Raw genomic sequence first — 115,343 nt, 5'->3', positions numbered from 1 at the left:
TGGAAGAGGGAAAACGAACAGTTGAAATGAATGGTAAGACCTACTTAGTTGAAACAGCATTAACTGCTGAAGTTTCAATTGTATATGCAAAAAAGGCAGATCCGTTTGGTAACCTTGTATTTGACAAAAGTGCACGAAATATGAATCCTCACGTAGCGATGGCTGGGGATATAACAATTGTAGAAGCGGAAGAAATAGTCCCGCTTGGAAGTTTAGATCCAGAGGAAATTGTCGTTCCAGGTGTTTTCGTAAATTATATTGTACCGTCGGAAGGAGTGAACTGGAAATGGGTATGGGCGTAGAAGTGAGGGATAAGATTGCTAGGCGTGCGGCGAAAGAAATACAAAATGGTATGATTGTAAATTTAGGTATTGGCATACCATCGCTTGTACCAAATCATTTGCCTGACGATATAAATGTTATGTTTCATGCGGAAAATGGAATCGTGGGCATGGGACCAACGCCAAGTAAAGGGAATGAAGACGAAAATTTGTGTAATGCAGCAGGTTTACCAACTTCTCTTATAACAGGAGCGAGTTATTTCGATAGCTGCACAGCGTTTGGGATGATTCGAAAAGGTTTGCTAGACATAACGATTCTTGGTTCATTACAAGTAAGTGAAAATGGCGATTTAGCAAACTGGATTGTACCTGGAAAACGTGTTCCAGGTATTGGTGGAGCAATGGATTTAGCACAAAAAGCGAAGCGGGTCGTTGTTGTGATGAATCATGTTGATAAGTACGGAAATGCAAAAATTGTTTCAGAGTGTACATTGCCATTAACTTCAAAGAAATGTGTAGATTTAATTATTACTGATATGGCAGTCATGGAGGTAACTCCGAGTGGACTTATATTACAAGAATTAATGAGCCCATACACAGTAGAAGATGTAAAACGACATACAGAAGCTGATTTTCAAATTAGTTCTAACTTACTAGTAATTGAATGAAGGGAGATGTAATATATGGAGCAATTAAAAAAGCAAGTTTGTGATTATATTGAGAGCCATGAAGAGGAAAGTGTGAAATTTTTAAAACGATTAATTCAAGAAAAGAGCGTATCTGGTGATGAAAGCGGTGCGCAGGCAATTGTGATTGAAAAATTACGTGAATTAGGTTTAGATCTCGATATATGGGAGCCCTCTTTTTCTAAAATGAAAGATCATTCTTATTTTGTATCACCCCGTACAAGTTTTTCAGATAGCCCAAATATTGTAGCAACTTTAAAAGGAAGTGGCGATGGGAAATCTATGATATTAAATGGGCATATTGATGTAGTTCCAGAAGGGGATGTGAATCAGTGGGAACATCACCCTTATAGCGGTGAGAAAATAGGGAATCGTATATATGGCCGTGGAACGACGGATATGAAGGGCGGAAATGTCGCACTTATGCTTGCGATGGAAGCGATCATTGAATCTAGTATTGAATTAAAAGGAGACATCTATTTTCAAAGTGTAATAGAAGAGGAAAGTGGTGGAGCAGGGACATTAGCAACTATATTACGAGGATATAAAGCAGATGGTGTCATTATTCCAGAGCCTACTAATATGAAGTTTTTCCCGAAACAACAAGGTTCCATGTGGTTTCGTCTACGTGTAAAAGGGAAAGCTGCACACGGTGGAACGCGCTATGAAGGGGTTAGTGCAATTGAAAAAAGCATGTTTGTTATAGAACATGTAAGAAAGCTAGAGGAGAAAAGAAATAGTCGAATTACAGATCCGTTATTTAAAGGAATTCCAATTCCAATTCCAATTAACATTGGCAAAATTGAAGGAGGGAGTTGGCCAAGTTCTGTTCCCGATGAATTAATTTTAGAAGGAAGATGCGGTGTTGCGCCGAATGAGACTATAGAGGCGGCAAAAGAAGAGTTTGAGAATTGGATTGTTGAATTAAATGATGTGGACAATTGGTTTGTTGAAAATCCGGTAGAAGTAGAATGGTTTGGAGCGAGATGGGTTCCTGGTGAATTAGAAGAAAATCATGAACTCATTACAACACTTCATCATAACTTTGTTGAAATCGAAGGGAACGAACCAATTATTGAAGCATCTCCGTGGGGGACTGATGGAGGTTTATTTACACAAATTGCAAACGTACCAACAATAGTATTTGGTCCAGGAGAGACGAAAGTAGCACACTATCCAAACGAATATATAGAAGTTGATAAAATGATAGCTGCCGCAAAAATTATTGCATGTACATTACTAGATTGGTGTGAGGTGAAAAAATGAAATACTATGAATCTTTTAGAGAACAGACGAATTGTTATACAGTAGAAGGCGTTTTAGATTATTTTAATAAACGTATCCGGGTAGATCACTATACAGGAAATGTTGAAAGCATTATACAGACAATTGACGAACTAGCAGAGAAACATTCTTTCACTAAATGTATTATTAAAGGAAAGGGAGAGCATGTTTCAACATGGCTCTCTTTCGGTTTTTTGTTGGAAGCAACGATACCTCATTATTTTCAAGGACACGATGCATACTTTTTTGTGAAATATAATAATGATGAAAGACGAAATAGTATGCATTGGACTGAGGAAGATACTATATTAAGCGGTGTAAAAGGAAAAGAAATAAAAGAAAAAGTAGTTCCAGAGAAATTTTTGCTGAGAAAAGCGACTGAAGAAGATGCAGAAGAATTAGCAATTGTCTTCGGAAAAGTATTTGAAGTGTATCCGACACCTTTAAATGAAGCGAGTTATGTATTACAGACGATGAAAGAAGACGATACAATTTACTACGTGTATGAATTTGAGGGGAAAATTATTAGTACAGCATCTGCAGAAATGAACATAAAGGAAGGGAATGCAGAATTAACGAATTGTGCTACTTTACCTGAATATCGTAAACATGGATTTATGAAAAGTTTACTAATTAAATTAGAGGAAGAGCTTCGAGAAAGATCTATTTTCTGCTCCTATACAATTGCTCGATCGCTTTCTTTCGGAATGAATGCTGCCTTTCATCAATTAGGCTATACGTATACAGGAAGACTGGCGAATAATTGCTACATTTTCGATAAGTTGGAAGATATGAATATATGGGTGAAAGATCTATCTAGTTATTCGAAAGCAGTAAAACTTCCGTCTCAAAATTTGGTTGTAAAGCAAAACAGTTAGGTGGAGCTGGGTGTTCGAAAAGCTGTACTAATTAGAGTTTCGAGTTATCTAATGAAAATATAAAATTGGTCAAAATTATAGAACGGAATCGTCATGCTTACAATCGCACATAGGTGTGCCGAAAATTCGGCATGTAATTGCCGGATTTTCGGCAAGAGGGGGGATGACATTGCTAGCAGTTTCGACACAAGAAGTCATTGAAGCGATTTTGGGCAGTATTGATGAGGCTATACACGCTGTAGATGAAAATGGAATTACAATATTTTATAATTCTGTAGCTGCAAAACACGATGGATCCAAGATTGAAAAAGTGTTAGGGAAACATCTCTTAGAAGCGTTCCCGTCTTTATCAAGGGAAACGAGTACATTGATGAAAGTACTAGATACAAAAAAACCTATCGTACATCAGGTACAACATTATCAAAATTTAAATGGTGAAGATGTTTGTACAGTAAATACGACGTTACCTATTTTTATAGATGGGAATATTGCTGGGGCTGTTGAAATTGCAAAGGATTACTCTACAATTCAAAAACTTACTGACACAATTGTTGACTTACAGTCGAAAATAAAGCGATCATCTAGAAAAAAAGTGATTAAAAAGCACGCTGCATTTGAGACGATAGTGACAAATGATACGCGGTTTAAACAGACGAAAGAGTTAGCACAAAAAGTAGCACCAACAGACGCGAATGTTTTAATATATGGTGAAACAGGAACAGGAAAAGAACTGTTCGTACAAGCAATTCATGAAGCTTCTAAAAGAAAAAACAAGCCATTTATTGCACAAAACTGTGCAGCTTTACCAGAGTCGCTATTAGAAAGTTTATTGTTTGGAACGACAAAAGGAAGCTATACGGGAGCGATTGAAAGAGCTGGGCTATTTGAACTTGTTGATGGTGGTACATTATTTTTAGATGAACTGAATTCAATGCCACTTGATTTGCAGGCAAAAATGTTACGAGTGTTAGAAGATGGAGTCATTAGAAGAATTGGTGATAATAAGACGAGAAAAGTAGATGTTCGTGTTATTACCGCAATGAACCAGCCTCCAGAAATATGTTTACGAGAGAATAAAATTCGCACTGATTTATATTATCGCTTAAACGTATTTTCATTATATATCCCACCGCTTCGTGAAAGAACTGAGGATGTACTATTATTAGCATCTTATTTTTTGAAAGAATATAATAAAAGTTATAAAAAAGGTGTACTTCAAATTGATGAGGAAGCGAAAGATAGACTGCAAGCTTATCAGTGGCCTGGAAATGTCCGGGAGTTAAAACATACGATTGAACATGCTGTTATTATTGCAGAAGGGAATACATTGACAGCCAATTGTTTACCACGTACATTCCGGAAAGAGAAGTTTTCGAAGAAGAAGGGTATAATGCCACTTAGAGAAGCACTTCATCAAACAGAAAAAGAATTAATAGATCAAGCGTTGATTGAAACGGAAGGGAATATATTACAAGCCGCAAAAATGTTGGGTATCCCTCGTCAAACGCTTCAATATAAACTGAGCAAGTACGACAAAACCGCCGAATAATCGGCGGTTTTTGTGTGTTTGCACCAATAAAAGAGCGTTTACATATATAAAAAGTAATGAATATGATGTTAAGTATTGATTTCATACAACGCTTAAAAATATTTTTTCGCTTATGTAATAGGGTTCTCCGCACATTTACTTATCAACAATGTAAAGTTGGCATAACTATTGCTTATATAAAGGATGAGCGTATAAAAAGGGGGAATAGCAATGTTACATGATGTATACAAACCAAATCGTCACTGGAAGGATATCGAATTATGGAAAGATGTTACTGAAGAGCAATGGAATGATTGGGTTTGGCAATTAACGAATACGATCAAAACGTTAGATGACTTAAGAAAAGTGATTAACTTAACACCTGAAGAAGAAGAGGGCGTTAAAATTTCAACGAAAACGATCCCGTTAAACATTACACCGTACTATGCTTGGCTAATGAATCCTGATGATCCACGCTGTCCGATTCGGATGCAATCAGTACCGATTTCGGAAGAGTTATATAAAACAAAATATGATTTAGAAGACCCACTTCACGAAGACGAAGATTCACCAGTTCCAGGGCTAACACATCGTTATCCGGACCGTGTACTATTCTTAGTAACAAATCAATGTTCTATGTATTGTCGTTACTGTACACGTCGTCGTTTTAGTGGACAAATTGGAATGGGTGTACCAAAGAAACAATTAGATGATGCAATTGCTTATATTCGTGAAACGCCACAAGTACGAGATGTATTAATCTCCGGTGGTGACGGACTTCTAATTAACGATAAAATTTTAGAATATGTATTAAAAAATTTACGAGAGATTCCGCATGTTGAGATTATTCGTATCGGAACGAGAGCACCAGTAGTATTCCCACAACGTATTACAGAAAACTTATGTAACATTATTAAAAAATACCATCCAGTATGGTTAAATACACATTTCAATACATCTATTGAAATTACTGAAGAATCGAAAAAGGCATGTGAAATGTTAGCGAATGCTGGTGTTCCAGTCGGAAACCAAGCAGTAATTTTAGCTGGTATTAACGACAGCGTTCCAATTATGAAAAAACTTATGCATGACTTAGTAAAAATCCGTGTACGTCCATACTACATTTATCAATGTGACTTATCTGAAGGTATCGGTCACTTCCGTGCACCAGTATCTAAAGGTCTTGAAATTATTGAAGGTTTACGTGGACACACATCTGGTTATGCTGTTCCGACATTCGTTGTTGATGCGCCAGGCGGAGGCGGTAAAATTGCACTTCAACCAAACTATTTAATCTCACAAAGTGCAGATAAAGTTGTACTTCGTAACTTTGAAGGTGTTATTACGACGTATCCAGAGCCAGAGAGCTATATTCCAGGAAGAGCGGAAGGATACTTTAAAGAGATTTATCCGAACTACGAAGAAAAACGTTCAGATGTTGGTATCGCAGGTCTTATGAGCGATAAGAAATTTAACCTCGTTCCAGACGACTTACAGCGTATGAACCGTCGTAAAGACTACGAAGATAATGATACTCATGCATCTTTAAAAGATAAACGTGATAAGCGCGATCAATTAAAAGATAAAAAATATCAAGCACAAATGGCTAAGTTAGAAGAAAACGACAAAAAAACTGAGGGTGATGCAGTATGAATTGTATGTGGTGTGACAGTACAGAAGCGAAAGAAAGCTTGAATACTGTATATTGGGAATTACCAGATGGTACGAAAGCCATTGAAATCCAAGAGACACCATGTATTTCTTGTTCCTCGTGCGGGATGGACTATCAATCAGACCATACAGTAAAAGAAATTGAAGATCAATTATTCTTAATTTACACGAAAGATTTACCAAAACAACTAACATATGAAGAATTAATGGGAAGACCGCGTCTATTAAAAAGAAATTATTTCGACTTTTAACCAGCTTTTATGCTGGTTTTTTTCTTTTTTGCCTTGTATAATGTACCCAAGTTAGAAAGGTAGGGAATATTTTTGAAAAAGACATTTTACCATTATATGATGAAGCATCGTGCAGCTTTATTTAGAAATGAAATTTCAGATTTAGCAGAGGCGATGTATGATGATTTAAGTTTTCCGAAGCAATCTGAAGACTATGATGAAATTAGTTCATACTTAGAGTTGAGCGGAATGCTAGAAAGTATGTCTATATTTGATGAAGCCTGGGATTTATACATACAAGATAGATAAAAACTATTTGAAAACATACAGAATACATTACTTTATTTAAAGTGAAGTATTCTGTATGTTTTTTTATTATGAAATTTGTTGATTTGAAGCTAGTCTAGTTACTAGCTTTTGTTTGAGTGTAATGTAAATTTTATAAGATTATATTTTTTATTGAAAAAATTTATGAATATAAGCTTCTGTGATAAGCGTTTTTATGTAGGTTGCATATACTGATATCAAAATCACGACGTCAAAAAAAGGAGAGATAGAGATGGCAAGAAAAAAACAACCTAAATACAACGTAGGGGACATAGTCGTGATTACGCTATATGGAACCGTTGGGAAAATCACAAATATGAAGGTTTTAGATGGAGTTTATGTATACGAAGTCAATAATCACGATGGATTTTACGTAGAGCAAACTTTGCAGCACGTTACAGAGCAAGATATGAAAAAGGGCGATACGGAGTGGATTGAATTAAATTATAATTTCACGTTTGGTGATCTTGTGCAAGTAACTGGATATGATAAAGATGTTTTCCGTATTGTTGGTTTTCGTACAGAAGTATGGAGATATAAGAATGACGCATGGGAAGATACAATTTATGAATTGTCACGGATTACGGATGGTGAATGGTTAGAAGCGGATGAATCAGATTTAACGTTACTCGCCAATGCTCAAACGGCAAATGCAATTTTGAAGAAAATGAAACAAGATAAAGCAGGTATGAATAAATTAGATTTAGGAAAGTTAAAGTCAATTAACAACTCGAAAAAAGTGAGTGTTAAGACGAATCGTCAAGAAATCATTGATGGATTACTTGACATTTATAACGATTATCAATTATTGTTCGATACATTTAAAGATGAAGAATATAAAATTGTAATGGATGTTGTTCATAATTATTTAGTTAAATTGACAGAGAAAAAATAGTTAACTAGAAAGAGAGAATAAATTGAACAACAACATATGCAGTATAAGGTATGCCTACAACTATTAAAAAAATAAAAAGCCACTTTATAAGAGAGTCTGCCCATTGATCCTCATGCATGAACTCTTCTTTTGTTTGTCCTACTTCATATTGATTTTCCATTATTATTTCCCCCTTTGAATAGCTTGTACTACAATCGTATGCATCTCGTCCAAAGCTTATGACCTATAAAAAAATAAAATCTATTTTTCTAATCTCATATACATAATTTTGAGATTTTTTCATAAAACAGAAATAAAGGAGTGATGCTCATGAAGGAAATTGAAGTCGTGATTGATACGGAAGAGATTGCGGAGTTTTTTTATGAGCAACTAATTGAAAGAGGGTACGTCCCAAAACGAGAAGAAATTGAAGATCTCGCAGATATTACATTTGAGTATTTATTAGAGAAATGCATGATTGATGAAGTTTTTGATGAAGAGGATGAATGAAAGTAACGACGGGCATAACTCGTCGTTTTTTACTCTTTACAAACCTGTCACAAGTATAGTCAATAATTATTGATATAATGAAAAGGAAATTTTACTCAAGAGGTGAAGGAATGTTCAAAAAAATTATTGATTCTTTATTAGGAAAGAAAAAATATCGTTCGTATTCAAGTAGTGATTATCGTCGTAGAGGGCGCTCGTATTCAAGTAGCGATTATAAACGACGTTCATCTGGTTATGGACATCAACATTATAAAAGAAAACGTAAAAGCCGTAGCTTCTTTTCAAGTAGCTGATGAAATGGCGTCGTGTACTAGCATTATTTGATAGACCACTGCGAAAAAATACAATTGTTGCAGAGCATTATAAAATTGAATCAGTAATTGGAATGGGCAGTTATGGGGTTACATATGTCGTTAATGATTTGCAAATAAATAGATATAAAGTCTTAAAACAATTAAGACAAAGTAAACAAAGATATGAGTCTGGTAGAAAATCATTTGAACAAGAGAAAATGATTTTACAAACATTAAATCATCATGCAATTCCTAGTCTATATGATCATTTCATATGGGAGAAAAAGAGCTTCTTTGTGATGGAGTACATGTCTGGTAAAAATTTTGAAGATTATATTTTCATAGATGGGTATGTATATACAGAACGTGAAGTTTTTGAGATTTTATATGAAATATTAGAAATTGTATCGGTGTTTCATAGTGAAGGCATTATTCACCGAGATTTACGCATTCCAAACATATTAATGAAAGAAAATCAAATTAGTATTATTGATTTTGGATTAGCTAAATGGAAAGGTGAGGATGATGAGCGAGCTACAACTTACGAAGGTGAACAAGCTTTGATGCGAGAAGTTCAATTTCGTAGCGACTTTTATGCGCTCGGTCATTTCTCATTATTTTTATTATATGCAGGATATGAATCTAATGAAAAACAGGAAAAACCATGGTACGAAGAATTAACTTTGGAAAATTATAATCGCGAAATGCTTATGCGAATGTTACAAATAAAAACGCCGTACTATGAGAATGTACAAGATTTAAAACAAGATGTAGCTTCTGCTTTAGAAAGGATGGAGACTCCATGTTTCAAAAGTTTTTAGCAAGCGTTGGTATTGGAAGTGCAAAGGTAGATACTGTTCTTGAAAAAGATGAGTATATTGTTGGGGAAGAAATAGTTGGAAAGGTTCATATAACTGGAGGTTCAGTTAGCCAACAAATTGAAAGCATTTACTTAACATTATCGACGTCGTATGTACGAGAAGTGGATGATAAAAAAGTAACAGCAACATATGATTTAGAGCGAGTACGCTTAACCGAACCTTTTTCTGTAGAACCAAATGAAACAGTTGACATTCCATTTTCTTTTCCAATGCCAATTGAAGCACCACTTACACTTGGTATGAAAACGGTATGGATTCATACAGGTCTTGATATTAAACGTAGTATAGACCCAAGTGACCGCGACTACGTTCAAGTGTTACCTAATGCATTATTAAGTAGTGTTTTAGATAGTGTAAATGAATTAGGGTTTAAAGCACGTCATATAGAATGTGAAGAATTACCGCACCGATTACGTAAACAAGTTCCATTCGCACAAGAATTTGAGTTTATTCCGGTTTCTGGAGAGTACTACGGCAGATTAGATGAATTAGAATTATTAATTTTGCCACGTGCATACGACCGATTAGAAATAATTATGGAAGTAGATAGAAAATCACGTGGATTAGCTGGTTTATTCGCTGAGGCACTTGATCTTGATGAGAAGGTTATTCGCTTCACTGTAACAAGAGAAGATATCCCTGAGATGAAGCAAAAAATTAATAATTATATTTTTTAATAAACTATGCATAAAAAAGAAATGGAGAGGAAAACTAAAACAACCGCTCCATTTTTTTGCATAGTGAGGTTATGTATGTGAAACGATATCGACATTTATACTTGCTAAGTTTTACGTTACTCATTTGTTTTGTCGTATTATCACTTTCGTATCATACCGCTTGTATTGAGAACTTTGACAATATAGTCGCACATTTTATTCAAAGCTTTCGAAACGATTATTTGACGACCTATTTTACTTGGGTGTCTTTTATCGGTTCCAAAAGAATATATTTTCCATTACTCATTATTCTTGTAATGTATTTTCTCGTTAGAAAAAAGTTGCTTAGTGCGTTACTTCTAACAATTAATTACTACGGATCTCGTTATTTAAACAGTATGCTTAAACTATGGTACGAACGAGCAAGACCTGATGTCACGCAGCTTGTTACTGCAACTGGATATAGTTTTCCGAGCGGTCATACGATGAATGCTACTGCTTTTTTAGGATTTATTGCATACGTCACAATTACTGAAGAGCGTATTTCGTTGCATAAAAAATTGTTAATTATTCTTATAGCAAGCTTTGTTGTATTATCTATTTCAGTTAGCCGAATATATCTTGGCGTGCACTATCCATCTGACATATTAGCAGGATGGGCAGCTGGTGGTAGCTGGCTCGTTTTATGTGTTATATTCCATAAAACGTTCATAAAAAAAGAACCTATGTCATAATAGGTTCTTTTTTCATTGGCTCAACATGAATGTGTGCATGGTAAATTCCAAACTTTTTGCGAAGCATAGCTTCGATGTTGTCGGTAATACAGTGACTTTCTCCAACATCCATGCGAGCATCTACTTCAATTGTAATATCAACGTACGTTTGATTCCCATACATACGTGCTCTAATATCTACAATGTTTTCCACACCGCCAATATGCTCAATAGCATCAGCGTATTCTTCCATTTTATCAGGATCAATTCCATCTGTAAGCATATGAGAAGATTCTACGAAAATCTCCCATGCAGTTTTACAAATAATAAGACCGACAATTAAAGCGGCAATAGGGTCTAAAATAGGCATTTGGAACTGAGAACCGACAATACCTACTACGGTACCAATACTTACGAGTGCATCTGATAAATTATCCTTTGCAGCGGCTTCTAATGATTTACTTTTTGTTCGTGCTGCAATTTTTTTCGTATACAAATACACGCAGTACATAACGACAGCAGAAAATAAAGCAACCCATGCAGCGAGTATATTAGGCGCTGCTTGTTTCGGATTTAAGAAAGATTGAATGGCACTAATAACAACTTCTAATCCGACTGTTGCCATAATGAAGGACGCAACAAGTGATGCGATTTGTTCGGCCCGCGAATGCCCATACGGATGATCTGGGTCACGAGGTTTACGAGATATTTTTAGACCAATTAATATCGCTAAAGAAGCACCGATATCCGTTAAGTTATTTAAACCGTCAGCACGTAATGCGCTAGAGAGGGTAATATAACTGATGATGATTTTCATAGAGGATAAAAATATGTAGGCCATAATGCTGACAATAGCACCTTTATCAGCTTCTTTATGAGAAAGAGTATCCATTTTAATCACTCACCTTTCTTTAAAGGAATTTCTTTCTATAAATAGAGTATCAAACGAAAGTCGTGTGGGTCTATACAAACATTGTTGACGTTTTATAGCTTTTTAAGAAGGGGATAACAAAGTTTCGTGAAGGAAAAATATGTTGAAAAGTACAAAGTTAGGGTGTGAACCTAATTAGAGTTTATTTACTAAAGAGATAGGAGGGTAGATGGATGAGGAAACGAGTACTTTTCTTACTACGTATTATTCTTATCATGACAAGGTGTAATTCATTAAACGATGAAAAACGTCAAAAGATAATTATGAAAACAGATGAAAGCCCTCTGAAAAATATTTTCCAGAGGGCTTTCAACTTAGTATGCTTCTAAAAACTCAGTAACTTGCTCTTCAGTTTTTGCATTAGCACTATGTAAGTGGCCTAGCTTCTCACCGTTTTGGTATACAAGTAAACTTGGAATACCCATTACTTGATACTCTTCAGCGATACTTGGAAACTCATCTTTATTAATAGAATACCATTCAAATTTATTGAACTCTTCCATTACATCTCCGATAAAGTTGTCCATACGTACGCAATCTGGGCACCATGTAGTAAAGAACTTAACAACTACTGGCTCCTCGCTTGCGATGATGTCTTTGAATTCTTGTTCTGTTTTAATTTCTTTCATAAGTAAAACTCCTTTCAATATCACACGAATTTATATGCAAAATTCGTATTTGCAAACATGTTGCAAACTTATTATTTGTTTTTTAGTTTTGTAGTTCGTTCACACTTATAAAATTGTATGTAACATGACTGCGCTACTAAGTGTGAAAATAACGGAACCTCACTTTTCTTTATAAGCTTTTTCCAGGATTGTGTCAAACTTTTGAATTTTATACAGAAATTAAAGAAGCCCAAACTTTGATTGAGTATGGGCAGAGTGACTAAAATTAATTGCTTATTAATTTCGAATAAATATTTAAATCGATAAGCTTTCCAGCTGATTTTTCGCTTTTTCTCAGAGTACCTTCAAAAGTAAAGTTTAATTTTTCTAATACTTTTATGGAATTTACATTTGCTGGTTTAACTTTTACAAAAATTGAATTAGGTTAGAAATTATATGGTTGTAATGGGAATTGAGGGATATGAATAAAAAAATTGTATCCCGCATTAACGGGCAGTAAGACCCCCACTGATTAAAGTTTCACTTTATTAGGGATTTGCCTTAAACATTTATTACAGTCAAGAATATTTATAATAATATGAACTAAAAAAGGTCCAATTTTTGTAATGTTGGAGGGGAGTATTGTGGACATAACTCAAAGCGTGGCAAGAATAGTGGTTAATGGGAAAGACCTTTCTTTCACTTCAGTTCAAACCTCTGCATGGAATCATGGACCTGTAAATGATCTAATCATTACGACGAATCAGAGGGTGAATGAGCTTTTTCAATTCATGTGGTCACAAGTACCGGTTACGATGTCGATATATTTTCTTCAAGGGGCGGATTTACTTAGGTTCGTTAGGGTTGCTGGAATCGATGAGCGTGTAACCGGAGAATATGTATATCATTTCATTTGGTAATAAGAAGAATTCAAAGTAGTCTAGCAGCTACTGTTTTATTTTGTCATTTGAATATAAGCGAGCGGACTAGCTTATAGTACCTACTGAAATAAAGAATCATAATATAATTTGTAATAAATTATACGGAAGTGAGTTGAAGATCATGTTTTATTCATATTTTAATTCTGAAGCTGGCATACGACCAGCGTATGGTACGTCTATAACGTATAGTGGAGCACAAAGTACAGTCCAAGCTATTCAACAAGCATTGCAAATGCAACAACAAATGCAAATGCAGCAGCAAGGAGTACAACCATATTACTCATCCGTAGAGTATTTTTATCCAGTACATCATGTTACACCGTACGGAAGTTCTTTTCTTACTATTCCATATGGAACTATATACAACTTATAACTAGTAAGGAATGAAGTGGTTTATATAAATAAGGGTGTAGATTAATAGCGCCCTTATGAATAAGAAAAATAGCTAGTCCAAACCTTATAAATCAATCTTACATAATATGTAGTAATAAGTTTGAAAGGGGAATTAGTATGTCTTGTTATTACTACTGTAAGTATTGTAAGGAGTATAAAAAGAAGCATCATGATTGTTGTAAGAACACTAGTAAGTGTCATGATAATAAGGACAATCTTGTTAGAGCATCGGCATTTAGAGCTAGAAATACTGTGAATCAAAATGTTCCTGCTAATACTTTTGTGAAAGTGTTATTTCAAAATGAACAATTTGATTTAGCGAATGAGTATAATCCAGCAACATCTATTTTTACGCCGAAGACTAAAGGTGTATATTCTATTATTGGAACGATTGGTTTCTTTCCAAACGATCCAACTTTAAATTATAGAGCGCGTGTAGAAATTCGTGTGAATGGAAACGCAGCGATAGCTATAGATAATGACTTTTTTGGTCCAATAAGTTTTGGAAATGTCGTAAGTGTTTCGACGATTGTTCAATTGAATGCAGGGGATGAAGTTGAGATTTATGCACAAAGTAGTATAGATGGGGTTTTAAGTCCTTTAGAAGATGGGGCACATTTTGAAGCAGCAAGATTTCCTTCTCCAATTAAATAAAACAGACTATTAAATGCTTTTTAGTAGGTTTAGTTAATCCCCTTACCAAATGGTGGGGGATTATTATTGTTTTTCTAAAATATATAAGTAAATAGGTAAAGCGTAGTTTAATTTGTAGGGGCTTCAACCTTCTTCAGATAATAAACAGAATAATAAGTAACATGCTTGTGAAAACTCATTGTTAGTAAGTTTACTAGTTTTCTTATAGAACAAGAAAGACGGAATACATAAAAGATCGTATCATTACGTTTTTTCTTTACTATATAGAAATTATATATTGAACATAGATTTGTGTAGGGAATGCTAATACACTGAAAAGAATAGCGTAAAGGCGATTACACTATATAAAAACAAAATCAATCCTAAGATGAGTAGTATCGGATGCAGCTTGAACATATTTGACCTCCTTGAGTATATAAAGAATTTTAATATATTGTTGGCCAATTTAGAAGGGGGACGGTTACATAAAAAAAGAGCATACATAATAAGTACGCTCCAAAGAAAGATAGGTTTTATGAGTGGATAATCTCCATACGATAATATATGTTCTTTTAATAAAAACGTGTAAAAAATCAATGAATTATCAATGGAATATCATAAAATGAGTAATTTTAGTCTAGGAATGCAGTTATTTTCTTTCTCAGTTATTTTTAGGTAACAAAGTTGTGAAAATCGTGCATTATGCGGACTAACAACGGGATAACGATCGTACTTCAGTTACATATTTCTTAAAGTCTGGATATTGCGTGATAGTTTGACATTTAGGGGTGCATAGTTGATTAATTATAGACACATTTGTAATTACTTCGTTACAAGGACCGAAAAATGTAACTTTTAGTTTTGAATTTGGTGGAATTTTAAACACGATAGGTTTTTTTTCCATGAAATCAGCTCCTAATATTGAGTATTATAATTTAAAGGATATAGAGTCGTATTAGTATAATATGAAATTTCAGTGGATTTGCTTATAATAAAGAATTTCATAGTAGTAAAAGTGCTTAAAGATGTAAAGGGGAAATTGAGAATGTGAAATAAAATGTTTAATTAATATAACTAATGCATTTTTTAGTTTGTTACATATTATGTTAGTAAGAATGGTATAAGGAGGTAGTATAAAATATTGGAAGAAAATGTACAAGTTCAGCTTTCGCCACCTTGGATCACAAATTTTAATGAATTAAAAAATTCAACATTTGACTTAATAATATATAGAAAATGAGTAGTGATTTTTATTAACTGAAAGGGAATTGATACTGGAAGTTTTAAGTTAATAATATAAGAGGATTTTTTCTAATATCTATAAAAATGTTCAATACCTAAATTGATAGGATGAGACTACATAACAAATAGTAAGGTATATTTCGAATATGAGAATATTTTTTGTGACATACATGTTAAAGCTAATAGAAATATTTCTGAAAGAGAATATATTTTGAAAAACAGTAAAGATTCTTTTTACTTATATTATAGATAGCTAGTTTTAGAGAGAGGAGGCTTACAATAAAACTAGCTATGAATAGGACATTCAAAAGGAGCTGGAATGTATGGGGTATATTGTAGATATTTCAAAATGGAATGGAACTATCAATTGGGATATTGCAGCATCTCAGCTAGATTTAGTGATTGCTAGAGTTCAAGATGGCTCTAATACGGTGGATTTTATGTATCAAAATTATGTTAGTGAAATGAAAAAGCATAGTATCCCATTCGGTAATTATGCTTTTTGTCGTTTTATATCTATTGCTGATGCAAAGAAAGAGGCACAAGATTTTTGGAATCGTGGTGATCAATCTGCTAAGTTTTGGGTAGCGGACGTAGAAGTTCAAACGATGGTAGATATGCAAGGCGGGACACAGGCATTTATTGATGAATTACGCCGTTTAGGTGCGGAAAAAGTAGGATTATATGTAGGGCATCACACGTATCTATCATTTGGAGCACGTAATATTGAAGCTGATTTCGTATGGATCCCTCGTTATGGAGGGAATAAGCCAGCATATCCATGCGATATGTGGCAATATACGGATTCAGGGAATGTTCCTGGGATTGGGAAATGTGATCTGAATCGATTAGTAGGAAATAAGTCACTTTCTTGGTTTATAAATTCGAACAAAGCAAATCAATCTAACATAGTGTATACACAGCAACCGAATGGCATTGGTATTGCAGTTTCGAAATATCCTGATGGATATGGAATAAATTTATATGAAAACCCCATGAATCCTCAATTTACAGGTACACTCACTCAAAAAATTCCATATTTAATCTTAGCAGGTTATTGGGGAGGCGGTGAGCAAGATATGATTTGTTTAGGGAACGATAAGCAGTGGGTATATTTAAAACATTTTAATGTGAAATGGTTTTATGCAACTTCAAAATATCCTGTCGGTTACGGAGTAAATTATTATGAAGAGCCTGAATGTATGAATTATAAAGGAAACATAGATGGATCGACATCTTTTCGAGTGTGGGGTAGAGTGGGAAATGCGGTAGATATCGGACAGAATAGTTGGATACCTGAAAAACATGTAATTATTAAGCAACTATAGAAGCTATATTTTTTTGAGAATTATATAAAGAGCCTTCTTACTATGCATAGTAAGAAGGCTCTTTATATTTAAAAATGAAAATACATGATACATAGTCAACTCATATGAAATGAATTACATGTAGAAAACACACTGTTTTCACAATGACTGTGTATAGTTAATTTGCATAATGATAAAAGTGAGGTATTTGAATTGAAAAAGAAGAAAATATTTATTGGAACAATTATTTCATGCATGATGCTAGCATTATCTGCATGTGGTTCCTCAGACAACGTAGTAACATCAAAAGTAGGAAATGTTACAGAGAAAGAATTAAGTAAAGAATTACGACAACAATATGGAGAAAGTACTTTATATCAAATGATGTTAAGTAAGGCATTGCTAGATAAATATAAAGTTTCAGATGAGGAAGCAAAAAAGAAAGTAGAAGAAGCAAAAGATAAAATGGGTGAAAACTTTAAATCGACTTTAGAACAACTTGGGTTGAAAAATGAAGATGAATTAAAAGAAAAAATGAAGCCAGAAATTGCATTTGAGAAAGCAATTAAAGCAACAGTTACAGATAAAGATGTGAAAGATAACTATAAACCAGAAATGAAAGTAAGTCACATTTTAGTGAAAGATGAAAAAACGGCTAAAGAAATAAAGGAGAAAGTAAATAATGGTGAAGATTTTGCTGCCTTAGCAAAACAGTATTCAGAAGATACTGGTTCAAAGGAACAGGGCGGGGAAATATCTGGTTTTGCCCCTGGACAAACAGTGAAAGAATTTGAGGAAGCTGCGTATAAATTAGATGCAGGCCAAGTAAGTGAGCCGGTTAAAACAACTTACGGTTACCATATTATTAAAGTGACGGATAAAAAAGAATTGAAGCCATTTGATGAAGTAAAGGATAAAATTCGTAAAGATATAGAACAACAAAGACTACAAGATACGACAGGTAAATGGAAACAACAAGTAGTCAATGATTTATTGAAAGATGCTGATATTAAAGTGAATAATAAAGAATTTAAAGATACATTTAAATTTCTAGAAAAGAAATAATGACTGTAATCATAATTAGAAAAGGGAACTCATATAGAGTTCCCTTTTCTAATTAGTGTGTGAGTTATAAATAGATAGTAAGACAATACAATATTACATTTAAATATTAAGAATTACAATGGAAAATTATGGATTATAATTTTTTCAACGAAAGTGGATATTCTACGGTTTTCATTATGCAAGTTTATTACATATATTTACTCTTTAATAATGGATATCGAACATAATTTAAAAAATAATACATATAATGTCTTTGAATAAATATTTAACATGGATAATTAGTAAAAAGCTGAGCATTCGATTGGAAAGGATGTTCTTTTTCATATGAAAATTTTAGGATAAAGAATGAATCGTTTTAAACGCGTCATTTATCACATCAATAAATTAAGGTGGTGGAGAATATATGAAAGTAATCTTTCAAGGAGAGGGCGGCGCGAAAATTTTTGAGTCATATGATGAAAATGTAAGTGATTTATTAGCTATATTAAAAGAAACGAAAGGGATTAAAATCGGGATGGTTGAGTATAAAGTGTTAAAGTACGAACTTAATTATTTTCGTCATCCGAAAAAAGCGGATACAGAGAGAGAGTTACATATAATAGTACAACCTAAGTATATGTAATAAAATATAATAATAAAAATCATTGATTCAGTTTTGTAAAGTTCCATAGAGTATGTAAGAAAAGAGAGTGTTGTAAATGCTCTCTTTTCTTATGCTTTGTGAGTTCGTTCATCATAGTATATGTTTTCAGTTATAGATGGTTAATAAACGATAAAAATTTAAAACTTTTTCGTTTAGGCAGGGATTTTATATTTAAATAAATAAATATACTATGAAGTATTTTTTATACGAATACTGGAGGAGTATAAAATGAGTTTAGCAAGTTACACAGGCTGTAATGTAGAAATTCCGTTAACGGATCCGGATTCTAATAATCTAATTGTTTTTGGACCGTGTTTTTCAGATGAAAGTATGCTTGAAATTGTACAAGATTATCAATTCCAAACAAATTACACATATGAGGTTTCAACTAGTTGGGGAATTGAACTTGTCGAGTGGCAAAATGTAAAGGAAAAAAAGAAGCGAAAGAAAAACTTTTAACTTTATGGAAGGTTATTTGGAAGATAGAGACTATTTCGAATTATTTAGTTGTTGGGTTGGTGATGAAGATAAGGAACGAGTAGGGGAATTGAACTTAAAAATAAATCATTTTAATATAGATGAATTATGTATTCCAGAAAGAACATTAGTTAGGATAGAAAAATAAGCTTTGAAATATTTTTTAGAAAAAGGCGATTTCACTTTGGGTGAAGTCGCCTTTTAGTTGTTATATGCATGTTATATAAGAAATGAGAAGTTTATTTGATAAAGGAAAAAAGTATGGAGATAAATAAAATTATGTTTTTTGTTAAGAAATAATAAGTATGGCTCTTCTCAAAAGAACGTAAGTTCGTGTATAATAGGAACGAATGTTCTTTCAAGAAGTAACCTAATTATAGTTTAGAAGTAAATCCGAGTTTAGTGAGTATTAAAAATAACTAAGGGATAGTATGGCTAAATAAATGTATAAATGATCAAGGAGATAAAAAATGAACGATGTAAAGATACAAAAAGAAGAAAGAGAGTGGGTTCCGTTTACAGTAATGTCCGAACAACTTTTAAATATGAGAAAGATTATTGGAGAGAAATTAAAAGTACAAAAACCGCTTTTAACAAATGAAGCAAAAGAGAGAATTTCTGATAAATTATTAACGTCATTACTGTCTGAGAAAGAAATATTGGTAACATATTTTGAAGATGGTTACATACTAACAAGCTACATGACTGTTGTACATATCAATCCGGTAAAACAAATTGTAATTTGTACAGACGCCTTTTATAAAACTTACGTATTTAACGCTATGGATATTATTGAAATAACGTAAAAGAAGCTGAATATTAAATGGCAGCTTCTTTTATTTCTGATTTATGAGACAAATAATACAAGAAAAAGCAGCTAGCTTCGTGCTAGCTGCTGAGCCCCAGGGAAAGGGAGAAAAAGATAGGGTACTCCAAAATCAACAAGAGCTGTCAAACAGCCTGATTATAGTATAGACAAATTAAAATTTTCTATACAGAAAGTTGAACATAAGATTAGGCTGTACCCACTTGGTTTTGATCTGCAAGGTCAGAATCAAATGTATTGGTCGCGCTAACACCGTTAAAAGTATTAACAACAAAACCAACGTTTGATGCGCCGGAACCATTATAAGCTTTCGTATTTTCTTTCGGAGATACGTTGTAGAAATCACCTAAGTTAAATGATCCATTGCTATTTTGTACAACTAAATTTCCTACAACTGATGGCATAATTTTCACCTGCTTTATAATAAGTTGTTAACATTACTATATGGAGTTATAGTCCAGATGGTTCATACAATAAAAATTGTGGAATAGTAAAACGTTTGGAGCGTGGATTTCAATAAAAGTGTGTTAAAATTAATATAATAAAGTTGAGTAATTTTTTTAAAAAATTTGTATAATTGATATATATGAAAATAAAGGAGGCAAAATGTAATGAAAGATATTATGAAAAAAGTTGATTTAACAGATGCCAAATCAAGTAATCTTGTTGCATTAATTTATAGTAATGAAGTTATATTAGTTGAAGACGCATTTTGTCCAAATGAAATAAAATTAAAGTTTAATGAAATTGCAATTTTATCTGCAATTAAAACAGCTCATATTGCGAAAGTGTCTATTAGGAAAGAACTTGAAGCGCTTTTTCATGACACGGGTGTTATATTAGTGAAACAAAATGTTGATTATGGCAGTAGCCAATCTATTACCATGCATTTTGAGCAATTTAAAAAATTGCAAGATGAGATTGAACATTTAAATAAAAGTATGTAATAAAGCAGCTAAATAAAGGTTCTATCATAAAGGTGGAATGTGTTGTGTTGAAAAAGTGGTTTAAAAATTATTTGGGTGAATCGCATTGTAAACATAAATATATTTTTATTAAGATGCAGGATAATGAGGATTTTAAAAAAGGTATATTAGGTGTAGTTTATATTTACCAGTGTGAGAAATGTGGAAAAGAGAAGTTGAAATGTAAAAACAATAATGAAATAAACAATGAATTTTTAGATATATAGCAAAAAGTAACCATGATGGTTACTTTTTTTGCTTATGTATGCAATATCAAAACCATTACTAAAGTATGAGTTGAGTTGATACTATAGTAAATCGCTGAATAAAAATGAAGAGAGTAAGATATAGGGAAGGAGGATGAGAGAAATGAAGCGAAAAGAAATTAGTAAATCTGTAATTATTACAGGTGTGACACAAGGGTTAGGACGTGCGATGGTTGATCGATTTCATGAATTAGGGTGGAACATATATGGTTGTGGACGTTCAAAAGATAAAATTGAAGAACTAAAAAAACAGTACAGTAAAATACATGATTTCCAAGTAATTGATGTTTCAGATTCTCAGCAAGTTAATAACTGGGCAAATTATATATTTAATAGACATACGGCTCCCGATCTGATAATAAATAATGCATCGATTGTAAATCAAAATGCACAACTTTGGAAAATTACGGCTCAAGAATTCGAAAATGTAATGAATGTAAACGTGAATGGTGTAGTAAATGTAATAAGAGCGTTTGTTCCCGCAATGGTAGCTAGGAAAGAAGGAATTATCATTAATATGAGTTCTAGTTGGGGGAGAGAAGGTGAAGCTGAGCTTGCGCCATATTGTGCCTCGAAATTTGCAATTGAAGGTATCACTAAATCTATGGCCCTGGAATTACCCCATGGCATGGCTGTAGTTGCTTTAGATCCTGGGGGGAGTATTAGTACTCCAATGCTGAAGTCATGTGCGCCACAATATATAAATGAATCGCCTACACCTGAAACTTGGTCACATAACGCAATTGAATATATATTGAATATAACAATAGATAAAAATGGAGATTCATTGACATGCCCAGCATGCGTATAAAAAGCACCTTTAAGGTGCTTTTTATATTAGTAGCACATTAGATCATTCACAAAATTACATCTGAAAAATAAAATAAAAGATTAAGGGTGAGATTTGTTTGTTTTGAAAGCTTTAGAAAATATTTGAATAGGTGATAAAAATGAATCCAAGCAGTTTAAAAGTGACAGGGGCATGGTTTCAAGTAGGGGGGAATCTTACAGCTGCTATTGGAACGACAAGAGGATTTATTGGAGAAGAGAAAGTTGAATCGGAACTTGTTATTGTAGGAAGCTCATTACAAGCCCTCGGGTATATATTACAAATCATTGCGAGCAATTATGATGATGGGGAAGAAAAAAGAGAGAATCAAAGTAAATTACTTGATCAAATAGGAATTGAGTTATTAGCATTAGGAAATATATCAAATGTAATAGGAATATATTTTAATATAAATGAACAATTGAAAGAAAATGATTATCTTATCATTACAGGGAACAGTTTACAATCGATTGGTGCTTTTTTAGGAGTAGAAGCAGCTTTGGTGGATATAAATGTATTACAGAAAATTATTATACTGGGTAACTCCATGCAAAGTTTAGGAGCTGGATTACAAGCGTATCAAGGTGTTTTAAATGTATTGAAAGATGAGAAAGAAAATAAAGATAGTATTTTTGATAAGAAGGATGAGAGAATCATTGCACTCATTGGTATTTGGATACAAGCGATAGGAACGTTAATTTCCGCAATTGGAATAACTGCAATAGAGGAAGAAAATAGGCTAGAAAACAATGAAAAGTCTGAAATACTTATATAAATAGAAGGAGATACATTGATTTTAGAGGCAGGTTAAGATTAAAATGGTAGTAGGTTTTTTTGCGTATATTTTGAAAAGTGATATATAAAATACAAAATAAGGAGTTTTCAAGGGATGATGTATTTATTAGCAATTTTTCTTCCACCTGTTGCTGTATTATTTTGTGGAAAACCAATTCAGGCAATCATAAATTTCATATTAACATTAATATTTTGGGTTCCAGGAGTTATACACGCAATTCTTGTAGTGCATGATAAAAAAGCTGATCAGCGTTTGAAAAAACAAATTCAAGCATATGATGAAATTAATAAGAGAAATCGAAGATAATTCATCTGCCAAATGTTTTTAAAAGAAAGGAGGATTAACCTCCTTTCTTTTTTTAGTGGGTGTTAAGTTTAAATTTTTGTGTGGCGGAAAGAATTTTTAATGTAAGTATTATGATAATAACTTTTAGATTGTGCATGTAATAGGCCAGTATAAATGCTTTCTGGTACATTAAAGAAATCATACATACCATGCTTTAATTGGATTCGCAAAATCATAGAAAAAGGATTATAACCAACAGCAACTATATTTTTTGAGGTAACCGGAGATAGCTTCATTATTATGCAACTCCTTATTTTTCATTTTTAATAATTCTTTGTAGGTAACGGTATTGTGGTGTTGAAATCTTTATAATTAAAGAGGTATTATACCTATATTCAATATATTTAATATTGGTTATACGTAATTATAAGTAAGTTCACACGAAGTTCATATCGATATGCTATTTTTATTTCACCTTTGATTTATTAATAAGAAAATATTGACCATTTGAAAAAAAGGTATATTATTTATACGAGGTAATAAAAATTCACTTCTTTCATTATTATGCTAAAAGGGGCAGCATTATTAGAAAATTAGAAGTGAAAATAGTATGTATAAGAGCCATTCTAAAATTTGTAATCTGTGAATTAGGAAAATATTGAATGCTCCAGGTCAGTACACTTTCTTGCCTAAACGTATTTACGAAAGTGACCTCAATATTTTTAATTAAATCAACGGGAGAATTGAAAGGCAGGAGAAAGTAACATGTCAGAAAATTATCGTTCTCGCGAGGAGCGACGACAAGTTAAAAAGAAAAAACAACCAGCTTCTAAAACACAAAAACCAAAAGGTAAAACATCATTTTTCCGCAAGTTTTTAATTACTTGTTTATTACTTGGTATTGTAGGTTTAGTGGCGGGGGTTGCTACCTTTTTCGTAATGATTAAGGACGCACCAAAACTGGAAAAAGCAAAACTTGTTAATCCGTTATCCTCAAAAATTTATGATAAAAACGGGGATTTGGTATATGAATATGGAAAAGAAAAAAGGACGAATGTTACGTATGATCAAATACCTAAATTAGTAGAAAATGCATTTTTAGCGACAGAAGATTCACGTTTTTATGAGCATAGCGGAGTAGACTTTAAAGGTACTGCCCGTGCTGTTTTAGTGAGTCTTAAAGGAGATTATGGCTCTCAAGGTGGAAGTACGATAACGCAGCAAGTTATTAAAAACTACTTCTTATCTATGGATAAAACACCAAAGCGTAAGGCGCAAGAAATATATTTAGCTTATAAGCTAGAACAACAGTATTCAAAACATGAAATATTAGAGATGTACTTAAATAAAATTAACTTAGGTAATCGTTCATATGGTATCGCAACAGCAGCACAAAACTACTATGGTAAAGAATTGAAGGACTTAACATTACCAGAAGTTGCGATGCTTGCAGGTTTACCGAAAGCACCGAATAACTATGATCCAACGAAAAAAGAAAATGTTCAAAAAGCAACAGAAAGAAGAAATGTTGTTCTAAACTTAATGAATCGACATGGATATATAACAAAACAGGAAATGGAAGAAGCAATAAAAGTTGACGTAGAAAAGGGACTCAAGCCTGCAGCTCAACTACAAACAATGCCATACCCTGCATTTATGGATGCAGTTGTGAAAGAAGTAGAAAAAGAATTGCCAGATGCTAATATTGGTTCTGACGGTTTAGAAATTTATACAACGTTAGATCCGAAAGCACAGAAACTTGCTGATAATATTTTAAATAATAATATCATTGATTATCCAAACGATAAATTCCAAGGTGCATTCACATTTATGGATACGAAAACAGGAGAAGTTCGTGCTATAGGTAGTGGCCGTGGAGAAAATAAAGCTGTATTTAAAGGGCATAATATGGCAATTGAATTAGATCGTGCAGCTGGTTCAACGATGAAGCCAATTTTCGACTATGCTCCTGCAATTGAATATTTAAAATGGGCTACGTATCATCAAATCGATGACTCTCCATTTAAGTATTCAACGGGTCAAGAAGTTCGAAATGCAGATAGAAGTCATATGGGTCCAATTACGATGCGTGAAGCATTAAAAATGTCGCGTAATATTCCTGCAATTAAAACTGCAAAAGAAGTAGGGATTAGTAAATCAAAAGAATTCTCTGAGAAACTAGGTATTACATTTAATACAGCACCGACGGAATCGACAGCGATTGGTACAAATGAAGTATCGCCAACTGAAATAGCGGGTGCTTATGCGGCATTTGGTAATGAAGGTAAATATACGAAACCGCATTTTGTTAAGAAAGTCGTTTATCCAGACGGTAAGTCACAAAGTTTTGGACAAAAACCAAAACAAGTTATGACAGATTCTACCGCATACATGATTACTGATATGCTTCGTTCTGTAGTTACATCGGGTACTGGTACATCGGCAAATGTAGGCTCTTTAGATGTAGCTGGTAAAACGGGTACGACAAACTATTCATCAAAGCAATTAGCTCAATATAAAATTCCAGAAAGTGCAACTCGTGATAGTTGGTTTGCTGGATATACACCGCAATATACGATGGCAGTATGGACTGGGTATATGAAAGATGGTAAAGACGAGTATATTAGTAGTAAAAATACGAAAATTGCACAGTTGATCTTTAAAGAAATGATGAGCGAAATGGCTACAGATAAATCACGCTTTAAAATGCCAAGTAGTGTTATTCAAGAAGGTAGTGAGCTACGTATAAAAGGTGAAAAACGTGATTCATCGCCAAATACTAGCGTACCGGATACAACGGAGCAACCAAAACAAGATCAACAGCAAAAAACTGAAGAAGAGAAAAAGCAAGAAGAATTAAAGAAACAAGAAGAACTGAAAAAACAAGAAGAACAAAAGAAACAAGAGGAACTTAAGAAGCAAGAAGAACAAAAGAAACTAGAAGAGCAAAAGAAACAAGAAGAAGAAAAGAAACAAAATGAACAAAATAACGGAAATGGTCAAGGAACGACACCTCCAGCAAATAACGGAGGAGGCCAAGGAACGACACCTCCAGCGAATAACGGAGGAGGCCAAGGAACGACACCTCCAGCGAATAACGGAGGAGGCCAAGGAACGACACCTCCAGCAAATAACGGAGGAGGTCAAGGAACGACACCTCCAGCGAATAATAATGGAGGTCAAGGAACTCCAACCCCACCTGCAACAGTACAACCAAATAATGGTGGAAATGCAGGAGAGGTTCCTGCCAATAATGGACAATAAGAAAAATTTATAAAAAATATTAAAAAGCACTTAAGATTTGTGAAAATTACAATCTTAAGTGCTTTTTTCATTTTGCTACAGAAAATGTAATGTTAAGGGCTAGATAGAAGAAAAAGAGTGAATTAACGTAAAGAGAGAAAAGTCTACTTGCAAATGATGGTATGTGTTGGTTATCCCGCAAAGGGACTAACTATGATGAATCATATAAAGTATTAAATAAGTAAAAATTATATTCAAATCTTTAATAAATGTCTTTCTTTAACGGTTACTTTAGTTTGGAAAACAATTAAAAAGTCGAATTTCTTATTTAAGGAATTCGACTTTGTTATGTTGAAACTGGATTAAAGGTTCGCCTTATTAAAATGTAGGGGTAATACAGTGATAGCTATTAAATGTTAAACGTACCATGAAAATTTTGGAAAAAAATTGAAGGGAAATGATAAAAGACTTGAGTCGGAGGTAGTGGAGGATAACTATGGCTATGAATGGGAGTACTACTGGGGTGTGTACCATGATGCCAAAATGATGGGGTAACTTGACCGGGAATTTGATATTGCTGCCAAGTTGCGGGAAGTTCAATTCCTACATCGGAGCTAGCTGTATGAACTGCAGGAACATGTATCCCAGGAGTCGAAGGAACTACGGCAGTTACTCTTAATAATACCCACATGAAATATTCACTCCTAAGTTGAGTTAATAAATTAGTATATTCTTTTCACACGTATAAAGGTACATATATAGGACTTTCGTTTAAAACATGCGTACAAAGTCTTAAGACTAATGTAAGCTGATGGTGGACTATTTAATATGAAAAGATACGTCTATTTGCGGAGGGAAAAGAGATAAAAAAAATATACAATGAGGGTGTTAATCGTAATATTTTACGAGTGTATGGAGGTATTTTTATGGAACGATTATGGACGAAATCATTTATTCAAATGACTTTCGCAATGTTATTTTTATTTACAGGATTTTATTTACTTGTTCCAACGCTCCCGCTCTTTATTAAAGAGATAGGTGGCAATGAATCGCAAGTTGGACTTATGATGGGGATGTTTACAATAGCTGCTGTTGTAATACGACCGATTATTGGAGGAATGTTAGATCAATATGGTAGAAGATCCTTTATTATTTTCGGACTCATCTTTTTTGGCTTAACGATGTACTCCTATAATATAGCATCGACTATTGTCCTTTTAGCTGTTTTACGTGTTATTCACGGAGTAACATGGGCTGTTTCTACAACAGCTGTTGGAACAGCAATAACGGATATTATTCCAGATTCACGCCGCGGTGAAGGTATGGGTTGGTATGGGATGGCGATGACAATTGCAATGGCGATTGGACCTATGATTGGATTATGGGTTGTGCAAAATTATTCATTTGATGGTCTATTTTTATTAGCGACGTTGTTATCTTTTATGGCAGTTGTATTATCATTAATAACGAAGATCCCATTTACGCCACAAAAAGAAAAAGGGAAAATTCAGCTATTTGAGAAATCCGTATTAACAATCACGATTGTAGTATTCTTTTTATCGTTTGCATATGGAGGAATAACAACCTTTTTACCGTTATTTGCATCATCAATTCATGTAAACCCGGGAACTTTCTTTCTTGTATATGCAATTGCATTAACAATTGTAAGACCAATTTCAGGGAAACTATTAGATAAGTATGGAGAAGTATTCATCATACTTCCAGCATTATGTATTACTATTTTAGCTATAGTTGTTTTAACTATCTCAAATGGTTTGATAGGTGTAATTATCGCAGCAACATTATACGGTATTGGATTTGGTTCAGCGCAGCCAGCTTTGCAAGCGGCAATGCTTACAATTGTCGATCCGAGTAAAAGAGGAGTTGCAAATGCTTCATTTTTTACAGCGTTTGATTTAGGAATCGGGTTAGGTGCTATTTTACTTGGAGTTGTTTCACAAATGTTTGGTTATCGTATTTTATTTTCAGGGAGTGCAATTTCAGCATTGATAGCCTTAATTATTTTCGTCTTCTTTGTAAAACAACGATTAGGAAAAAAAGAGTTTGCGTAAACTGGAGGAATAAAGATGAGAATTTCAATTGATCGTAAAGCTCTGCAATGGTTCCAGGAAGAATTACGTATAAAGCACGGTGAATCTGTACGTTTTACTGTAAGGTACGGAGGGGATAGTTCAATTCAGCCCGGATATTCTTTAGGGGTTGTTGCTGAGAAACCCGATGGCGAAATAGTGTCAGTTGAGAAGGAAGGTATTATATTTTTTGTAGATTCTGATGATCTTTGGTATTTTCAAAACTATGATTTATTTGTAAGTTATCATGAGGAAATGGAAGAAATTCAATTTAATTATGTAAAATAATAACTTTATTAAAAATGAATAAGTTTTATATAAAAATTATATTTAAGAGATAGTGAAATAAATATCATATAGTAACGAGCTGTATTTATGTACAGCTCGTTTTTTCTATTTCTCAAATAAAATTAGAATAATTGTATATTTGGCGGTGTTATATGAAAAATCTTTATATTTTGTTTTTGAAAATACGCAAAGAAGTCTATCCTTTCTTTATAAAATATAAGAATTATTTTCAAAAAATTGTATTGTTACAGTAAGAAAAGTGTAGGAAACTTATCATTATAAAATAAATTGAAATCTTCTAAAAACTCTGATACATTGAAATAGAAATGTAGTTTCACAATATTGTAAAGGCTTACAGTTATGTGCACGAAGATCTATTAGGATTGGAGGAAATAATGATGAAAGCTGAAGAGAAATTTTCCCCGGGATTAGATGGTATAGTGGCAGCGGAGACGAAAATCTCGTTTCTTGACACAGTAAAAGGTGAAATTGTAATTCAAGGGTATGACTTAATCGAACTCTCAAAAACAAAAGAGTATTTAGACATTGTGCACCTTTTATTGGAGGAACATCTACCGAATGAAGATGAAAAAGCAACACTTGAAAAGAAATTAAAAGAAGAATATGCAGTACCAGAAGGTGTGTTCAACGTACTAAAGGCATTGCCTAAAGAGACGCATCCCATGGATGGATTACGTACAGGTGTGTCAGCGTTAGCTGGTTACGATAATGATATCGAAAACCGCTCGTTAGAAGTGAATAAAAGCCGAGGGTACAAGCTGTTAAGTAAAGTGCCAAACATTGTAGCGAATAGCTATCATATTTTAAATAATGAGGAGCCAATTGAACCTCTTAAAGAATTATCTTATAGTGCGAATTTCTTCTATATGTTAACTGGTAAAAAACCAACTGAACTTGAGGAAAAGATCTTTGATCGTTCCCTTGTTTTATATAGTGAGCATGAAATGCCAAACTCTACATTTACAGCTCGCGTTATTGCATCAACACAATCAGATTTATACGGTGCTTTAACAGGTGCAGTTGCATCTTTAAAAGGAAGTTTACATGGCGGTGCAAATGAAGCGGTTATGTACATGCTTTTAGAAGCTGGTAATGTTGAGAAATTTGAAGAGTTATTACAGAAGAAACTATATAACAAAGAAAAAATTATGGGCTTTGGACACCGTGTTTATATGAAGAAGATGGATCCAAGAGCACTTATGATGAAGGAAGCTTTAAAACAGTTATGTGATGTAAAAGGTGATTATACACTATATGAAATGTGTGAAGCTGGAGAAAAGATTATGGAGAAGGAAAAAGGAATTTATCCAAATCTTGATTATTATGCAGCTCCAGTATATTGGATGCTAGGTATTCCAATTCAACTTTACACCCCAATCTTCTTTAGCTCTAGAACAGTGGGGTTATGTGCGCACGTTATTGAGCAACATGCAAATAATCGTTTGTTCCGTCCACGTGTAAATTATATTGGCGAGCGACATGTACTTAGTAAATAAGAACAACTGGGGAGTTGTTAGCGCCGCCCGCCAGATGGGTGTTTGACCGACACCCATCATTAATAATAACGAATTTTCGACAGAAAGGGAAGGATAGCATGATTAAAACAAATGAAATTAAGCAAAAAGATGCATTATTAGAAGAGATTACCGATTATGTATTAAATAAAGAGGTTACTAGTGCAGAAGCATTCAGTACAGCCCGTTACGTATTACTTGATACACTTGGATGTGGAATTTTAGCACTGCAATATCCAGAATGTACGAAATTACTAGGACCAGTTGTGCCAGGAACAATCGTGCCAAATGGTACACGTGTACCAGGTACGTCTTATGTACTAGATCCAGTAAAAGGTGCATTTAATATCGGATGTATGATCCGTTGGTTAGACTATAACGATACTTGGCTTGCAGCAGAGTGGGGACATCCATCTGATAACCTAGGCGGAATTTTAGCAGTTGCAGATTATATTAGCCGTGTTCGTATTTCAGAAGGAAAAGAAGCTTTAAAAGTACGTGAAGTATTAGAAATGATGATTAAAGCACATGAAATTCAAGGCGTGCTTGCTTTAGAAAACAGCTTAAACAGAGTTGGTCTTGACCATGTATTATATGTAAAAGTAGCAACAACTGCAGTAGTTGCGAAAATGCTTGGCGGAACACGTGAAGAAATCTTTAATGCATTATCACATGCGTGGATTGATAATTCTAGTCTTCGTACATATCGTCATGCTCCAAATACGGGCTCACGTAAATCATGGGCTGCAGGTGACGCAACGAGCCGCGGTGTTCATCTTGCAATGACTGCTCTAAAAGGTGAAATGGGTTATCCAACAGCATTATCTGCGCCAGGATGGGGATTCCAAGATGTATTATTCAATAAACAAGAATTAAAATTAGCAAGACCACTAGAGTCATATGTAATGGAAAATGTATTATTTAAAGTGTCATATCCAGCAGAATTCCATGCACAAACGGCTGCAGAATGTGCAGTGAAGTTGCATCCGGAAATTAAAGAGAGATTAGATGAAATTGACCGTATTACAATTACAACTCATGAATCAGCAATTCGTATTATTGATAAAGAAGGTCCATTAAATAACCCAGCTGATCGTGATCATTGCTTACAATACATTACGGCAATTGGTTTATTAAAAGGAGATATCGTTGCAGACGATTATGAAGATGCAGTAGCAAACGATCCACGTGTAGATGAATTACGTAATAAGATGGTTGTTGTTGAAAACAAACAGTACAGTTTAGATTACCTTGACCCGAACAAGCGCTCAATCGCCAACGCTGTTCAAGTTCACTTTAAAGATGGCACAGTAACAGAAAATGTGGAATGTGAATATCCACTTGGTCACCGCTTCCGTAGAGACGAAGCAATTCCAAAAGTTGTTCAAAAATTCACTGCAAATATGGCAGGTCATTATTCTAGTAAGCAACAAGAACAAATTCATGAAGTTTGTTTAAATGAAGAAAAACTAGAAAATATGAATGTAAACGAATTTGTAGATCTATTCTTAATTTAATAATAGGGGGAATTTAGAATGGCTTGGGTTGTGAAAAAGCAGTCAACACAAGAGGAGCTTGCGAATCGATTCCGAGCTTTAGTAGAAGCAAATGAAATTTTGCAAATTCCAGGTGCTCATGATGCAATGGCAGCTCTTGTTGCAAAAAATACAGGTTTTTCAGCTCTTTATTTATCAGGAGCTGCTTATACTGCAAGTAAAGGCTTACCAGATTTAGGTATCGTGACGTCTACTGAAGTGGCTGAGAGAGCAAGAGATTTAGTAAGAGCTACAGACTTACCTGTTCTTGTTGACATTGATACAGGATTTGGTGGTGTACTAAATGTGGCGAGAACAGCTGTAGAAATGGTGGAAGCGAAAGTAGCAGCTGTCCAAATTGAAGATCAGCAATTACCAAAAAAATGTGGACATTTAAATGGTAAGAAACTTGTTACTACAGAAGAATTGGTTCAAAAAATTAAAGCGATTAAAGAAGTTGCACCGAGCTTATACATTGTAGCACGTACTGATGCTCGCGGCGTTGAAGGATTAGATGAAGCAATTGAAAGAGCAAATGCATATGTAAAAGCAGGTGCAGACGCAATTTTCCCTGAAGCGCTTCAATCAGAGGAAGAATTCCGTCTATTTAATAGTAAGGTAAATGCACCTTTGCTTGCGAATATGACTGAATTCGGAAAAACTCCATATTATAGTGCAGAGGAATTTGCGAATATGGGCTTCCAAATGGTTATTTATCCTGTAACTTCACTTCGCGTTGCAGCGAAAGCATATGAAAATGTGTTTGCTTTAATTAAAGAAACAGGTTCTCAAAAAGATGCACTTTCTAATATGCAAACGAGAAGTGAATTATACGAAACAATTTCATATCATGACTTTGAAGAGTTAGATACTGGTATTGCAAAAACAGTATTATCAGAAGATCAATAGATAAAGCAGCGAAGGCGATGAAAATACATCTTTGGCAAAATAAAATGCTTGATGTGAAAAATCATCGCCTTCTATTTTCAAAAAAGATATTCCACTCATCGTAGACGAGCATAAGCAAAAAGCTATGACAGCCGAATGATAGGGGGATACATATGGAGAAAACGAAGTTACCATGGGATGAATTTTTTTCACTTAATAAAGATATAAATCATACTTACTTTACACCAGAAGATTTTTCAGGTGATGAAGATTTAATCGCAAAAACGACAGAACAATTCGTTAAACAAGAAATTGTTCCACAAATGGAGAATATTGAACAACATAACTATAAAGTTTCTCGTCAATTATTTGAGAAAGCTGGGGAACTTGGATTATTAGGCATTGAGGTACCAGAAGATTATGGCGGGTTCGAGTTAGGAAAGGCTGTCTCAGGTCTTGTAGCAGAGAAAATGGGTTACGCTGGTGCGTTTAGCGTTTCTTTTAATATACACGCTGGTGTCGGTACATTGCCTTACATATATTATGGAACGAAAGAGCAAAAAGAAAAATATTTACCGAAAATCGCATCGGGAGAATGGATTGGGGCTTATGCTTTAACGGAGCCAAATGCTGGTTCGGATGCATTAAGTGCAAAAACAAGCGCCGTATTGAATGAAGAGGGAACAGCTTGGAAGTTAAATGGTGAGAAGCAATGGATTACAAATGCTCATATGGCAGATGTATACGTTGTTTTTGCGAAGACAAATAAAGGAATGACAGCGTTTATTGTCGAAAGAACATGTGAAGGTGTATCTATTGGATTAGAAGAAAAGAAAATGGGGATTAAAGGTTCTTCAACAGCGACTCTTATTTTAGAAGATGTTGTCATCCCTGCTGAAAATGTTTTAGGGGAAGTTGGGAAAGGGCATCACGTAGCCCTTAATATTCTTAACTTTGCTAGACTTAAACTTGCTTTTGGAAATATTGGAACAGCAAAACAAGCAATTGGTTTGTCGGTTCAATATGGAAAAGAGCGAAAACAGTTCCAAACGGAATTAGTAGACTTTACGATGATTCAAGAGAAAATTGCAAATATGATTATTGCTACATATGGAGCCGAAAGTGCAGCTTATCGTACAGCAGGTGTAATCGATGAAGCAATTCATGAGAGCGATGAAGATCTTATGAAGAAAATGTCCCAATTTGCAATTGAATGTGCACTGAATAAAGTAAATGCTTCTGAAACACTTGCTTATATCGTAGATGAAGCTGTACAAATTCATGGTGGTTACGGTTATATGCAAGAGTATGAGGTAGAACGATTATATCGTGATGCAAGAATTAGTCGTATTTTTGAAGGAACGAACGAAATTAATAGATTAACAGTTGCTAAAATGTTAATGAAGCAAATCGAACAATTAGAAGACACTGAAGTAGAAAGTGATGTAGCAAATGTAGAAAGAAACCATCGTTACATTTTATTAGCGAAAAAATTGTTGAAACAATCTTTGAAAACGCTCTCTAAAACTCCAGGTCTAAAAATTGACCAAGAACAAGAATATTCACGTGTAATATCAAATATGTTGACGGACGTGTACATCATGGAATCAGCGTTTTTACGTACGAGAAAAGCAGTACGTAAAAATGGAGAGGAAAAAGAACGTACGAAGCAACTCATAACGGATGTTATTTGTGAAGAAGGATACCGTAAAGTAGAAGAAGCGGCGATTTCTGTACTTTCAGCAGCTGTCACAGAAGAACAAGATAGAAATGTGATTTTAGCTGAAATCCGTCAATTATTAGTACCTTTATACACGAACGTATTTACGAAGAAGAGAGAAATTGCGAAAGCTATTATAAATCGTGGGAAATATATTGTGTAAATAGGAGGAAAGCGATATGAAAAAGATTGGTTTTATCGGTTTAGGTAACATGGGTCTTCCAATGTCAAAAAATCTAGTTAAATCAGGTTACACAGTATATGGCGTGGACTTAAATAAAGAGGCGGAAGCGTCCTTTGAAAAAGAAGGCGGAATTATCGGTCTATCAATCTCAAAACTAGCAGAAACATGTGATGTAGTTTTTACAAGTTTACCTTCACCTCGCGCTGTTGAAGCGGTATATTTTGGAGCAGAAGGATTATTTGAAAATGGTCACTCGAATATAGTTTTCATTGATACAAGTACGGTATCGCCGCAGTTAAACAAACAATTAGAGGAAGCTGCAAAGGAAAAGAAAGTAGACTTTTTAGCAGCACCTGTGAGCGGTGGTGTAATCGGAGCCGAAAACCGAACATTAACGTTTATGGTTGGTGGATCAAAAGAAGTATATGAGAAAACGGAATCTATCATGGGCGTACTAGGCGCGAACATTTTCCACGTTAGTGAGCAGATTGATAGTGGTACAACTGTTAAGTTAATTAATAACTTATTAATTGGTTTTTATACAGCTGGTGTGAGTGAAGCTTTAACATTAGCGAAAAAGAACAATATGGATTTAGATAAAATGTTTGATATTTTAAATGTAAGTTACGGTCAAAGTAGAATTTATGAACGTAATTATAAAAGTTTTATAGCACCTGAAAACTACGAGCCAGGATTTACTGTGAACTTATTGAAGAAAGATTTAGGATTTGCAGTTGACTTAGCTAAGGAAAGCGAACTCCATTTACCGGTAAGCGAAATGTTATTAAACGTATATGACGAAGCGAGTCAAGCTGGATATGGTGAAAACGATATGGCTGCTTTATATAAGAAAGTTAGCGAGCAATTAATTTCTAATCAAAAATAAATTATACAAAGGAGAGAATACAATGATTACAACTGAAATTAAACGAGTAAAAAATCACATTAACGGTGAGTGGGTTGAATCGACAGGTACGGAAGTAGAAGCAGTTCCAAATCCAGCGACTGGAAAAATTATCGCTTACGTTCCACTATCTCCAAAAGAAGATGTTGAAAAAGCTGTTGAAGCGGCAAAATCAGCATTCGAAACATGGTCTAAAGTACCAGTTCCAAATCGTTCAAGAAATTTATATAAATATTTACAGCTATTACAAGAAAACAAAGATGAGCTTGCAAAAATCATTACGCTAGAAAATGGTAAGACGCTAACGGATGCAACAGGTGAAGTACAGCGTGGTATTGAAGCGGTAGAACTTGCAACATCTACGCCAAATTTAATGATGGGTCAAGCACTTCCGAATATCGCTAGCGGAATTGATGGATCGATTTGGCGCTACCCAATCGGAGTTGTTGCTGGTATTACGCCATTTAACTTCCCGATGATGATTCCGTTATGGATGTTCCCACTTGCAATTGCTTGCGGTAATACATTCGTATTAAAAACATCTGAAAGAACGCCACTTTTAGCGGAGCGACTTGTAGAATTATTCTATGAAGCAGGTTTCCCAAAAGGCGTATTAAATTTAGTACAAGGCGGAAAAGATGTTGTAAATAGCATTTTAGAAAATAAAGATATTCAGGCTGTTTCGTTCGTTGGCTCTGAGCCGGTAGCTCGTTACGTATATGAAACAGGTACGAAACACGGAAAACGTGTACAAGCGTTAGCAGGTGCGAAAAACCATGCGATTGTAATGCCAGATTGCAATCTTGAGAAAACAGTACAAGGTGTAATTGGATCTGCATTTGCAAGTAGTGGAGAGCGCTGCATGGCATGCTCAGTAGTAGCAGTAGTGGATGAAATTGCTGATGAATTCATTGATGTATTAGTAGCAGAAACGAAAAAATTAAAAGTAGGCGATGGCTTTAACGAAGAGAACTATGTTGGACCATTAATCCGTGAATCTCATAAAGAGCGCGTTTTAGGCTACATTAATAGCGGTGTAGCAGATGGGGCAACTTTATTAGTAGATGGCCGTAAAATTAATGAAGAAGTTGGAGAAGGTTACTTTGTAGGTGCGACAATCTTTGATGGCGTAAATCAAGAAATGAAAATTTGGCAAGATGAGATTTTTGCTCCAGTATTAAGCATTGTACGAGTTAAAGATTTAGAAGAAGGTATTAAACTAACAAATCAATCTAAATTTGCAAATGGTGCAGTTATTTATACGTCAAACGGTAAACATGCACAAACGTTCCGTGATAATATCGATGCTGGTATGATCGGTGTAAACGTAAATGTTCCAGCACCAATGGCATTCTTCGCATTTGCAGGAAATAAAGCGTCATTCTTTGGTGATTTAGGTACAAATGGCACAGATGGCGTTCAATTCTATACACGTAAAAAAGTTGTAACTGAGCGCTGGTTTTAATATAAAATAAACAGCCAAATTAGTTATTAAATGAAAACCACCACTATTAATAGTGGTGGTTTTCATCTTGTTAATTACTTTTTTCAAAAGCAAGTTTAATACCAAAACCAATTAAGACGACTCCCGTTAACCCTTGAATATAACGCTGCGTCTTCGGTTTTTTCATAAAAGCACTAATTTTATCAATTAAAAATATATAAAAAGCGAACCAAATGGCTGTTAAAACGAGGTAAGTAAGGCCCATTACGAGTAGTTGGATAAACGTATTATGATTTGGATTTAAAAATTGCGGTAAAAACGTTAAAAAGAATACTGCAACTTTAGGGTTTAATAAATTCGTAAGAAACCCTTGTCGAAAGCAAGAGGTGTGTTCATCTTCATTATTTAAAGATATATCGTTCGTATCAATGCCTTCTTTATTTCTTACTGCTAAAAGGGCTTTAATACCAATATAAATTAAATATAGAGCCCCAACGTACTTGAAAATAGAAAATAAAAGAGCTGACTTTACAATAAGTGCAGAAAGACCAATTACAGCAGCTAAAGTATGAATTAATAGTGCAATACATGTACCAAACACTGTTTTCACTCCACCGACTTTACCAGCAACCAATGTATTTTTCGTAGCCATTGCTGTATCTGGACCAGGTAAAATGATAAGGCAAATAGACATAATGATGAAAAGAAGATAATTTTCTATCATAGCCGCCCCTCCTTTTTATTTTTAGAATATTTGATTAAAATCAGTGTAGCACAAAAATGGATTTAATAAAATTAAATTTTGTTAAAAATAATTAAATAAAAAAGGCTATATAGTAGCTGTAATTACACTACTATATAGCTTCGATTTTATCCCGCTATTTGCGGGTAGTAAGATTTTCACCGCACAAGATTTAGCTGAAGCAAAGAAGTTAGGTAGGGGATGAACGAAACACCCCCTCATGACAATTTCATTTTATGCATTAAGTAAGTTAAAGAAACGATTCACATCTTCTTCTGAAACGTCACTTAACTGTTTATATTTATAATTCGGATTTTGATCTTTATCAACGACAACGGAGCGTACTCCTTCGAAGAAATCTTCATGTCTCATGAAATTTTTAGCAAGTATAAGGTCCGTAGCGAAACATTCTTCAACGGATTTATCTTTTCCATCAATAAACTGTTTTAATGTTACTTTTAGTGAAATAGGGGATTTTGATAACAGTGTTTCTTTCGTTTTTAGAGCAAAGGAACTTTCATCTTTCTCCAATGAATGGATGATTTCTTCAATTGTATCGAAAGCAAAATGTGAATTGATTACTTCTAATGAAGGAGCGAGCTCGCTTTCTAAGTTTGGAGCAGTTGCAAATGTACGAATAACTTCTTTTAAATTAGTATGTACATCATCTTCTTTATGCCAATTTACACTTTCAAGTTCAGTAAGAAACTCTGGTAATGAATCAGATGTCATAAAGTAATCAGCAGCATTAATAAATAATACGTCAGAAGCTTTTAAAATAGATGCTGTTAAAGCAACGAATCGTCCTGTATATCCAGGCGCTTTATTTAAGAAATATGCAGCTCCGACGTCTGGGAAGAAGCCAATATTCATCTCTGGCATTGCCCATTTCGTACGCTCAGTTACAATGCGATACTTCGCACCATTTGTAAGACCGACACCACCGCCCATTACAATTCCATCTAAACAAGCAATAATCGGTTTTGTATATTGATAAATATATGTATCAATTTCATACTCTTCTTCAAAAAAACGTTCTGCATGTTGCAATGCCACTTCATTGGAACGCGCTTCATAAAGAGTTTTAATGTCGCCGCCTGCACAAAAACCTTTTGTGCCAGCTCCTTTTAACACGATAAGTGCAATACGCTCATCGTGTTCCCACTCTTTAAGTTTTTGTCCGATAGGTTGTAACATGTCATAAGATAAAGAATTAAGTGCTTTTGGACGGTTTAAAGTAATTGTCGCAACGCCGTTTTCACTAACAGAAAATAAAACTTGTTCAGTCATAATGCATCCTCCCTTACATATCTTCTTATTCTTAATTCTTGATATGTACTGAAATGTCCTTTATAAATTTTGTCAAAAGTTGACGGTAAATATTAATTTGGTCACTGCATATTTTGACGAGTTATCTTTGCAGGATTTCAGAGACTGAGGGGGAATATTACAACATTACTGTAAGTGTAATTATTTGAAGTTATAATGATAAAAGCGCTATTATATAGGTGTGAAATGTTCATTATCAATTCTAAAAGTGTGTTTGAAGAAAAAATAAATCGTACAATTGTAATAAAAAATTTTACACTGAATTAGAAATAGAGAAAGGAGAAATCGGAATGCCAGGACCTTTACTATTGTCGGTTATTATTTTGTCTTTTTTAATGATAGGAATAACGCAGTATTTTCATCATACAGATACGACAGAAGAAGTGAAGGATAAAGTACGTCTCGTATTTCCGATTTTTATAATATCTATTTCATTCTGTATTTTATTAAATAAAGATGGCTACATTGTCGCAGTGTTCTCATTTTTCGTCGCAATCGTCTTAATTACCGTTTTATATTATGTAATGAAAGACTTTATACAAAAATAAAGATGTCATAATAGACATTTTTATTTTGGGGAAAATATAAAATTTCACATACCGTATTTTATATAAAATACATAAAACATATAACAATAGAAAAGTGTGTACTTTGCTGTGTATGTACTTGTCAATCTTGCATAGCCACTATACTATTAAAATGTAGAGATTATAAAAAGGGGTTGTATCTATCATGAAATTTGAGATGCACACAAAAATTATTTCAAATGAAAAAGAAGTAAGATTACATATTGAAGAAAATATATTTCAATTAATATTGGATGGTTATCACTTATTTACAGTTCAAGAAATATTGCCTTTATATAAATCAAATGAAGAAAGAATTGGAAGTGCAACGATATTGAAGCTAGAGTGGGAGAACGGAAAAACTACAATAAACTATCAACTCGTTTCACTAAAATCAGTAAATTAAAAGGAGTAGAAAAATATGAAGTTATTTCATACAGCGGATTGGCATTTAGGTAAGCTTGTTCATGGCGTGTATATGACTGAAGACCAAAAGATTGTATTAGATCAGTTTGTACAGGCTGTTGAAGAAGAAAAACCAGATGCTGTAATTATTGCAGGGGATTTATATGACCGAGCAATTCCACCTACAGAAGCAGTAGACTTATTAAATGATGTGCTGCAAAAAATAGTTATTGATTTGCAAACACCAGTTATTGCGGTAGCTGGTAATCATGATAGTCCGGATCGTATCCATTTTGGAAGTAGTTTAATGAAAAAACAAGGATTACATATTGCAGGTCAATTTCAATTCCCGTATGAACCTGTTGTACTAAATGATGAATATGGAGAGGTTCACTTCCATCTAATACCGTATGCAGACCCAAGCATAGTGAGGCACGTGTTGAAAAATGAAGACATACGTTCTCATGATGATGCGATGCGCATTTTTATGAATGAGCTCTCTGAAACGATGGATAAAGAAGCTAGACATGTATTTGTTGGACATGCATTTGTAACTTCTTCAGGAGAAGCGGAGGAGAATACAAGTGATGCAGAACGACCACTTTCAATTGGTGGTGCTGAATATGTAAATAGTCATTATTTTGATAAGTTTCATTACACAGCGCTTGGACATTTACATCAAGCGCATTTCGTACGTAATGAGACGATTCGATATTCAGGTTCACCACTTGCCTATTCAATTTCTGAAGAGAAACATAAAAAAGGCTATTACATTGTACAACTGAATGAAACTGGTGAAGTAGCAATTGAAAAAAGGTTACTTTCACCACGTCGTAAAATGCGAACAGTAGAAGCGAAAATAGATGAATTATTACAGCACCCAGTAAGTGAAGATTACGTATTTGTAAAATTATTAGACGAAAACCCTGTCTTACAGCCAATGGAGAAAATACGATCTGTATATCCAAATGCAATGCACGTTGAAAGAGCGATGCAAAGGCGAGAACTCACAGATACAAATGAAGTAACTGTTTCAAGACATAAAACGGATGATTTATCTCTTTTAAAGGCTTTCTATAAAGAAATGAAGGGGTTAGATTTATCAGAAGAGAAAGAACGCCTATTTATAGATGTATTACAAACAGTGCAAGAACGGGAAGGTGAACGAGGATGAGACCGATTCAGCTTATTATGACAGCATTCGGGCCATATAAACAGAAAGAAATAATCGATTTTGAAGATCTTGGAGAACATCGTATTTTCGCTATTTCTGGGAATACAGGAGCTGGAAAAACAACGATTTTTGATGCGATTTGTTATGTGTTATATGGTGAGGCTAGTGGCGAAGAACGTAGTGATACGAGCATGCTTCGAAGTCAATTTGCTGATGATAATGTTTATACAAGTGTTGAATTAACCTTTCAGTTAAAAGGGAAACGCTATGAAATAAAACGACAACTTGGACATAAAAAACAAGGGAATAAGACTATTACAGGACATGCAGTAGAATTATATGAAGTTATTGATGGAGAAAACGTTCCAGCCGTCGATCGTTTTCATGTAACAGACGTAAACAAAAAAGTGGAAGATTTAATTGGGTTAAGTAAACATCAATTTAGCCAAATTGTTATGTTACCCCAAGGGGAATTCCGAAAACTATTAACATCTGAGACGGAAAACAAAGAAGAGATTTTACGTCGTATTTTTAAAACGGATCGTTATAAATTAATGCGTGAGTTACTTGATCAAAAGAGAAAACAATGGAAAGACGTCTTACAAGAAAAACAAAAAGAGAGAGAGCTCTATTTCCGTAATGTTTTTAAATTACCAATCCGTGATGGAGCATTATTAGAGACATTAGTGGCACAAGAACATGTAAATACGCATCAAGTAGTAGAAGCGTTAGAACAAGAAACAACCGTGTATAAGGCAGAGGTTGAGCAATTACAAGTAGAACAAGATGTTCAAACGAAGCAATTAAAGGATGCAGAAATACGTTTTCATGCAGCAAAATCTGTAAATGAGAAATTTATAGATTTACAACAAAAGAATGAGAAATATAACACTTTACAAGAGAACCGTGCAGCAATTGAAAGGAAAGAAAAATTCTTTAAACGTGCGGAACAAGCAAAGCACTTATTACCATTTGAACAATGGTATGAAGAAGCGATGGAAAATGAGCAGAAAGCTGAAAGTTTGTTAAAACAGATAATCGTCAAACAAGAACAGATAATGAATAGCTTTGAACTTGCTCAGGAGAAGTATGAAGTAGTAAAGAATAAAGAAGCTGAACGAGAAGAGGCTAAAAAACTTGTTCAAAGATTAGAAGAGTTACAAGCGATTATTGAATCATTAGCTGAGAGAAAGCTGAATTTACAAAATGCCGAAATTCAAATAGGGAAATTAAAAGAAAGTATGCAAAAGTTAGATCAACAACTAGAAGAGCATACAAACCAAAAACAGAGAATGTCTGATGAATTGCAGCAATTAGAACAAGCACTTGAGCAATATGTAGCTAAAGTGGAAGAACTAACGAATATGCGAGAAGATGCAAAAGTTTTAAAACAAGCATATGATGTTTGGCAAGAAAAACAAAAATTCGAGCAAGAAAAAGAAGCGGCAAATAATAAAATGCAAGTGGCAGTTCGTGCATATGAAAACATGGAGCGCCGCTGGTTAAGTGAACAAGCTGGTATATTAGCTCTTCATTTACATGACGGTGAATCTTGTCCGGTATGTGGTAGTACGAGTCATCCACAAAAAGCTACAGAGCAAAGTAATGCGATCGATGAAAAAGAGTTAAACGATTTAAGAGATAAGAAGAACATTGCTGAAAAATTCCATGTGCAAGTAGAGGAGAAATGGAATTTCTATCGACTACAATATGAACAAGTGATAGAAGAAGTTGTGAAGCGCGGCTACAATTCGGAAAAATTAGCTGAAACATATAGTGCACTTGTTCAAAAAGGAAAACAATTAGCTGCAGATGTTAATACGTTAAAAGCAAGTGAAGAAACACGTAAGCAGATTGCTGCGAACATGAAAAGCGTAGAAGAAAAAATAGAAGAACTTCAGAAACAAAAACGAGAATTGGAAACAATGCAGCACCGTACAGAAATGGAGTGTATGCAACTTCGTACGTCATATGAACATGATAAACGAAATATTCCAGAAAACTTACAAACAGTACAAGCTTGGAAAGCACAGTTTGACCAAGCTATGCAGGAACTTAGGTTAATGGAGGACGAATGGAAGAAAGTGCAGGAAGCGTATCAGCATTGGCAAAATGAAAATATACGTATTCAAGCAGAACAAAAAGGTGCTTCTAATCAATTTGAAAGTGCAAAATTAAAGAAAGAAGAGACTTTCGCACGCTTTATGAAAGAGCTAGAACAAAGCGGGTTTACAGATGAATTCACGTATAAAAAAGCCAAATTAAGCGATCCCGAGGTGGAGATGTTACAAAAAGAAATTCAAGGTTATTATTCATCGCTTGAAGTGCTTGCAAAACAAATTGAAGAGTTAAACTCAGAATTAAAAGATAAAGAGTATATGGATATTACATCTTTAGGTGAACACATAAAAGAACTAGAAATTAATCTCGATATCATTAAAGAAAAACGTCAACGTGCGCAAAATGCGGTAACATATATTTCTGATTTACATGAAAACATTAGACGTATTGACGAACAAATTCACGAGGAAGAAAAAGCCTTCCAAGAACTTGTTGATTTATATGAAGTAATGAAAGGTGATAACGAAAGTCGTATATCATTTGAACGTTACATCTTAATTGAGTATTTAGAACAAATTGTTCAAATCGCAAACGAACGACTACGTAAATTATCAAATGGACAATTTTATTTAAAACGAAGTGAGCGAGTTGAAAAAAGAAACCGTCAAAGTGGATTAGGTTTAGATGTGTACGATGCATACACTGGCCAAACACGCGATGTAAAAACACTATCCGGTGGAGAGAAATTTAACGCATCACTTTGCCTAGCGCTAGGAATGGCAGATGTCATTCAAGCATATGAAGGCGGTATTTCCATCGAAACGATGTTCATCGATGAAGGGTTCGGTTCATTAGATGAAGAATCGTTAACGAAAGCGGTAGATGCCTTAATTGACTTACAAAAATCAGGCCGATTTATCGGTGTCATCTCACACGTTCAAGAGCTGAAAAACGCAATGCCAGCTGTATTAGAAGTAACGAAGCAGAAGGATGGGTGTAGTCAGACTAGGTTTGTGGTGAAGTAAGCTTAGAAAATGGAGTAGGGAATCTACCGATACTTTTAGTGTCATATGTATGAATAATAAAACGTCGTCTCTTCATATTGGAGGCGACGTTTTATTTTATAAAATATCTATGAATTATCTGTAGAAGGCGGCGTATTCTCCAAACGATTATAAGTTTTAAAGGCTGAAATTGCTGAGATAACCCCGCCTACTAAAAATAAAGCGGATCCTCCAACTAAGATGATACGACTGACATATGTTTCCCGTGCTTCTTCGACTTCTTCTTGTAACGCTGTAGGCATATGAATCCCCCCTTTATAAAAGTTGTTTTATAAATAGTATATACAAACGCCTAAAATGTGTTAAAATAACTGATGATTTTATGCAGTGGGTAATTAGATGAGTAGGATGCGAGTGGCTAAGTAAATCTTCATCATAAATTTATGTGAACTTCACATAGAGCACATATTAACATTGTATTATGTATATGTACCAAATAAATAAATAAAGTGAATGTAAGTTCTGTTTTCAAAAATTTAAAATCCTTTTATTTCTATATGAAAGTTTTAATCAAGGGTTTTAAAAAATTTGGAAATAGATCTTATGAATATGGAATTCATATAAAAGGGGAATGTCTTATGACAACATATACGAGTGAAATGAGAAAAACTTTAGTTTCAGAAGAAGATGTAGATATTTTAAAAATTATGGCGCATCCAATCCGACTGCAAATTGTAAATGAATTAAGTACGAGAAAAACTTGTAATGTAACACAATTAACAGAGTTACTGAATATTCCGCAATCTACTGTTTCACAACATTTATCAAAAATGAAGGGTAAAGTGTTACGAGCAGAGAGAAGAGGTTTAGAAATTTATTATCATATTAACAATTTAAAAGCGAGTAAGATTGTTAATGTTTTAGGGTATATAAACTAGTGAAATATTTTTATATAAAATAGCCCCTGCTGTTGAGCAGGGGCTATTTTGTGTTGTTTTATGTATTTGTATTTAAAACTTTATAGTTTTTATGATTTACAATTGTTCGATCAAATTCAAAAGTACCACCGCTTACATTTGTAATTTCAACTAAGACCGATTCAGTATAAAGTTTTAATACAGATCCTGTAATCTTTAAATTATTTCGTTGAAAAAGTATAGTATCCCCTACGTTTGCTTTCATAGTACCTCCTCATTAAAGACAGAAATATTTTTTTATTATATATATTAAACCACGGATAGATATATTAGTGAATATTTAGTTTTATTTATTGGAAAAAAATTTGTGATTTTATAAAAAATAAGGTGGATTGAAGTATAAAAAATTTTTCTATTGTATTTCATCCTTCGTTTTTTGTAACTGATTCCATGTTTTTGACGCTCTATCTTGTAAGTGCTTACATAAACAAAAACATCTTATACAATGAAGGTGTCAAATCAAAAGAGGTGACCAAAATGAACATAAAAAAAGTAAATTTAGCGAATAGCATTGAAATAGAAAGAGGAGGCGGAAAGGTATGAAAAAATCAACTATTAATCCATGGCTTGTTGTCCTTGGCACAGTTATAGTACAAATGGGGCTTGGGACGATATATACATGGAGTTTATTCAATCAGCCTTTAGTTAGTAAATATGGTTGGAGTCTTAACGCTGTTGCGATAACTTTCTCAATTACTAGTCTTTCTTTAGCATTTTCAACTTTATTTGCGAGTAAATTGCAAGAAAAATGGGGACTTCGTAAACTTATTATGATAGCTGGATTAGCATTAGGACTAGGATTAATACTTAGTTCACAAGCATCCTCACTAATATTACTTTATGTACTAGCGGGAGTTGTTGTAGGTTATGCAGATGGTACAGCATATATCACTTCACTATCAAATTTAATAAAGTGGTTTCCAGAGCGTAAAGGTTTAATTGCTGGTATTTCTGTCTCTGCATATGGTTCAGGTAGCTTAATCTTTAAATACGTTAACGCACAGTTGATTGAATCAGTTGGTGTATCCCAAGCATTTATATACTGGGGTTTAATTGTTACAGCTATGATTGTAATTGGTGCTTGTTTAATCCATCAAGCTGCAGATCAAGGAGCAGTTCATGAAACAAAAACTGAGGAATACACAACGAAAGAAATGTTAGGCACAAAACAAGTATACTTATTATTTATCATGTTATTTACATCATGTATGAGTGGCTTATACTTAATTGGTATGGTAAAAGACATTGGTGTTCAACTTGTAGGACTTAGCGCAGCAACAGCAGCTAATGCGGTGGCTATGGTTGCAATCTTCAATACATTAGGTCGTATCATTTTAGGACCGTTATCGGATAAAATTGGGCGTTTAAAAATCGTTACTGGTACTTTTGTTGTTATGGCGAGTTCAGTCTTAGTTCTAAGTTTTGTAGATTTAAATTATGGTATTTACTTCGTATGTGTAGCAAGTGTAGCGTTTTGCTTTGGTGGAAATATCACTATTTTCCCAGCTATTGTTGGTGATTTCTTCGGTATGAAAAACCATAGTAAGAACTACGGAATTGTGTATCAAGGATTTGGATTTGGGGCGCTTGCAGGTTCCTTTATCGGTGCACTTCTAGGTGGATTCAAACCAACGTTCATGGTAATAGGTGTATTATGTGTCGTGTCATTCATTATCGCAATTTTAATTCAAGCACCTAAGCAGAAAAAAGAAAAAGAAGAAGAGTATCGCAGCGTAGCATAAGTATATAAATCTTCTATAACAATATGATTACGAAAAAGCATCCTATTCTATTAATTAGGATGCTTTTTTTATGAGTTATTTTAACAAGGTTAAATTACTTTTATGATTTTCATAGATGTAAAAGTGAGTGAAATGCCTATTTGGATTATATTGAAATACAATAAATTGATACATCGTATTCGAAATATATATTAAATCTTAAATGACAAAAAAGACATTCATTAGTATTTGTAAGATATATTTTCAGAAAAATATTGAGAAAATATATACTTGAGTTTTTCATAAAGCATTGTAAATGAACGTATCTCTAGTTTAGTTTCTTCAATTTTAAAAAGAGGACTTTGAATTTTATTTATAATATAAGTACTTTTAATGCGTTTACATATGATTTTATTAAGAAGCATTAAAATGGTTTATCTGAAAAATAAAAAAAGATTGACAAGTTTATTGAGAAACATTATCATTTCGGTGTAAGATGGTAAATGAAAAACATTATCAATAAAATGGATTTTAAAGTAATGCGCACTTGACCAATTAGTTTAGTAAGTGTATTATTTTTTACAACACAACTGATAATGAAAATCAATATCATCGGTGTTACTTAATGAAATTAATGTTTATGTGAAAGGATAGAGAAAATGAACTTAGGGGAATTTGATGGGAAAACAGTTTTAGTAACAGGTGCAGCACAAGGCATAGGCAGTGTCGTTGCCAAAATGTTTTTAGAAAGAGGAGCCACAGTTATTGCGGTTGATCAAAATGAAGAGGGGTTAAATGTACTCTTAAATCAAAATGAATTAAACAATACACGTATGAAAACGTTTCGTTTAGATGTGAGTGATAGCGCCGCTGTTGAAGACATGGTAAATCATATTGCAAATGAAATAGCGCCAATAGATATTTTAATAAATGTTGCAGGGGTTTTACGTATGGGACCAATTCATTCGTTAAGTGATGAAGATTGGAATAAAACATTCTCTGTAAATACTACAGGGGTTTTCAATATGTCCCGAGCGGTAAGTAAAAATATGATGTTAAGAAAATCGGGGGCAATTGTTACAGTCGGTTCAAATGCGGCAAATACGCCAAGAATGGAGATGGCTGCGTATGCTGCGTCAAAGGCCGCAACGACGATGTTTATGAAATGTTTAGGACTAGAGCTTGCGGCATACAATATACGCTGCAACTTAGTTTCTCCAGGTTCTACTGAAACTGAGATGCAAAGATTACTATGGGCTGATGAGAATGGAGCTAAAAATATAATTGCTGGTTCTCAAAATACATATAGACTCGGAATTCCATTACAAAAAATTGCACAACCTTCAGAAGTTGCTGAAGCAGTGTTATTTTTAGCCTCAGATAGAGCAAGTCATATTACAATGCACAATTTATGTGTTGATGGCGGTGCTACGTTAGGAGTTTAATAAAAATTCAGGAGGTTATTATATTATGAATGAACATATAGCTGTAAAGGAATTGTCAGAAAAACTTTTAGAAGATTATAAGACTGAATCTTCATTCTTTTTCGCTTCACCAACTCGAACGATATTAGCAGAAGGAGAGTTTACTACAGTAAAGCATCGTGAAATTGAAAGTTTCCCAGAGCTTGTGCAAGCGACATTAAGTAATGCGAAACAAGCTGGAAATCCAAATCCTATCGTTGTGGGTGCTTTGCCATTTGATCGTAGAAAAGAAGTCCAACTCATCGTACCAGAATATAGCAGAATTTCTGAGCGTTTACAATTGGATACAACAAATCAGCTTGAAACAAATGAGAATGTAACATTTGAAATGACACCAGTGCCAGACCCTGAAGTTTATATGAATGGTGTGAAGCAAGGAATTGAAAAAATACAGGACGGTGATTTAAAGAAAATCGTTCTATCCAGATCGTTAGATGTTAAATCTTCCGAAAAGATTGATAAGCAAAAACTTCTGCGAGAATTAGCAGAGCATAATAAGCATGGTTATACATTTGCTGTAAATTTACCGAAAGATGAAAAAGAGAACAGTAAGACGCTAATTGGAGCAAGCCCTGAATTACTTGTTTCACGTAATGGTATGCAAGTTATTTCTAACCCGTTAGCTGGTTCAAGGCCACGTAGTGAGGACCCAGTAGAAGATAAAAGAAGAGCAGAGGAATTACTTTCTTCGCCAAAAGATTTACATGAACATGCGGTAGTAGTTGAAGCGGTTGTCGCTGCACTTCGTCCGTATTGTCATACATTACATGTTCCAGAAAAGCCATCAGTTATTCATAGTGAAGCGATGTGGCATTTGTCTACAGAAGTGAAAGGTGAACTTAAGGATCCAAATACTTCTTCTTTACAATTAGCAATTGCCCTTCATCCTACGCCAGCAGTTTGCGGAACTCCGATGGAAAAAGCAAGAGAAGCTATACAGCATATTGAGCCATTTGACCGCGAGTTCTTTACAGGAATGCTAGGATGGAGCGATTTAAATGGAGATGGAGAATGGATTGTTACAATTCGTTGTGCTGAAGTACAAGAAAATACACTTCGTTTATATGCAGGAGCTGGAGTTGTTGCTGAGTCAAAACCAGAAGATGAGTTAGCAGAAACATCAGCTAAGTTCCAAACAATGCTAAAAGCTTTAGGGTTAAGAGATAGTTCACTTAATGAAAAATAGGGGGAAGAAAGAATGCTAGTAGGTTATACAGAATGGCCAAAAGAATTTGCCGATCGTTACCGAGAAGCAGGATGTTGGCTTGGTGAAACATTTGGAGGAGTGTTAAGAGAGCGGGCTGAGAAATATGGAGATCGAATCGCGGTTGTAAGTGGTAAGAAGCATATAACATATAGTGAACTTAATAAAAAGGTAGATCGTTTAGCAGCAGGTTTACTGAATTTAGGAATAAAGAAAGAGGACAGAGTTGTAATCCAGTTACCTAACATTATCGAGTTTTTCGAAATATGTTTTGCACTATTTCGAATTGGAGCGCTTCCTGTCTTTGCACTACCTTCACATCGAAGCAGTGAAATTAGTTATTTTTGTGAGTTTGGCGAGGCGAGCGCTTACGTTATTTCAGATAAGGCTCTCGGTTTTGATTATCGAAAATTAGCAAGAGAAGTGAAAGAGAAAGTGCCAACGTTACAACATGTAATTGTAGTGGGAGAAGAAGAAGAGTTTGTGAACATAAATGATCTGTATATGGATCCCGTCTCATTACCAGAAGTTCAGCCAAGTGATGTTGCATTTCTCCAATTATCAGGAGGCACAACAGGTCTTTCTAAATTAATTCCTAGAACACATGATGACTATATTTATAGTTTACGTGTTAGCGTTGAAATTTGTAATTTGAATGCAGAAAGCGTCTATATGGCAGTTCTTCCAGTAGCACACAATTACCCAATGAGTTCTCCAGGGACATTTGGAACTTTCTATGCGGGTGGAAAAGTGGTATTGGCAACTGGTGGTAGTCCAGATGAGGCCTTTGCTCTTATCGAAAAAGAAAAAGTTACAATTACAGCGCTCGTTCCGCCATTAGCAATGATTTGGCTTGATGCTGCATCTTCTCGTAATGCCGATTTATCAAGCCTAGAGATTATTCAAGTAGGTGGTGCTAAGTTTAGCGCTGAGGTTGCAAAACGTATACGTCCTACATTTGGATGTACGTTACAGCAAGTGTTCGGTATGGCGGAAGGATTAGTGAACTATACAAGATTAGATGATCCGGAAGAATTTATTATTTATACACAAGGTAGACCAATGTCTGCACTCGATGAAGTACGAGTTGTTGATGAAAATGACAACGATGTACAACCTGGCGAAGTAGGTAGTTTATTAACAAGAGGTCCATATACAATTCGTGGTTACTATAAAGCCGAAGAGCATAATGCACGATCATTTACAAAGGATGGATTTTATCGCACAGGTGATCTTGTAAAAGTAAATGAACAAGGATACATCATTGTAGAAGGAAGAGATAAAGATCAAATTAACCGCGGTGGTGAGAAAGTTGCTGCGGAAGAAGTTGAAAATCATCTATTAGCACACGATGCGGTCCATGACGTAGCAATTGTATCTATGCCTGACGATTATTTAGGTGAACGCACCTGTGCTTTTGTTATAGCTCGCGGACAAGTTCCAACAGTAAGTGAATTAAAAATGTTTTTAAGAGAACGTGGTATAGCGGCTTATAAAATTCCAGATCGAATTGAATTTATTGAAGCATTCCCGCAAACAGGAGTCGGAAAAGTCAGCAAAAAAGAACTACGTAAAGTCATTGCTGAAAAGCTTATTACAGTAAAACAATAATAAAAACCGGAAGGAAGTGATTAGATGGCTATCCCATCTATTTCAGTATATAAAATGCCAATTGAATCAGAACTACCAAAAAATAAAGTGAATTGGACACCAGATCCGAAACGTGCAGTACTTTTAATTCATGACATGCAAGAATATTTTCTTGATGCATATAGCGATAAAGAATCACCAAAAGTAGAACTTATTTCAAATATAAAAATGATAAGAGAAAAATGTAAGGAACTTGGTATACCAGTTGTTTATACAGCACAACCTGGTGGGCAAACGTTAGAACAACGAGGTTTATTACAAGACTTTTGGGGTGACGGTATACCTGCTGGACCAGATAAAAAGAAAATTGTTGATGAACTTACTCCTGATGAGGATGATATATTCCTCACAAAATGGAGATATAGTGCATTTAAAAAGACAAATCTATTAGAAATTTTAAATGAACAAGGAAAAGATCAACTCATTATTTGCGGTATTTATGCGCATATTGGCTGTCTTTTAACAGCTTGTGAAGCATTTATGGATGGTATAGAGCCGTTCTTTGTAGCAGATGCAGTTGCTGATTTTTCACTAGAGCATCATAAACAAGCATTGGAGTATGCATCTAATAGATGTGCAGTAACGACATCAACAAACCTACTGTTAAACGATTTACAAAGTGTAAAAGATGATGAGAGTGAAGGAATCACTATACAGGAAGTGCATGAACTAGTTGCACAACTACTTCGTGAGCCAGTAGAGAGTATTGATATTGATGAGGACTTATTAAATAGAGGGCTTGATTCGGTCAGAATTATGAGTTTAGTAGAGAAGTGGCGTCGTGAAGGGAAAGAAATCACGTTTGCACATTTAGCAGAACGTCCAACTGTTGCAGGTTGGTACAGTTTACTATCTTCACAAACAGCGCAGGTGCTGTAACAAATAGACTACATAATAAAGGGGTAGTAAAGAATGCCTAACAGTCAAAAGATTCGTCATTCGTTATCATCTGCGCAGTCTGGTATGTGGTTTGCGCAACAATTAGATCCGCTTAATCCAATTTACAATACTGGGGAATATGTAGAAATAAACGGAAATATTCATCAAGAAATTTTCGAATTAGCTGTACGTAAAGTTGTAATGGAAGCAGAAGCACTTCATGTTCGCTTCGAGGAGGATGAAATTGGCCCATGGCAAGTTATTGAAGAATCACAGTTTCATATGCATTTTATTGACGTTCGGAAAGAAGAAAACCCTGAAGAAGCTGCTAAAGTATGGATGAAAAATGATTTATCTATGCCAGTCGATTTGAAAAAAGATACATTATTTACTGAAGCACTTATTCAAGTTGAAAATAATCGTTTCTTTTGGTATCAGCGCATCCATCACATTGTGATGGATGGCTATGGATTTTCACTTCTTAGCCAAAAAGTGGCGAATGAGTATACATCACTTATAGAAGAAACAAACAAGAATGAAAAGCCGTTTGGTTCTCTTACAAAAGTCGTGCAAGAAGATATTGAGTATCGTGAGTCTAAAAAATTTCAGGAAGATCGTACTTTTTGGTTAGAAAAATTTGCGGATGAACCAGAAGTTGTAAGCTTGGCAGAGCGAGCACCGAGAACATCAAATGGATTTTCACGAGAAACAGCTTATTTATCTAGTTCTAGCACGAAAACTTTATTAGAAGATATCAATATTTCGTTAACAAGTTGGCCGGAATTCATTGTCGCTGTAACAAGTATTTATATGCATAAATTAACAGGTGAAAATGATATTGTTTTAGGTTTACCGATGATGGGACGTTTAGGTTCTGTATCTATTCATACACCAAGTATGGTAATGAATTTAGTTCCACTTCGTATTACAGTAACTCCAAATATAACTCTTGCGGAATTATTGCAACAAGTTTCTAAAGAAATCCGAGATGTACGTCGCCATTATAAATACCGTCATGAGGAATTAAGAAGAGACTTAAAGTTACTAGGTGAAAATCAAAGGTTGTTTGGACCGTTAGTGAATGTTATGCCTTTTGATTACGGGCTAAATTTTGCTGGAAATCGTGGTATTACGCATAATTTATCAGCAGGACCTGTCGATGATTTATCAATAAATGTATATAAACGTTTTGATCAAAATGAGCTAATGATTCATTTTGATGCAAATCCTGAAGTATATAATGGCGCGGAGCTAGCATTGCATAAAGAAAGATTTATGAATCTATTTGAATTAGTAGTAAATAATTATGAGAAAAACGAGTCGATTGGAAAAATAAACATTACTCTGCCTGAAGAAAATCATAAAGTTTTATTGGAATGGAATGAAACGAAGGAAGACGATGAGTTAATCAGTCTGCCTATATCATTTGAAAAACAAGTGCAAAAAAATCCCAATAAACTAGCCATTACTTGTGACGGTGTAAACCTTACGTATAAAGAGCTAAATGAACGAGCGAATGAACTAGCACATTATTTAGTAGAAGAAGGAATACGACCAAACCAGTTTGTAGCTTTAGTATTCCCTAGATCAATAGAAATGGTAGTTAGTATGCTAGCAGTCTTAAAGGCTGGTGCAGCGTATTTACCAATAGATCCAGAATACCCAGCAGAAAGAATTAATTATATAGTAAATGATGCAAAACCAGTTTGTATCATAACACATTCATCTGTTTCATCTAAGTTAGTTATAGAAAATGATATGAAAAAAATTGTATTAGATGAAGAAGAAACGAAACTAGCGTTACATACATATTCTCGTATGAATATAGCATGTAAGAATGATGTATCACTTTTAAACCCAGCCTATACAATATATACTTCAGGCTCAACAGGAAACCCAAAAGGTGTAATTGTTCCTATGAGAGGTTTAAGTAACTTTTTAATGGCTATGCAACAAAAGTTTTCATTAAATGAAAATGATCATTTATTAGCAGTTACAACGTTTGCGTTTGATATTTCTGCTCTAGAAATTTATTTACCTCTTATTAGTGGTGCAAGTTTAACAATTGCGCAAAAAGAAGACATACAAGAGCCATCAGCATTAACGACACTTTTACAAGAAGAAAGAGTGACAATTATGCAGGCTACACCGACGCTTTGGCAGGCGTTAGTAACTGATTATCCAGAGAAGCTACAAGGGCTAAATATACTTGTTGGTGGTGAAGCTCTTCCAGAGCATTTAGCAAATAAATTAAAAGAATTAGGTTGCTCAATAACTAATTTATATGGACCAACTGAAACGACGATTTGGTCTACTTTCATGAACATTGATGAAGGTGAAAAGGGTATACCTCCTATTGGAAAGCCAATTTGCAATACAGAAGTGTATGTATTGGATGCAGGGTTACAACCAGTTCCACCTGGAGTTATTGGGGAATTATATATTGCAGGGGAGGGACTTGCAAGCGGATATTTAGGAAAACCGGAGTTAACAGCTGAACGGTTTATTGCAAATCCTTATGGAGAATCAGGGAAGCGCATGTACCGTACAGGAGATCTCGTGAAATGGCGTAGTGATGGTGCGTTAGAGTACATTAGTCGCGCAGATCATCAAATTAAAATTCGTGGATTCCGAATTGAATTAGCTGAAATTGAAACGGTATTACAACGACATAAAAATATTCAACAAGCGATAGTAATGGTACGAGAAGATCGTCCAAATGATAAGCGCATCATTGCGTATATCGTTGCAGAAGAAAAGGAACCGATTAATCTTTCAGAAATTCGTTCTTATGTTTCAGAAAGTTTAGCGAATTATATGATACCATCAGCATTTGTTGTGCTAGAAGAATTACCATTAACGCCAAATGGTAAGGTGGATAGAAAGAAATTACCTGCTCCTGATTTTAATGGAATGGACAATGAGAGGGTTGCTAGAAATCCGAAAGAAGAAATATTATGTGATTTATTTGCAGAAGTACTTGGTGTTTCTCGAATTAGCATTGATGATAATTTCTTTGAAATGGGTGGACATTCACTTCTTGCATCTCGTTTAATGGCAAGAATTCGTGAAACGTTAAGTGTGGAATTAGGAATTGGGAAACTATTTGAATCACCAACTGTTGCCGAACTGGCGAAACAATTAAACCATGCAAAAAGCGCAAGACCAGCTATTCAGAAAGCAAGTAGGCCAAATGAAGTTCCACTTTCATTTGCACAGCGCAGGTTATGGTTCTTAAATTGTTTAGAAGGTCCAAGTCCTACTTATAATATTCCGCTAGTCATTCGTATGAATGGAATATTGAATCGGGAAGCATTACAAGGTGCTTTTTATGATGTAGTTGAGAAACATGAAACACTTAGAACAATTTTCCCTAACGTATTAGGTAGTTCCTATCAGAAAATTTTAGATATGGAAAACTTAAATTTAGAAATGGTTATAACTAATACATGTAAAGATGAATTAGAAAGTGTACTTTCAGAGGCGGTAAGATATAGCTTTAACCTCGATTTTGAGCCGGCAGTTCGTTTGCAACTTTTTACAGTGAGTGAAAACGAACATGTATTATTAATTCTATTACATCATATTGTAGGTGATGGCTGGTCATTACAGCCGTTAACGAGAGATTTTACAGCGGCGTATAAAGCGCGATGTCAAGGTGACAGAGTTCAGCTGGAGTCACTTCCAGTTCAATACGCAGATTATGCACTTTGGCAACAGCAATTGCTAGGTGATGAAACGACACCAGAGAGTCTTATTTCAACACAATTAGATTTTTGGAAAGAAGAACTTAAAGGTTTACCAGACCAAATGGAGTTACCTACAGATTTCCAGCGTCCAATTGAGACGAGTTACCGCGGGGAAACAATTCATTTTCATATAGATGAAGGTATGCATAGTAGGTTAGTAGAGCTTGCACGTAAAAATGGAGTTAGTTTGTTTATGGTATTGCAAGCAGGGCTTAGTGCACTATTTACAAGATTAGGTGCAGGCACTGATATACCAATTGGAAGTCCGATTGCTGGAAGAAATGATGATGTACTTTCAGATATTGTTGGTTTATTTGTAAATACATTAGTGTTACGTACAAATACTTCAGGAGATCCAAGTTTTAAAGAATTATTAAATAGAGTGAAGCAGGTAAACCTTGCAGCTTATGAAAATCAAGATGTTCCATTTGAAAGGCTTGTTGAAGTATTAAATCCAGTACGTACTCGAAACAGCCACCCGTTGTTTCAAGTTATGTTAGCTTTTCAAAATACACCAGAAGCAACGTTTTATGTACCAGATTTAGAAGCGAGCCTTGAAATTCAAAGCGTCGGTTCTGCAAAATTTGATTTAACATTTGAAATTAGTGAGAGTAACGGGGGTGATGGTACTCCGAACGGTTTACATGGATTACTAGAGTTTAGTACCGATTTATATAAACGTGAAACGGTTCAAAAACTAATAGAACGATTCATTTTGTTATTAGATGATGCAGCTACAAATCCGGAGCAATCAATTGGCAGATTAGAAATATTAGCTGTAGCAGAGAAAAATACAGTGTTAGAAAAGTGGAATGGTGGTTTTCAAATTGCACCAGAAATGACATTGCCACAATTGTTTGAAAAGCAGGTTCATATAAATCCAAATTCTATTGCTGTTGTCTTTGAAGATAAGAAATTAACTTATGAAGAGTTAAATAGAAAAGCAAATAAAATAGCTCGATTCCTAATAGCAAAAGGGATTGGTCCTGATCAACTCGTTGCTTTAGCGATGCCAAGATCATTAAACATGGTTGTAAGCTTATTAGCTGTTCTTAAAGCTGGTGCTGGATACCTTCCGTTAGATCCAGATTACCCAGCAGACCGTATTTCATTTATGCTACACGATGCGAAACCATCATGTGTTTTAACGAATTCAGAAGTGGAAATTGAATGTAATGAGGCAATAAAAGTTTTAGTTGATAATGTAAAAGTAATAGCAGAGGTTGAGAAATATAGTGAAGACAATATTGATGAAGTGGAACGAATTAAGCCATTATCTCCATCACATATTGCTTACGTTATTTATACGTCAGGGTCAACGGGCAGACCGAAAGGCGTTATGATACCTCATCAAAATGTAGTGAGACTTTTAGGAGCAACTGATCATTGGTTCCAGTTTGACGGAAACGATGTTTGGACGATGTTCCATTCATATGCTTTTGATTTCTCGGTTTGGGAAATTTGGGGACCTTTATTATACGGAGGGCGTTTAGTTGTAGTTCCACATACTGTAAGTCGCTCGCCGAAAGAATTTTTACAGCTTCTTGTTAAAGAAAAGGTTACGGTTTTAAACCAAACTCCATCAGCGTTCTACCAATTGATGCAAGCAGATCGTGAAAATGAAGAGATTGGCCAAAAATTATCTTTACGATATGTTGTTTTTGGAGGAGAAGCACTTGAGCTAAGTCGCTTAGAAGATTGGTATAGTCGACATCCTCATAACGTACCAAAGCTTATTAATATGTATGGTATTACAGAGACGACAGTACATGTTAGTTATATTGAATTAGATGAAACTATCGTCTCTTTACGGGCAAATAGTTTAATTGGGTGCAGTATACCTGACCTTAAAGTGTATGTGTTAGACAACTATTTACAACCAGTCCCACCTGGAGTAGTTGGAGAAATGTATGTTGCAGGTGCAGGACTTGCGCGTGGATATTTAGGAAGAGCAGGATTAACGGCTGAACGCTTTATCGCAGATCCATTTGGCAAGCCAGGTACAAGAATGTATCGTACAGGAGACTTAGCTCGCTGGCGTAATGATGGGATGCTAGATTATATAGGACGTGCAGATCATCAAATCAAAATTCGTGGGTTCCGAATTGAATTAGGAGAAATAGAAGCAGTCATAATGAAGCACCCTAAAGTTGAGCAAGTAGCCGTTATTGTACGTGAAGATCAACCAGGGGATAAACGGTTAGTTTCTTATATCGTTGCATCAAATAATGAAGCGATTGATACGAATGAAATGCGTCAGTTTGCTAGTGGTAGTTTACCAGATTATATGGTTCCATACGCTTTTGTAGTAGTAAATGAGTTACCTTTAACTCCAAACGGTAAATTAGATAGAAAGGCATTGCCAGCTCCAGAATTTATCGCATCATCTTCTAGTCGTGGTCCAAGAACACCGCAAGAAGAAATGTTATGCGACTTGTTTACAGAAGTGCTAAGTGTACCTCAAATTGGAATTGATGACGGATTCTTTGATCTTGGTGGCCATTCACTCCTTGCAGTGCAGCTTATGAGCCGCATGAAAGAGGCGCTTGGAGTGGAACTAAACATTGGCACTTTATTTGCAGCACCGACTGTTGCAGGGTTAGCTGAAAGACTTGAGATGGGGAATGGTCAAAGTGCACTTGATGTGTTGCTTCCATTACGAGCAAGCGGGGATCAATTACCACTATTTTGTGTACATCCAGCAGGTGGATTAAGTTGGTGCTATGCAGGACTTATGAAATCTTTAGGAAAAGATTATCCAATCTATGGTGTACAAGCACGTGGTATTGCTAAAAATGAAGAACTTCCAAAAAGTTTAGAGGAGATGGCGGCGGATTACTTGAAACATGTTCGTGAAGTACAGCCTTATGGACCATATCGTTTATTAGGTTGGTCGCTTGGAGGAAATGTTGTGCATGCAATGGCGGCGCAACTACAAAATGAAGGGGAAGAAGTAGAATTACTCGTTATGCTTGATTCTTATCCTGGACACTTCTTACCAAATACGGAAGCGCCTACTGAAGAGGAAGCGTTAATTGCATTACTTGCTTTAGGCGGATATGACCCAGATAACATGGATGGTAAACCACTTACAATGGAAAGTGCAGTTGAAATCCTTCGTAAAGATGGAAGTGCATTAGCAAGTCTTGAAGAAAAGACTATATTGAACTTGAAAGAAACATATGTAAATTCAGTAGGGTTGTTAGGGAAATATGTACCGAAAGTTTATAACGGAGATATCTTATTCTTTAGATCTACTGTTATACCAGACTGGTTTGATCCTATTTCTCCAAATACGTGGCTAAATTATTTAGACGGGCAAATTGTGCAGCACGATATTGATTGTAGACATAAAGATCTATGTCAGCCAGGTCCACTTACGGAAATTGGGCAAGTATTAGCGAAATATTTGCAGAATAAGAAAGGGGTAAGTAGAGTATGACGAATCCATTTGAAAATGATAATTACACATATAAAGTATTAATAAATGAGGAGGGCCAGTATTCTCTCTGGCCTGCTTTTCTCGATGTACCTATTGGCTGGAATGTCGTATATGAAGAAGCTAGTAGGCAGAGCTGCTTAGAATATGTTGAATATAACTGGAAAGATTTGAATCCACAAGGTAATCAAGTTCGCGAAAAAACATTAGTAGGAAAACGATAATGAAAGAAAAACTAAATCCAAAAGTAGTTGTAAGTATCGTTTATATAACTGCGATGTTTATGGCTGCGATGGACGCAACGATTGTAAATGTAGCACTGCAAACGATAAGTAGAGAACTACAAGTACCTGCATCTGCAATGGGGACGGTGAATGTTGGGTATTTAGTTAGTTTAGCTGTTTTCCTTCCGATTTCTGGTTGGTTAGGAGATCGTTTTGGTACGAAAAGAGTATTTTTAATTGCTCTTTTCGTATTTACAATTGCATCTGCTTTATGCGGAATGGCTAACGATATTACTTCATTGAATATTTTCCGTATTATTCAAGGTGCTGGCGGAGGGCTTTTAACACCGGTTGGAATGGCGATGTTATTTCGAACATTTTCACCCGAGGAAAGACCGAAGATTTCCCGGTTCATTATACTTCCAATTGCTGTAGCACCAGCAATTGGTCCTATCATCGGTGGTTTCTTTGTAGATCAAATGTCTTGGCGTTGGGCATTTTATATTAATCTACCGTTTGGAATCGTTGCATTGCTATTTGGACTTCTATTTTTAGCAGAACATGTTGAAAAATCAGCTGGTCGCTTTGATTCGCTCGGCTTTATTTTATCAGCACCAGGATTTGCGATGCTCATATATGCACTCAGCCAGGGACCATCAAAAGGGTGGATTTCTCCAGAAATTATGAGTACTGGGATAGCTGGGGTTGTATTCATTACATTGTTTATAATTGTAGAACTGAAAGTAAAGCAACCGATGTTAGATTTACGCTTATTAAAAGAACCAGTCTTTAGAAAGATGAGCATTATATCATTATTTTCATCAGCTGGTTTATTAGGAATGTTATTTGTTTTTCCTCTTATGTATCAAAATGTGATAGGAGTTTCCGCACTGGAATCAGGACTTACGACATTTCCAGAGGCGATTGGATTAATGATTTCTTCACAAATTGTGCCATGGTCATATAAGAAATTAGGAGCTCGAAAGGTAATTTCTATTGGATTAATATGTACGGCGGTTATATTTGTTTTATTGAGTTTTGTAAATCACGATACGAATCCGTGGCAAATCCGGGCATTATTGTTTGGTATCGGTATTTTCTTAGGCCAATCTGTCGGTGCGGTTCAATTTTCTGCCTTTAACAATATCACGCCGCCTTCTATGGGGAGAGCGACTACTATATTCAATGTGCAAAATCGACTAGGTTCAGCAATAGGAGTAGCGGTTTTAGCTAGTATACTAGCTGGTTTTGGAGGTAATAACGTTCAATCCGATTTTTTACCATATCAAGCAGCATTAATTGGGTCAGCAATATTTTTGCTCATAGCACTACTATTTTCTTTACGTATTTCCGATAAAGAGGTAATGTCAAAGAAGAAAGAAAAAACATTATCTGTATCAGAAAAAGAGAAAGTACTTGTCAATGAATAACAATATACGCATGCTTTCTTATGAAAATTGATATTCGTTGAATAAAGGAGAGTTTACATGATAGAAAGTAAAGTTGTAGATTCTATTCCAACTTTGAATGAGAATGATTGTCAAATATGGTGGGCAAGAATTTCAGATTTACAATCATGGCATTACAATTTACTAAATGATATAGAGCGAGAGAAAGCAAATTCGTATCACCATTCGGCAGATCGAGCTCGTTTTATAATAGGTTGCGTAATAAGTAGATTAGTTCTCGGTAAGATACTTTCTATGTCACCAGTCCAAGTACCAATTGATCGAATGTGCTCAGTATGTAAATTGCAGCATGGAAGACCACAATTACCAGAAGGTATGCCGCAATTATCCGTTTCACATTCAGGTGAGTGGGTTGTCGTTGCTTTTACAAAATCTGCACCTGTTGGCATAGATGTAGAACAAATGAATCCAAATGTAGATGTTATGAAAATGGCAGAAGGTGTATTAACAGACATTGAAATAGCGCAAGTTATGAAACTGCCAAATAAACAGAAAATAGAAGGTTTTTTAACATATTGGACTCGAAAAGAAGCGGTGCTGAAAGCGACAGGTGAAGGACTAATGATTCCGCCAGTACATATTACAGTATCAGCTCCAAATGATCCTCCAAACTTGTTGGTTTTTAAGGATAGACAAGAGTTAGCAAGTAATACAATGATGGAAGATGTAAGGCCTAGTTTAGATTATAGGGCCTCTGTTGCAATATTCAGTAAGGAAGTGACTGAAATTACGCAATTAGACGCGGCAGCACTTTTAAATCTTAAATAAAAAAATTATAGAAGAGGTGTTCCTCATGTTAGTAGCGGAAAATAGAAAGAATGAATTCACTTATAACGTACAAGCAATTAAAAATATTTTATTTTCTGGAGATACATCATCCATTCATGCTTTAGAAAAGCTTTTAAATGATACAGTTCAGTTTGATGTTCTTGAACAAGAGGCACTTGGTAGACAGTACATTCCGAAAGAAGCAAAGAATTTCTTTGATAAAGATGGAACATTTCTTTACCGTGTATCTAATGTTAGTTATAAAGGAAAGGTGTTATCTGAAAATCTAATTTTTGCAGACACTTCGTTTTTACCGGACGCAATAAAGAGTGAATTAGAGAGTGGAAATATTCCTGTTGAAAAGCTTATAGAAAAGATGGAAGTAAGAAGAAACGTATTATATGAAGGATATCAGCCATCTGGAAATATTATTGAATTGTTTGATGGATGTTCTGTTACAGCGAATGTGTATCCAACTAGAAAGTATCAAATTGTAAGTAACTGCAAATGTGTATTTTATATTTGTGAAGTGTATCATGCAGAGAATATAAAGCAATTGCTTAAATAAAAACAAGAAACCAGCCTATAAAATGGCTGGTTTCTTGTTTTTATTTAACAGCTTCTTTTAATTCTTTACCTGCTTTAAATGCAGGAACTTTACCAGCGGCGATTTGAATTTCTTCGCCAGTTTGCGGATTACGTCCTGTACGAGCAGATCTTTCGCGTACTTCAAAAGTTCCAAACCCGATTAGTTGAACTTTATCTCCAGATTGTAATGCATTAGCAATTGTGTCAAATACGGATTGTACAGCTGCAGAAGCGTCCTTTTGAGAAATATCAGCTGATTGAGCTACGTTTTTAATTAATTCTGTTTTGTTCATGTTTTCACCTCATAAAAAAATTTTTGGAATGAATGTTTTAGTATAATAGATAGTAAAGATAAAGCTATCACTATGATTAGAAAGAATACTATATAATTATGTTAATTTCGTTGCAAGAGACTGAATCCCTTCTATTATTTAGGGATTAATTAAGAATCGATGCATATAAAAAGCTTTAATATGAGGATGAGGGGGAGTATACGAATGATTTTTCGTGAAAAAAATGAGAAGGAAAGTATTTTAATTCGTCAACATGATCATGGTTTTTTGGCTGGAGAGATTGCAAAGCATATAAAAGAAGACTTTTTTGAAGATAAAACATATTTAAAAGAAACAGTTGATGCAATATATGAGCATGACAGAGGATGGATAGAGCTTGATAAAGTACCAATTTTGAATGATGCTAAAAATATTCCATATACATTTATGGATTGTCCAAGCCCATTACGTTTTGTTTTTTATACGATTGGATTGAATGAAATTGAAAATTCTAATCCATACGGGGCATTGCTTTGTAGTAAACATTTTTTATCATTTCCACTAAACGAGGAAGATGAAGAGATGATGTCATTTTATAAACATGAATTAGAACGACAAAAAAGAATTTTGAAAACGTTAACAAAGAAACAGTTTGCGATGTTCGATAAGCATTATAGATTATTAAAGTTTTGTGATGAACTTTCTTTATACGTATGTATGAATAAGCCTGGTGTCAAAAAGAAAGATGAAATTGACTTATTTAAAGATGGTTTTGAAGGAACAGAAATGTTTAATAGTAAAGAGGAGAAACTTATTCAAGCTGAATGGGTGGACGAGGAAACAATTCGGATTACACCATTTCCATTTCAAACAGAATTTTATACGTATGTAAAATATAAAACGATAAATAAGCATGAAATGAAAGAAAAAGGGATTGCAAAGGCTGATAGAGAATCAGAAATGAAGAAACAAACCATTCGTTTCATACAATAAGGAGGTAATATAAATTGAAAGATTATATATTAAAACAGTGTGATTATCATGCTTGGGCTAATACTAGATTATTCAATCGATTAAAAGAGTTACCAAACTATGAGACAATTTTTAATGAGCAGATACAGAGTGTATTCCCATCCATTAAGGATACTTTTGTGCATATTTATATTACAGATCAAGTGTGGTTACATATATTGCATGGTAAAAGTATGAATGAAGCAATACAAGACCGAGAAGATTTACGAAAACAAATTGAAACTAAATCGTTACATGAATTAGAAAAAATGTTTGAAAACATGGCAAATCAATATAAAGAGTTTTTAATTACAATACAAGATGTGAATGCTGTATTTGTTATTGAGAATCCATACGTAGGGAAATTAGAAACTTCGATTTTAGAATTAGTGCAACATGTCGTAAATCATGGTACATATCATAGAGGAAATATAACAGCGATGATTCGTCAACTTGGTCATTCATCGACAATGATGGATTTTGTACTGTATTTACATATGGTTAAAAAGCAGGGAGAGTAATATAGTTTGTAAGAAGGAGAGGCTTTAATTATAGAAGTCTCTCCTTCTATTTTATTCTGCATTCATGGTAGATCGACTGATTAAAGTTTTCTTAAGAAGCTTTATTTTCTTGTAATTGCTTAGCGTATTGTACAGCCTTATATGCATTGACTCTACCGTTTTTCCAGTACGTACCTGTACCACTAATTTTATCAGTAGTAGACTCAATAATTTGGCGGATTTGTGTATTGCTATATCCTTGATTTGCTAAAAGAGCTGCGACTCCTGCAACATGAGGTGTTGCCATAGATGTACCACTTAATGATTGATACGTGCTTCCTTTATATGTTGAATATATATTTGAACCTGGTGCTGCAACATCTACCCAGCTACCATAAGTAGAGAATGAAGATTTTCTATCTGATTGATCTGTAGAAGCAACTGCAATTACTTCGCTGTAATAAGCAGGGTAATTAGCTTTTGTATTTCCAGCATTTCCAGCAGCTGCAACTATAACAGACCCTTTATTCCATGCATATTGAACGGCTTGTTGTAATGCAGTACCACCATTTGGAGCTCCTAAACTTAAACTAATTACTTTTGCACCCGAATCAGCAGCTTCTCGAATACCTTGCGCTACAGCATCAAGAGTACCACTTCCTTGATTATCTAATACGCGGACAGCATAAATTGAAGTTTGTGGGGCAACACCAGCAATTCCGACGCTGTTATTCGTAAGTGCTCCAGTAATTCCAGCGCAATGTGTACCATGACCATTACCATCATCAGATGTATTGTCGTTATCAACATAATCATGCCCATAAATTACTTTCGAAGCCAGATCAGGGTGTGAGCCTTGAACTCCTGTATCAATAATAGCTACTTTTACACCAGGATCACTTCGTTGGCTATCCCAAGCTTGTGGAGCTTGAATCTTTTGTAACCCGTATTGATTATTAAAATATGGGTCGTTTGGAGTCCAAAAGGCGTGAACGTAATAATTCGGTTCTGCATATTCCACATCTGGATTATTTTTATAGCTCTTTATTTTTTCTTTTACAGTACCTTTTGAAAATTGTACGACTTCAAAACCTAACTTATCATCTTTAGATAAGACATTAGCTCCGACAGATTTATGAAAAGATTGCACATTACTTAAAGATGCATTTTGTTTGAACTTAACGATTAATTGGTTAGGAACATAATCAGTAGATGATGCTTCAGCGCTTGAAGTATTCGTGTTAAAGAAGAAACCACCAATAATAAATGACAAAACAGATAGGAAAACGATGATTTTGTTTTTCAAAAGATTTTTCCTCCCTTTTCTTGGATGAGTTTTTCAGTGACACCTTAATGTCGCATTCCTTTTCAACTATATAGTTAGACCATACGATTTATGACATTTATGTGAAAAACTTTTGAAGGAATAAAAAGGAGTAAATATTGATATAAATATATTTTTAATGATAGTAATTAAGTAAAAGAGGGGATGAAAAAAGGAACGCTCATCATGTATGAGTCATTCCTTTTTTCATAGATTAACTTGCCTGTTTTTTATTATTTTCTTTCAATTTCTCTGCTTGTAAAAAGCGATTCGTTTCAGCAACAACAATACTACTTAATCCAATTAGACCAATCAAGTTTGGAATTGCCATAAGTCCATTTGCAATATCAGCAAATGTCCATACGATTCCTAGCTTTAAATTAGCACCAATTGCAATCATAACAATAAAGATTGCTTTATAATATTTAACTGCACTTTCTCCGAATAAATAAGCTACACATTTTTCTCCATAATACGACCAGCCTAAAATAGTAGAGTAGGCAAATAAAATAATTGCGATACCGAGAATCATACTACCAGCAGTACCAAATACAGATTGGAATGCAAGTGTTGTAGCTTCAACGCCAGTTTTACCAGATTTCCAAGCACCTGTAGTAATTAATACTAGTCCTGTAATTGTACATACAATAAACGTATCTAGAAAAGTACCAGTCATTGAAACTAAAGCTTGCTTTGCAGGCGAATCAGTTTTTGCCGCCGCGGCGGCAATAGGTGCACTTCCTAAACCAGCTTCGTTCGCAAATACACCACGCGCCATTCCGATTTGGATAGCTGATGCAACTGTTGCCCCAATAAAACCACCAGCAGCTGCTGTACCATTAAATGCACCAGAAAAAATAAGTGAAAATGCTTCTGGAATTTGGTCGTAGTGATAGAAAATAATTATAAGACCAGCAATTATATAAAAGAAAGCTTTAATAGGAACGACATATCCCGTCACTTTCCCAATTTTTTTTACACCGCCTAAAATAACAATTGCGATTAAAAATGACATTACTATACCAGTTAAAGCAGGAGGGAAAGAGAAATTAATTCGCATTGCCTCTGCAACTGAGTTAGATTGCACCATATTACCAATACCGAAAGAAGCAGTTGTGCCGAATATAGCGAATAATACTGCCAGCCATTTCTTACCTAAACCACGCTCTAAATAATACATTGGTCCACCTGAATATTCACCATTTTCATTACTAACACGGTATTTCACTGCAAGTATTGCCTCGGCATACTTTGTTGCCATACCGAATAAAGCGGTAATCCACATCCAAAATATTGCACCAGGACCACCAATTGTAACAGCTGTTGCAACACCGGCTATATTTCCCATACCAATCGTTGCGGCCATAGCTGTCATAAGTGCTTGGAAGTGACTAATATCTCCAGAAGAAGAGGTATCTTCTGATTTTTTAAATGCTAGTTTGTGAGCGTATAATAGTTTACTAAACTGTAAACCTTTTAAACGCACTGTGAGAATGATACCTGTTCCAACGAGTAGCAACAAAGTTGGTAATCCCCACACGTATTGATTCAGTTGTTCTAATACTTTACTTACTGTCTCCATCTTTATTCTCCTTTTTTAGAAAAAATAAAAACCACTTCAAGTAAATGAAATGGTCTCTGGAGAAACAAGGGATAGAAAAATAAACCGATACAATCGGCTTTTTCTTTCGCTTGTCTCTGTCCTTTTACCTGAGAGATTATCCGCTGTAGTAGCGGATTTGCTCCTTCGGTGCTCGTTTTCCTCCGCGCTCTATGAAAGCGAGAGGGAGTCTCTCCAGAGATTCGTCCCCATGCAGTTCTACTTGTAACCAAGACCTGAGAGTTTCAAAGCTGGTATAACAACTTTTTGCCCCGTCGGTAGATCAATAGACCTTCTCCTGAATGGTTCATCCGAATTATAAAATTTATAAACACATTGATTGTAAATCAATAAAAACATTATAGACATACAAATTGTGAATTGCAATCATTTTTTATTTTAAAATAGTAAATAGTTTTATTTTTTTGTAAGTCCTAATTTATCTTCAACTTCATTTAAAGTAGATAAAGCGATGACAATATGTTGATCCGCAAGTCCTAAAGCTTGTTTTGTTTTTTCAATAGTTTCATCGGTTGGAGTAGAGTTATTTGCTCCGTCTATAATTAAATTTGCTGCATTTTTCATGAAATTTGATGCGGATTTAAACTGAGTTGTGAACTGAAGTAGTTGTTTTTGTATATCTATATCTGTTATGTTTTCTTCAATTTTAAGCGTGTCTATTTCGTTCATAATTGTTTCGTACTGCTTGGAAACAGCACTCATTGTAACTAATAGTTTATTTCGATCTACTGAATCTCCATTCGTGTTAATCTCTTCCCAGGCAGGTAACCAATCTTTTTCGATGATGTCATTATAATGAGTAGTCAATTCATTAATTTTAGGTTGTAATTTAGTTTTGAAAGTTTTTGTCTCCGCTGTTTCTACAGTTGCTTTTTCGTGGTTATTTTTAACATTAGTAACGTAGAAAATTGTACCAAAAATGATGAAAATAGAAATAACAACTGTCCATTTAGTAAAAAGTAATTTCTGCAATATGTAACGCCTCCAAAATTTAAAAACTTATAATTATAATATATAATAATAATGTTGTTTTAAGTAGAGAAAATAGGTTAGAAATAATTAAAATTATTTCTTCTCTATACATAAATAATTAAAGTTAGTAAAATGATGAAAGTTATATGTGAGAAAAGAGGGTTTTTAGTGAAAATGAATAGAAGAAAACTAGTTTCAAGTATTTCAATGGCTATGTTATTAGTTGGTGTAATTGCATTCATATTTATGAATAAAGAATCTAAAATTAAAGGTTTTCCAGTACCAATGTCAGCAATTCATATTAACGATGATAAGGAAGAGGACTATCAATATATAAGTGTAATGCCGATTACAAAGGCGAGTGGATGGGAGAACTTAGGGGAAAACGGGCATACTGTTAGTTTTAAAAAAGGGGAGCGGAAGGTAACAGTAGTACATTATCCAGGAGACATTACGTATTATTTATTTGAGAAAAAGATGAATAAGGGAGATTAGCTAAAGATGTAATTCATTAAGAGTTACATCTTTTTTTATTCTGAATCATTTGAAATTAAATTCGATAGATGTTTTGATAGATGTAGTGATAAATATGATTAGTTCTATATGTCTATAAAGAGTATTAGGGTGATTATAAAAATATTATGTGAACTAATTATTGTGAGAAGAAGATAAATTATATGCTAAAGGGGGAATTAAAAATGCTACTAAAAACAATCTACTGTAAGGTGGAAGAAGAGAAAAAGGAATTGTTTTCAAATGCGCAAGGAAAATGGCGTGATATACGGCACCTAGATGGGTTTCATGGACAATTTGGTGGATGGTATGAAGATGAGGCATGTGTATTTACTTTATGGGAAGATAGAAGTGCATATCAATCATTTATGAATGGTGCTCACGATACAATTTATTTAAATAGTAATCAAGAGGATACGTTTCTTTCATGTGAAATTGAATTATTTCAAACGTTGTATGATATAACTGATACGCATTTGAAAGACGTTGTTACAGAAGGATCATTCGTAAGAGTTGCTATATGTGATGTAAAGATGGAAAAGGAAAATCATTTTTTACATAAGCAAGAAACAATTTGGAATAAAGGAATGGAAAAAGCAAAAGGAATGTTAGGTGGAGTAGTTGGGAAGTCTTTAAAAAATAAAAATCGTTACATAGTGTTAACGTATTGGAAAGATGAAAAGACGCATCAACATTATGTGGAAGAGATTTTCCCAGGTTTATATAAATTAGCTAATATTCATGAAGAGATAGAAGAGATAAAAGGAAAACAAGCTGTATGTAAGGAAGAATGGCTTGTATATTAAACGCTGAAAAAGTGCATAAATGAATGTATAATAAAGATATTTTCTTATAAACAAGTAATTAATAGAAGACGTTATATACCCTTTCATGTTAATATATTTAAGTTATAATAGGAGGCTTACCCTTTTGTATTGTACGGTAGAAGCAGTGTGAGCTTGAAATTTTTTTAGAAAAGGATGTGCCTAATTTGCGTATCAATAAATTTATTAGTGAAGCTGGAAAAGCGTCTCGACGTGGAGCGGATAAACTAATTAATGAGAGAAGAGTAATTATTAACGGTAAGGTTGCAAAAATTGGTGACCAAGTGAACCCAGGTGATGATGTACGAGTAAATGGAGAGCAGCTTCGAATTGCTCGAGATCACGTATATATCGCTTTAAATAAACCAGTAGGTATTACATGTACGAGTGAAAAATCAGTAAAAGGTAATATTATTGATTTAGTGAATCATCCTTTACGAATTAGTCACATTGGACGTCTTGATAAAGACTCTGACGGTTTAATTTTGTTAACGAATGATGGCGATATTGTTAATGAGATTTTACGTGCTGAAAACAAACATGAGAAAGAATATATCGTTTCAGTAGATAAGCCAATTACACCTGATTTCTTAGAGAAAATGGCAGCGGGTGTTAAAATTTTAGGAACAAAAACGCTTCCTTGTGAGATTACACAGTTATCAAAATATGAGTTCCAAATTATTTTAACACAAGGGCTAAATCGTCAAATTCGCCGTATGTGTGAAGCTTTAGGTTATCAAGTATACACGTTAAAACGTACGAGAATTATGAATATTGAATTGAATAATTTACCAGTTGGGCAGTGGAGAGATTTAACGAAGAAAGAGAAAAGACGTCTATTTGCAGACTTAAATTACGAACCACAAGATTGGTAAAATTGTGAAGTGAAACCAAAAAAAATTGGTTTCACTTTTTTAAATTAAATAAATAATTTTTTTAAACACTTGCAAAAATAAAATGAATAAGATATATTAAATAACAATAAATGGATGTTTTACAAAAAGCAAAGAAAAGGACACGAGTTATTTTACCCGGTTATACAGAGAAGGAAGGAAAGCTGAGAACTTCCTAACGCAGAAAAATAACTTACCACCTTAGAGCTGCACTAGGGAAATGAAGTATCTAGTGCCGTGTATGCGACGTTATCGCAAAAGAAGCCATTATGTTTTTTGTGATGGGAATCTGGGTGGAACCACGGATATAAGCATATTCGTCCCTATATTTAGGGATGAATATGCTTTTTTGCATTCAATTTCATAATAAGCGAAGAAAAGGACACGAGTTATTTTACCCGGTTATACAGAGAAGGAAGGAAAGCTGAGAACTTCCTAACGCAGAAAAATAACTTACCACCTTAGAGCTGCACTAGGGAAATGAAGTATCTAGTGCCGTGTAAACGACGTTACCGTAAATGAAGCCATTGTATATTTACAATGGGAATCTGGGTGGAACCACGGGTAAAAGCACGCTCGTCCCTATTTTAGGGATGAGTGTGCTTTTTATTATGAAATGGAGAGATGAAAAATGAAAGAACAAATGATTGAAATTAAATTTCCAGATGGTAGCGTTAAAGAATTTGTAAATGGAGTTACTTTAGAAGAAATTGCTGGATCCATTAGCAGTAGTTTGAAAAAGAAAGCAGTCGCGGGGAAAGTAAATGATGGATTATATGATTTACGCCGAAATATTGAAGAAAATGCGGAAGTGGAAATCATTACTATAGATTCAAATGAAGGGGTAGAAATTGCAAGACACTCCGCGGCACATATTTTAGCGCAAGCTGTAAAAAGATTGTATGGTGATATAAATCTTGGAGTAGGACCTGTTATTGAAAATGGATTTTATTATGATATGGATCTTCCAAGTAGTGTAAACATAGAAGATTTACGAAAAATCGAAAAAGAAATGAAAAAGATCATAAATGAAAATATAAAGATAGAACGAGTTGAGGTTTCTCGAGAAGAAGCAGCTAAACTGTTTCAAGAAATGAACGACCGCTTGAAATTAGAACTTTTAGAAGCAATTCCTAGTGGGGAAAGTGTAACACTATATAAACAAGGTGAATTTGTAGATTTATGTAGAGGACCACATTTGCCATCTACAGGTTATTTGAAAGCATTTCAATTAACTCACGTTTCCGGTGCATATTGGCGAGGTGATAGTAATAACCAAGTGCTTCAGCGCATATATGGTGTTGCATTCTCTTCTCAAAAAGAATTAGAAGAGTATTTACATTTCGTTGAAGAAGCAGCAAAAAGAAATCATCGTAAGTTAGGCAGTGAGCTTGAGTTATTTATGTTTTCTGAAGAGGCTCCGGGAATGCCGTTTTATTTACCGAAAGGACAAATGATTCGTAACGAATTGGAAGCATTTTTAAGAGAAATTCAAAAAGAGTATAAGTATCAAGAAGTACGCACTCCGTTCATGATGAACCAAGAAGTATGGGAGAGATCAGGGCACTGGGGACATTATAAAGATAATATGTATTTCTCTGAAGTAGATAATAAAAGTTTTGCATTAAAACCGATGAACTGCCCAGGGCACATGCTTATGTTTAAAAATAAATTGCATTCTTATCGTGAATTACCGATTCGTATGTGTGAATTTGGTCAAGTACATCGTCATGAATTTAGTGGTGCGTTAAACGGATTATTAAGAGTACGTACTTTCTGCCAAGATGATGCACATTTATTTGTAACTCCAAAACAAATTGAAGATGAAATTAAATCAGTAATGGCGCAAATTGATTACGTATATAAAACTTTTGGATTCGAATATGAAGTAGAGCTTTCTACTCGTCCAGAAGATTCAATGGGTGATGATAAATTATGGGAGCAAGCAGAAGCGGCATTAGAAAATGTATTACAATCGCTAAATTATAAATATAGACTAAATGAAGGTGACGGTGCATTTTACGGGCCGAAAATTGATTTTCATATTAAAGATGCTTTAAATAGAAGCCACCAGTGCGGAACAATCCAGCTTGATTTCCAAATGCCAGAGAAATTTGATTTAAATTATATAGATGAAAATAATGAAAAGAAAAGACCAGTTGTTATTCACAGGGCAGTTTTAGGGTCATTAGATCGCTTCTTAGCAATATTAATTGAGCACTTTGGAGGTGCGTTCCCGGCATGGGTGGCACCAGTTCAAGTGAAAGTAATTCCAGTTTCAAATGCAGTACATGAACAATATGCCAATGAGATTGCACATAAATTAGCACAAGCTGGAGTTCGTGTTGAACAAGATGCACGAGATGAAAAATTAGGATATAAAATAAGAGAAGCACAAATGCAAAAAGTACCGTATGTTCTTGTTATTGGTGATAAGGAAATGGAAAACGGAGCTGTAAATGTACGTAAATATGGGGAAGAGAAGTCAGAAGTTATTGCGCTAGACGTATTTGTGGCAACTATTGAAGAGGAAATAAAGAATAGAAAATATTGATTGTAAAGAAAACACACTATTAGCAATTAGTGTGTTTTCTTTTTTATCTTACAAAAATGTAAGGTAAATGTAAGCGAAATCGAGGGAACGAGTTGTAGAAAAATGAGAATATGAAGTAGGAAAAAGGTTCATGTTACAGGTGTAACTCTTCTTGAATGAATAATTAAAAAATTCTTAAGAATTCACATGACAAAATAATAAGAAATATGTGAGAAATTAATTTTATACAAAAGGGATGGAGTGAAAGAGATGTCAACAAATGTAGTTACTGTAGAAAGTGTAGAAAAAACGTATGGGAAAAGAAATGAGAATCAGTCAAAAGCATTAAGGGGTGTATCGTTAAGTATTAAAGAAGGAGAATTTGTCGGGATCATGGGACCTTCTGGGTCTGGAAAAACGACTTTACTTAATGTGATAAGTACACTTGACCAAGCGACAGGTGGTAGTGTGACGATAGCTGGTACAAATATTACTTCTATTAAGGGCAATGCGTTATCTGATTTTCGCTCTCAAAAATTAGGTTTCATTTTTCAAGATTTTAATCTTCTAGAAAACTTATCAATTTATGAAAATATAGCTTTACCACTTTCTTTGCAAGGCGTACCGTCAAGTGAGATTACTGGAAAGGTAAATGACGTTGCGAAGAAATTAGGCATCACCGAAATTTTAACAAAATATCCGACGGCTGTTTCTGGAGGACAAAAGCAAAGAACAGCGGCGGCAAGAGCTTTAGTACATAATCCAGCAATTGTATTAGCAGATGAACCGACAGGTGCGCTTGATAGTAAAAACGCAAAAAGTTTATTAGAAGCGATGCAAGATTTACATGAAAATCACAATGTAAGTATTTTGATGGTTACACACGATGCATTTAGTGCAAGTTATTGTGAGCGTATTTTATTTATTCAAGATGGTCTTCTTTATAAAGAATTAAACCGTCAAGGTACTCGAGAGAATTTCTATCAAGACATTTTAGGTGTGCTCGCTCATATGGGCTCAGCTGCTGAGTCTAAGTAGGGGGTGAAACTATGTTATTTAAATTATCACGTCATAGTATGAAAAAGATGTTAAAAGATTATATGGTTTTACTTATTGGCCTCGTTATTAGTATTAGTATTTTCTACATGTTCCAAACGATGGCGATGAATAGTGAATTTACAAAAGATAATAGTCTAATTAGTAGTATAAGGCTCGTCTTCTGGGTAGGTGCAATACTATTATCCTTCATTACTGTATTTTATATTATATATGCCAACTCTTTCTTGCTCACGTTAAGAAGAAAAGAACTCGGTATGTACATGATGCTTGGTGCGAAAAAGAAAAAAGTAGCACAGTTATTATTTATTGAAACATTCGGTATGGGTATTGTCAGTATTATTATCGGTATTTTAGTAGGGATGTTACTTGCAAGTGTAGCAGGGAACTTTTTAATGAATGGAATGGAAATTTCAGCAAAAGGTAGTTACGCATCTGTATACACACCAGCAATTTTAGTCACAGCTATTTTCTTCTTAATACTATTTTTCATTACTGGCTTAATGAACAGTGTCCGATTATTACGTAAAACTGAATTAGAGTTAATTCGTGAAGATGAAACACTAGATGAAGTGAAGAAAAGTAAAACTCGCATTATAATAATGACAGTACTTGGTGTATTACTAGTAAGTACAGGGTACTATTTTATGATCAATGTAAAAATTTATGCTGAATTAGGTTTTATTATAGCAACCATCGTTACAACACTTGGAACATATTTTATCTTTAGTTCATTACTCCCGTTTTTTGTGATGAAAATTAAGGGGAATAAAAAACGAAATGAAACTGGTCTAAATAGTTTTACATATGCACAGCTGCGCTTTCGAGTAAATAGTTTATCGAGAGTATTAGGTACTGTAGCAATGTTAATTGCATTAGGCGCAGGTGCGATGACGGCAGGTATGGCGTTCCAAAAAAATGTAGGTATTATGACAGACTTTTCTCGTGTATATGATGTTGTAATTCATGATCCGAATGATCAAGACAAAGCTGCCTTAAAAGAAATGGAAATTATTGAAGAAAGCAAGTACAAATATAAAGTAGATGGAGAAGCGGTTTATTATTTACGTAACGACTTAACTGCGAAACCGCCACTTGTTTCAGACCATTTTGATACAAAAACTTTAAAAGAGCCTGTTCGCAAACGTGTGACTGAACCTTTAACTGAACCTGTATATTCAGCTTTAGAGGCTCCTGAATTAGCAAAATTCCCTCATATGCCAAAGGATTGGGAAGACGCAGTTGTAAGAGAGATACAAATTACGCATAATCAATTTAGCGGAAAACCAGTAAGAATTGCAGACGAAGAGCATTATAAAGGGATTCAAGGAACAGAACATACTGTAACATTAGCAAAAGTAGATGATATGAAAAAATATAAACCGTTATTGATCGAAATAGACAAGAGACAAAAAGCACAAATTGAAAAAGCAACAGGTGAAAAGGTAGACTTATTTACGAAAATGACAATTTATCAGTTTATGAACAGCTTCATGAGCGGAACAATGTTTATGGGATTTTTCCTCGGAATTGCGTTTTTAGCAATGATGGCAAGTTCCCTTATGTTCAAAATATTAACAGGTGCTTCTCGCGACGTACGCCGTTATGAAATGTTACGAAAAATTGGTGTGAGACGCAGTATGTTAACGAAAAGTATATATAAAGAAATTTCATATTTATTTATCTTCCCAGCGATCATTGGCATTTCCCACGTATTAGTAGGGCTTAACTTATTCAGCTTTATATTAGTTGACCCGTTTGTAAAAGTATGGGTGCCAATAGGAATCTTCTTAGTCATTTATTTCATGTATTACTGGATAACTGTTCAACTTTATAAAGGTATGGTAATGCCGAAAGAAGAGGTAGCTAAATAGTTTATGAAAAGAGTCCTTGTGTTGAAAGCAAGGGCTCTTTTCTATGTGTTTTTATAAAAATGTGTATGCGAGATGTTTTCAAATCTTTCTGTAATGAATATAACTTGTTAGACGTAATTCGTTATAACGTTGGATTATCACATTCTCAAACTGTCTTATTAGAAAAGGATTAAAAAAATCCATTGCCTACTAAGGTGATTGAAATGAAGCTACCGTTTTATTGCCTTATGGGGAAATATGACTATAACACTTCATTCCATGCAGCAAAAACATATTTTGATAAGATAGAAGCAGATCAAAAACAATTTATTACTTTTGAGAAATCAGCTCATTATCCACAATTTGAAGAGAAAGAAAAATTCTATAAGTGGATGTGCGATACATTCATAAAATAAAGTATATCCGAACTTTAGAGAATTGAAATAGTTAGCGAGATGTATAAAGATTTTTAGATGCATAGTATTACATAGTATTAACTGAAGCGAAATTAAATAAAAAGACTCTTGATAAAAAATAAGAGTCTTAAGTACAACCAACTATGAATGACTTTTCTTTTTATAAAGAGATACAAAAATAAAAAAAGATAGCTGAAGACAAATTGTTTTCAGCTATCTTTTTTCGTTTAAAGTGGAGGTAAATCAATCTTACCTTCTTCAAATAATTCTTTTATCATATGCTTCGTATAACCAGCGGCTTGACCAAATGTGATTTTTGCTGGCATTGGTGCTTCGTTAGCATCTACAACTACATCAATAATACACGGTTTATTTTGTTTTACTGCATTTTCGAAAGCGGGAAGGAGTTCATCTAAATTCTCAACACGGTATCCAATACCTCCACACGCCTCTGCATATTTTGCAAAATCAGGGTTCGTTAAATCTGTTTCGAATTCGATATTACCCATGACTTCTTGCTCGAATTTAATCATCGCAATTTTATTATTGTTTAATACGACGACAACGATTGGTAATTTATATTTTACAGCTGTTACGAAGTCATTCATCGTCATTCCAAATCCGCCATCACCACAAACTGCAAATACTTGTTTATCCGGGAATGCAATTTTTCCAGCAAGAGCACCAGGTAAACCGCAACCAAGTGTTGCGAGCCAGCTAGAAATGACAAATTGCTGGTTGGTCATACGGAAGTGTCTTGCGGTCCATACTGTTACATTTCCAACATCGACTGATAGAATTGCGTCATCATGTGCTACTTGCTGCAGAGCATGCATAACGCGTTGTGGTTTAATTGGAATGGAAGAGTCTTCTTCTTGATCGTGTAATTTATCTTCCCACTTTTTCATCATTTCTTGGTGCTGTTCTAAGAAGGAATGATCTGTGTGTTCTTCAACATTTTCAATTAACCATCGTAATGTTTTATCAGCATCACCAGTTAAACCAATATCTGTCGCATAACGTTTCCCAATTTGGGCAGGATCTGTATCGATATGAATTGTTTTTGCTTTTTCAGGTAAGAAGCCGGTGAACGGATAAGAAGTACCGACCATAATTAAAGTATCTGCATGCTTCATTGCTTCATAAGAAGGTTTCGTTCCAATTAATCCCAATCCACCAATACAAAGAGGGTGTTCATCAGGAATAATTCCTTTAGCTGGTAATGTAAGTACGATTGGAGCACCAATTTGTTCTGCCAATGCAAGTAAAGATTCTCTCGCATGTTTTGTTCCTTTTCCAGCTAAAATCACAGGCTTTTTCGCTTCATTTATTGCGAGTTTCGCTGCATCTAAATCTTCTTTTTGTGGAAACAACTCAGGCAAAGTAAAAGAAGTATTTGTAACACGGGCACCATTTTTCACTTCAAATTTCGGGACATCATCTGGAATAGTAAGAACGGATACACCTTTTTTCGTATAAGCCATTCGAATTGCTTGATTCACTACGGCAGGTAGTTGCTCTGCTGACATAATACGCTGGTTATAAACCGCAACATCATCAAACATTCTTTCTAAATTTACTTCTTGGAAAAAGTCCGTTCCAAGTAAATCGGTTTCTACTTGACCTGAAATTGCTAGAACAGGGGCTTTATCGAGTTTCGCATCATATAAACCATTTAATAAATGAATAGCACCAGGTCCTGCAATTGCCATACAAACGCCAAGTTTTCCTGTTAATTTCGCATAGGCAGCCGCTGCTAATGCACCAGCTTCTTCATGGCGAACTTGAATGAATTTAATTTTATCTTGTTTTTTTCTTAAAGCTTCAATGATAGAATTAATGGAATCTCCAGGCATACCGTATATGTGCTCTACTCCCCAATCAATTAATAAATCAACTAATGCTTCACCTGCTGTTTTCCCAAACATAATTGTTCCTCCTTATAATAGGTAGATAACATTATGTTTTGAATAAAAAGGAAAAATATACAAGTAAGAAATTTATCTAGTTATTTGTAATCCAAGAATCAGTGTGGGAGGAACAAAAGCTTCACTTTAGCAACTTTAAAGATGACCAGCGAATAAAGTGAACACTGTTATTAGTAAAAAACCACTAGTTGCCCACATTAGAAATGTAAGGAAAGAGAGCTGTTTCTTAGCTTTCCAAAGCATTTCATGAATTGTGACATATCCAAGTGAACCAATAGCACTTCCCATAATGAGGCCTTGCAGGTGAAGAGCTTTTCCTTCCATCAAAATGCCAAAAACTGTGCCAGTACCGAGAATAAGAGAAAGTAATAAAGTCGTTAATAAAAAGGAAATATATTTATGTTTTGTAAAAAGAAATGGAATAATTAAAGCTAATCCTTCTGGAATATGGTGAACGACGATTGCTATTAAAAAGGGAATGGCAGAGTCATTATGATTTATAAAAGCTGTACCTAACGCAAATCCACTCGGTATATTATGAATAAATATAGCGAAAGAGAGAAAAAGAAAGGTTTGCCATGCTTGTTGATCTTTTTTATGTATCATTGGATGGTGACAATAGTTATCTAATAAGCCCATAACTAAAATACCGATAGCTATACCAAGTATAGGTCCAATCATTTCATAGCTTGAAAATGTTTCAGGAATAATTTCAAGTGACAATAACCCAAACAAAATACCGCCACATAATGCGTATAAACGATGCATCTTTTCTTCAATGAGTTGGCGTGTTGCTACTCCAACAGCACCGCCTAATAGTAATCCACCGAACGAAAAAAATGTTACAATCATTGGGATCCATAAACGTTCCATAGTATCACACTCCGATTCTATTCCCTTATTTTTAGCTTACGAAAAGAAAAGTTAGATTAGTCCAAGTAATTGTGTTTGAGTATAGAGAAAAAAGTAGTGATTCGTTATAATCTATATATTAAACTTAAGTGAGGAAATGAAAAGGGGAATTGGTTATGCAACAAATTAAAAAAATAGGAAACTCATTTTGGTATATGACACCTGTTTCTGAAACAGATAGACCTATATTAGGAATGGTTGTTGGAAAAGAAAAAACGTTAATGATCGATGCAGGGAATTCAGAAGAACATGCACAATTATTTTTAGAAATGTTAAAAGAACAAAATGTATCAAATCCTGATTTTGTAGCACTAACGCATTGGCATTGGGATCATATTTTTGGATTATCTGTATTACGGAATGCATTAACTATTTCGCACGCTGAAACGAAAAAAGAAATGCAGACAATAGTATCTTATGAATGGACAGATGAAGCGTTGGATGCACGCGTAAAAGAGGGTACTGAAATTGAATTTTGTGCGGATTGCATCAAGAAAGAGTTTGAAGAAAAAGCGAGAAATATTAACATTATTCCTCCGGCCTTAACGTTCCAGGATCAAATGGAATTAGATCTTGGTGAGGTGACATGCGTGTTAAAACATGTGGGCGGAGATCATGCACATGATTCAGTTGTTATGTACATAAAAGAAGAAAAGATATTATTTTTAGGGGACTGTATATATGCAGATATTTTTTCCTCGAAGTGGAACTATACGACGAAAAGAACGTTTGCATTAATAGATGAATTAGAAAAATTTGATGCTGAGACATATATTCTTTCTCATGGGACAGCTATAAATCGAGAAGAGTTTTTACAAGAAATTCATTTGCTAAAAACAGTAGGAACATATACAGAAGCTCATAAAGGCGATGAAGAGAAGATAAAGGCAGCGTATAAACAAGAGCTAGATAGAGAATTAAATGAAGATGAGTTAGAAACAATAACGTATTTTGTCAATGGTTATGAAATGAATAATCTGTAAGACACTACATTAATCAAATATAATTAAATTGCACAAAAAGAGTATTGAAATTTAATTCAATACTCTTTTAAATATTAAGTCCCAAGCAATTTCTAAATTTTTTGGCTGGTTCATCATCTGGATTTATACCACTTTCAAAACTGGTAGTGAAAGGTAACCACTGCCAATCTTCGCATCCTACAAAAGCTACTTTTGACCAATTCTCAATGAATTCAATGAAATTATTCGCAATCTTATACCCATGTCCTTCTCCATCGTCGTGGCTTAGGTAAATTATTGGAGCATCTATATCATCTTTCATATCAAATGCTAAATAATCTCCATTTCCCACTTCACAAAATGCTAATTTGTTGTGCCAAACTACATCATATTCATCATCTAGATTTGAAAAAAACTCGTCAACCAAGTCTTTACGTTCTTTTTCGAATTTAGAAAGACTTTCTAAACTCCAGTGGGGTGTTCCGCAAAAAATATCAGTAAATTCATTTGGTAGCTCTACATCGTCAGGTAAAAACCAGCGTAAGCTAAAATTTCCTGAGAACTCTAAAAGTACTTTTTTGAAGCTATTTGGTAGTTTAATATCCAGTTTTTCTTCTACTTGGATTATTTGTTCAAGGGAAGATGGTTCATCTATACAAACTTCTTGAACTTCACCACCTATGTATTTAATTCTAGAAGTTATAATTTCTATTCGTTCTTTTAGTAACTCATAATCCATCTTATCACCTCATGTTATATTAATTAAAGTATATCATTCTTAATAAATTTTTTTCGTGTTATTGAGGTTTCAAGTAGCAGCTTTTTTAGCTAATTTAGTAATATATTCAAAGAAAACATCGTGTTTTACATCGTAAACGACATTTACAGGTCGTCCATCAGCAGTTTCCTCTGTACGTCCTTGGCTTGGTCCGTATGTATGAACGATACTATTAATCGTTTCAGTTTTTGCAAGGCTAGTGTTTCCGACAAAAGCGGTAGTTAGTACATCCCATAAATAGTAAGTAGAGTTCGTTGAGAAGTGAACGAGAGGAGGGACCATTGCATAGCATTGACCAAGGAAATCCATACCAATATACTTTCGTTCTTTTGCCCATTGTTCACGTATGTTTATAGTTAACGGAACTTGGTTTGTACTTTCTAGTGTCACTAAGTCGATTTTAATTTTTGCATCCCATACACGAGCCACTGCTTCAGGGTCCCAAAACGAATTCCACTCAGCTGTTCCATCATGCTCTGGTTCATGTACATTGCCAGCTTTAAGAAATGTACCACCCATCCAAACAAGGCGTTCAATTTGATCTTCGATTATGGGAGCTTCATATAATGCACGAGCAAGGTCAGTTAGGGGCCCAGTAAATAATAAAGTTGTTTTTTCTTCCGTTTGTAGAAGCGTTTCTATTAAATGATGATGCGCAGGTTTTGCCGTCACGGGTGTTACAACTTTTCCAGACTCATTTAAAATTGGTAAAGCATCTACATAAAATGCATGCATCCGCCAGTCTTTCGGAAACGGGTTTTGCCCGCGAGAGTTTGAAGCGGCTACGGCAAAATTACCTTTGCCGAAGCGATCGATAATTTTACGACTGGCAGACATTGCGGGTTCTAAATAGCAGTCTGCTGGGATAACAGATACCCCCGTAAGTTCAATGTTTTCCATTTGAAGTAATAAAAATAATGAAATTAAATCATCTACGCCGCCATCATGATTGAAGTACACTTTTTTCTTCATTGTAATCTCCATTCTATATGATTTAGTTAGAAATTAAATATGAATTGAGGAAAAGTCATCAATAATTTCCACCACTTCAATTTCTCCATTAATCAGTAGCTCAGGAAGCTCATTTCTAATATTTCCTTTCCAATACTCTCTAGCTTGTTCGATTTTTTGAGAAAAAGGAATTCCATCTTCTTTCGGTAAAAGATTCCCGTCACCTTCAAAAGAACTTCCGATCACTCGTAGTTTAACAATCTGTAAAACTTCTCGATTGTAAGAATCAAATAGCGCTCTCCATTTCAAAGCATCCTCATAGCTTTTAGCAGCATATAAGCAAGATAATCTGGAAGGGTATTCAGGGAATTCTTGTAGTCTAACCATTTCTACAATTGTTTCTCTAACTGCTCTAATTGTTTGATCCATATAACTCATAACTACTTTAGTATTTTCATTATTTATATGTAATTCGTTATTTTTATAGTGTTTATTTAAAATTTGTATGCCATCTTCACCACTAGCATTTAATTGTTCTCTTTCAAAAAAGAAGTGATATAGAGTATTGTGTTGATTTTTGTTAAAAGGAATGATTTGTCCGATATGCATTTTTTTCCTTGTTACGATGTGATATGCGTAAAATTCTGCTTCATTCATGGTTGTCCTCCTAGTAATAATGTAATGAAATGTTAAATTTAGTAATTCAACATTGCGATATATATAACCTCTATAAGTAAAAGTGAGAATTAGAGTAGAAAGGAAAAAATATGAAAGCGTTTTAAATTTGTTCACAAAATGTTCACTTACGAAGGGGTTTCCAATGTCGATATAATGACAAAGACTCAAAGAGAAAGGATGATGAAATTTGCCAACAACAAGAAAGGAAAACCTCCAATTTGGCATGATGATGTGCCTTGGGATGGTTATCGTAATGACGTTTTACAATTTACTAATGAATGAAACAGGAGGACCAATTTATATTAAAGAGATTGCATTAGAACTATTAATTGGCTTTATTATTGCACTATTAATTGAAATATGTATCGTTGGACCTTGTGCGAAAAAAATTGTATTCATATTGCCATTTGATAAATCTAAAAAAATAAATATTATCGTTGCAATGGCGACAACTATGGTAATTGGAATGGTGTTCTTTATGTCATTTTTCGGTATGGCTATGATGTATTTACATGATGGACTACAAGGAGATTCATTTGTTTCCATTTATTTTTCGATTTTTATTAAAAATTTCATAATGGCATATCCATTACAATTAATTATTATGGGACCGCTTGTACGTTTCTTATTTGCAAAGTTTGTTATGAAAAAGAAATCTTTTAATGTAGCGTAATTTTTATTTATAAAACATTATATATAAATAATAAAAATATACACATCTCGCATTTTTGAGGTGTGTTTTTTTGTTCATTCCAAGTTATTTTCATAGTGATGTGACATTTGTCCTTTTGCCATTATAGGATTATAGCTTTTAATTAAGTCAGAAATAAAAGATGAGGAGATGATTTTTTGAAAGGTATTATATTTGCTGTTTTTGCGGGGATATTTATAACACTTCAAGGAACCTTTAATGCGAAACTTAGTTCACATATCGGTATATGGTCGACGAGTATTATAACCCATTTAATTGGATTCATTATTGCAACAACTGTATTTTTGTTAAAGAAAGAAGAGAAAATAACGGATTTAAAGAGTGTGAAAAAAATATATTTAACAGCGGGTGCATTTGGTGGATTCATTATTTGTGCAGAAACTATGGCGATATATGCACTAGGAGTTACATTGACAGCTGGCACACTTATGGTTGCTCAATTGTTAACGGCAACAGTTATTGAAATGAAAGGACTGTTTCATATAAAAAAGATACAGATGGAGAGATATCATATTGTGGGAACAATAATAATGATTATAGGTATTGTTGTATTTAATATGTAAATGAAAGGAGAAATGAATATGGAGGATAGATCAGGTTTAATTACGCATTATTTGAAAACCAATAAAACGCTCGAGGTTTTTTCAGAAATAGATACAGCTTATTTTCAATTAAATCACTTTGAAAAAGGCGAGCTCATTTGCAATATAGATGACGAAATGGATCGTTTATATTTTGTTGTTAAAGGTAAAGTAAAAGTTTACACGATTACATCTGAAGGGAAGAAACTAATTCTTCGCTTTATCAATCCATTGGCCATTGTTGGTGATATTGAATTAATTCAAAATAGCAAAGCGCATAATGTCGTTGAAGCTTGTTCAGATGTTGTAGCAATCTCTATTTCTAATACGGTTATTAGAAACAAGTTATTACATGATCCTATATTTATGAAGTTCTTGCTTGAAAACATTGCGAACACGTTAAAAATATCGACTCGTTTTACTGCTCTTAATTTACTTTATCCTGTAGAAGTACGTGTAGCTAGTTATTTGCTTTCAATTTCAACAGATAGTAACGGGAATATGTATAAAGAGGATTTGGATGCAACTTCGGTAACGAGTATTGCGGATTTTATAGGGGTAAGTTATAGGCACATAATACGGGTATTACAAAGATTTTATAATGAAAAATTAATTGAAAAGAGTAATGGAGTTATTGTAATTAAAGATTTTTGTAGAATGAAGGAAGTCGCTAAAGATAATATATATGAGCAATGAAAGGGAGGGGTAGATTTTGATTGGATTTAGTTTAGCTATATTAGCAGGAATATTAATTAGCTTACAATCTGTTTTTAATGCAAAAGTAAATGAAAATGTAGGACAGTGGTTAACGACTACATGTGTCCTTGGAATAGGTCTCATTAGTTCTATTCTATTTTATATCATTACAGAAAACAGTATTAACATTAAAGTGTATACTACAAATTATTTGTTTTATGTAAGTGGACTGTTTGGCATCGGGTTAATTATTTGCATAATGGGTGCAATAAAGAGCTTAGGTCCAGCATATACAGTGCTAATTAGTCTTATTACTCAATTGGTTGTTGCGTTATGCATTGATACATTTGGATTATTTGGAATGGAGAGTATTCCATTACAAGTAAATAAATTAGTTGGTATAGGTTTATTAATTGTGGGAGTAGGAATTTTTAAAAATCTATTTTTGAATAAGAAAGCTATTCATATAAATGAGGATAGTGTCTAAAGGATATAAAGGGGAAAAGTGTGAATGGTCAGAACTTATACATTTAGATAGTAATAAGTGAGCGATGAGGAGAGAGGATAAATGAATCAGTTAATGTTGCAAGATGGTGTACACTATTTGAAAATCAATGGGGTATTGCATTGGTGTAAAGTTGCAGGGGCAGCTCATAATACAGTTCCTCTCATTATTGTACATGGTGGTCCAGGTGGCAATCATTATGTATTCGAAAGAACACTTGGGTTGAGGTTAGAAGAAAATATGACTGTTGTTTATTATGAACAAAGAGGATGTGGTAGAAGTGAGGCACCACAAGATGACGGTGAGTACTCAATCAATACTCTAGTCGAAGATTTAGAGGAATTAAGAAAGCAATTACATGTAGAGAAGATAAATTTGTTAGGATATTCTTTTGGTGGACAACTTTGTTTAGAGTATGCTTTGAAATATCCGAAAAATGTTGAACAAATGGTATTACAAGCACCATCGTTAGATGATTTAAATGATATGTATACTGTGCAGATAGAAGGTTTTCTACAAGTAACGAAAGGAGAAATGAAAGAAGAAATATTGATAATAAGTAAGTCAGAAATTCCTTTAAAAGAAAGGTATAATCAAGTTTGGAGTATAGTTGATACAAAAGCTGTAGATCGATTATTGTTTAAAAATGAAGAATTTGCAAAGCTAAATCGGAGTCTTTGGGAGGAAAGTCAGTTAAGTAATACAGGGAAGATGAGCAAAGTTATTTTTGGAACAAAATCATCTTTACCGCTTATTGAGCGTATTAAAGGTTTAGAAATTGATACGTGTGTCATAGTTGGAGCGCATGACTATAACACGGGTGTAGGAATGAGTTATAGAATAACGAGACAATTGAAAAATGGTAAACTTGTTATATTTGAAAATAGTGGACATTTCCCAGATATCGAGGAGACGGATAAAGTATGTGAAACAATTATTGAGTTTTTGGAATAAAAGGGGGATATTAAGGTCGAACCGAATTAATAGAGTTGAATTGGTTATTGGGATATTAAATCATGTAATATGCTAATTGTTTACTTGTAATTGAGGAAGAATCAATTAGTGTATTTGGAAAATAAGTAAAAAAGACCTCGTAAGGTGGAGGTCTTCTTGATTTATTATTTAATATTTTGAACTTATATGAACTGAAGTAGAAGAGTATGATAAGCAATTTCAGGGAACGAGAATATAACCGAATATAAAATATTACTAAACGTATATAACTAATGAATACAATGTCTTTTTCAGTTATTAAGTTGTAAATCATTTTATGATAAAATCTTTTACATAATTTAATAAAGGGGTAGTTTTCAATGGGTTATTTCTCAAATGGTTTATTAGTTTTGTTTGTGCTAATCGTATGCAGTTGTATATTTTTTGGTTGATAATATAATGAGAGTCTTATATAAAAGAAGTTATCTTAAGTGAGATAACTTCTTTTTATTTTATGTTGAGAAGGAATTCTATCTTTCTTATTGAAGTTTGTTCTAGTTATTTTTACATCGATCAGATTTGTGTAATGGGAATTTTATGAAATATAAACAAGCCAGAGAATAGGGAGTATTGACATGGAAAATAGTATACGCTACACAAGTGAACATCCTACAGATTTTAATGGATTATTATCCTTATACGAATCTTTAGAATGGAATTCTCTTAAATTAACGGTTAACGAGTTAGAACGAATGTGTAAGCAAAGTTAGTATGCAATTTATGTTTTTGATGATAAGAGGTTAGTAGGGATGGGGCGTGTCATATCAGATGGAGTCATAACAGGCATTATTTGTGGAGTTGGTGTATTGCCAAAATATCAGTCTAGTGGCATCGGAAAAGAAATAGTGGAACGATTAATCCAGCACTGTGAACAAAGCAAGGTTATTCCACAACTTATGTGTGTAGAAAAATTGCAATCTTACTATGAATGTATAGGGTTTGAGGCATTCTCTATTGGGATGACAAAACATATTATAAGATAGAGGCGCTTTATTCCGCTATTTGCCGGGCAGTAATACCCCACTGATTAAAGTTTCACTTTATATTTTCAGTTTACTCGTACATATTTTCAAACTTCAACATAAAGGAGAATGGCTGTATGGAAATTGCTAAAGGGATAGAAATGTTACAACTTGAATTTCAAGAATTTGTTATTCATCCAATTCTTTTATGGGATGATGAAATGGCAGTATTAATAGATACGGGTTTCCCAGGACAAATTAAAGATATACAAGTAGAGATGGAAAAGGTTGGGGTATCATTTGATAAGTTAAAAGTCGTGATTTTGACGCATCAGGATATTGATCATATAGGTGGTCTTCCGGAGTTGTTGCAGCGCTGTCGAAGTAATATTAAAGTTTATGCGCACGAACTAGATAAGCCATATATCGAGGGGGATTTACCTTTATTGAAGGACGGAAATATAGAGAACCGACCAAAAGGAAAAGTGAGTGATACTGTGATTGACGGGCAAGAACTTCCGTATTGCGGTGGAATACTAATTCTTCATACTCCAGGGCATACTCCGGGTCATATTAGTTTATATTTGAAACAAAGTAAAATTCTTATTGCAGGAGACTCTATGTATAGTGTGAATGGGATGTTAGGAGGAATTCACGCCCCAACAACTATAAATATTAAGGAAGCACAGCAGTCTTTGAAGAAGTATTTAAATTTACATATTGAATCTGTAGTTTGTTACCATGGGGGATTTAGTAAGGGGAATATAAATGTTCAACTTCAAAATTTGTAAAAGTTAAAGTGAAATTTTTTGTTAAACAGCATTGAAGTATAATCTGATTATTAGTATATAAATAAATTATAAAAGAGCATGTTTGAAAAAAATCAAACATGCTCTTTTATTAAAGCAAATCAGTTTAATATGAATGACCTAATCCGTTCCAATAAAAAGAAACGATTTCTTGTGATAATTCATCTATATTTGCAAGAATAGGATTGTGATTTTCATCTTTAAAATTCCCAATTGATAATAAAGATACGAAAGCATGAGCCGCAAATTTAGCGTTTCCTTTTGGGATTTCTCCGATGTGCATCGCATTATCGAGTGCTTTTTCTAGTACTTCATACATATTATCTTCAGCATTTTTTAATTCTTTCAATTGTTCTTCAGATAACGACAGTTTTGCATCTTTCATAAAATTTTTCATATCAATATCCATCGTTGCGTGTAAGTAAACTTTAGCGAAGTCTAATAATCTTTCTTCTAACGTTTTGTTTGTAGAGAGTATTTGAGACATATTCTCACGTATACGTACCATCATTTCGATCATAGTAGCAGTAAATAAATCGGCTTTTGTTGAATAGTAATAGTAGACAGTTGCTTTCGTAACACCACAAACTTTTGCGACCTCATCCATAGAAACGACTTGATAATTTTGTGTAAGAAATAAGCGGGTTGCTACTTCTAAAATGGTTTCTTTTGTAGATTTTGTATTTTTATTTTGACGCGGCCTTCCGAGAGGACGTTGTTTTTGTTCCAAATACATTCGCTCCTGACATTTATGATTGAGATAATTATAACATAATTTTCAATCATTCTTGATTAATTAACCGACCAGTATATATAATTAATAATGGAGGAAAAAAGGAAGGTGGGTTTTTATGAAAAAGCACCCGTTACATATGTTAGGGAGGCTTGTGGCAGGGAAAAATACGCAATGGATCACTTTATCGGTGTGGATTCTTATTACATTATTACTTTCATTTACGTTACCACAAGTAAACAGTACGAAAGAACCGAATCCGAAAAATTTACCTGAAACAGCTATGTCACAGCAAGCGGAAGCGCTTATAAAAAAAGAGTTTCCGAATAATGCAGGGAATCCGTTGTTAGTAGTATGGTATAGAGATGGTGGATTACAGTCACAGGATTATAAACTCATACAAGATGTTTATAAGGAGTTAAAAGCTAGTCCTTTAAAAGAACAATCAACGTTACCACCATTTGATACAATCCCAGAGCAAGTATTATCAAAAAGTGCGTCAAAAGATGGTACATCATTTGTTACACCGGTATTTTTTAATAAATCTGCTGGTACGGATATATTAAAAGGAAATCTTGAAGAGTTTAGAAAAATAGTGAATAGTAAGGTGGATGAAGATCCATTTAAACAAAAAATAAGTGAATCTGGTTTACATGTTCGATTATCAGGACCTGTAGGTATTCAAACGGATGCAGTTAGTTTATTTAGTCAAGCAGATGTGAAATTGTTAGTGGCTACTGTACTACTAGTGTTAGTTTTGTTAATTTTACTGTATCGTTCACCAATTTTAGCGATTTTACCTATACTTGTTGTTGGCTTTGCATACGGTATTATTAGTCCTACACTCGGTTTTTTAGCTGATCACGGATGGATTAAAGTAGATGCCCAAGCGATATCAATTATGACAGTATTATTGTTTGGCGCTGGAACGGACTATTGTCTATTTTTAATTTCGAGATATAGAGAGTACTTGTTAGAAGAAGAAAGTAAATATAAAGCATTGCAACTTGCGATTAAAGCATCTGGCGGTGCAATAATAATGAGTGCGTTAACTGTTGTACTTGGATTAGGAACATTACTACTTGCTCATTATGGTGCCTTTCATCGATTTGCAGTACCATTTAGTGTTGCTGTATTTATAATGGGAATCGCGGCTTTAACAATTTTACCAGCACTATTATTAATTTTCGGTAGAATTGCATTTTTCCCGTTTATACCGAGAACAACTTCAATGAATGAGGAGTTTGCAAGAAAGAAAAAGAGGGCTGTAAAAGTTAAAAAATCAAAAGGCTCCTTTAGTAAAAAACTTGGAGATATTGTAGTACGAAGACCATGGACAATAATTATGCTAACTGTATTTGTATTAGGCGGATTGGCTTCATTCGTACCACGTATTCAATACACATATGACTTATTAGAGTCGTTTCCAAAGGATATGCCTTCTCGTGAAGGGTTTACGTTAATTAGTGATCATTTCTCAGCTGGTGAACTAGCACCAATAAAAGTTGTTGTTGATACGAAAGGCAAAGAGCTTCCTATTAAACAAGAACTAGAGAAATTTTCTTTCGTAAATACAGTGAAAGAGCCAAAAGAGGGAAAAGAAAATAAGCAAATACAAATGTATGAAGTTTCTTTAGCGGAAAATCCATACTCAATTGAAGCGTTAGATCAAATTCCTAAATTGAAAAGTAGTATAGAAAAAGTATTAAAAGGTGCTGGGATTAGTAATGCTAAAGATCAATTGTGGATTGGTGGGGAAACAGCTTCATTATATGATACAAAGCAAATTACGGAACGTGATGAATCAGTAATTATTCCAGTAATGATTAGCATTATCGCTTTACTATTACTTGTCTACTTACGATCGGTTGTTGCGATGATTTATTTAATTGTAACTGTCGTTTTATCATTCTTCTCAGCGTTAGGAGCAGGATGGATATTACTTCATTACGGTATGGGTGCGCCGGCCATTCAAGGTTCGATACCGTTGTACGCATTCGTATTTTTAGTTGCTTTAGGTGAAGATTATAATATCTTTATGGTTTCAGAAATATGGAAAAACAGAAAGACACAAAATCACTTGGATGCAGTAAAAAATGGTGTAATACAAACAGGTAGTGTTATTACATCGGCTGGTTTAATTTTAGCAGGAACTTTTGCAGTGTTAGGTACACTTCCAATTCAAGTATTAGTTCAATTTGGTATTGTAACTGCAATTGGCGTATTACTAGATACGTTTATCGTAAGACCGTTACTTGTACCCGCGATTACAGTAGTTTTAGGCCGATTTGCTTTTTGGCCAGGTAAACTTTCAAGAAAGAGTGAAGAAATACAAAAGGTGGATGCATAGTTAAAAAAGCCAAGGATATTTTCCTTGGCTTTTTTCAATGTAGTTAATTAATTTTTTGAAGTCAAATCATCAGATGCAGCGTGATCAGCATCTTCAATTGTTGTTTCGGGCATTCCGTATAAGCCGTTCATTGCTTGTTCTTCGATAGTAAGATTTGCAGTATTATTATTTTGAATAGATGTAGTGTTTTCAGTAACATTTTCTTTTTTATTCATATTTTTGTTATTCATGTATGTATCCTCCAAATTTCATTTGATTTATCTATAGTATGTGGATGGATTTCCAGAAATATGTGAATTGATTCTTACATATGTTATATAATTAAATGAATAATTAGGGTGAATTGTAAACTGTTAGGAGTGAACAAGTATGGTGAGAGCAAGGGAATTAGCCTTCTAAAATAAAAAGAAAATTTTAGGAGGCTATTAGAATGAAGTTTCATGTAATTGATAGAGAAGATTGGAATAGAGAGCGGTATTTTGAGCATTATTTAAAGTTGAACTGTACATTTAGTATGACTGTGAATGTTGATATCACGATGTTATTAGAGGAAGTATATCAAAAGGGAATAAAATTTTATCCCGTTTTTATATATTTAATTTCTAGAGTAGTAAATAATCATAAAAAATTTCGAACATGTTTTAACGATGAAGGAGTTTTAGGCTATTGGGAGGAAATGATACCGAGTTATACAATCTTTCATAAAGATGATAAGTCTTTTTCAAGTATATGGACGGATTATTCAAGTGATTTCCGCACTTTCTATAAAAATTATGAAGACGATATGAGATGCTATGCTAGTGTTCATGGTCTTTTCACGAAAGAAAATATTCCTCCTAATGTATTTCCGATTTCTAGCATACCTTGGACTAGTTTTACTGGATTTAATCTTAATATTAATAATGATGAAAATTTTCTATTGCCAATTATAACTTGTGGGAAATATTTTAACGAAGGAAATAAGGTTATGCTACCAGTTTCATTGCAAGTACATCATTCGGTTTGTGATGGATATGATGCGAGTCAATTTATAGAAGATTTACAGCAGTTAAGTAACACTTGCAACGATTGGCTTAAGTAATATCTAATTTTTAATTATATAAAGTGAAACTTTAATCAGTGGGGTGTCAGCCCCGCTGATTATTAGCCCAACCCCCACCTAACTTCTTTGCTTTCGCTGAATTTTGAGATGGGGGTCTTACTGCCCGGCAAATAGCGGAATAAAATTGAAAATGAATAAAAGAAGAGACCATGTTGATATTACATGGTCTCTTCTTTTATTCATTAATACTAAGTAATTGTGGAAAATATAGGGTGATTTGTAGTTTAATAGTAAAGAGAGTGATTAGTATTAATTTTCTTTGTTTTTAAAATTTTAAGTATGTAAATGTTTAACAGGGGGGAATAAAGTGAAATTCGTAAGCATTGAAAAAGATGAAATCTTAATTGGGGATATGGCAAAATTGTATTGTAAAGTATTTGAGAAAATAAATTTCAATGAAATAATCGAGCGAATGAATAGGCATATAGAATATACAGGTTTTAAAGGTATAGTAGCAATAAATGATGAAAATGAAGTAGTTGGCTTTACTTATGGTTATCGCTCAATGGAGGGACAGTACTATAATCAATTAATGAGAGAAGCGTTACATCTAGAGCAAGTAGACGAATGGTTACAAGATTGTTTTGAATTTGTAGAGTTAGCAGTCCACCCACAATATCAAAATGAAGGTCTTGGAACGAAATTACATAATGAATTACTAGAAGGGATTCCAAATAGAACGAGTGTTTTAACAACACAAATAAACAATGAAAAAGCACGTTCGTTATATGAAAGATTAGATTGGATAAATATATTGGAGCCATTTCATCCAAGTACAAATGATGTTCCATATGTAATAATGGGAAAAGCATTAAAAATAAAAGTGAATTGATAATTATGGCATTCACAAAAATGGTTGGTTTGTAATAATGAAGGGGAAAACGAAAATGACGAGAATATCTATAGAAAAAGCTACAATTTTAGATGCTGAGAAATTAACAGAAATAATGAAAAGAACATTTGATGCAGAAGCAAAACAATGGCTATACGGCCAAGATGATGTCATTGATTATAACATTCAACCGCCAGGGTATTCTTCAGTTGAAATGATGGAATATTCCATTGAAGAATTGGATTCTTTCAAAGTTGTAATGGATAAAGAAATAATTGGAGGGATAATAGTTACGATTTCTGGTAAGTCGTACGGTCGAATTGATCGTATTTTTGTAGATCCTGTTTATCAAGGAAAAGGAATTGGATCACATGTTATGAAATTAATAGAAAAGGAATATCCAAACATAAAGATTTGGGATCTCGAAACATCTAGTAGACAAATTAATAATCATCACTTTTATAAAAAGATGGGCTACCAAATGATTTTTGAATCGGAAGATGAGTATTGTTACGTGAAAAGAATAAAAACAAGCTCAAACAAAGAGAGTGTAGTTACAAATAAAGATATGAAAAATAGTCAATACGAAAACTGTAATTTAGCGAATACAGGGTATTATCAAGTGAATTTAAAAAACAGTTCATTTGTTGGTAGCAATATAATAAATATGAATATGAGTAATTGTAATGTAAGTCAATCAAAGTTTAGAAATATAAATTTTAGATGGTCATCATATGCAGATTTAAATCTTTCTGGCAGTAAATTTAATTTGGTGACTTTAGGTGGAGTGCAATTTAAAAATACAAGTCTCGGAGATGAGAAGGAACCTATTGTATTCGATAAATGTGATTTGGAAGGCAGCACTATAAGTAATAGTAATCTGAAAAATATTGAAATAGAAAATTGTAATATAGTCGGCATGAAACTAAATGGTATTCCAATTGAAAATTTGCTTAATTTATATAACGAGGCGAAAAGTTAACCAAATCCATATAGTTGTTAATCTTTTTGGAAATTAAGTATTATATCGAAATAATTATGTAAAAATGACATAAAGAAATACGAGTGAGAAGGTCATTCATACACGTTTCTCTAGAATACACACAAACAAATATATTGTTATTTATATGGAGGAGAGAAAGATGGGGATCAACGTTAGAGCAGTAGAAATACAAGATGCTAGAGCAATTCATCGTATATGTATACAGGATGACGTTTTACCGTATATGGTTTTCTTACCTAGCATGCGTGTAGAAGCTATGGAAAATAGAATTCGAAATTTAGCACCAAATCAATTTGAATTTGTTGCAGAATATGATGGAGAAGTTGTTGGATTTGTAGGTTTAACACAAAGTCCGGGCCGAAGATCTCATTCAGGCGATTTATTCATTGGGGTAGACAGTGAATATCATAATAAAGGAATTGGGAAAGCACTTCTTATGAAGATGCTTGATCTGGCTGATAATTGGTTAATGTTAGAGAGAGTAGAACTAGGTGTGTTAGAAACGAATCCAAAAGCAAAAGCTTTATATGAAAAATTTGGATTTGTAGAAGAGGGAGTAAAGATAGGGAATTTGAAAGCTCACGGAAAGTTTATTAATGAAATTATGATGAGTCGTTTTAGACCGAATGGTTTAATTGTACATAATGAATAGTTAAAAGCATGACAGTATACTGTCATGCTTTTTCATTAGAATTTGGCTGTAATAAAAATAATACTAAACCAATAAAAATAACGGTAATTCCTAGTCCTTGTTGTAAAGAAATAGTCTCATGTAATATAAAGTACGCTAGCATACAAGTGCCAATTGTTTCACCTAAAATACTCATTGAAATTACAGTAGCACTCATCCATTTTAATAACCAATTAAAAATGGTTTGTCCTAAAATTGTAGCAATGAAAGCTAATCCAATAAAGCACAACCAAGTTTGTGTAGAGTAATGGATGAAAGATTCTTGTTGCATGAAAGCAAATATGCTAAGAAAGCCAGCACTACTTCCATAACTAATTACCGAATATGGTATAAGTGACAAATCTTTACGAACGTGTTGGCTAATGAAAAAATAAGCAGTAATGATACCGGCAGCGATAAATGCTAAAATATCTCCATATAAAGCTTCTCCACTAATTTTGAAATCTTGCCAGCCAATGATGATACTACCTGAAATAGCGATGAGGCAACCAATAACCGCTCCTTTCGTAAATCTCTCCTTAAATAAAAAATAACCACCAATCATTGAGAACAAAGGTTGTAACGTTACGATAACTGTAGAGCTTGCTACAGAAGTATATTGTAATGATTCAAACCATAGTACATAATGTGCAGCTAAAAATAGCCCAGATGTGAATCCGAATGTCCATTGTTTTTTCGTTAAAGTTTTTAGCTCATTTCGACTATTTTTATTAAATAGTAATAACGGTAACAGGATCAGTGTGGCAAAGAATAATCGGTAAAAAGCAATGATTGTCGCAGGAGCATCTGCCAATTTTACAAAAATTGCTGAAGTTGATAAGGCGAATACACCAAAAAATAAGATGAAATATGAAAGAATAGGTGATTTCAAAGTTTGTCCCTCCGATAGAATGTTTATTATAATAAACTTAATGCGATATAATGTACAAAAGTAAGTATATAAGTCCCGGAGATAATAGGAAAGGATTATTTGCCTTTGTTTAGTATGTCAGCACAAAGACAATGAAATATGCATTATGATGGACGAAAGGAAGTTTTACTATGATACATGATAGGCTTGGACAAACAGTATTAAGTTATCGTAAGAAAAATAATATGACAATTCGTGAATTTGCTGATTATGCAGGGATTAGTACATCACTAATTAGCCAAATTGAAAGAGGACATGCTAATCCTTCTTTAAATGTTTTGGAGTTAATTGCAAAAGCATTAAATGTACCGCTGTTTACACTTTTTATTAATGATATCGATACAGATTCGCTCATTTCTAAGAAAAAAGATCGAAAAAAAGTATATCGGGAAAACAATGATCACATTGTATATGATGTATTAACACCTGATTTTATGAAAGCACGTATTGAAATGTTAATGATGGATTTAAATAAACAAGCAAACACAACAGAAAGTCATTATTCCCATGAAGATAAGGAAGAGATTGCTGTTATTATGAAAGGGGAAGTGTACGTAGAATTGGAGGGAAAAGAATATTTTTTAGAAGAAGGCGATGTTGTACGTATTCCACCAAATGTGAAGCATCGATTTTTGAATAAAAGTGATGAATCGAATCACATTTTATTTGTACTGACACCATCTTTAGGATGAAAATATAGTGATTTTAACTAGAGGAGAAAGAAAATGGAAAACAAAAGTATTTTAAAAGGCGGCCTTTCAATTATTTCTCAATGTAAAAAAGAAACAAATGATATTTGGCATGCGCATTTTGGAGCAGCTGCAATTGCCAGTTATTTTAATCATATAAAGAGAGCTCCAAATTATAAAGATATAACATTAGAAAAATTATTCATTCTTAATGAACGTCAATAATCTGTAAAAGAAAGCTTAATCTAGTTTCTTTTTTTGTTAGTAGTATATTATTTTTTCAAATATGTAAGATTTTACATGCGTATTTTACTTTTACTAATTATGTAAGTAGGCTATACTGAAATACATACATTTTATTTTTGGAGAGATGTAAAACGACATGGAACTAGCGAAATTGGAAAAAGTAATTGAAATAAAAAAAGAAGAACTTTTATATTTAGTATCGGATTATGGAATTCAACATGAAAAAGTATTGGCATTGAGTCAAGAACTAGACAAATTAATCAATTACTTTATGTTTTTAAAATAAAGAGAACTATGACGTGGTTTGTATATGTTATAGTTCTTTTTTATTAGGTAATTTGAAAATATATTCAAATATATTGTCTAATTTCTTACAGAATGCGCAACTTGCTAGTCGAATATAAGGACTTTTGGTTATAATAAAAAGGAATTATTAATTGTATCGGTTAGGAGCGCAGCACATATGAAAACAGTTGTTGTTATCGGTGGAGGTATAACGGGACTTTCTACTATGTTTTATTTAGAAAAATTAAAAAAGGATTATAATATCGATTTAAATTTTATTCTTATTGAGAAAGAAGAGTATTTAGGTGGTAAAATCCATAGTGTGGAAGAAAAGGATTTCATTATGGAGTCAGGAGCGGATTCAATCGTTGCTCGTAATGAATATGTTATGCCACTTGTAAAAGATTTAAATTTAGAAGATGAAATGGTATATAATGAAACGGGTATTTCTTACATATATTCTGAAAACATGTTACATCCGATTCCTTCTGATACTATATTTGGGATACCGATGAGCGCCCAGTCTTTGTTTAGCAGTACGCTAGTCTCAACGAAAGGGAAAATCGTAGCTTTAAAAGATTTCATAACGAAAAATAAAGAGTTTACGGAAGATACATCACTTGCTCTATTTTTAGAAAGTTTCTTAGGGAAAGAGTTAGTGGAAAGACAAATTGCTCCTGTACTTTCAGGCGTATATTCTGGTAAGTTGAATGAGCTTACAATGGCATCTACATTACCGTATTTACTGGATTATAAAAATAAGTATGGAAGTATTATTAAAGGTTTTGAAGAGAATAAAAAACAATTTCAATCAGCAGGAAATAAAAAATTCGTATCATTTAAAGGTGGACTATCTACGATAATTAATCGCTTAGAAGAAGTGCTCACTGAAACTGTCGTAAAAAAAGGTGCTATAACGACGGCTGTAAGTAAACAAGAAGATCGATATGAGATTTCTTTTGTAAATCATGAAACAATACAAGCTGATTATGTTGTTTTAGCAGCTCCGCATGATATAGCACAAACTTTATTACAGTCTAATGAGTTAAATGAGCAGTTTAATACATTTAAAAACTCATCTCTTATAAGTATTTACTTAGGATTTGACATACTAGATGAACAACTACCAGCTGACGGCACAGGGTTTATTGTAACGGAAAACAGTGATTTACATTGTGATGCTTGTACATGGACAAGTCGAAAGTGGAAACATACATCGGGTAAACAAAAATTATTAGTAAGAATGTTTTATAAGAGCACCAATCCGGTATATGAAACAATCAAAAATTATAGTGAAGAAGAATTAGTACGAGTAGCTTTATATGATATTGAAAAGAGTCTCGGAATTAAAGGTGAGCCAGAAGTAGTCGAAGTTACAAATTGGAAAGATTTAATGCCGAAATATCATTTAGAACATAATCAAGCGGTTCAAGCATTGCAAGAAAAAATGACGAATCTTTATCCAAATGTATATTTAGCTGGTGCCTCATATTATGGTGTCGGAATTGGTGCGTGTATTGGAAATGGAAAGAATATAGCCAATGAAATAATGGCTACATTAAATAAATAATACTGTAGAATAAATAAAAACTGTTCCTTCAGCAAAATGGAGGAACAGTTTTTATTTATTTTATTTGAATGGAAATTGTATTGTTTTTTACATTGTTTTCTTTTATTGTTAATGTTATTTCTCCAGACTCTTTAAATGAATACGGTGATAGTTGATAAATATCTTTTATATCATGTTTTTCTTGTAATTTATTTACCGGTATTGATACGATATTTGGCTTCCATGTTTCTTGTTTTCCTGAAGGATATTCTATAAGTATTACCGGATTTTTTAACTGTATTGTTTTCCAAGAGACGAAATATAGTTGTACTTCTGTATCTTTTTTTAATAATTCTTCGGAGAAATAACCGAATTCGCCTACATTACCGAAAACAGTATAGTTTTGATTTTTTAATTTAATATCTAAATAACTAGGTTGATATGTTACCGCATGATAAGTTCCATATGAAAGTGAGAGTATGGCAGCGATTAAAATACCGATTGAAAATGTCCTAAAGCTATTACCTTTAAAGCTAGTCATCATGAATGAGTTTGGTGTGAATTTTTTTGCGAATAAAAAAATAAGTAATATGAGTAAGAGGGATAAGCCGATGAATATATACATAGGAAATCTTCACCTCCACAATAAAATAATATATTAACTATATTTTACCATAAATGTATGGGGTAGGTTGGTTGTTTAGAAAGAGAAAATGAAGAAACAATTTCTTTACAGTTCTTGATAATTTAAAATTCGATTTATGGAAATTATAGCGTCATGTTTGAGGTGCAATCAGAAGGTATCTAATTCGTGTATATAGAATTAAGAGAGAATGTACCATTAGAAATGTTTGATTTATGGAACAATAAGGACTTTACTAATTATACATATTTTTTCTGATATAATGAATGAGTAGAGAGAAAGGAGTGATCCTATGGCATTTCCTATACTAGAAACAGAACGCTTACGTTTAGTTGAAATAGAACAATCTTATTGTCAAAAAATATATGAAATCTTTTCATTGGATGAAGTGACGTGTTACTACGGTATGAATTCTTTTACGGAGTTTGGACAAGCTTCACGTATGATCGAATCTTTTTCAAAAAATTACTTTGAGAAAAAGGCAATACGATGGGGAATTGTGTTAAAAGAAACGAACGTTTTAATAGGAACAATTGGACTAAACAATTTACAATTATGGAGTAAACGATCTGAGATTGGATATGATCTGCATCCTCGCTATTGGGGAAATGGTTATGCTTCAGAAGCAGCTGGAGAAATTATTAATTATGGATTTAAAGATTTAGGTTTGTTTAGAATTGGAGCTATTACATATCCTGAAAATATTACTTCTTGTAGAATGTTATCTAAAATTGGCTTCCAAAAGGAAGGGCTATTGCGCGGATATATTCATCAAGGAAATAAGCAACACGATGCATTATTGTATTCTATAGTGCGAACTGATGTTGAGGACATAAATTTATAATAAAAAAAACCTCTTAATTAAAAGAGGTTTTTTTTATTATAAATTAACCTAATTTAGGTAATAAACGTTCTCCGCTTTTCATGCTACTTTTACATAAAGGGCATTTAGGCTCTTCTTCAAATGAAAAGTTCTTTCTCATCCATCCTAAACAATCCTCTGATTCACATTCCCAAACAGGGGTTTGTTCTGGTGGTACTTCTGCTACATCGTTCTTTCGATTGCGATACATGTAACCACTCCTTTTATGTAAAAAATTTTAGTTATATATTAAAAAGGTTGTTAACCTTGCTGGTAACAACCTTTTTATTGTTTGAATTATAGCTTTACAACGTTTTTAGCTTGAGGTCCGCGGTTACCTTCTTCAACTTCAAAGCTAACTTCTTGACCTTCGTCAAGAGACTTGAAGCCGTCGCCAGTGATAGCTGAGAAGTGAACGAATACATCGTTACCGTCTGCAACTTCGATGAAACCGAAACCTTTTTCGCTGTTAAACCATTTTACTTTACCTGTTAATGTCATGGTAATGCCTCCTAAAAGTAGAAAAATTACAATATGATCGGCCTTATTTGAATGAAAATAAAATTTCACATATTATCAAAAACCCATAAGGAGTACAAACTGTCCCCGATTGATACTTGATAATATGCAAAGAAAATATAGTGTTAAATTGACCTTAATTACTATCTTACAACAAATGGTGGGAAATAGCAAGTGCTGGTAATACCACTGAGTAATCTGGGTGATAATAGTAAAGGCACAAAGGCACCTCTTTTATTTATATATTATTCCTAATTGGGATTTATGCAAAATCATGTAAGAAAAACTTAGAGTAAATATTAATAATATATTTTTCGTGGTAAAATATGGTTGGTTACTGTTGGTAGTTAAATATTATAAAAGGAGAAAAGAAAGTGAAAAATAATTCATTTATAATAATTGAAGCAGCAAAAGCAGGGAGAAAAAAGGTCCATCCAGTCTTTGCTGTAATATTAGCCATTATATTTTTGACTTTAGGCGAACTTTTTATGTTATTTATGTTATTTTTACCGAAAGCTGAAACGATATTCATGAAAGGTATTTATGACAATGTTAGAATGGTGTTAACGTTTGGCGGAGCTATATTTATTTTATTTATATGGGTTCGTTTTGTAGAAAAAAGACCTTTTTCATCCATTGGCTTTTGGAAAGAGAATTGGATGAGAAAGTATTTAAAAGGTGCGTTAATAGGGTTTTTATTTATTTCAACGCCAGTTATTCTACTATTATTAATGGGGAGTGTGAAATTGCAAGTACAACATATTACCTCAACAGTGATAGTAGGAATAGTAGGATCTCTAGTTGCATTTTTAATACAAGGGGCAACGGAAGAAATTATTGTACGAGGTTGGTTATTCCCGGTTCTTTCTGTTAGAAGTCGTATATGGGTTGGAATAATTGTAACTTCATTTTTATTTGGATTTCTTCATCTACTTAATCCAGGAATTACAATATTATCTATATCGAATATAATATTAGTGGGTGTTTTCGCAGCTTTATATGTATTGAAAGAAGACGGTCTGTGGGGAATATGTGCATGGCACTCAATTTGGAACTGGGCTCAATATAATGTATATGGTTTTGCAGTTAGTGGCACAACTGTATATTCTACTCCAATTTTTAAGTCTATAACAAATGGACCAGAAACATTGCATGGAGGCACGTTCGGAATTGAAGGTAGTATCATTACAACAATCATGCTCACTGTCGCTTCAATTGTTTTATGGAGAAAGTTATGGGGAAGAAAAGCGAAACAACGAAATTTTAGTTAATGAAAGAGGGAGAAACTATGGGGATAATAGCATTTGAGGGAGCAAGCGCTGTTGGTAAAAGTACCACGTGCCGTGAATTAGAAAAGAATTATGGTGCTTATATAATACCTGAAGTGAATTCTTTATTTGAAAGGCCAAAAAATGAACATAGAACATGGTATTTTGAAAAACAAGTTGAGCGCTGGAATATAGCTGTTCAGAAGTCAAAGCAATATGAATTAGTAATACTCGATGGCGATATTTATCAGCCACTTAGTTATAATTGGTGTTTTCATTTTGATATATTTAATCAGCCATTATCTTTAATAGAAAATTTTTATAAAGAAAAGATGATAAATAGGGAAATTGGCTTTCCGGATCAATATTTTTATTTATATACGAACGATGAAGAACTTAGAAAGCGGAAAGTATCTGATGAGACGAAAAGAAGAAGAAACTTTGAAAAACATTTACATATATCAAAATCGTTTCAGCGTTATTATGAAAATTTAAATACTGTTACAGATGGGTATTGTAAATTAATTGAGGCAAAAAGTGTAAGAAATAATGAATTAGAAATAGTGAGAAACTCACAAAATTTGAATGTGTGTGAAGAAAGACGTTTTGATGTTTCGAAGTTAGATGCTATTACGAAGTGGTTAAAAGAAAATCGTGCATAAAGTAAAAACAACGAGTGTTGTAGAACGCGCTCGTTGTTTTTTGTTTCTTTATAAATATAAAGGAAAAATTTGTAGAATATTTTCATTATTTAACAGAATAATCTTTCAATTTTAAAGAAAAAGAAATACAATATGAGGAAGTATATATAAATAATATGATAGGGGATGGGATGCGATATTTTGAATGAAGTAACAGTTTTTATATAAGAAATAATTAGGTAGTCAGAACGGAGATATTTGGGAGGAAACAAGCGAGATGAAAACATTTTTGAAAATAATAGGTGTTATAGCTGGTATGGCGGTAATTGGAGTAGGTTTAACATATGGTATGCTGCATTATTTAAATAATAGTAAACCAGCTGCGAAAAAGGCATCACCAGCTGCTCCAGCAGTAGAAGTATTAGCTGATAGTAACGTAAAAGCAGAAGATGCAAAGCTTTTAGAAAATGGAAATTATTCATTGCCGAATAGTGGTTTTAATAAAAATTTTAAATGGACAGATGAGAACATACAGACAGCATTACATGAAATGGCACATCAAAAAGCGAAAGCTGATCAAAAGTGGGGCTATATTTTTATTACACAAGAGCGGATTGAAAGCTTAATTGATATTGTAAAGAGTAATGATCTTGTACAGGGAAGTACATATGTAGAAATTTTAGAACGATGGAAACAAGGAAAATATGAAAAGGTTGATGGGGATCATAATAAGATTTGGAAATTACAAAGTGGGAATTTAGGAGAAGGAAAAGGAGTAATGTCGGAAGCTGAGCAAAAAGAATTAATTAATCAAGTGTTTATGAACAAAGGTACATATTCAGGTAGTAAATTAATTGCAGGTGGGGGACAGACTAATAAATAGTATACTAATTAATGAAAGAGAGTAATTGCTTATTAGGCAATTACTCTTTTTCTATGTACGTCTTAATATTTTAGTCTCGTTCAAGTAAGGAAAGGAACGATTGTAATACCGGGGAAATCCATCTAGATTTATGATAGATTACATAACTTTGAATAACTGTTGGAGTTTCGATAGGTTGAAAACATAGTTGTCCTTTTTGGCAACTTTCTTGTACAACGATATAAGGAAGAATTGAAATGCCTAACTCACACATAACGGATTGTTTAATGACTTCAACATTGGAAGTTTCAAATGTTTTAGCTGGAATATTTCCACTTTGACATAAAAAACGATCTACCATTGGCCTATAGCCGCAGCTTTGTTCTGTAAAAATGAACTGGGTGTCCTGTAATAACTGGAATGGATTTGTATGTGCAGCGGAATGATCTGGTAAAATCCATCCAAATATTTCATTACTCAAAGTACGCGTAATAAAATCATTATGTTCTATACTTTCTCCAATTATGAAGATAACGTCTGTTTCTCCTTCACGTAATTTTTGTAATGCTTGTTCATTTGTGTTTGTTTCAAGTACGATATTTACTTTCGGATTTTTCTGTTTGTAAGTACGTAATAATTGTGGTAATCGGTATACCGCTAATGATTCATTAGATGTAATACTTAATGTACCTTCTAAATAATCTGTATTTTGGGGGATTTCTTGCGCTTTTTCATATATTGAAAGTAATTCTAATGCATAAGGATGAAATTGATGACCTGCTTTTGTAAGTAGCACTTTTTTCCCTAACCGATCGAAAAGAGGAATATGTAAATCGTTCTCTAAAGCTTTCATATGTGCTGTAACAGTAGATTGCGCATAACCTAGCGCATGCGCAGCCTTAGAAAAATTACCATACTTCACAATGGCGCAAAATGTTTTAACATGTCTCATTTCCATAAGCGATCCCTCTTTTATTATCATGATTTGTGAATGATTATATCATGTATTTTAATTTTCCAAATGATTAAATTCTGTATAAAATGAAATTGTAGAAATATTCATTCAGGTAATATTGGAGGAGAAAAGATGATCAAAAAGGGCTATCATGTAGCTGTTGTTGGGGCTACAGGTGCGGTAGGACAAAAAATTATTGAACTGTTAGAGAATGAAATGAAGTTTAATATAGTTGAAGTTACATTGCTTTCGTCAAAACGATCCGCCGGTAAGAAAGTAAGATTCAAAGGACGAGAGATAATTATAAAAGAGGCAAAAACAACTAGCTTTGAAGGTGTAGATATTGCCTTTTTTAGCGCTGGGGGAGAAGTATCTAGACAATTTGTAACTCATGCAGTTTCTAGTGGTGCGATTGTAATTGATAACACAAGTGAGTACCGAATGGCGCAAGATGTACCGCTCGTTGTTCCGGAAGTGAATGCGCATACTTTAAAGCAGCATAAAGGTATCATTGCAGTTCCAAATTGTTCAGCATTACAGATGGTAACAGCACTTCAGCCGATTCGAAAATCATTCGGTTTAGAAAGAATTATCGTTTCAACATATCAAGCCGTATCGGGTTCTGGCATTCATGCGATTCATGAATTACAAGAGCAGGCTAAGTCTATGCTTGCTGGTGAAGAAGTGAAAAGTAATATATTACCGGCGAAAAAAGATAAAAAACATTACCCAATAGCGTTTAATGTACTGCCTCAAGTAGATATATTTACAGACAATGATTTTACTTTTGAAGAAGTAAAAATGATTCAAGAAACGAAGAAAATATTAGAAGATGAAAACCTGAAAATGGCAGCTACTTGTGTACGTGTTCCAGTTGTATCAGGGCATTCAGAATCGGTTTATATAGAACTGGAAAAAGAAGCAACCGTTACGGAAATTAAGGAAGTATTAATGGATGCACCAGGTGTTATTTTGCAGGATAACCCTAGTAAACAGCTGTATCCAATGCCATTATATGCAGAAGGGAAAATAGATACATTTGTCGGAAGAATACGTAAAGATCCTGATATGCCAAACGGATTCCACCTCTGGATTGTTTCTGATAACCTATTAAAAGGTGCGGCTTGGAATTCAGTTCAAATCGCAGAGACTTTAGTAGAAAAGGGAATACTTTAATCTAGTTTGAAAAACCGGGGAATCGATAATCATTTTCCGGTTTTTATCCCGCTATTTGCTGGGCAGTAAGACCCCCACTGATTAAAGCTTCACTTTATTTAATAATTGTTTTCTTTATTTCGCCCAACTTTAATTTAAATTAGTCGTTATTGAATTTTTATAAATATCTACTTTATGTGCAGTGAAGCGTAAGGTTTTGGATTCTGCATGAATTGTTAGGTTAATAATAATCGATAACGGCATTTCGACCGTTTTCACAATATCTTCTATAGCAATATACTCATTTTCTGCTTCGTTATAATAAACAACAGAACGAATTACTGCCTCGTTATTTTCAATGTCAATTTCACACATCATAGGGAATTTTTCACCATTATGTAAGAATAGTTCGCCTAGTACGATTGAACCGTTTAGCTCCTCTGTAAAATTAGTAGTTGCTGCTGGTTTTACCCATGTTTCGTCATGTTCTTCGTTTTCCTCTTCATCTATTGCCCATTCCCAAATGGGGTTTTGTTTTAGGTCTTCAATAGTTAATTCATCAATTGGTTTGCAATTGCTCATACATAAATTCTCCTTTTGCTTTGATAAATAAGTTTCTTAATCTCAAAAATTAGATGATTGCTTACGAGTAAGTTCAATATAGTATTTTGCTCATTTGATATTAAACTATTTTATTTTGAAGTAAAGCTTCTGTAGCAATATTAACAAAAAAATAATTATTTAGTAAATAATTATTAGTGGAGGTTTTAAAGTGGCATGGAGTTAAGGTAAGGTAGTAAAAAACATCAAGAATGAATGGGATTCATTTGGTACGATATGGATATGTTTAATAAGAGGGGGAATTTGATGTATCAAGTAAAGGGGTATTTTTCATCGCTCAAAGGAAGTCATTATGAAATTGGTAAGCAACAAGGTGAATTTGTGAAACAACATTCTTATCTTATTCCGCAATTTATAGAGCAAGAAAACTTAATATCGCATAACCATTGGACAGAATCTAGAAATATATTAAATCAATATTGTTCTGGAATTAATGAAGAAATTGAAGGTTTTTGTGAAGTGTTAAAAATTCCTTCAAAAAATATGATGTATTACTATCAAACACTATTGAAAGCAGGTTGTAGTCATTGTGCAGTATTACCTAAAAAGACAGATTCAACTCACACTTATGTATTAAGAAATTATGATTTATCACCAGTAATAGATGATATGCGTTTTTGCTCGACGCATGTTGAAGGTGCGTATGCACATAGTGGCTTTTCTACTCAATATTTTGGTCGAACAGAAGGGGTTAACGAACATGGATTATCTGTTACATTTTCAGCATGTGGTCAACCAGTAGGAAACATTGCAGGTTTAAGAAAGCCAATGGTAAATGGTTTACAGTGTTTTGCGGTAATTCGATTGTTGTTGGAGAAATGTAAAAATGTGCAGGAAGCTAAATCACTAATAGAAGAAATACCAATTGCTAGTAATATTAATTTAATAGTAGCTGATCCTTTAAACGCAGCACATATTGAAATATTTGACGGTCATAAATCCACAACAACGATTGATGGTGACAACCAAACTTTTATTGTATCAACAAACCATGCAGTTAGTTCATCAATTCAGAAATTAAATAATAGGAAATTAGAACAATCTACAAAGAGATATCATGTTTTACATGAGCATTTAAATGGATATGAACAAGTGAGCATAGAGTCTTTAAAAAAGTTAGTAGAAGAAGAATATCCTGATGGACTGACTGTACATAACTATGAAGAATGGTTTGGAACTTTACATTCTGTATTATTCGATTTACATGATCGTACAATGAAGATTTGTTTCGGATCACCACTTTTAAACGACTGGTACTCATTGAAAGTTGGAGGAAGTATGCCGTTTTCTGAGGTGAACGTGAACTTTAAAAATAAAACTTATACTGACTTTTGGAGGGAAGATAAGAATGAATTGATGCCTAAAAGATAAATGAGATAAGATGATAATGAAGAGAGTGCATTTACACTGGAGGGATTACCAATGCTAAAAGTTATGTTACCATTTGTTCTTATCTTTTTTCTTGTTATTGCGATGTATATTGCTTATCAAAAGAGAAAAAAATCTGGGATAAAAGGATTGAAAAGTGCGTTAACTTCTATTTGCTTCTTTTCACTCGCAATTTTAAATATGTTTGCATATTGGTTTCACTTTGGCGGTGCTTTTACTTGGTTATTTTCAATTGTATTATTGCTAGTTGGTGCATATTTTACTAAATATATTCCAATATCTAAAAAGGTACATTAAAATCTATAAGAGTTTAATATAATGTTTACTTTGTTTTGAAAAGAGATTATTCTACTAGATCGTTGTGAAACGGTTTCATAGGATAATCTCTTTTGTTTAGTTTTGCAAAGAACGTACTGTACTTTTTAGTTGCTCAATAAATTCTCGAGTTGCAGCACACATATATTTATCTTTTCTATAAATTAGCCCTATTTCAATTGTTGGAGTAGGGTTTTCTATTTTAATAGCTTGAATGTTTTTATTTTGTAAAAAGTCTATATATGGTTTGGGTAACACTGTAATTCCCATTCCTTTGGAAACCATTTGGATTAAAGATTCCATCGTGCTAATTTCTAAAATTGGTCTTGGTTTAAAGTTGAATTTTTGACAATGAGATGTAATTAGTTCGGTTAAAAAGAAATTTTTAGGTAAAAGAATTAAAGGGTAGTTCTGTAATTCAGCAATAGATACATGATTACGTTCAGCTAATCGATGACCAGTTGGCACGACTAATGTAAGATCGCTTTTGTATAGAGGGATAGAGATAATCTCTTTATCTTGCACCGGGAGAAATGTAATTCCAATATCTAGTTCGTTTCGTAATAATTTTTCACGAATATCTCCTGTGCGAAGCCCTAATACAGAAAGCTCTATATTGGGATATAAATTATTGAAATTTAAAATAGCTGTTGGTAGTAAATAATTTACGACGGTTAACAAAGCCCCTATTGTTAAGGAACCTTGCTGTAATCCGTTTAGGTCTTGAATAGCTGAACGAGCTTGTTCGACTTCATGAAAAATGGTTTTACTATGTGATAATAAAATCTTCCCTGCTTCAGTTAAAGATATTTTTTTACCAATTCGATCGAAAAGTGGCATTCCTACTTCATGCTCTAATGCACGTATTTGTTGACTTAGAGAAGGCTGTGAAATATTTAATTTCTCAGCTGCTTTTGTGAAATGTAATTCTTTTGAAACAGCTAAAAAGTATTCAAGTTGTCGTAATTCGATTGGAATCACCTCAAGTATAATAATAGGTTATACCTATCATTATTATATAAATAATTGAATTGAACAATGATTTTAAAGGTTTTATAATCATCTTTATATAGCAGAGAGGGTTGTAAAAATTAATTGAGAGAAAATACATGTAACACCTTTAAAGGAGGAAATAGAATGGTTAATGAATATCAATTATTATCTTTAAATATAGGATTACCAAAAGAGGTTACATACGGTGGAAAGGTAGTTCATACAGGCATAAATAAGAAACAAGTAAAGGAACCGGTATATTTATCCTTTGTAAAATTTAATGGGGATGGACAAGCTGACTTAGTTCATCATGGAGGAGTAGATAAAGCAGTTTGTGTTTATACTGGTGATCACTATCCATACTGGGAAAAAGAATTGAATCAAGATCTTGTATATGGGGCTTTCGGAGAAAATATAACAGTTAGTGGTATGAGCGAAGAGGATGTTTGTATTGGTGATACATTTGAGCTAGGACAGGCAATCGTACAGGTAACACAACCAAGGCAACCTTGTTTTAAATTAGCAAAAAAATATAATATTCCAAAGTTACCACTATATTTTCAAGAAACAGGATATACAGGATTTTATTTTCGTGTATTAAAAGAAGGATGGGTATCATCAGTCGACACCTTAAAAAGACTACAGTCTGATCCAAAAGGTGTTTCAGTAGCATTCGCTAACCGTATTATGCATAAGGAAAAACAAAATATTGAAGGGGTAAAAAGGATATTAGAAGTAAATGCACTTTCAAATAGTTGGAGAAAGTCTTTTGAAAAGCGTATAAGTGGAGAAGAAATTAATACGAAGGAAAGACTTGAAGGGATAAAAGAATAAAAATATTTTATTATAAATAGTGTATTTCTATTAGTAAAAGCTAATTAGAAAGCGCTATTTTTATAAAATAAACTAATTAATATCCGAAAATCTTAATATTTTTTTATTCGACTTATTTTCAAATAGTCGAAACATAAAATTAATTAGACTTTTTTTTTATGTTTTATGATAGTATATTGATTGGTAAGACCTCTATTTTTAAGAGTAGGTCATATAAGTATATCTAATTTAATGGAATTTAACATTTGGAGGTACAACATGGGGAATGTTGAAAAATTGGCAAGTCTTCTAATAGAAGAACCGAAAAGGGAGCAGTTATTTCCTTTATTTGAAGAAGTGTTTGGAATTACAACTCAAACATTGAATGATTTTTCGGATAAAGGATATTGGGATGATACATATAAAGCTTTATCATTTTTACAAGAAGATAAAGTGATTGCAAATGTTGCGGCATTTTCACTCCCGTTATTAATTAATGGTGAAAAAATAAATGCGGCGGGTATTCAATCAGTAATGACACACCCTAATTTCCGTAGACAAGGGCTAATGACACAATTAATGAGTAAAATGATAGAAGAAATTGATAAGAAATGTGAATGTGCATTATTGTTTACGGAAAAACCTGAACTATATACAGCATTTGGATTTAAAGTTGTGCAGGAATATTTGATGACTATACCATATGATAAAAATATTAATAATAACCATTCACTACTTAAAAAGTTAGATTTCTATAATATAGAGAATAGACAGTTAATACATGAAACGATTGATAGTAGCCAAAGACTTTCAAATAGTTTTTCAACTTTAAACTTCCATCCTTCATTTTATTTGAATATGTATGATTCGGAATGGAATGAGAAATTGTATTATTCAGAGAAACTAGATGCTTTAATCGTTTATGAAGTAGACAATGAAAAGTTGAAATTATTTGGAGTATTTGCGCCAGTACTTCCGGTTTTAGATGAATTATGTGGAGAAATCAATGAAAGGTTTACGGAAATCGAATTTTATTTTTCACCGGATCAATTAGGGGTTGAGGATGTACAGTTTACAGAATTACAGTCTAGCAAGTATTTAATGGTTCGAAGTGATAAAGAGTTAGATTTTAAAGGTTATAAATTCCCAGTATTAGCGGAGTTTTAAATGTCTATATAAATGCTTTATTATGGAGGAGCTATGAATATATCGTATATACCAGAACGTATTGAGCAACTCACTATAATGAATGTACCTGAATACTATAAAATTAATGATAATCATGCGTTTATTGTCCGTTCGAAAGCAGAAACCGATTTTTGGCTTAAAACACATTATGGTTTTGAAGTAATGAATGGTCATGTATTTTATAATGAGATGATGACAGACTTTCAAGCTGAAGTTCAGTTACGTATGAATCCAAATTCAAAATTCGATCAAGCAGGTCTTTTTGTTATGATTTCGGAGAACTGTTGGCTAAAAACATCTTTAGAATATATCCCTGAAGGGCCATCTCACTTAGGTGCTGTCGTAACGAATAATGGATATTCTGATTGGTCAACGCAAGATTATCCAACAGAAGCAGCTAAGCAACAACTTCGTTTTCGAATTATTCGAAAACGCGGTGATTATACAATATATGTGAAAAAGAGCCATCAATGGGAACAAATAAGAATCGCTCATTTAATGGAGGATATAGGGAGTGAGCCTATTAAAATAGGTTTTTACACGTGTAGTCCTTCTAAAAATAATGGATTTGAGACTGAGTTTTTAAATTTTACAATTGAAGAATTATAGATGAAAAACCGTATTCTTTTCATTAAGAATGCGGTTTTTGTATTTACATAATATAAAGCATATGTATTGACCAGAAAGTCATTAATACTTATCATTTAATAATGTTAAATATTAATTTGCATAATATAATAAAAGTAATGAAGAAATTACAAAAAATATCGCTTAAATAAGGAGGGATATGAATTATTCAGTGGTAATTTCATGGGAAAAGGAGATTATGTATGAAATCATTTCGTAAGTTATTACAGTATTTAAAACCATACATGTTCTTCGCTATTATTGGACCGCTATTTATGGTACTTGAGGTTGCGATGGACTTAATTCAACCGACTATTATGCAACATATCATTGATGTTGGGATTGCAAATCGGGATTTAAATTATGTAATAAAAATGGGGCTTCTTATGATAGGAGCAGCAGCACTCGGTTTAGTTGGAGGGCTTGGGTGTATGATGTATTCTACAAAAGCAGCTGTTAATTTCGCTACAGACATACGAAAAGATGTGTTTGCGAAAATAGAAACATTTTCTAGTAATAATCGTGATTCATTTGGAACAGGTAAATTATTAACGATCGTGACGAATGATATCACTTCCATTCAATCGGCAATGACGATGACATTACGTGTTCTCGTTCGTGGTCCACTGTTATTTATGGGAAGTATAATTATTGTTTTTGTAACAGCGCGAGAGTTATTTCCAATATTACTTGTAGTTGTTCCGATTTTATTACTTGCGATTATTTTAATTGCAAGTAAAGCAAGTGGTACATTTAAAAAGGTGCAAGAGGCATTGGACAAAGTGAATACAAAGTTACAAGAAAATTTATCTGGTGTACGTGTTATAAAAGCGTATGTAAGACAAAAATACGAAATCGCCCAATTTGGAAATGTAAATACAAATTTAACGAAGATAAATATTCGAGCTGTGCAACTTATTTCTTTAATGATGCCAATCATTATGCTAGTTGTAAGTGGCGGGATTGTCGCAACATTATGGATTGGTGGAGAAAAAGTATTCAATGGAACGCTTCAAGTAGGAGCGATTTTGGCATTTATTAATTACTTGAATATCATTTTAATGTCACTTATGTCGATTAGCATGGTATTTATTCAAATTGCGCGAGCTTTTCCATCTGCGGATCGTGTACAGCAAGTGTTAAATACCGAGGTTGATATTATAAGCGCAGCTAATGCAATCGAACCTGAGAAAATCGAGGGGAATATCGAATTTAAAAATGTTAGTTATAGCTATACGAAAAATAATGAATACGTTTTAAAGGATATTTCGTTTAGCATACAAAAAGGTGAAAAAGTAGGGATTATTGGATCAACTGGAAGTGGTAAATCTACCTTAGCGAAACTGTTACCACGTCTATATGATGTGGATCAAGGTGAAATATGTATAGATGGAATAGATGTTAAAACATATGATTTGCAAAAACTCCGTGCTTCAATAGGGTTTGTACCTCAGAAGGCTTTGTTGTTCTCAGGTAGTATAGAAGAGAATTTACGTTATGGTAAAGAAAATGCAACACATGATGAGCTGGAAGTAGCAGCTGCATCAGCTTGTGCGACTGAGTTTATCAATAAGCTGGAAGAATCTTATCGATATAATTTAACACAAGGTGCGACAAATCTATCAGGTGGACAAAAACAACGTGTATCAATTGCAAGGGCACTTGTGAGAAAACCACCGATTCTCATATTAGATGATTCTACATCAGCAGTTGATGCAAAATCAGAGGCTACTATTCAAACAGCTTTAAAAACAAAATATAAAGGCACAACGACATTATTAATCGCGTCCAAAATTTCTTCCATAATGGATGCGGATAAAATACTTGTATTAGATAATGGTGAATTAGTTGGCAATGGTACACATGAACAATTGTTAGAACGAAGTGAGGTTTATCAGGAAATTTATCTTTCCCAAGGTGGTAATTTGCATAAAGAAGGTGGGGAAGAACATGCGTAATTTTCAAGGGCAATTTGCTAATAAAGGTGGACGAAACACACCGAAGATGGGAAAAGCTAAAAATGCCCAAGGAACTGTAATGCGGATATGGAACTATATGGGCTATCAAAAAGCTGCTCTAATGTTTGTTATATTTCTAGTCGTTGTTACTACTTTACTTGGATTATTAGGTCCCTATTTTATGGGAGTCATTATAGATCAATATATTGTACCGAAAGATTTAAGTGGTACAGCAAGAATGTGTATGTTACTTATCGCGATTTACGGTGTAACTGTACTTTTAACATGGTTACAAACATTTGTCATGATTAACGTTGCATTAAAAACAATTCAAAAAATACGACAAGATATTTTTGAGAAAATCCAAACGCTTTCTTTACGGTTCTTTGATGTGCGTTCTCAAGGTGATTTAATGAGCCGTGTGACAAATGATATAGATAATTTGAACCAAGCTTTGACACAAAGTGTTGTACAAATTATTTCATCAGCGCTAACTTTTATAGGTGTAACGATTGCGATGTTCGCCTTAAATTGGATTTTAGCAATTGTAACTTTAATTACAGTACCTATTATGTTTTACGTTACAAAAAAACTAGTTGCATATAGTGGTAAAAACTTTGCGAAGCGTCAAAAAGATTTAGGTGAATTAAATGGATTTATTGAGGAAGCAATTACAGGTGCGGATGTTACGACGTTGTATGGAAAAGAAAAAGAAACTGTACAAAATTTCAATAAAATTAATGAACAGCTAAGAGTTTCAGCTACGAAGGCTGATACATTTTCAGCTTTTATTTTTCCAAGTATGAACTTTATTAATAACTTAGGTATGGGGCTTGTCATTGGGACTGGATCAGTTATGGTCTTAAACGGAATGACAACAGTGGGTGTTATTGCGGCTTTTATTAATTATTCTCGTCAATTCTCAAGACCGTTAAGTCAATTTGCGACTTTAATGAATACAATTCAAGCGGCAGTTGCTGGTGGAGAACGTGTTTTTGAGATTATGGATGAGGTACCAGAAATTCAAAATAAAAAAGACGCATTTGTTGTACAAAATTTACAAGGGCATGTTGCACTTGAGAATGTTTCATTTGGCTATGCAGAGAATAAAACGATTTTAAAAGAAGTGAGTCTTAAAGCGCAGCCAGGAGAGACAATTGCTTTAGTTGGCCCGACTGGATCAGGGAAAACAACAATCATTAATTTGTTAACTCGCTTTTACGATATACAGCAAGGACAAATTCATATTGATGGAAAAGATATAAAAGATTATGATATTAATTCTTTACGAAGTAAAATAGGAGTAGTTTTACAGGATACGTATTTATTCGCTGGTTCGATTATGGATAATATCCGTTATGGACGCTTAGATGCTACTGATGAAGAAGTTATCACTGCAGCTAAGGCAGCATCTGCACATTCTTTTATTAAGCATTTGCCAAATCAATATGAAACAGAAATTGCTTCAGAAGGATCGAATTTAAGTCAAGGACAAAAACAACTTCTTGCGATTGCACGAGCAATTTTAGCAGATGCAGATATATTAATTCTCGATGAAGCGACATCTAATATTGACACAAGAACAGAATTACAAATACAAGCAGGGCTAAATAATTTAATGAGAGGTCGCACAAGTTTTGTGATCGCTCACCGACTTAAAACAATTGAAAAAGCAGATCAAATCCTTGTTATAAAGGATGGAAGAATTTTAGAAAGAGGGAATCATGAGTCTCTTATGGAAGATAGAGGGTTTTATTTTGATCTGTATACGAGTCAGTTTAAAATTTAATAAAAAAAATGAGGTTTCTCTAGAAAAGAGAAGCCTCATTTTTTTATTTGTAAACTTTATGAATTACTTTTCTAACCAAATTAATTATCCGACCTGAAAAATACTTATACTTGCAGATACATTTGTTAAAGAGCCACCATCACTATTTGAGAGAGTGATAGTACCTGCTGAAGAGGTGTTATTTATTAAAGTCAATGTTGAAGGAACAACTGTTACGGTAAAAGCAGCAGTACCTTGATTTATTGTATGTGGTGACCCCGTACCAAAACGTCCACCTGAAATTGGTGTACCATTTAGTTGGAGGGAGAATTGGTTTTCGCGAGAAGCTTGTAATTGAAACTCTGCTACATATGTTCCTAGTGTATTAATTATAATATTTCCAGTACCTGTGATGTGGCTAAGGGCAGTTCCTGTTATAGGTCCATTTGTGTTAAAAGTAACACTACTTCCTACTGCAATTGATTGGTTAGTAGTATCAAAAACATATAGATAGTTTGTTAATCCTACACTAGCCGCCCCGGTAGGCCCAGTGGAGCCAGTAGAACCAGTAGGCCCGGTGGAACCAGTGAAGCCAGTAGGCCCGATGGAACCGGTAGCTCCAGTAGTCCCAGTGGAACCAGTAGGTCCAGTAGGTCCAGTGGAACCGGTAGCCCCGGTAGCTCCAGTAGCCCCAGTAGCCCCGGTAGTCCCAGTGGAGCCAGTAAGTCCAGTGGAACCGGTAGCCCCGGTAGCTCCAGTAGCCCCAGTAGCCCCGGTAGCCCCGGTAGCCCCGGTAGCCCCGGTAGTCCCGGTAGTCCCAGTGGAGCCAGTAAGTCCA

Annotated in this window: 117 protein-coding genes, 3 pseudogenes, 1 riboswitch and 2 other annotated features (1 of these 123 only partly in view); of the genes and pseudogenes, 89 read left to right on the top strand and 31 right to left on the bottom strand. The window is 33.9% G+C overall.

The annotated features are described in order from the left end of the window. The 9 genes from atoD to AB6801_RS00980 form a co-directional block, all read left to right on the top strand. Nucleotides 1–302, top strand: partial view of an acetate CoA-transferase subunit alpha gene (gene atoD / locus AB6801_RS01020; RefSeq protein ID WP_000208102.1) — the 3' portion only. 397 nt of this gene lie to the left of the window's left edge; the window shows 302 of its 699 coding nt (coding positions 398–699); its start codon lies off the left edge, out of view; the stop codon is at nucleotides 300–302. Further along, nucleotides 287–949, top strand: a complete 663-nt coding sequence (locus AB6801_RS01015; protein ID WP_000525278.1) for a CoA transferase subunit B — start codon at nucleotides 287–289, stop codon at nucleotides 947–949. Before atoD ends, AB6801_RS01015 begins: the two co-directional genes overlap by 16 nt. A 15-nt stretch (nucleotides 950–964) precedes the next feature. Then, nucleotides 965–2,233, top strand: a complete 1,269-nt coding sequence (locus tag AB6801_RS01010; RefSeq protein WP_087967875.1) for a peptidase — start codon at nucleotides 965–967, stop codon at nucleotides 2,231–2,233. After that, nucleotides 2,230–3,129, top strand: a complete 900-nt coding sequence (ablB, locus tag AB6801_RS01005) for a putative beta-lysine N-acetyltransferase (protein WP_000878597.1) — start codon at nucleotides 2,230–2,232, stop codon at nucleotides 3,127–3,129. The genes AB6801_RS01010 and ablB overlap by 4 nt, the downstream gene beginning before the upstream one ends. Before the next feature lie 163 nt (nucleotides 3,130–3,292). Continuing rightward, the gene (rocR, locus tag AB6801_RS01000) at nucleotides 3,293–4,678 is read left to right on the top strand and encodes an arginine utilization transcriptional regulator RocR (RefSeq protein ID WP_011110073.1); all 1,386 of its coding nucleotides are present in this window, start codon (nucleotides 3,293–3,295) and stop codon (nucleotides 4,676–4,678) included. Nucleotides 4,679–4,888: 210 nt separating this feature from the next. After that, nucleotides 4,889–6,310: a lysine 2,3-aminomutase gene (gene kamA / locus AB6801_RS00995; RefSeq protein ID WP_000902142.1), complete on the top strand. Its 1,422-nt coding sequence runs from the start codon at nucleotides 4,889–4,891 to the stop codon at nucleotides 6,308–6,310. After that, complete coding sequence (locus tag AB6801_RS00990) at nucleotides 6,307–6,579, top strand: YokU family protein (protein WP_000995763.1); 273 nt, start codon at nucleotides 6,307–6,309, stop codon at nucleotides 6,577–6,579. Before kamA ends, AB6801_RS00990 begins: the two co-directional genes overlap by 4 nt. A gap of 72 nt (nucleotides 6,580–6,651) precedes the next feature. After that, nucleotides 6,652–6,867 (top strand): YozE family protein, encoded by a 216-nt coding sequence (locus tag AB6801_RS00985; RefSeq protein ID WP_000750717.1) that lies wholly within the window; start codon nucleotides 6,652–6,654, stop codon nucleotides 6,865–6,867. 250 nt (nucleotides 6,868–7,117) lie between these two features. Next, nucleotides 7,118–7,780: a hypothetical protein gene (locus AB6801_RS00980; protein WP_000101499.1), complete on the top strand. Its 663-nt coding sequence runs from the start codon at nucleotides 7,118–7,120 to the stop codon at nucleotides 7,778–7,780. A gap of 4 nt (nucleotides 7,781–7,784) precedes the next feature. On the opposite strand, the gene AB6801_RS00975 is transcribed toward AB6801_RS00980, so the two are convergent. After that, nucleotides 7,785–7,940, bottom strand: coding sequence for a DUF3930 family protein (locus AB6801_RS00975; protein WP_000431486.1), 156 nt, complete (start codon nucleotides 7,938–7,940; stop codon nucleotides 7,785–7,787). Between the two features lie 149 nt (nucleotides 7,941–8,089). Here AB6801_RS00975 and AB6801_RS00970 point away from each other — a divergent pair, with 149 nt between their 5' ends. The 5 genes from AB6801_RS00970 to AB6801_RS00950 all read left to right on the top strand — a co-directional run bounded on the left by AB6801_RS00970 (nucleotide 8,090) and on the right by AB6801_RS00950 (nucleotide 10,833). Then, on the top strand, nucleotides 8,090–8,269 hold the full coding sequence (locus tag AB6801_RS00970) for a YozD family protein (RefSeq protein ID WP_000658451.1): 180 nt from the start codon (nucleotides 8,090–8,092) through the stop codon (nucleotides 8,267–8,269). A gap of 110 nt (nucleotides 8,270–8,379) precedes the next feature. Beyond that, the gene (locus AB6801_RS00965; RefSeq protein WP_000473371.1) at nucleotides 8,380–8,562 is read left to right on the top strand and encodes a hypothetical protein; all 183 of its coding nucleotides are present in this window, start codon (nucleotides 8,380–8,382) and stop codon (nucleotides 8,560–8,562) included. After that, on the top strand, nucleotides 8,562–9,383 hold the full coding sequence (locus tag AB6801_RS00960; protein WP_000872051.1) for a serine/threonine protein kinase: 822 nt from the start codon (nucleotides 8,562–8,564) through the stop codon (nucleotides 9,381–9,383). The genes AB6801_RS00965 and AB6801_RS00960 overlap by 1 nt, the downstream gene beginning before the upstream one ends. Then, nucleotides 9,365–10,120, top strand: a complete 756-nt coding sequence (locus AB6801_RS00955; RefSeq protein WP_000486631.1) for a sporulation protein — start codon at nucleotides 9,365–9,367, stop codon at nucleotides 10,118–10,120. The genes AB6801_RS00960 and AB6801_RS00955 overlap by 19 nt, the downstream gene beginning before the upstream one ends. A gap of 77 nt (nucleotides 10,121–10,197) precedes the next feature. Continuing rightward, complete coding sequence (locus AB6801_RS00950) at nucleotides 10,198–10,833, top strand: phosphatase PAP2 family protein (protein WP_000833370.1); 636 nt, start codon at nucleotides 10,198–10,200, stop codon at nucleotides 10,831–10,833. Here the strand turns inward: AB6801_RS00950 and AB6801_RS00945 are convergent. From AB6801_RS00945 to AB6801_RS00935, 3 genes and pseudogenes are all read right to left on the bottom strand, one after another. Then, a complete protein-coding gene (locus AB6801_RS00945) occupies nucleotides 10,823–11,704 on the bottom strand; it encodes a cation diffusion facilitator family transporter (protein ID WP_000380380.1) in 882 nt (293 codons plus the stop codon). The genes AB6801_RS00950 and AB6801_RS00945 overlap by 11 nt on opposite strands. A 353-nt stretch (nucleotides 11,705–12,057) precedes the next feature. Beyond that, on the bottom strand, nucleotides 12,058–12,372 hold the full coding sequence (locus AB6801_RS00940; protein ID WP_000658787.1) for a thioredoxin family protein: 315 nt from the start codon (nucleotides 12,370–12,372) through the stop codon (nucleotides 12,058–12,060). Between the two features lie 265 nt (nucleotides 12,373–12,637). Beyond that, nucleotides 12,638–12,793: pseudogene (locus AB6801_RS00935) on the bottom strand (GNAT family N-acetyltransferase); the annotation flags it as partial. A 202-nt stretch (nucleotides 12,794–12,995) separates the two neighbouring features. Between AB6801_RS00935 and AB6801_RS00930 the strand changes: the two are divergent. From AB6801_RS00930 to AB6801_RS00920, 3 genes are all read left to right on the top strand, one after another. Then, entirely contained in the window at nucleotides 12,996–13,271 is a 276-nt protein-coding gene (locus AB6801_RS00930) for a hypothetical protein (RefSeq protein WP_000355689.1), read from the top strand. Between the two features lie 142 nt (nucleotides 13,272–13,413). Then, nucleotides 13,414–13,665 (top strand): DUF3947 family protein, encoded by a 252-nt coding sequence (locus AB6801_RS00925; RefSeq protein ID WP_000500091.1) that lies wholly within the window; start codon nucleotides 13,414–13,416, stop codon nucleotides 13,663–13,665. Nucleotides 13,666–13,802: 137 nt separating this feature from the next. Continuing rightward, nucleotides 13,803–14,339 (top strand): C1q-like domain-containing protein, encoded by a 537-nt coding sequence (locus AB6801_RS00920; RefSeq protein ID WP_002100961.1) that lies wholly within the window; start codon nucleotides 13,803–13,805, stop codon nucleotides 14,337–14,339. A gap of 688 nt (nucleotides 14,340–15,027) precedes the next feature. Here AB6801_RS00920 and AB6801_RS00915 read toward each other — a convergent pair. Further along, nucleotides 15,028–15,222, bottom strand: a complete 195-nt coding sequence (locus AB6801_RS00915; protein ID WP_000412557.1) for a hypothetical protein — start codon at nucleotides 15,220–15,222, stop codon at nucleotides 15,028–15,030. Nucleotides 15,223–15,883: 661 nt separating this feature from the next. Here AB6801_RS00915 and AB6801_RS00910 point away from each other — a divergent pair. The 5 genes from AB6801_RS00910 (at nucleotide 15,884) to AB6801_RS00890 (ending at nucleotide 19,858) form a co-directional block, all read left to right on the top strand. Next, on the top strand, nucleotides 15,884–16,888 hold the full coding sequence (locus AB6801_RS00910; RefSeq protein WP_000540659.1) for a glycoside hydrolase family 25 protein: 1,005 nt from the start codon (nucleotides 15,884–15,886) through the stop codon (nucleotides 16,886–16,888). Between the two features lie 192 nt (nucleotides 16,889–17,080). Continuing rightward, nucleotides 17,081–17,932 carry a peptidylprolyl isomerase PrsA gene (locus tag AB6801_RS00905; protein WP_000727342.1) on the top strand — a complete coding sequence of 284 codons (852 nt, stop codon included), beginning with the start codon at nucleotides 17,081–17,083 and terminating at the stop codon, nucleotides 17,930–17,932. Between the two features lie 403 nt (nucleotides 17,933–18,335). Next, nucleotides 18,336–18,554 (top strand): hypothetical protein, encoded by a 219-nt coding sequence (locus tag AB6801_RS00900; protein ID WP_000864279.1) that lies wholly within the window; start codon nucleotides 18,336–18,338, stop codon nucleotides 18,552–18,554. A 249-nt stretch (nucleotides 18,555–18,803) separates the two neighbouring features. Further along, the gene (locus AB6801_RS00895; protein ID WP_000050527.1) at nucleotides 18,804–19,034 is read left to right on the top strand and encodes a KH domain-containing protein; all 231 of its coding nucleotides are present in this window, start codon (nucleotides 18,804–18,806) and stop codon (nucleotides 19,032–19,034) included. A gap of 488 nt (nucleotides 19,035–19,522) precedes the next feature. Beyond that, nucleotides 19,523–19,858: a YolD-like family protein gene (locus AB6801_RS00890; RefSeq protein ID WP_001999741.1), complete on the top strand. Its 336-nt coding sequence runs from the start codon at nucleotides 19,523–19,525 to the stop codon at nucleotides 19,856–19,858. A gap of 208 nt (nucleotides 19,859–20,066) precedes the next feature. Here the strand turns inward: AB6801_RS00890 and gerPF are convergent, their stop codons facing one another. Then, nucleotides 20,067–20,282: a spore germination protein GerPF gene (gene gerPF, locus AB6801_RS00885; protein ID WP_001141565.1), complete on the bottom strand. Its 216-nt coding sequence runs from the start codon at nucleotides 20,280–20,282 to the stop codon at nucleotides 20,067–20,069. 207 nt (nucleotides 20,283–20,489) lie between these two features. Here gerPF and AB6801_RS00880 point away from each other — a divergent pair, with 207 nt between their 5' ends. The 5 genes from AB6801_RS00880 (at nucleotide 20,490) to AB6801_RS00860 (ending at nucleotide 23,040) form a co-directional block, all read left to right on the top strand. Continuing rightward, on the top strand, nucleotides 20,490–20,825 hold the full coding sequence (locus AB6801_RS00880; protein WP_000651907.1) for a hypothetical protein: 336 nt from the start codon (nucleotides 20,490–20,492) through the stop codon (nucleotides 20,823–20,825). Between the two features lie 44 nt (nucleotides 20,826–20,869). Beyond that, on the top strand, nucleotides 20,870–21,070 hold the full coding sequence (locus AB6801_RS00875; RefSeq protein ID WP_000915140.1) for a hypothetical protein: 201 nt from the start codon (nucleotides 20,870–20,872) through the stop codon (nucleotides 21,068–21,070). A 142-nt stretch (nucleotides 21,071–21,212) separates the two neighbouring features. Then, on the top strand, nucleotides 21,213–21,920 hold the full coding sequence (locus AB6801_RS00870; RefSeq protein ID WP_000823058.1) for an SDR family oxidoreductase: 708 nt from the start codon (nucleotides 21,213–21,215) through the stop codon (nucleotides 21,918–21,920). 139 nt (nucleotides 21,921–22,059) lie between these two features. Continuing rightward, nucleotides 22,060–22,713 carry a DUF6944 family repetitive protein gene (locus AB6801_RS00865; RefSeq protein ID WP_001070041.1) on the top strand — a complete coding sequence of 218 codons (654 nt, stop codon included), beginning with the start codon at nucleotides 22,060–22,062 and terminating at the stop codon, nucleotides 22,711–22,713. A 114-nt stretch (nucleotides 22,714–22,827) separates the two neighbouring features. Further along, nucleotides 22,828–23,040, top strand: coding sequence for a YqaE/Pmp3 family membrane protein (locus AB6801_RS00860; RefSeq protein ID WP_000990218.1), 213 nt, complete (start codon nucleotides 22,828–22,830; stop codon nucleotides 23,038–23,040). A gap of 68 nt (nucleotides 23,041–23,108) precedes the next feature. On the opposite strand, the gene AB6801_RS00855 is transcribed toward AB6801_RS00860, so the two are convergent. Next, nucleotides 23,109–23,315, bottom strand: coding sequence for a KTSC domain-containing protein (locus AB6801_RS00855; protein WP_000777843.1), 207 nt, complete (start codon nucleotides 23,313–23,315; stop codon nucleotides 23,109–23,111). A 469-nt stretch (nucleotides 23,316–23,784) separates the two neighbouring features. Between AB6801_RS00855 and AB6801_RS00850 the strand changes: the two genes are divergently transcribed. Then, nucleotides 23,785–26,283, top strand: coding sequence for a transglycosylase domain-containing protein (locus AB6801_RS00850; RefSeq protein WP_001293942.1), 2,499 nt, complete (start codon nucleotides 23,785–23,787; stop codon nucleotides 26,281–26,283). Between the two features lie 388 nt (nucleotides 26,284–26,671). Here AB6801_RS00850 and AB6801_RS00845 read toward each other — a convergent pair whose 3' ends face one another. Further along, complete coding sequence (locus AB6801_RS00845; protein WP_000270088.1) at nucleotides 26,672–26,953, bottom strand: hypothetical protein; 282 nt, start codon at nucleotides 26,951–26,953, stop codon at nucleotides 26,672–26,674. Between the two features lie 235 nt (nucleotides 26,954–27,188). Between AB6801_RS00845 and AB6801_RS00840 the strand changes: the two genes are divergently transcribed. From AB6801_RS00840 to AB6801_RS00805, 8 genes are all read left to right on the top strand, one after another. Further along, on the top strand, nucleotides 27,189–28,334 hold the full coding sequence (locus AB6801_RS00840; RefSeq protein WP_000440662.1) for an MFS transporter: 1,146 nt from the start codon (nucleotides 27,189–27,191) through the stop codon (nucleotides 28,332–28,334). 15 nt (nucleotides 28,335–28,349) lie between these two features. Then, nucleotides 28,350–28,640, top strand: a complete 291-nt coding sequence (locus tag AB6801_RS00835) for a HesB/YadR/YfhF family protein (protein WP_001222842.1) — start codon at nucleotides 28,350–28,352, stop codon at nucleotides 28,638–28,640. A gap of 395 nt (nucleotides 28,641–29,035) precedes the next feature. After that, nucleotides 29,036–30,157 (top strand): citrate synthase, encoded by a 1,122-nt coding sequence (gene mmgD, locus AB6801_RS00830; protein WP_001987369.1) that lies wholly within the window; start codon nucleotides 29,036–29,038, stop codon nucleotides 30,155–30,157. A gap of 98 nt (nucleotides 30,158–30,255) precedes the next feature. Next, on the top strand, nucleotides 30,256–31,692 hold the full coding sequence (prpD, locus tag AB6801_RS00825) for a 2-methylcitrate dehydratase (RefSeq protein WP_000598123.1): 1,437 nt from the start codon (nucleotides 30,256–30,258) through the stop codon (nucleotides 31,690–31,692). Nucleotides 31,693–31,710: 18 nt separating this feature from the next. Beyond that, a complete protein-coding gene (prpB, locus tag AB6801_RS00820) occupies nucleotides 31,711–32,619 on the top strand; it encodes a methylisocitrate lyase (protein ID WP_000312639.1) in 909 nt (302 codons plus the stop codon). Between the two features lie 152 nt (nucleotides 32,620–32,771). Continuing rightward, nucleotides 32,772–34,481 carry an acyl-CoA dehydrogenase family protein gene (locus AB6801_RS00815; protein WP_000415991.1) on the top strand — a complete coding sequence of 570 codons (1,710 nt, stop codon included), beginning with the start codon at nucleotides 32,772–32,774 and terminating at the stop codon, nucleotides 34,479–34,481. A 16-nt stretch (nucleotides 34,482–34,497) separates the two neighbouring features. After that, on the top strand, nucleotides 34,498–35,388 hold the full coding sequence (locus tag AB6801_RS00810; RefSeq protein WP_000719408.1) for an NAD(P)-dependent oxidoreductase: 891 nt from the start codon (nucleotides 34,498–34,500) through the stop codon (nucleotides 35,386–35,388). 22 nt (nucleotides 35,389–35,410) lie between these two features. Then, a complete protein-coding gene (locus AB6801_RS00805) occupies nucleotides 35,411–36,871 on the top strand; it encodes a CoA-acylating methylmalonate-semialdehyde dehydrogenase (RefSeq protein ID WP_000633364.1) in 1,461 nt (486 codons plus the stop codon). Between the two features lie 70 nt (nucleotides 36,872–36,941). Here AB6801_RS00805 and AB6801_RS00800 read toward each other — a convergent pair whose 3' ends face one another. Next, the gene (locus tag AB6801_RS00800; RefSeq protein WP_000572358.1) at nucleotides 36,942–37,574 is read right to left on the bottom strand and encodes a LysE family translocator; all 633 of its coding nucleotides are present in this window, start codon (nucleotides 37,572–37,574) and stop codon (nucleotides 36,942–36,944) included. 252 nt (nucleotides 37,575–37,826) lie between these two features. Further along, complete coding sequence (locus AB6801_RS00795) at nucleotides 37,827–38,882, bottom strand: enoyl-CoA hydratase/isomerase family protein (RefSeq protein ID WP_000139776.1); 1,056 nt, start codon at nucleotides 38,880–38,882, stop codon at nucleotides 37,827–37,829. A 329-nt stretch (nucleotides 38,883–39,211) separates the two neighbouring features. Here AB6801_RS00795 and AB6801_RS00790 point away from each other — a divergent pair, with 329 nt between their 5' ends. From AB6801_RS00790 to AB6801_RS00775, 4 genes are all read left to right on the top strand, one after another. After that, nucleotides 39,212–39,469, top strand: a complete 258-nt coding sequence (locus AB6801_RS00790; protein ID WP_001119404.1) for a hypothetical protein — start codon at nucleotides 39,212–39,214, stop codon at nucleotides 39,467–39,469. Between the two features lie 184 nt (nucleotides 39,470–39,653). Next, a complete protein-coding gene (locus tag AB6801_RS00785) occupies nucleotides 39,654–39,893 on the top strand; it encodes a DUF2584 family protein (RefSeq protein ID WP_000667346.1) in 240 nt (79 codons plus the stop codon). A gap of 15 nt (nucleotides 39,894–39,908) precedes the next feature. After that, nucleotides 39,909–41,066: an exonuclease SbcCD subunit D gene (locus AB6801_RS00780; protein WP_000765146.1), complete on the top strand. Its 1,158-nt coding sequence runs from the start codon at nucleotides 39,909–39,911 to the stop codon at nucleotides 41,064–41,066. Next, a complete protein-coding gene (locus AB6801_RS00775) occupies nucleotides 41,063–44,152 on the top strand; it encodes an AAA family ATPase (protein ID WP_001247413.1) in 3,090 nt (1,029 codons plus the stop codon). Before AB6801_RS00780 ends, AB6801_RS00775 begins: the two co-directional genes overlap by 4 nt. 107 nt (nucleotides 44,153–44,259) lie before the next feature. Here AB6801_RS00775 and AB6801_RS00770 read toward each other — a convergent pair whose 3' ends face one another. Then, complete coding sequence (locus AB6801_RS00770) at nucleotides 44,260–44,433, bottom strand: hypothetical protein (protein WP_001141667.1); 174 nt, start codon at nucleotides 44,431–44,433, stop codon at nucleotides 44,260–44,262. Nucleotides 44,434–44,769: 336 nt separating this feature from the next. Between AB6801_RS00770 and AB6801_RS00765 the strand changes: the two genes are divergently transcribed. Further along, the gene (locus AB6801_RS00765; protein WP_000214801.1) at nucleotides 44,770–45,069 is read left to right on the top strand and encodes an ArsR/SmtB family transcription factor; all 300 of its coding nucleotides are present in this window, start codon (nucleotides 44,770–44,772) and stop codon (nucleotides 45,067–45,069) included. A gap of 58 nt (nucleotides 45,070–45,127) precedes the next feature. Here the strand turns inward: AB6801_RS00765 and AB6801_RS00760 are convergent, their stop codons facing one another. Further along, nucleotides 45,128–45,313, bottom strand: a complete 186-nt coding sequence (locus tag AB6801_RS00760) for a YkvS family protein (RefSeq protein ID WP_000646793.1) — start codon at nucleotides 45,311–45,313, stop codon at nucleotides 45,128–45,130. Nucleotides 45,314–45,647: 334 nt separating this feature from the next. On the opposite strand from AB6801_RS00760, the gene AB6801_RS00755 reads away from it, so the two are divergent. From AB6801_RS00755 to AB6801_RS00710, 10 genes are all read left to right on the top strand, one after another. Next, complete coding sequence (locus AB6801_RS00755) at nucleotides 45,648–46,850, top strand: L-lactate MFS transporter (protein ID WP_000749848.1); 1,203 nt, start codon at nucleotides 45,648–45,650, stop codon at nucleotides 46,848–46,850. Between the two features lie 638 nt (nucleotides 46,851–47,488). Beyond that, entirely contained in the window at nucleotides 47,489–48,274 is a 786-nt protein-coding gene (dhbA, locus tag AB6801_RS00750) for a 2,3-dihydro-2,3-dihydroxybenzoate dehydrogenase (RefSeq protein WP_001048430.1), read from the top strand. Nucleotides 48,275–48,299: 25 nt separating this feature from the next. Beyond that, nucleotides 48,300–49,499: an isochorismate synthase DhbC gene (gene dhbC, locus AB6801_RS00745; protein ID WP_001002076.1), complete on the top strand. Its 1,200-nt coding sequence runs from the start codon at nucleotides 48,300–48,302 to the stop codon at nucleotides 49,497–49,499. 12 nt (nucleotides 49,500–49,511) lie between these two features. Beyond that, on the top strand, nucleotides 49,512–51,128 hold the full coding sequence (locus AB6801_RS00740) for a (2,3-dihydroxybenzoyl)adenylate synthase (protein WP_370941022.1): 1,617 nt from the start codon (nucleotides 49,512–49,514) through the stop codon (nucleotides 51,126–51,128). A gap of 24 nt (nucleotides 51,129–51,152) precedes the next feature. Beyond that, nucleotides 51,153–52,046 (top strand): isochorismatase family protein, encoded by an 894-nt coding sequence (locus AB6801_RS00735; protein ID WP_001007253.1) that lies wholly within the window; start codon nucleotides 51,153–51,155, stop codon nucleotides 52,044–52,046. A gap of 33 nt (nucleotides 52,047–52,079) precedes the next feature. Beyond that, nucleotides 52,080–59,237: an amino acid adenylation domain-containing protein gene (locus tag AB6801_RS00730; RefSeq protein WP_097999397.1), complete on the top strand. Its 7,158-nt coding sequence runs from the start codon at nucleotides 52,080–52,082 to the stop codon at nucleotides 59,235–59,237. Continuing rightward, nucleotides 59,234–59,458, top strand: coding sequence for an MbtH family protein (locus AB6801_RS00725; RefSeq protein WP_000184059.1), 225 nt, complete (start codon nucleotides 59,234–59,236; stop codon nucleotides 59,456–59,458). The genes AB6801_RS00730 and AB6801_RS00725 overlap by 4 nt, the downstream gene beginning before the upstream one ends. Next, complete coding sequence (locus tag AB6801_RS00720; protein WP_000660192.1) at nucleotides 59,458–60,888, top strand: MDR family MFS transporter; 1,431 nt, start codon at nucleotides 59,458–59,460, stop codon at nucleotides 60,886–60,888. The genes AB6801_RS00725 and AB6801_RS00720 overlap by 1 nt, the downstream gene beginning before the upstream one ends. Nucleotides 60,889–60,945: 57 nt before the next feature. After that, entirely contained in the window at nucleotides 60,946–61,695 is a 750-nt protein-coding gene (gene sfp, locus AB6801_RS00715; RefSeq protein ID WP_000572997.1) for a 4'-phosphopantetheinyl transferase Sfp, read from the top strand. A 25-nt stretch (nucleotides 61,696–61,720) separates the two neighbouring features. Continuing rightward, entirely contained in the window at nucleotides 61,721–62,263 is a 543-nt protein-coding gene (locus tag AB6801_RS00710) for a hypothetical protein (RefSeq protein ID WP_000959126.1), read from the top strand. A 40-nt stretch (nucleotides 62,264–62,303) separates the two neighbouring features. On the opposite strand, the gene AB6801_RS00705 is transcribed toward AB6801_RS00710, so the two are convergent. Next, nucleotides 62,304–62,576 carry an HU family DNA-binding protein gene (locus tag AB6801_RS00705; protein WP_001043905.1) on the bottom strand — a complete coding sequence of 91 codons (273 nt, stop codon included), beginning with the start codon at nucleotides 62,574–62,576 and terminating at the stop codon, nucleotides 62,304–62,306. A 204-nt stretch (nucleotides 62,577–62,780) separates the two neighbouring features. Between AB6801_RS00705 and AB6801_RS00700 the strand changes: the two genes are divergently transcribed. Together AB6801_RS00700 and AB6801_RS00695 are read left to right on the top strand one after the other, a co-directional pair. Continuing rightward, nucleotides 62,781–63,548, top strand: a complete 768-nt coding sequence (locus AB6801_RS00700) for a DUF3891 family protein (RefSeq protein ID WP_000577284.1) — start codon at nucleotides 62,781–62,783, stop codon at nucleotides 63,546–63,548. Nucleotides 63,549–63,562: 14 nt separating this feature from the next. Further along, the gene (locus AB6801_RS00695; RefSeq protein ID WP_000656270.1) at nucleotides 63,563–64,087 is read left to right on the top strand and encodes a DinB family protein; all 525 of its coding nucleotides are present in this window, start codon (nucleotides 63,563–63,565) and stop codon (nucleotides 64,085–64,087) included. A 91-nt stretch (nucleotides 64,088–64,178) separates the two neighbouring features. Here the strand turns inward: AB6801_RS00695 and AB6801_RS00690 are convergent, their stop codons facing one another. The 3 genes from AB6801_RS00690 to AB6801_RS00680 all read right to left on the bottom strand — a co-directional run bounded on the left by AB6801_RS00690 (nucleotide 64,179) and on the right by AB6801_RS00680 (nucleotide 67,983). Beyond that, the gene (locus AB6801_RS00690) at nucleotides 64,179–65,372 is read right to left on the bottom strand and encodes a S8 family peptidase (protein ID WP_000790924.1); all 1,194 of its coding nucleotides are present in this window, start codon (nucleotides 65,370–65,372) and stop codon (nucleotides 64,179–64,181) included. 232 nt (nucleotides 65,373–65,604) lie between these two features. Further along, nucleotides 65,605–66,972: an alanine/glycine:cation symporter family protein gene (locus tag AB6801_RS00685; protein ID WP_000451039.1), complete on the bottom strand. Its 1,368-nt coding sequence runs from the start codon at nucleotides 66,970–66,972 to the stop codon at nucleotides 65,605–65,607. A gap of 106 nt (nucleotides 66,973–67,078) precedes the next feature. Then, a riboswitch (glycine riboswitch) is annotated at nucleotides 67,079–67,199 on the bottom strand. A gap of 208 nt (nucleotides 67,200–67,407) precedes the next feature. Next, entirely contained in the window at nucleotides 67,408–67,983 is a 576-nt protein-coding gene (locus AB6801_RS00680; RefSeq protein WP_001170884.1) for a hypothetical protein, read from the bottom strand. A 132-nt stretch (nucleotides 67,984–68,115) separates the two neighbouring features. Between AB6801_RS00680 and AB6801_RS00675 the strand changes: the two genes are divergently transcribed. From AB6801_RS00675 to AB6801_RS00645, 7 genes and pseudogenes are all read left to right on the top strand, one after another. After that, nucleotides 68,116–68,478: a hypothetical protein gene (locus AB6801_RS00675; protein ID WP_002061304.1), complete on the top strand. Its 363-nt coding sequence runs from the start codon at nucleotides 68,116–68,118 to the stop codon at nucleotides 68,476–68,478. Nucleotides 68,479–68,681: 203 nt separating this feature from the next. Beyond that, nucleotides 68,682–69,302 (top strand): YdbC family protein, encoded by a 621-nt coding sequence (locus tag AB6801_RS00670; protein WP_000925166.1) that lies wholly within the window; start codon nucleotides 68,682–68,684, stop codon nucleotides 69,300–69,302. Between the two features lie 185 nt (nucleotides 69,303–69,487). After that, nucleotides 69,488–70,195 (top strand): 23S rRNA pseudouridine(2604) synthase RluF, encoded by a 708-nt coding sequence (rluF, locus tag AB6801_RS00665; protein WP_001222170.1) that lies wholly within the window; start codon nucleotides 69,488–69,490, stop codon nucleotides 70,193–70,195. Between the two features lie 122 nt (nucleotides 70,196–70,317). After that, nucleotides 70,318–70,541 (top strand) — a binding site (T-box leader). Between the two features lie 36 nt (nucleotides 70,542–70,577). Then, nucleotides 70,578–70,800, top strand: a binding site (T-box leader). A gap of 44 nt (nucleotides 70,801–70,844) precedes the next feature. After that, nucleotides 70,845–72,767 (top strand): threonine--tRNA ligase, encoded by a 1,923-nt coding sequence (gene thrS, locus AB6801_RS00660; protein WP_000663093.1) that lies wholly within the window; start codon nucleotides 70,845–70,847, stop codon nucleotides 72,765–72,767. 249 nt (nucleotides 72,768–73,016) lie between these two features. Further along, nucleotides 73,017–73,784: an ABC transporter ATP-binding protein gene (locus AB6801_RS00655; protein ID WP_370941021.1), complete on the top strand. Its 768-nt coding sequence runs from the start codon at nucleotides 73,017–73,019 to the stop codon at nucleotides 73,782–73,784. Between the two features lie 11 nt (nucleotides 73,785–73,795). Continuing rightward, on the top strand, nucleotides 73,796–75,676 hold the full coding sequence (locus tag AB6801_RS00650; protein WP_097999396.1) for an FtsX-like permease family protein: 1,881 nt from the start codon (nucleotides 73,796–73,798) through the stop codon (nucleotides 75,674–75,676). A gap of 92 nt (nucleotides 75,677–75,768) precedes the next feature. After that, nucleotides 75,769–76,071 (top strand): annotated as a pseudogene (locus tag AB6801_RS00645) (hypothetical protein); the annotation flags it as partial. 227 nt (nucleotides 76,072–76,298) lie between these two features. Here the strand turns inward: AB6801_RS00645 and AB6801_RS00640 are convergent. Together AB6801_RS00640 and AB6801_RS00635 are read right to left on the bottom strand one after the other, a co-directional pair. Next, nucleotides 76,299–77,999: a pyruvate oxidase gene (locus AB6801_RS00640; RefSeq protein ID WP_370941020.1), complete on the bottom strand. Its 1,701-nt coding sequence runs from the start codon at nucleotides 77,997–77,999 to the stop codon at nucleotides 76,299–76,301. Nucleotides 78,000–78,134: 135 nt separating this feature from the next. Then, a complete protein-coding gene (locus AB6801_RS00635) occupies nucleotides 78,135–78,872 on the bottom strand; it encodes a ZIP family metal transporter (RefSeq protein WP_000440616.1) in 738 nt (245 codons plus the stop codon). Nucleotides 78,873–79,027: 155 nt separating this feature from the next. Between AB6801_RS00635 and AB6801_RS00630 the strand changes: the two genes are divergently transcribed. Further along, complete coding sequence (locus AB6801_RS00630) at nucleotides 79,028–79,894, top strand: MBL fold metallo-hydrolase (protein ID WP_001184099.1); 867 nt, start codon at nucleotides 79,028–79,030, stop codon at nucleotides 79,892–79,894. A 67-nt stretch (nucleotides 79,895–79,961) separates the two neighbouring features. On the opposite strand, the gene AB6801_RS00625 is transcribed toward AB6801_RS00630, so the two are convergent. From AB6801_RS00625 to AB6801_RS00615, 3 genes are all read right to left on the bottom strand, one after another. Further along, nucleotides 79,962–80,612, bottom strand: coding sequence for an SMI1/KNR4 family protein (locus AB6801_RS00625; RefSeq protein ID WP_097999395.1), 651 nt, complete (start codon nucleotides 80,610–80,612; stop codon nucleotides 79,962–79,964). A gap of 69 nt (nucleotides 80,613–80,681) precedes the next feature. Beyond that, nucleotides 80,682–81,635, bottom strand: a complete 954-nt coding sequence (locus AB6801_RS00620) for a nucleoside hydrolase (protein WP_097999394.1) — start codon at nucleotides 81,633–81,635, stop codon at nucleotides 80,682–80,684. Nucleotides 81,636–81,656: 21 nt separating this feature from the next. Further along, on the bottom strand, nucleotides 81,657–82,259 hold the full coding sequence (locus tag AB6801_RS00615) for a DUF2441 domain-containing protein (RefSeq protein WP_001001048.1): 603 nt from the start codon (nucleotides 82,257–82,259) through the stop codon (nucleotides 81,657–81,659). Nucleotides 82,260–82,467: 208 nt separating this feature from the next. Between AB6801_RS00615 and AB6801_RS00610 the strand changes: the two genes are divergently transcribed. The 7 genes and pseudogenes from AB6801_RS00610 (at nucleotide 82,468) to AB6801_RS00580 (ending at nucleotide 87,520) form a co-directional block, all read left to right on the top strand. Beyond that, nucleotides 82,468–82,953 carry a DUF2798 domain-containing protein gene (locus AB6801_RS00610; RefSeq protein WP_097999393.1) on the top strand — a complete coding sequence of 162 codons (486 nt, stop codon included), beginning with the start codon at nucleotides 82,468–82,470 and terminating at the stop codon, nucleotides 82,951–82,953. A 176-nt stretch (nucleotides 82,954–83,129) separates the two neighbouring features. After that, nucleotides 83,130–83,555, top strand: a complete 426-nt coding sequence (locus AB6801_RS00605; RefSeq protein WP_000676014.1) for a DMT family transporter — start codon at nucleotides 83,130–83,132, stop codon at nucleotides 83,553–83,555. 18 nt (nucleotides 83,556–83,573) lie between these two features. Continuing rightward, entirely contained in the window at nucleotides 83,574–84,269 is a 696-nt protein-coding gene (locus AB6801_RS00600) for a Crp/Fnr family transcriptional regulator (RefSeq protein WP_061655763.1), read from the top strand. Nucleotides 84,270–84,285: 16 nt separating this feature from the next. Next, nucleotides 84,286–84,756: a DMT family transporter gene (locus AB6801_RS00595; RefSeq protein ID WP_000579010.1), complete on the top strand. Its 471-nt coding sequence runs from the start codon at nucleotides 84,286–84,288 to the stop codon at nucleotides 84,754–84,756. 81 nt (nucleotides 84,757–84,837) lie between these two features. Next, nucleotides 84,838–85,728, top strand: a complete 891-nt coding sequence (locus AB6801_RS00590; RefSeq protein ID WP_001072688.1) for an alpha/beta fold hydrolase — start codon at nucleotides 84,838–84,840, stop codon at nucleotides 85,726–85,728. 614 nt (nucleotides 85,729–86,342) lie between these two features. Continuing rightward, nucleotides 86,343–86,750 (top strand): annotated as a pseudogene (locus tag AB6801_RS00585) (GNAT family N-acetyltransferase). 116 nt (nucleotides 86,751–86,866) lie between these two features. Next, complete coding sequence (locus AB6801_RS00580; protein ID WP_097999392.1) at nucleotides 86,867–87,520, top strand: MBL fold metallo-hydrolase; 654 nt, start codon at nucleotides 86,867–86,869, stop codon at nucleotides 87,518–87,520. A gap of 124 nt (nucleotides 87,521–87,644) precedes the next feature. Here the strand turns inward: AB6801_RS00580 and AB6801_RS00575 are convergent, their stop codons facing one another. Next, nucleotides 87,645–88,268, bottom strand: coding sequence for a TetR/AcrR family transcriptional regulator (locus AB6801_RS00575; RefSeq protein WP_053564538.1), 624 nt, complete (start codon nucleotides 88,266–88,268; stop codon nucleotides 87,645–87,647). Between the two features lie 121 nt (nucleotides 88,269–88,389). On the opposite strand from AB6801_RS00575, the gene AB6801_RS00570 reads away from it, so the two are divergent. Then, nucleotides 88,390–90,621 (top strand): MMPL family transporter, encoded by a 2,232-nt coding sequence (locus tag AB6801_RS00570; RefSeq protein WP_097999391.1) that lies wholly within the window; start codon nucleotides 88,390–88,392, stop codon nucleotides 90,619–90,621. Between the two features lie 47 nt (nucleotides 90,622–90,668). Here AB6801_RS00570 and AB6801_RS00565 read toward each other — a convergent pair whose 3' ends face one another. Then, entirely contained in the window at nucleotides 90,669–90,851 is a 183-nt protein-coding gene (locus AB6801_RS00565) for a DUF4021 domain-containing protein (protein WP_001060660.1), read from the bottom strand. 200 nt (nucleotides 90,852–91,051) lie between these two features. Between AB6801_RS00565 and catA the strand changes: the two genes are divergently transcribed. The 4 genes from catA to AB6801_RS00545 all read left to right on the top strand — a co-directional run bounded on the left by catA (nucleotide 91,052) and on the right by AB6801_RS00545 (nucleotide 94,210). Further along, a complete protein-coding gene (catA, locus tag AB6801_RS00560; protein ID WP_000668544.1) occupies nucleotides 91,052–91,702 on the top strand; it encodes a type A chloramphenicol O-acetyltransferase in 651 nt (216 codons plus the stop codon). A 328-nt stretch (nucleotides 91,703–92,030) separates the two neighbouring features. Continuing rightward, a complete protein-coding gene (locus AB6801_RS00555; protein ID WP_000673963.1) occupies nucleotides 92,031–92,555 on the top strand; it encodes a GNAT family N-acetyltransferase in 525 nt (174 codons plus the stop codon). A 37-nt stretch (nucleotides 92,556–92,592) separates the two neighbouring features. Continuing rightward, nucleotides 92,593–93,537, top strand: coding sequence for a GNAT family N-acetyltransferase (locus AB6801_RS00550; RefSeq protein ID WP_002061342.1), 945 nt, complete (start codon nucleotides 92,593–92,595; stop codon nucleotides 93,535–93,537). Nucleotides 93,538–93,697: 160 nt separating this feature from the next. Beyond that, on the top strand, nucleotides 93,698–94,210 hold the full coding sequence (locus tag AB6801_RS00545; RefSeq protein WP_000512617.1) for a GNAT family N-acetyltransferase: 513 nt from the start codon (nucleotides 93,698–93,700) through the stop codon (nucleotides 94,208–94,210). A 22-nt stretch (nucleotides 94,211–94,232) separates the two neighbouring features. On the opposite strand, the gene AB6801_RS00540 is transcribed toward AB6801_RS00545, so the two are convergent. Beyond that, nucleotides 94,233–95,120: a DMT family transporter gene (locus AB6801_RS00540; protein ID WP_000841812.1), complete on the bottom strand. Its 888-nt coding sequence runs from the start codon at nucleotides 95,118–95,120 to the stop codon at nucleotides 94,233–94,235. 170 nt (nucleotides 95,121–95,290) lie between these two features. Between AB6801_RS00540 and AB6801_RS00535 the strand changes: the two genes are divergently transcribed. From AB6801_RS00535 to AB6801_RS00520, 4 genes are all read left to right on the top strand, one after another. Next, entirely contained in the window at nucleotides 95,291–95,851 is a 561-nt protein-coding gene (locus tag AB6801_RS00535) for a helix-turn-helix domain-containing protein (protein WP_000581029.1), read from the top strand. Between the two features lie 33 nt (nucleotides 95,852–95,884). Beyond that, complete coding sequence (locus tag AB6801_RS00530) at nucleotides 95,885–96,073, top strand: hypothetical protein (protein WP_058839124.1); 189 nt, start codon at nucleotides 95,885–95,887, stop codon at nucleotides 96,071–96,073. A 157-nt stretch (nucleotides 96,074–96,230) separates the two neighbouring features. Next, nucleotides 96,231–96,380: an aspartyl-phosphate phosphatase Spo0E family protein gene (locus AB6801_RS00525; RefSeq protein ID WP_000417698.1), complete on the top strand. Its 150-nt coding sequence runs from the start codon at nucleotides 96,231–96,233 to the stop codon at nucleotides 96,378–96,380. 177 nt (nucleotides 96,381–96,557) lie between these two features. Further along, the gene (locus AB6801_RS00520) at nucleotides 96,558–97,949 is read left to right on the top strand and encodes a protoporphyrinogen oxidase (RefSeq protein WP_000860344.1); all 1,392 of its coding nucleotides are present in this window, start codon (nucleotides 96,558–96,560) and stop codon (nucleotides 97,947–97,949) included. Between the two features lie 55 nt (nucleotides 97,950–98,004). On the opposite strand, the gene AB6801_RS00515 is transcribed toward AB6801_RS00520, so the two are convergent. Beyond that, nucleotides 98,005–98,553: a hypothetical protein gene (locus tag AB6801_RS00515; RefSeq protein WP_000275250.1), complete on the bottom strand. Its 549-nt coding sequence runs from the start codon at nucleotides 98,551–98,553 to the stop codon at nucleotides 98,005–98,007. Between the two features lie 310 nt (nucleotides 98,554–98,863). On the opposite strand from AB6801_RS00515, the gene AB6801_RS00510 reads away from it, so the two are divergent. Next, nucleotides 98,864–99,415 carry a GNAT family N-acetyltransferase gene (locus AB6801_RS00510; protein WP_097999390.1) on the top strand — a complete coding sequence of 184 codons (552 nt, stop codon included), beginning with the start codon at nucleotides 98,864–98,866 and terminating at the stop codon, nucleotides 99,413–99,415. A gap of 43 nt (nucleotides 99,416–99,458) precedes the next feature. Here the strand turns inward: AB6801_RS00510 and AB6801_RS00505 are convergent, their stop codons facing one another. Together AB6801_RS00505 and cspD are read right to left on the bottom strand one after the other, a co-directional pair. Next, nucleotides 99,459–99,644, bottom strand: coding sequence for a cold-shock protein (locus AB6801_RS00505; protein WP_000286203.1), 186 nt, complete (start codon nucleotides 99,642–99,644; stop codon nucleotides 99,459–99,461). Nucleotides 99,645–99,730: 86 nt separating this feature from the next. Then, entirely contained in the window at nucleotides 99,731–99,934 is a 204-nt protein-coding gene (gene cspD / locus AB6801_RS00500; protein ID WP_000176366.1) for a cold-shock protein CspD, read from the bottom strand. Between the two features lie 392 nt (nucleotides 99,935–100,326). On the opposite strand from cspD, the gene AB6801_RS00495 reads away from it, so the two are divergent. The 3 genes from AB6801_RS00495 (at nucleotide 100,327) to AB6801_RS00485 (ending at nucleotide 102,744) form a co-directional block, all read left to right on the top strand. Beyond that, the gene (locus AB6801_RS00495; protein ID WP_087967865.1) at nucleotides 100,327–101,223 is read left to right on the top strand and encodes a CPBP family intramembrane glutamic endopeptidase; all 897 of its coding nucleotides are present in this window, start codon (nucleotides 100,327–100,329) and stop codon (nucleotides 101,221–101,223) included. After that, nucleotides 101,223–101,882: a nucleoside/nucleotide kinase family protein gene (locus AB6801_RS00490; protein ID WP_002005064.1), complete on the top strand. Its 660-nt coding sequence runs from the start codon at nucleotides 101,223–101,225 to the stop codon at nucleotides 101,880–101,882. The genes AB6801_RS00495 and AB6801_RS00490 overlap by 1 nt, the downstream gene beginning before the upstream one ends. A 256-nt stretch (nucleotides 101,883–102,138) precedes the next feature. Continuing rightward, nucleotides 102,139–102,744 carry a PRK06770 family protein gene (locus AB6801_RS00485; RefSeq protein WP_000846982.1) on the top strand — a complete coding sequence of 202 codons (606 nt, stop codon included), beginning with the start codon at nucleotides 102,139–102,141 and terminating at the stop codon, nucleotides 102,742–102,744. A gap of 70 nt (nucleotides 102,745–102,814) precedes the next feature. Here the strand turns inward: AB6801_RS00485 and AB6801_RS00480 are convergent, their stop codons facing one another. Continuing rightward, nucleotides 102,815–103,681, bottom strand: coding sequence for a LysR family transcriptional regulator (locus tag AB6801_RS00480; RefSeq protein WP_000425894.1), 867 nt, complete (start codon nucleotides 103,679–103,681; stop codon nucleotides 102,815–102,817). Nucleotides 103,682–103,810: 129 nt separating this feature from the next. On the opposite strand from AB6801_RS00480, the gene AB6801_RS00475 reads away from it, so the two are divergent. Beyond that, complete coding sequence (locus AB6801_RS00475) at nucleotides 103,811–104,854, top strand: aspartate-semialdehyde dehydrogenase (protein WP_000591702.1); 1,044 nt, start codon at nucleotides 103,811–103,813, stop codon at nucleotides 104,852–104,854. A gap of 129 nt (nucleotides 104,855–104,983) precedes the next feature. On the opposite strand, the gene AB6801_RS00470 is transcribed toward AB6801_RS00475, so the two are convergent. Beyond that, nucleotides 104,984–105,415, bottom strand: a complete 432-nt coding sequence (locus tag AB6801_RS00470; RefSeq protein WP_000063764.1) for a hypothetical protein — start codon at nucleotides 105,413–105,415, stop codon at nucleotides 104,984–104,986. A gap of 285 nt (nucleotides 105,416–105,700) precedes the next feature. On the opposite strand from AB6801_RS00470, the gene AB6801_RS00465 reads away from it, so the two are divergent. Together AB6801_RS00465 and AB6801_RS00460 are read left to right on the top strand one after the other, a co-directional pair. Next, complete coding sequence (locus tag AB6801_RS00465) at nucleotides 105,701–106,825, top strand: C45 family autoproteolytic acyltransferase/hydrolase (protein WP_087948364.1); 1,125 nt, start codon at nucleotides 105,701–105,703, stop codon at nucleotides 106,823–106,825. A gap of 51 nt (nucleotides 106,826–106,876) precedes the next feature. Continuing rightward, nucleotides 106,877–107,140 carry a hypothetical protein gene (locus AB6801_RS00460; protein ID WP_000921858.1) on the top strand — a complete coding sequence of 88 codons (264 nt, stop codon included), beginning with the start codon at nucleotides 106,877–106,879 and terminating at the stop codon, nucleotides 107,138–107,140. 96 nt (nucleotides 107,141–107,236) lie between these two features. Here AB6801_RS00460 and AB6801_RS00455 read toward each other — a convergent pair whose 3' ends face one another. Beyond that, a complete protein-coding gene (locus AB6801_RS00455; RefSeq protein WP_097999389.1) occupies nucleotides 107,237–108,139 on the bottom strand; it encodes a LysR family transcriptional regulator in 903 nt (300 codons plus the stop codon). A gap of 156 nt (nucleotides 108,140–108,295) precedes the next feature. Here AB6801_RS00455 and AB6801_RS00450 point away from each other — a divergent pair, with 156 nt between their 5' ends. The 5 genes from AB6801_RS00450 (at nucleotide 108,296) to AB6801_RS00430 (ending at nucleotide 114,526) form a co-directional block, all read left to right on the top strand. After that, nucleotides 108,296–108,985, top strand: a complete 690-nt coding sequence (locus AB6801_RS00450) for an MOSC domain-containing protein (protein ID WP_097999388.1) — start codon at nucleotides 108,296–108,298, stop codon at nucleotides 108,983–108,985. 258 nt (nucleotides 108,986–109,243) lie between these two features. Beyond that, on the top strand, nucleotides 109,244–110,131 hold the full coding sequence (locus tag AB6801_RS00445; protein ID WP_000528676.1) for a GNAT family N-acetyltransferase: 888 nt from the start codon (nucleotides 109,244–109,246) through the stop codon (nucleotides 110,129–110,131). A 33-nt stretch (nucleotides 110,132–110,164) separates the two neighbouring features. Continuing rightward, nucleotides 110,165–110,761 (top strand): DUF1349 domain-containing protein, encoded by a 597-nt coding sequence (locus AB6801_RS00440; protein WP_001027681.1) that lies wholly within the window; start codon nucleotides 110,165–110,167, stop codon nucleotides 110,759–110,761. Between the two features lie 221 nt (nucleotides 110,762–110,982). Further along, complete coding sequence (locus AB6801_RS00435; protein WP_000834788.1) at nucleotides 110,983–112,737, top strand: ABC transporter ATP-binding protein; 1,755 nt, start codon at nucleotides 110,983–110,985, stop codon at nucleotides 112,735–112,737. Next, nucleotides 112,730–114,526 (top strand): ABC transporter ATP-binding protein, encoded by a 1,797-nt coding sequence (locus AB6801_RS00430; RefSeq protein WP_001243556.1) that lies wholly within the window; start codon nucleotides 112,730–112,732, stop codon nucleotides 114,524–114,526. The genes AB6801_RS00435 and AB6801_RS00430 overlap by 8 nt, the downstream gene beginning before the upstream one ends. 84 nt (nucleotides 114,527–114,610) lie before the next feature. Here the strand turns inward: AB6801_RS00430 and AB6801_RS00425 are convergent. Next, nucleotides 114,611–115,343: collagen-like protein (locus tag AB6801_RS00425; protein ID WP_370941019.1), on the bottom strand; the 733-nt coding region annotated here is incomplete at its 5' end.

It is taken from the genome of Bacillus sp. RCC_6_1 (assembly GCF_041360755.1).
Taxonomy (GTDB): domain Bacteria; phylum Bacillota; class Bacilli; order Bacillales; family Bacillaceae_G; genus Bacillus_A; species Bacillus_A cereus.
Note: the sequence above shows the minus strand (reverse complement) of the source record. Positions and strands in the feature narration are given on the sequence as shown.

Bases quoted from the DNA above. Each gene is read 5' to 3' on its own strand.
- AB6801_RS01015 (WP_000525278.1), top strand. From the start codon at position 287: ATGGGTATGGGCGTAGAAGTGAGGGATAAGATTGCTAGGCGTGCGGCG.
- AB6801_RS01010 (WP_087967875.1), top strand. From the start codon at position 965: ATGGAGCAATTAAAAAAGCAAGTTTGTGATTATATTGAGAGCCATGAA.
- ablB (WP_000878597.1), top strand. From the start codon at position 2,230: ATGAAATACTATGAATCTTTTAGAGAACAGACGAATTGTTATACAGTA.
- rocR (WP_011110073.1), top strand. From the start codon at position 3,293: ATGACATTGCTAGCAGTTTCGACACAAGAAGTCATTGAAGCGATTTTG.
- kamA (WP_000902142.1), top strand. From the start codon at position 4,889: ATGTTACATGATGTATACAAACCAAATCGTCACTGGAAGGATATCGAA.
- AB6801_RS00990 (WP_000995763.1), top strand. From the start codon at position 6,307: ATGAATTGTATGTGGTGTGACAGTACAGAAGCGAAAGAAAGCTTGAAT.
- AB6801_RS00980 (WP_000101499.1), top strand. From the start codon at position 7,118: ATGGCAAGAAAAAAACAACCTAAATACAACGTAGGGGACATAGTCGTG.
- AB6801_RS00975 (WP_000431486.1), bottom strand. From the start codon at position 7,940: ATGGAAAATCAATATGAAGTAGGACAAACAAAAGAAGAGTTCATGCAT.
- AB6801_RS00970 (WP_000658451.1), top strand. From the start codon at position 8,090: ATGAAGGAAATTGAAGTCGTGATTGATACGGAAGAGATTGCGGAGTTT.
- AB6801_RS00965 (WP_000473371.1), top strand. From the start codon at position 8,380: ATGTTCAAAAAAATTATTGATTCTTTATTAGGAAAGAAAAAATATCGT.
- AB6801_RS00960 (WP_000872051.1), top strand. From the start codon at position 8,562: ATGAAATGGCGTCGTGTACTAGCATTATTTGATAGACCACTGCGAAAA.
- AB6801_RS00955 (WP_000486631.1), top strand. From the start codon at position 9,365: ATGTTTCAAAAGTTTTTAGCAAGCGTTGGTATTGGAAGTGCAAAGGTA.
- AB6801_RS00945 (WP_000380380.1), bottom strand. From the start codon at position 11,704: ATGGATACTCTTTCTCATAAAGAAGCTGATAAAGGTGCTATTGTCAGC.
- AB6801_RS00940 (WP_000658787.1), bottom strand. From the start codon at position 12,372: ATGAAAGAAATTAAAACAGAACAAGAATTCAAAGACATCATCGCAAGC.
- AB6801_RS00925 (WP_000500091.1), top strand. From the start codon at position 13,414: ATGTTTTATTCATATTTTAATTCTGAAGCTGGCATACGACCAGCGTAT.
- AB6801_RS00920 (WP_002100961.1), top strand. From the start codon at position 13,803: ATGTCTTGTTATTACTACTGTAAGTATTGTAAGGAGTATAAAAAGAAG.
- AB6801_RS00915 (WP_000412557.1), bottom strand. From the start codon at position 15,222: ATGGAAAAAAAACCTATCGTGTTTAAAATTCCACCAAATTCAAAACTA.
- AB6801_RS00910 (WP_000540659.1), top strand. From the start codon at position 15,884: ATGGGGTATATTGTAGATATTTCAAAATGGAATGGAACTATCAATTGG.
- AB6801_RS00900 (WP_000864279.1), top strand. From the start codon at position 18,336: ATGAAAGTAATCTTTCAAGGAGAGGGCGGCGCGAAAATTTTTGAGTCA.
- AB6801_RS00895 (WP_000050527.1), top strand. From the start codon at position 18,804: ATGAGTTTAGCAAGTTACACAGGCTGTAATGTAGAAATTCCGTTAACG.
- AB6801_RS00890 (WP_001999741.1), top strand. From the start codon at position 19,523: ATGAACGATGTAAAGATACAAAAAGAAGAAAGAGAGTGGGTTCCGTTT.
- gerPF (WP_001141565.1), bottom strand. From the start codon at position 20,282: ATGCCATCAGTTGTAGGAAATTTAGTTGTACAAAATAGCAATGGATCA.
- AB6801_RS00880 (WP_000651907.1), top strand. From the start codon at position 20,490: ATGAAAGATATTATGAAAAAAGTTGATTTAACAGATGCCAAATCAAGT.
- AB6801_RS00870 (WP_000823058.1), top strand. From the start codon at position 21,213: ATGAAGCGAAAAGAAATTAGTAAATCTGTAATTATTACAGGTGTGACA.
- AB6801_RS00865 (WP_001070041.1), top strand. From the start codon at position 22,060: ATGAATCCAAGCAGTTTAAAAGTGACAGGGGCATGGTTTCAAGTAGGG.
- AB6801_RS00860 (WP_000990218.1), top strand. From the start codon at position 22,828: ATGATGTATTTATTAGCAATTTTTCTTCCACCTGTTGCTGTATTATTT.
- AB6801_RS00855 (WP_000777843.1), bottom strand. From the start codon at position 23,315: ATGAAGCTATCTCCGGTTACCTCAAAAAATATAGTTGCTGTTGGTTAT.
- AB6801_RS00850 (WP_001293942.1), top strand. From the start codon at position 23,785: ATGTCAGAAAATTATCGTTCTCGCGAGGAGCGACGACAAGTTAAAAAG.
- AB6801_RS00845 (WP_000270088.1), bottom strand. From the start codon at position 26,953: ATGTGGGTATTATTAAGAGTAACTGCCGTAGTTCCTTCGACTCCTGGG.
- AB6801_RS00840 (WP_000440662.1), top strand. From the start codon at position 27,189: ATGGAACGATTATGGACGAAATCATTTATTCAAATGACTTTCGCAATG.
- AB6801_RS00835 (WP_001222842.1), top strand. From the start codon at position 28,350: ATGAGAATTTCAATTGATCGTAAAGCTCTGCAATGGTTCCAGGAAGAA.
- mmgD (WP_001987369.1), top strand. From the start codon at position 29,036: ATGATGAAAGCTGAAGAGAAATTTTCCCCGGGATTAGATGGTATAGTG.
- prpD (WP_000598123.1), top strand. From the start codon at position 30,256: ATGATTAAAACAAATGAAATTAAGCAAAAAGATGCATTATTAGAAGAG.
- prpB (WP_000312639.1), top strand. From the start codon at position 31,711: ATGGCTTGGGTTGTGAAAAAGCAGTCAACACAAGAGGAGCTTGCGAAT.
- AB6801_RS00815 (WP_000415991.1), top strand. From the start codon at position 32,772: ATGGAGAAAACGAAGTTACCATGGGATGAATTTTTTTCACTTAATAAA.
- AB6801_RS00810 (WP_000719408.1), top strand. From the start codon at position 34,498: ATGAAAAAGATTGGTTTTATCGGTTTAGGTAACATGGGTCTTCCAATG.
- AB6801_RS00805 (WP_000633364.1), top strand. From the start codon at position 35,411: ATGATTACAACTGAAATTAAACGAGTAAAAAATCACATTAACGGTGAG.
- AB6801_RS00800 (WP_000572358.1), bottom strand. From the start codon at position 37,574: ATGATAGAAAATTATCTTCTTTTCATCATTATGTCTATTTGCCTTATC.
- AB6801_RS00795 (WP_000139776.1), bottom strand. From the start codon at position 38,882: ATGACTGAACAAGTTTTATTTTCTGTTAGTGAAAACGGCGTTGCGACA.
- AB6801_RS00790 (WP_001119404.1), top strand. From the start codon at position 39,212: ATGCCAGGACCTTTACTATTGTCGGTTATTATTTTGTCTTTTTTAATG.
- AB6801_RS00785 (WP_000667346.1), top strand. From the start codon at position 39,654: ATGAAATTTGAGATGCACACAAAAATTATTTCAAATGAAAAAGAAGTA.
- AB6801_RS00780 (WP_000765146.1), top strand. From the start codon at position 39,909: ATGAAGTTATTTCATACAGCGGATTGGCATTTAGGTAAGCTTGTTCAT.
- AB6801_RS00775 (WP_001247413.1), top strand. From the start codon at position 41,063: ATGAGACCGATTCAGCTTATTATGACAGCATTCGGGCCATATAAACAG.
- AB6801_RS00770 (WP_001141667.1), bottom strand. From the start codon at position 44,433: ATGCCTACAGCGTTACAAGAAGAAGTCGAAGAAGCACGGGAAACATAT.
- AB6801_RS00765 (WP_000214801.1), top strand. From the start codon at position 44,770: ATGACAACATATACGAGTGAAATGAGAAAAACTTTAGTTTCAGAAGAA.
- AB6801_RS00760 (WP_000646793.1), bottom strand. From the start codon at position 45,313: ATGAAAGCAAACGTAGGGGATACTATACTTTTTCAACGAAATAATTTA.
- AB6801_RS00755 (WP_000749848.1), top strand. From the start codon at position 45,648: ATGAAAAAATCAACTATTAATCCATGGCTTGTTGTCCTTGGCACAGTT.
- dhbA (WP_001048430.1), top strand. From the start codon at position 47,489: ATGAACTTAGGGGAATTTGATGGGAAAACAGTTTTAGTAACAGGTGCA.
- dhbC (WP_001002076.1), top strand. From the start codon at position 48,300: ATGAATGAACATATAGCTGTAAAGGAATTGTCAGAAAAACTTTTAGAA.
- AB6801_RS00740 (WP_370941022.1), top strand. From the start codon at position 49,512: ATGCTAGTAGGTTATACAGAATGGCCAAAAGAATTTGCCGATCGTTAC.
- AB6801_RS00735 (WP_001007253.1), top strand. From the start codon at position 51,153: ATGGCTATCCCATCTATTTCAGTATATAAAATGCCAATTGAATCAGAA.
- AB6801_RS00730 (WP_097999397.1), top strand. From the start codon at position 52,080: ATGCCTAACAGTCAAAAGATTCGTCATTCGTTATCATCTGCGCAGTCT.
- AB6801_RS00725 (WP_000184059.1), top strand. From the start codon at position 59,234: ATGACGAATCCATTTGAAAATGATAATTACACATATAAAGTATTAATA.
- AB6801_RS00720 (WP_000660192.1), top strand. From the start codon at position 59,458: ATGAAAGAAAAACTAAATCCAAAAGTAGTTGTAAGTATCGTTTATATA.
- sfp (WP_000572997.1), top strand. From the start codon at position 60,946: ATGATAGAAAGTAAAGTTGTAGATTCTATTCCAACTTTGAATGAGAAT.
- AB6801_RS00710 (WP_000959126.1), top strand. From the start codon at position 61,721: ATGTTAGTAGCGGAAAATAGAAAGAATGAATTCACTTATAACGTACAA.
- AB6801_RS00705 (WP_001043905.1), bottom strand. From the start codon at position 62,576: ATGAACAAAACAGAATTAATTAAAAACGTAGCTCAATCAGCTGATATT.
- AB6801_RS00700 (WP_000577284.1), top strand. From the start codon at position 62,781: ATGATTTTTCGTGAAAAAAATGAGAAGGAAAGTATTTTAATTCGTCAA.
- AB6801_RS00685 (WP_000451039.1), bottom strand. From the start codon at position 66,972: ATGGAGACAGTAAGTAAAGTATTAGAACAACTGAATCAATACGTGTGG.
- AB6801_RS00675 (WP_002061304.1), top strand. From the start codon at position 68,116: ATGATGAAAGTTATATGTGAGAAAAGAGGGTTTTTAGTGAAAATGAAT.
- AB6801_RS00670 (WP_000925166.1), top strand. From the start codon at position 68,682: ATGCTACTAAAAACAATCTACTGTAAGGTGGAAGAAGAGAAAAAGGAA.
- thrS (WP_000663093.1), top strand. From the start codon at position 70,845: ATGAAAGAACAAATGATTGAAATTAAATTTCCAGATGGTAGCGTTAAA.
- AB6801_RS00655 (WP_370941021.1), top strand. From the start codon at position 73,017: ATGTCAACAAATGTAGTTACTGTAGAAAGTGTAGAAAAAACGTATGGG.
- AB6801_RS00650 (WP_097999396.1), top strand. From the start codon at position 73,796: ATGTTATTTAAATTATCACGTCATAGTATGAAAAAGATGTTAAAAGAT.
- AB6801_RS00640 (WP_370941020.1), bottom strand. From the start codon at position 77,999: ATGTTTGGGAAAACAGCAGGTGAAGCATTAGTTGATTTATTAATTGAT.
- AB6801_RS00635 (WP_000440616.1), bottom strand. From the start codon at position 78,872: ATGGAACGTTTATGGATCCCAATGATTGTAACATTTTTTTCGTTCGGT.
- AB6801_RS00630 (WP_001184099.1), top strand. From the start codon at position 79,028: ATGCAACAAATTAAAAAAATAGGAAACTCATTTTGGTATATGACACCT.
- AB6801_RS00625 (WP_097999395.1), bottom strand. From the start codon at position 80,612: ATGGATTATGAGTTACTAAAAGAACGAATAGAAATTATAACTTCTAGA.
- AB6801_RS00620 (WP_097999394.1), bottom strand. From the start codon at position 81,635: ATGGAGATTACAATGAAGAAAAAAGTGTACTTCAATCATGATGGCGGC.
- AB6801_RS00615 (WP_001001048.1), bottom strand. From the start codon at position 82,259: ATGAATGAAGCAGAATTTTACGCATATCACATCGTAACAAGGAAAAAA.
- AB6801_RS00600 (WP_061655763.1), top strand. From the start codon at position 83,574: ATGGAGGATAGATCAGGTTTAATTACGCATTATTTGAAAACCAATAAA.
- AB6801_RS00590 (WP_001072688.1), top strand. From the start codon at position 84,838: ATGAATCAGTTAATGTTGCAAGATGGTGTACACTATTTGAAAATCAAT.
- AB6801_RS00580 (WP_097999392.1), top strand. From the start codon at position 86,867: ATGGAAATTGCTAAAGGGATAGAAATGTTACAACTTGAATTTCAAGAA.
- AB6801_RS00570 (WP_097999391.1), top strand. From the start codon at position 88,390: ATGAAAAAGCACCCGTTACATATGTTAGGGAGGCTTGTGGCAGGGAAA.
- AB6801_RS00565 (WP_001060660.1), bottom strand. From the start codon at position 90,851: ATGAATAACAAAAATATGAATAAAAAAGAAAATGTTACTGAAAACACT.
- catA (WP_000668544.1), top strand. From the start codon at position 91,052: ATGAAGTTTCATGTAATTGATAGAGAAGATTGGAATAGAGAGCGGTAT.
- AB6801_RS00550 (WP_002061342.1), top strand. From the start codon at position 92,593: ATGAAGGGGAAAACGAAAATGACGAGAATATCTATAGAAAAAGCTACA.
- AB6801_RS00545 (WP_000512617.1), top strand. From the start codon at position 93,698: ATGGGGATCAACGTTAGAGCAGTAGAAATACAAGATGCTAGAGCAATT.
- AB6801_RS00535 (WP_000581029.1), top strand. From the start codon at position 95,291: ATGATACATGATAGGCTTGGACAAACAGTATTAAGTTATCGTAAGAAA.
- AB6801_RS00530 (WP_058839124.1), top strand. From the start codon at position 95,885: ATGGAAAACAAAAGTATTTTAAAAGGCGGCCTTTCAATTATTTCTCAA.
- AB6801_RS00525 (WP_000417698.1), top strand. From the start codon at position 96,231: ATGGAACTAGCGAAATTGGAAAAAGTAATTGAAATAAAAAAAGAAGAA.
- AB6801_RS00520 (WP_000860344.1), top strand. From the start codon at position 96,558: ATGAAAACAGTTGTTGTTATCGGTGGAGGTATAACGGGACTTTCTACT.
- AB6801_RS00515 (WP_000275250.1), bottom strand. From the start codon at position 98,553: ATGTATATATTCATCGGCTTATCCCTCTTACTCATATTACTTATTTTT.
- AB6801_RS00510 (WP_097999390.1), top strand. From the start codon at position 98,864: ATGGCATTTCCTATACTAGAAACAGAACGCTTACGTTTAGTTGAAATA.
- AB6801_RS00505 (WP_000286203.1), bottom strand. From the start codon at position 99,644: ATGTATCGCAATCGAAAGAACGATGTAGCAGAAGTACCACCAGAACAA.
- cspD (WP_000176366.1), bottom strand. From the start codon at position 99,934: ATGACATTAACAGGTAAAGTAAAATGGTTTAACAGCGAAAAAGGTTTC.
- AB6801_RS00490 (WP_002005064.1), top strand. From the start codon at position 101,223: ATGAAAGAGGGAGAAACTATGGGGATAATAGCATTTGAGGGAGCAAGC.
- AB6801_RS00485 (WP_000846982.1), top strand. From the start codon at position 102,139: ATGAAAACATTTTTGAAAATAATAGGTGTTATAGCTGGTATGGCGGTA.
- AB6801_RS00480 (WP_000425894.1), bottom strand. From the start codon at position 103,681: ATGGAAATGAGACATGTTAAAACATTTTGCGCCATTGTGAAGTATGGT.
- AB6801_RS00475 (WP_000591702.1), top strand. From the start codon at position 103,811: ATGATCAAAAAGGGCTATCATGTAGCTGTTGTTGGGGCTACAGGTGCG.
- AB6801_RS00470 (WP_000063764.1), bottom strand. From the start codon at position 105,415: ATGAGCAATTGCAAACCAATTGATGAATTAACTATTGAAGACCTAAAA.
- AB6801_RS00465 (WP_087948364.1), top strand. From the start codon at position 105,701: ATGTATCAAGTAAAGGGGTATTTTTCATCGCTCAAAGGAAGTCATTAT.
- AB6801_RS00460 (WP_000921858.1), top strand. From the start codon at position 106,877: ATGCTAAAAGTTATGTTACCATTTGTTCTTATCTTTTTTCTTGTTATT.
- AB6801_RS00450 (WP_097999388.1), top strand. From the start codon at position 108,296: ATGGTTAATGAATATCAATTATTATCTTTAAATATAGGATTACCAAAA.
- AB6801_RS00445 (WP_000528676.1), top strand. From the start codon at position 109,244: ATGGGGAATGTTGAAAAATTGGCAAGTCTTCTAATAGAAGAACCGAAA.
- AB6801_RS00440 (WP_001027681.1), top strand. From the start codon at position 110,165: ATGAATATATCGTATATACCAGAACGTATTGAGCAACTCACTATAATG.
- AB6801_RS00435 (WP_000834788.1), top strand. From the start codon at position 110,983: ATGAAATCATTTCGTAAGTTATTACAGTATTTAAAACCATACATGTTC.
- AB6801_RS00430 (WP_001243556.1), top strand. From the start codon at position 112,730: ATGCGTAATTTTCAAGGGCAATTTGCTAATAAAGGTGGACGAAACACA.